107 protein-coding genes and 1 pseudogene (1 of these 108 running past the window's edge) are annotated in these 115,343 nt (G+C 41.8%); 60 read left to right on the top strand and 48 right to left on the bottom strand.

What is annotated here, in order from left to right; translation table 11 throughout:
• Window positions 1-1,405, bottom strand: the 5' portion of a protein-coding gene (gene pgi, locus ACFQ3S_RS16730; RefSeq protein ID WP_377166556.1) for a glucose-6-phosphate isomerase. The gene continues 242 nt to the left of window position 1, outside the view; the window shows 1,405 of its 1,647 coding nt (coding positions 1-1,405); it begins with the start codon at window positions 1,403-1,405; its stop codon lies beyond the left edge, outside the window.
• A gap of 259 nt (window positions 1,406-1,664) precedes the next feature.
• Between pgi and ACFQ3S_RS16725 the strand changes: the two genes are divergently transcribed.
• The 6 genes from ACFQ3S_RS16725 to ACFQ3S_RS16700 all read left to right on the top strand — a co-directional run bounded on the left by ACFQ3S_RS16725 (window position 1,665) and on the right by ACFQ3S_RS16700 (window position 5,312).
• Window positions 1,665-2,102, top strand: coding sequence for a hypothetical protein (locus ACFQ3S_RS16725; protein WP_377166554.1), 438 nt, complete (start codon window positions 1,665-1,667; stop codon window positions 2,100-2,102).
• Between the two features lie 94 nt (window positions 2,103-2,196).
• Window positions 2,197-3,289 (top strand): peptide chain release factor 2 gene (prfB, locus tag ACFQ3S_RS16720; RefSeq protein ID WP_377166552.1). Its coding sequence is split into 2 segments (ribosomal slippage): window positions 2,197-2,256 and window positions 2,258-3,289, totalling 1,092 coding nucleotides; the frame shifts between segments, so codons are not numbered across the junction.
• 6 nt (window positions 3,290-3,295) lie between these two features.
• Window positions 3,296-4,213 (top strand): alpha/beta hydrolase, encoded by a 918-nt coding sequence (locus tag ACFQ3S_RS16715; protein ID WP_377166550.1) that lies wholly within the window; start codon window positions 3,296-3,298, stop codon window positions 4,211-4,213.
• A gap of 48 nt (window positions 4,214-4,261) precedes the next feature.
• Window positions 4,262-4,552, top strand: a complete 291-nt coding sequence (locus ACFQ3S_RS16710; protein WP_377166548.1) for a nucleotidyltransferase family protein — start codon at window positions 4,262-4,264, stop codon at window positions 4,550-4,552.
• A gap of 50 nt (window positions 4,553-4,602) precedes the next feature.
• Window positions 4,603-4,899 carry a HepT-like ribonuclease domain-containing protein gene (locus ACFQ3S_RS16705; protein WP_377166546.1) on the top strand — a complete coding sequence of 99 codons (297 nt, stop codon included), beginning with the start codon at window positions 4,603-4,605 and terminating at the stop codon, window positions 4,897-4,899.
• A gap of 2 nt (window positions 4,900-4,901) precedes the next feature.
• On the top strand, window positions 4,902-5,312 hold the full coding sequence (locus ACFQ3S_RS16700; RefSeq protein ID WP_377166544.1) for a hypothetical protein: 411 nt from the start codon (window positions 4,902-4,904) through the stop codon (window positions 5,310-5,312).
• A gap of 159 nt (window positions 5,313-5,471) precedes the next feature.
• On the opposite strand, the gene ACFQ3S_RS16695 is transcribed toward ACFQ3S_RS16700, so the two are convergent.
• Together ACFQ3S_RS16695 and ACFQ3S_RS16690 are read right to left on the bottom strand one after the other, a co-directional pair.
• On the bottom strand, window positions 5,472-6,233 hold the full coding sequence (locus ACFQ3S_RS16695; RefSeq protein WP_377166542.1) for a DUF4846 domain-containing protein: 762 nt from the start codon (window positions 6,231-6,233) through the stop codon (window positions 5,472-5,474).
• Window positions 6,234-6,320: 87 nt separating this feature from the next.
• Window positions 6,321-7,178 (bottom strand): transglutaminase family protein, encoded by an 858-nt coding sequence (locus ACFQ3S_RS16690; RefSeq protein ID WP_377166860.1) that lies wholly within the window; start codon window positions 7,176-7,178, stop codon window positions 6,321-6,323.
• Between the two features lie 48 nt (window positions 7,179-7,226).
• Here ACFQ3S_RS16690 and ACFQ3S_RS16685 point away from each other — a divergent pair, with 48 nt between their 5' ends.
• The 4 genes from ACFQ3S_RS16685 (at window position 7,227) to ACFQ3S_RS16670 (ending at window position 9,857) form a co-directional block, all read left to right on the top strand.
• On the top strand, window positions 7,227-7,820 hold the full coding sequence (locus tag ACFQ3S_RS16685; protein WP_377166540.1) for a hypothetical protein: 594 nt from the start codon (window positions 7,227-7,229) through the stop codon (window positions 7,818-7,820).
• Between the two features lie 260 nt (window positions 7,821-8,080).
• The gene (locus ACFQ3S_RS16680; protein WP_377166538.1) at window positions 8,081-9,088 is read left to right on the top strand and encodes an NAD(P)H-dependent glycerol-3-phosphate dehydrogenase; all 1,008 of its coding nucleotides are present in this window, start codon (window positions 8,081-8,083) and stop codon (window positions 9,086-9,088) included.
• A 29-nt stretch (window positions 9,089-9,117) separates the two neighbouring features.
• The gene (locus ACFQ3S_RS16675) at window positions 9,118-9,471 is read left to right on the top strand and encodes a hypothetical protein (protein WP_377166536.1); all 354 of its coding nucleotides are present in this window, start codon (window positions 9,118-9,120) and stop codon (window positions 9,469-9,471) included.
• 65 nt (window positions 9,472-9,536) lie between these two features.
• Window positions 9,537-9,857, top strand: a complete 321-nt coding sequence (locus ACFQ3S_RS16670) for a hypothetical protein (RefSeq protein WP_377166534.1) — start codon at window positions 9,537-9,539, stop codon at window positions 9,855-9,857.
• A gap of 89 nt (window positions 9,858-9,946) precedes the next feature.
• Here the strand turns inward: ACFQ3S_RS16670 and ACFQ3S_RS16665 are convergent, their stop codons facing one another.
• The 4 genes from ACFQ3S_RS16665 to ACFQ3S_RS16650 all read right to left on the bottom strand — a co-directional run bounded on the left by ACFQ3S_RS16665 (window position 9,947) and on the right by ACFQ3S_RS16650 (window position 12,960).
• Window positions 9,947-11,797 (bottom strand): DEAD/DEAH box helicase, encoded by a 1,851-nt coding sequence (locus tag ACFQ3S_RS16665; RefSeq protein WP_377166532.1) that lies wholly within the window; start codon window positions 11,795-11,797, stop codon window positions 9,947-9,949.
• Window positions 11,798-11,919: 122 nt separating this feature from the next.
• Complete coding sequence (locus ACFQ3S_RS16660; RefSeq protein ID WP_377166858.1) at window positions 11,920-12,240, bottom strand: type II toxin-antitoxin system RelE/ParE family toxin; 321 nt, start codon at window positions 12,238-12,240, stop codon at window positions 11,920-11,922.
• An 18-nt stretch (window positions 12,241-12,258) separates the two neighbouring features.
• Window positions 12,259-12,450, bottom strand: coding sequence for a hypothetical protein (locus ACFQ3S_RS16655; protein ID WP_377166530.1), 192 nt, complete (start codon window positions 12,448-12,450; stop codon window positions 12,259-12,261).
• 42 nt (window positions 12,451-12,492) lie between these two features.
• Entirely contained in the window at window positions 12,493-12,960 is a 468-nt protein-coding gene (locus tag ACFQ3S_RS16650; protein ID WP_377166528.1) for a DUF4293 domain-containing protein, read from the bottom strand.
• An 87-nt stretch (window positions 12,961-13,047) separates the two neighbouring features.
• On the opposite strand from ACFQ3S_RS16650, the gene truA reads away from it, so the two are divergent.
• Both truA and ACFQ3S_RS16640 read left to right on the top strand, forming a co-directional pair.
• The gene (gene truA / locus ACFQ3S_RS16645) at window positions 13,048-13,842 is read left to right on the top strand and encodes a tRNA pseudouridine(38-40) synthase TruA (RefSeq protein ID WP_377166526.1); all 795 of its coding nucleotides are present in this window, start codon (window positions 13,048-13,050) and stop codon (window positions 13,840-13,842) included.
• Between the two features lie 100 nt (window positions 13,843-13,942).
• A complete protein-coding gene (locus ACFQ3S_RS16640) occupies window positions 13,943-15,784 on the top strand; it encodes an ABC transporter ATP-binding protein (RefSeq protein WP_377166524.1) in 1,842 nt (613 codons plus the stop codon).
• A 34-nt stretch (window positions 15,785-15,818) separates the two neighbouring features.
• Here ACFQ3S_RS16640 and ACFQ3S_RS16635 read toward each other — a convergent pair whose 3' ends face one another.
• Window positions 15,819-16,058: a hypothetical protein gene (locus ACFQ3S_RS16635; RefSeq protein ID WP_377166522.1), complete on the bottom strand. Its 240-nt coding sequence runs from the start codon at window positions 16,056-16,058 to the stop codon at window positions 15,819-15,821.
• Window positions 16,059-16,231: 173 nt separating this feature from the next.
• Here ACFQ3S_RS16635 and ACFQ3S_RS16630 point away from each other — a divergent pair, with 173 nt between their 5' ends.
• From ACFQ3S_RS16630 to ACFQ3S_RS16595, 8 genes and pseudogenes are all read left to right on the top strand, one after another.
• A complete protein-coding gene (locus ACFQ3S_RS16630; protein ID WP_377166520.1) occupies window positions 16,232-17,110 on the top strand; it encodes a cell division protein FtsX in 879 nt (292 codons plus the stop codon).
• Window positions 17,111-17,116: 6 nt separating this feature from the next.
• A complete protein-coding gene (locus ACFQ3S_RS16625; RefSeq protein WP_377166518.1) occupies window positions 17,117-17,398 on the top strand; it encodes a DUF3098 domain-containing protein in 282 nt (93 codons plus the stop codon).
• Window positions 17,395-18,189, top strand: coding sequence for an undecaprenyl-diphosphate phosphatase (locus tag ACFQ3S_RS16620; RefSeq protein WP_377166516.1), 795 nt, complete (start codon window positions 17,395-17,397; stop codon window positions 18,187-18,189). The genes ACFQ3S_RS16625 and ACFQ3S_RS16620 overlap by 4 nt, the downstream gene beginning before the upstream one ends.
• Before the next feature lie 166 nt (window positions 18,190-18,355).
• Window positions 18,356-19,048, top strand: a pseudogene (truB, locus tag ACFQ3S_RS16615) (tRNA pseudouridine(55) synthase TruB); the annotation flags it as partial.
• The gene (locus tag ACFQ3S_RS16610; RefSeq protein WP_377166856.1) at window positions 19,025-19,570 is read left to right on the top strand and encodes an endonuclease domain-containing protein; all 546 of its coding nucleotides are present in this window, start codon (window positions 19,025-19,027) and stop codon (window positions 19,568-19,570) included. The pseudogene truB and the gene ACFQ3S_RS16610, both read left to right, overlap by 24 nt.
• On the top strand, window positions 19,567-20,499 hold the full coding sequence (locus ACFQ3S_RS16605; protein ID WP_377166514.1) for a bifunctional riboflavin kinase/FAD synthetase: 933 nt from the start codon (window positions 19,567-19,569) through the stop codon (window positions 20,497-20,499). Before ACFQ3S_RS16610 ends, ACFQ3S_RS16605 begins: the two co-directional genes overlap by 4 nt.
• A 125-nt stretch (window positions 20,500-20,624) precedes the next feature.
• Window positions 20,625-21,659, top strand: a complete 1,035-nt coding sequence (locus tag ACFQ3S_RS16600) for a DUF2157 domain-containing protein (RefSeq protein WP_377166512.1) — start codon at window positions 20,625-20,627, stop codon at window positions 21,657-21,659.
• Between the two features lie 238 nt (window positions 21,660-21,897).
• Window positions 21,898-22,710 carry an SDR family NAD(P)-dependent oxidoreductase gene (locus ACFQ3S_RS16595; RefSeq protein WP_377166510.1) on the top strand — a complete coding sequence of 271 codons (813 nt, stop codon included), beginning with the start codon at window positions 21,898-21,900 and terminating at the stop codon, window positions 22,708-22,710.
• A 148-nt stretch (window positions 22,711-22,858) separates the two neighbouring features.
• Here the strand turns inward: ACFQ3S_RS16595 and recQ are convergent, their stop codons facing one another.
• A complete protein-coding gene (gene recQ / locus ACFQ3S_RS16590) occupies window positions 22,859-25,015 on the bottom strand; it encodes a DNA helicase RecQ (protein WP_377166508.1) in 2,157 nt (718 codons plus the stop codon).
• 106 nt (window positions 25,016-25,121) lie between these two features.
• On the opposite strand from recQ, the gene ACFQ3S_RS16585 reads away from it, so the two are divergent.
• The gene (locus tag ACFQ3S_RS16585) at window positions 25,122-27,614 is read left to right on the top strand and encodes a M14 family metallopeptidase (protein WP_377166506.1); all 2,493 of its coding nucleotides are present in this window, start codon (window positions 25,122-25,124) and stop codon (window positions 27,612-27,614) included.
• Window positions 27,615-27,834: 220 nt separating this feature from the next.
• Here ACFQ3S_RS16585 and ACFQ3S_RS16580 read toward each other — a convergent pair whose 3' ends face one another.
• The 3 genes from ACFQ3S_RS16580 to ACFQ3S_RS16570 form a co-directional block, all read right to left on the bottom strand.
• Entirely contained in the window at window positions 27,835-30,291 is a 2,457-nt protein-coding gene (locus tag ACFQ3S_RS16580) for a TonB-dependent receptor domain-containing protein (protein WP_377166504.1), read from the bottom strand.
• Window positions 30,292-30,628: 337 nt separating this feature from the next.
• Window positions 30,629-32,353 carry a PspC domain-containing protein gene (locus ACFQ3S_RS16575; protein WP_377166502.1) on the bottom strand — a complete coding sequence of 575 codons (1,725 nt, stop codon included), beginning with the start codon at window positions 32,351-32,353 and terminating at the stop codon, window positions 30,629-30,631.
• A 24-nt stretch (window positions 32,354-32,377) separates the two neighbouring features.
• Window positions 32,378-32,710 (bottom strand): PadR family transcriptional regulator, encoded by a 333-nt coding sequence (locus ACFQ3S_RS16570; RefSeq protein WP_377166500.1) that lies wholly within the window; start codon window positions 32,708-32,710, stop codon window positions 32,378-32,380.
• A 170-nt stretch (window positions 32,711-32,880) separates the two neighbouring features.
• Between ACFQ3S_RS16570 and ACFQ3S_RS16565 the strand changes: the two genes are divergently transcribed.
• The 3 genes from ACFQ3S_RS16565 to ACFQ3S_RS16555 are packed head-to-tail and all read left to right on the top strand — an operon-like array spanning window position 32,881 to window position 38,284.
• Window positions 32,881-36,027 (top strand): SusC/RagA family TonB-linked outer membrane protein, encoded by a 3,147-nt coding sequence (locus tag ACFQ3S_RS16565; protein WP_377166498.1) that lies wholly within the window; start codon window positions 32,881-32,883, stop codon window positions 36,025-36,027.
• A gap of 11 nt (window positions 36,028-36,038) precedes the next feature.
• Complete coding sequence (locus ACFQ3S_RS16560; RefSeq protein WP_377166496.1) at window positions 36,039-37,700, top strand: SusD/RagB family nutrient-binding outer membrane lipoprotein; 1,662 nt, start codon at window positions 36,039-36,041, stop codon at window positions 37,698-37,700.
• A 32-nt stretch (window positions 37,701-37,732) separates the two neighbouring features.
• On the top strand, window positions 37,733-38,284 hold the full coding sequence (locus ACFQ3S_RS16555) for a DUF1735 domain-containing protein (RefSeq protein WP_377166494.1): 552 nt from the start codon (window positions 37,733-37,735) through the stop codon (window positions 38,282-38,284).
• 63 nt (window positions 38,285-38,347) lie between these two features.
• On the opposite strand, the gene ACFQ3S_RS16550 is transcribed toward ACFQ3S_RS16555, so the two are convergent.
• On the bottom strand, window positions 38,348-38,692 hold the full coding sequence (locus ACFQ3S_RS16550) for a hypothetical protein (protein ID WP_377166492.1): 345 nt from the start codon (window positions 38,690-38,692) through the stop codon (window positions 38,348-38,350).
• Between the two features lie 165 nt (window positions 38,693-38,857).
• Between ACFQ3S_RS16550 and ACFQ3S_RS16545 the strand changes: the two genes are divergently transcribed.
• On the top strand, window positions 38,858-39,985 hold the full coding sequence (locus ACFQ3S_RS16545) for a DUF6515 family protein (RefSeq protein ID WP_377166490.1): 1,128 nt from the start codon (window positions 38,858-38,860) through the stop codon (window positions 39,983-39,985).
• A gap of 626 nt (window positions 39,986-40,611) precedes the next feature.
• A complete protein-coding gene (locus ACFQ3S_RS16540) occupies window positions 40,612-41,010 on the top strand; it encodes a hypothetical protein (RefSeq protein ID WP_377166488.1) in 399 nt (132 codons plus the stop codon).
• On the opposite strand, the gene mfd is transcribed toward ACFQ3S_RS16540, so the two are convergent.
• The gene (mfd, locus tag ACFQ3S_RS16535) at window positions 41,007-44,363 is read right to left on the bottom strand and encodes a transcription-repair coupling factor (protein ID WP_377166487.1); all 3,357 of its coding nucleotides are present in this window, start codon (window positions 44,361-44,363) and stop codon (window positions 41,007-41,009) included. The genes ACFQ3S_RS16540 and mfd overlap by 4 nt on opposite strands.
• Before the next feature lie 183 nt (window positions 44,364-44,546).
• On the opposite strand from mfd, the gene ACFQ3S_RS16530 reads away from it, so the two are divergent.
• From ACFQ3S_RS16530 to ACFQ3S_RS16510, 5 genes are all read left to right on the top strand, one after another.
• Window positions 44,547-44,957 carry a DUF4199 domain-containing protein gene (locus tag ACFQ3S_RS16530; RefSeq protein ID WP_377166485.1) on the top strand — a complete coding sequence of 137 codons (411 nt, stop codon included), beginning with the start codon at window positions 44,547-44,549 and terminating at the stop codon, window positions 44,955-44,957.
• Window positions 44,958-45,107: 150 nt separating this feature from the next.
• The gene (locus ACFQ3S_RS16525; RefSeq protein ID WP_377166483.1) at window positions 45,108-45,458 is read left to right on the top strand and encodes a TM2 domain-containing protein; all 351 of its coding nucleotides are present in this window, start codon (window positions 45,108-45,110) and stop codon (window positions 45,456-45,458) included.
• A 107-nt stretch (window positions 45,459-45,565) separates the two neighbouring features.
• Entirely contained in the window at window positions 45,566-46,663 is a 1,098-nt protein-coding gene (locus ACFQ3S_RS16520; protein WP_377166481.1) for a Nif3-like dinuclear metal center hexameric protein, read from the top strand.
• Entirely contained in the window at window positions 46,663-47,409 is a 747-nt protein-coding gene (locus ACFQ3S_RS16515; protein WP_377166479.1) for a zinc ribbon domain-containing protein, read from the top strand. Before ACFQ3S_RS16520 ends, ACFQ3S_RS16515 begins: the two co-directional genes overlap by 1 nt.
• Window positions 47,410-47,463: 54 nt before the next feature.
• Window positions 47,464-48,942 (top strand): tetratricopeptide repeat protein, encoded by a 1,479-nt coding sequence (locus ACFQ3S_RS16510; protein WP_377166477.1) that lies wholly within the window; start codon window positions 47,464-47,466, stop codon window positions 48,940-48,942.
• Window positions 48,943-49,090: 148 nt separating this feature from the next.
• On the opposite strand, the gene ACFQ3S_RS16505 is transcribed toward ACFQ3S_RS16510, so the two are convergent.
• Both ACFQ3S_RS16505 and ACFQ3S_RS16500 read right to left on the bottom strand, forming a co-directional pair.
• Window positions 49,091-49,339 carry a DUF1456 family protein gene (locus ACFQ3S_RS16505; RefSeq protein WP_377166475.1) on the bottom strand — a complete coding sequence of 83 codons (249 nt, stop codon included), beginning with the start codon at window positions 49,337-49,339 and terminating at the stop codon, window positions 49,091-49,093.
• A gap of 12 nt (window positions 49,340-49,351) precedes the next feature.
• On the bottom strand, window positions 49,352-50,653 hold the full coding sequence (locus ACFQ3S_RS16500; RefSeq protein WP_377166473.1) for a DEAD/DEAH box helicase: 1,302 nt from the start codon (window positions 50,651-50,653) through the stop codon (window positions 49,352-49,354).
• A gap of 168 nt (window positions 50,654-50,821) precedes the next feature.
• Here ACFQ3S_RS16500 and ACFQ3S_RS16495 point away from each other — a divergent pair, with 168 nt between their 5' ends.
• The 4 genes from ACFQ3S_RS16495 (at window position 50,822) to ruvC (ending at window position 53,312) form a co-directional block, all read left to right on the top strand.
• Entirely contained in the window at window positions 50,822-51,343 is a 522-nt protein-coding gene (locus ACFQ3S_RS16495) for a hypothetical protein (protein WP_377166471.1), read from the top strand.
• A 68-nt stretch (window positions 51,344-51,411) separates the two neighbouring features.
• Window positions 51,412-51,969 carry a M28 family metallopeptidase gene (locus ACFQ3S_RS16490; RefSeq protein WP_377166470.1) on the top strand — a complete coding sequence of 186 codons (558 nt, stop codon included), beginning with the start codon at window positions 51,412-51,414 and terminating at the stop codon, window positions 51,967-51,969.
• Window positions 51,970-52,043: 74 nt separating this feature from the next.
• Entirely contained in the window at window positions 52,044-52,673 is a 630-nt protein-coding gene (gene aat, locus ACFQ3S_RS16485) for a leucyl/phenylalanyl-tRNA--protein transferase (protein WP_377166468.1), read from the top strand.
• 36 nt (window positions 52,674-52,709) lie between these two features.
• Window positions 52,710-53,312 (top strand): crossover junction endodeoxyribonuclease RuvC, encoded by a 603-nt coding sequence (gene ruvC, locus ACFQ3S_RS16480; protein WP_377166466.1) that lies wholly within the window; start codon window positions 52,710-52,712, stop codon window positions 53,310-53,312.
• A 124-nt stretch (window positions 53,313-53,436) separates the two neighbouring features.
• Here ruvC and ACFQ3S_RS16475 read toward each other — a convergent pair whose 3' ends face one another.
• From ACFQ3S_RS16475 to rsmA, 5 genes are all read right to left on the bottom strand, one after another.
• Window positions 53,437-53,838, bottom strand: coding sequence for an HIT family protein (locus tag ACFQ3S_RS16475; protein ID WP_377166464.1), 402 nt, complete (start codon window positions 53,836-53,838; stop codon window positions 53,437-53,439).
• Window positions 53,839-53,949: 111 nt separating this feature from the next.
• On the bottom strand, window positions 53,950-54,423 hold the full coding sequence (gene greA / locus ACFQ3S_RS16470) for a transcription elongation factor GreA (RefSeq protein ID WP_377166462.1): 474 nt from the start codon (window positions 54,421-54,423) through the stop codon (window positions 53,950-53,952).
• 182 nt (window positions 54,424-54,605) lie between these two features.
• Window positions 54,606-55,103, bottom strand: a complete 498-nt coding sequence (locus ACFQ3S_RS16465; protein WP_377166460.1) for a hypothetical protein — start codon at window positions 55,101-55,103, stop codon at window positions 54,606-54,608.
• Window positions 55,104-55,259: 156 nt separating this feature from the next.
• On the bottom strand, window positions 55,260-56,186 hold the full coding sequence (locus tag ACFQ3S_RS16460; RefSeq protein WP_377166458.1) for a 2-hydroxyacid dehydrogenase: 927 nt from the start codon (window positions 56,184-56,186) through the stop codon (window positions 55,260-55,262).
• Window positions 56,186-56,965, bottom strand: a complete 780-nt coding sequence (gene rsmA, locus ACFQ3S_RS16455; RefSeq protein ID WP_377166456.1) for a 16S rRNA (adenine(1518)-N(6)/adenine(1519)-N(6))-dimethyltransferase RsmA — start codon at window positions 56,963-56,965, stop codon at window positions 56,186-56,188. Before rsmA ends, ACFQ3S_RS16460 begins: the two co-directional genes overlap by 1 nt.
• A 230-nt stretch (window positions 56,966-57,195) precedes the next feature.
• Here rsmA and pdxA point away from each other — a divergent pair, with 230 nt between their 5' ends.
• The 14 genes from pdxA to ACFQ3S_RS16385 all read left to right on the top strand — a co-directional run bounded on the left by pdxA (window position 57,196) and on the right by ACFQ3S_RS16385 (window position 69,832).
• On the top strand, window positions 57,196-58,251 hold the full coding sequence (gene pdxA, locus ACFQ3S_RS16450) for a 4-hydroxythreonine-4-phosphate dehydrogenase PdxA (RefSeq protein WP_377166454.1): 1,056 nt from the start codon (window positions 57,196-57,198) through the stop codon (window positions 58,249-58,251).
• A 96-nt stretch (window positions 58,252-58,347) separates the two neighbouring features.
• The gene (locus ACFQ3S_RS16445) at window positions 58,348-59,529 is read left to right on the top strand and encodes a DUF5009 domain-containing protein (protein ID WP_377166452.1); all 1,182 of its coding nucleotides are present in this window, start codon (window positions 58,348-58,350) and stop codon (window positions 59,527-59,529) included.
• A gap of 131 nt (window positions 59,530-59,660) precedes the next feature.
• Window positions 59,661-60,182: a YceD family protein gene (locus tag ACFQ3S_RS16440; protein WP_377166450.1), complete on the top strand. Its 522-nt coding sequence runs from the start codon at window positions 59,661-59,663 to the stop codon at window positions 60,180-60,182.
• A gap of 14 nt (window positions 60,183-60,196) precedes the next feature.
• Window positions 60,197-60,388, top strand: coding sequence for a 50S ribosomal protein L32 (gene rpmF, locus ACFQ3S_RS16435; RefSeq protein WP_377166448.1), 192 nt, complete (start codon window positions 60,197-60,199; stop codon window positions 60,386-60,388).
• A 15-nt stretch (window positions 60,389-60,403) separates the two neighbouring features.
• Entirely contained in the window at window positions 60,404-61,342 is a 939-nt protein-coding gene (gene plsX / locus ACFQ3S_RS16430) for a phosphate acyltransferase PlsX (protein WP_377166446.1), read from the top strand.
• A gap of 9 nt (window positions 61,343-61,351) precedes the next feature.
• Window positions 61,352-62,341, top strand: a complete 990-nt coding sequence (locus ACFQ3S_RS16425; RefSeq protein ID WP_377166444.1) for a beta-ketoacyl-ACP synthase III — start codon at window positions 61,352-61,354, stop codon at window positions 62,339-62,341.
• A gap of 76 nt (window positions 62,342-62,417) precedes the next feature.
• A complete protein-coding gene (gene accB, locus ACFQ3S_RS16420; protein ID WP_377166442.1) occupies window positions 62,418-62,891 on the top strand; it encodes an acetyl-CoA carboxylase biotin carboxyl carrier protein in 474 nt (157 codons plus the stop codon).
• A gap of 107 nt (window positions 62,892-62,998) precedes the next feature.
• Window positions 62,999-64,339, top strand: a complete 1,341-nt coding sequence (accC, locus tag ACFQ3S_RS16415; protein WP_377166440.1) for an acetyl-CoA carboxylase biotin carboxylase subunit — start codon at window positions 62,999-63,001, stop codon at window positions 64,337-64,339.
• A gap of 72 nt (window positions 64,340-64,411) precedes the next feature.
• Entirely contained in the window at window positions 64,412-65,281 is an 870-nt protein-coding gene (gene tatC, locus ACFQ3S_RS16410) for a twin-arginine translocase subunit TatC (protein WP_377166438.1), read from the top strand.
• A 91-nt stretch (window positions 65,282-65,372) separates the two neighbouring features.
• Entirely contained in the window at window positions 65,373-65,807 is a 435-nt protein-coding gene (rpiB, locus tag ACFQ3S_RS16405) for a ribose 5-phosphate isomerase B (protein WP_377166436.1), read from the top strand.
• Between the two features lie 88 nt (window positions 65,808-65,895).
• Window positions 65,896-67,434 (top strand): M28 family peptidase, encoded by a 1,539-nt coding sequence (locus tag ACFQ3S_RS16400; protein ID WP_377166434.1) that lies wholly within the window; start codon window positions 65,896-65,898, stop codon window positions 67,432-67,434.
• A gap of 170 nt (window positions 67,435-67,604) precedes the next feature.
• On the top strand, window positions 67,605-68,996 hold the full coding sequence (locus ACFQ3S_RS16395) for a LutB/LldF family L-lactate oxidation iron-sulfur protein (protein WP_377166432.1): 1,392 nt from the start codon (window positions 67,605-67,607) through the stop codon (window positions 68,994-68,996).
• On the top strand, window positions 68,997-69,566 hold the full coding sequence (locus tag ACFQ3S_RS16390) for a dihydrofolate reductase family protein (protein WP_377166430.1): 570 nt from the start codon (window positions 68,997-68,999) through the stop codon (window positions 69,564-69,566).
• Window positions 69,567-69,589: 23 nt separating this feature from the next.
• The gene (locus ACFQ3S_RS16385; protein ID WP_377166428.1) at window positions 69,590-69,832 is read left to right on the top strand and encodes a hypothetical protein; all 243 of its coding nucleotides are present in this window, start codon (window positions 69,590-69,592) and stop codon (window positions 69,830-69,832) included.
• A gap of 37 nt (window positions 69,833-69,869) precedes the next feature.
• On the opposite strand, the gene ACFQ3S_RS16380 is transcribed toward ACFQ3S_RS16385, so the two are convergent.
• A complete protein-coding gene (locus ACFQ3S_RS16380) occupies window positions 69,870-70,544 on the bottom strand; it encodes a sprT domain-containing protein (RefSeq protein WP_377166426.1) in 675 nt (224 codons plus the stop codon).
• 52 nt (window positions 70,545-70,596) lie between these two features.
• Between ACFQ3S_RS16380 and ACFQ3S_RS16375 the strand changes: the two genes are divergently transcribed.
• Entirely contained in the window at window positions 70,597-70,998 is a 402-nt protein-coding gene (locus ACFQ3S_RS16375) for a hypothetical protein (RefSeq protein ID WP_377166424.1), read from the top strand.
• 2 nt (window positions 70,999-71,000) lie between these two features.
• Here ACFQ3S_RS16375 and ACFQ3S_RS16370 read toward each other — a convergent pair whose 3' ends face one another.
• The 5 genes from ACFQ3S_RS16370 to gcvH form a co-directional block, all read right to left on the bottom strand.
• Window positions 71,001-71,459, bottom strand: coding sequence for a DUF6934 family protein (locus ACFQ3S_RS16370; protein WP_377166422.1), 459 nt, complete (start codon window positions 71,457-71,459; stop codon window positions 71,001-71,003).
• A gap of 128 nt (window positions 71,460-71,587) precedes the next feature.
• On the bottom strand, window positions 71,588-73,699 hold the full coding sequence (gene feoB, locus ACFQ3S_RS16365; RefSeq protein ID WP_377166420.1) for a ferrous iron transport protein B: 2,112 nt from the start codon (window positions 73,697-73,699) through the stop codon (window positions 71,588-71,590).
• Between the two features lie 9 nt (window positions 73,700-73,708).
• Window positions 73,709-73,927 (bottom strand): FeoA family protein, encoded by a 219-nt coding sequence (locus ACFQ3S_RS16360; protein ID WP_377166418.1) that lies wholly within the window; start codon window positions 73,925-73,927, stop codon window positions 73,709-73,711.
• 212 nt (window positions 73,928-74,139) lie between these two features.
• The gene (locus tag ACFQ3S_RS16355) at window positions 74,140-74,529 is read right to left on the bottom strand and encodes a VanZ family protein (protein ID WP_377166416.1); all 390 of its coding nucleotides are present in this window, start codon (window positions 74,527-74,529) and stop codon (window positions 74,140-74,142) included.
• Window positions 74,530-74,910: a glycine cleavage system protein GcvH gene (gene gcvH, locus ACFQ3S_RS16350; protein WP_377166414.1), complete on the bottom strand. Its 381-nt coding sequence runs from the start codon at window positions 74,908-74,910 to the stop codon at window positions 74,530-74,532.
• A 150-nt stretch (window positions 74,911-75,060) separates the two neighbouring features.
• On the opposite strand from gcvH, the gene ACFQ3S_RS16345 reads away from it, so the two are divergent.
• The 4 genes from ACFQ3S_RS16345 to ACFQ3S_RS16330 all read left to right on the top strand — a co-directional run bounded on the left by ACFQ3S_RS16345 (window position 75,061) and on the right by ACFQ3S_RS16330 (window position 80,021).
• On the top strand, window positions 75,061-75,648 hold the full coding sequence (locus tag ACFQ3S_RS16345) for a DUF4142 domain-containing protein (protein ID WP_377166412.1): 588 nt from the start codon (window positions 75,061-75,063) through the stop codon (window positions 75,646-75,648).
• 133 nt (window positions 75,649-75,781) lie between these two features.
• Window positions 75,782-76,801, top strand: coding sequence for a Gfo/Idh/MocA family oxidoreductase (locus ACFQ3S_RS16340; protein ID WP_377166410.1), 1,020 nt, complete (start codon window positions 75,782-75,784; stop codon window positions 76,799-76,801).
• Window positions 76,802-76,902: 101 nt separating this feature from the next.
• Window positions 76,903-77,391, top strand: a complete 489-nt coding sequence (locus ACFQ3S_RS16335; protein ID WP_377166408.1) for a TlpA family protein disulfide reductase — start codon at window positions 76,903-76,905, stop codon at window positions 77,389-77,391.
• Between the two features lie 119 nt (window positions 77,392-77,510).
• Window positions 77,511-80,021, top strand: a complete 2,511-nt coding sequence (locus tag ACFQ3S_RS16330) for a TonB-dependent receptor domain-containing protein (RefSeq protein ID WP_377166406.1) — start codon at window positions 77,511-77,513, stop codon at window positions 80,019-80,021.
• Window positions 80,022-80,228: 207 nt separating this feature from the next.
• On the opposite strand, the gene ACFQ3S_RS16325 is transcribed toward ACFQ3S_RS16330, so the two are convergent.
• The 3 genes from ACFQ3S_RS16325 to ACFQ3S_RS16315 all read right to left on the bottom strand — a co-directional run bounded on the left by ACFQ3S_RS16325 (window position 80,229) and on the right by ACFQ3S_RS16315 (window position 83,737).
• On the bottom strand, window positions 80,229-81,221 hold the full coding sequence (locus ACFQ3S_RS16325) for a transglutaminase family protein (RefSeq protein WP_377166404.1): 993 nt from the start codon (window positions 81,219-81,221) through the stop codon (window positions 80,229-80,231).
• Between the two features lie 36 nt (window positions 81,222-81,257).
• Window positions 81,258-82,193, bottom strand: a complete 936-nt coding sequence (locus tag ACFQ3S_RS16320) for an alpha-E domain-containing protein (RefSeq protein WP_377166402.1) — start codon at window positions 82,191-82,193, stop codon at window positions 81,258-81,260.
• A gap of 95 nt (window positions 82,194-82,288) precedes the next feature.
• Window positions 82,289-83,737 (bottom strand): circularly permuted type 2 ATP-grasp protein, encoded by a 1,449-nt coding sequence (locus ACFQ3S_RS16315; RefSeq protein WP_377166400.1) that lies wholly within the window; start codon window positions 83,735-83,737, stop codon window positions 82,289-82,291.
• Between the two features lie 360 nt (window positions 83,738-84,097).
• On the opposite strand from ACFQ3S_RS16315, the gene ACFQ3S_RS16310 reads away from it, so the two are divergent.
• The gene (locus ACFQ3S_RS16310; RefSeq protein ID WP_377166398.1) at window positions 84,098-86,638 is read left to right on the top strand and encodes a zinc-dependent metalloprotease; all 2,541 of its coding nucleotides are present in this window, start codon (window positions 84,098-84,100) and stop codon (window positions 86,636-86,638) included.
• Window positions 86,639-86,880: 242 nt separating this feature from the next.
• Here the strand turns inward: ACFQ3S_RS16310 and ACFQ3S_RS16305 are convergent, their stop codons facing one another.
• The 5 genes from ACFQ3S_RS16305 to ACFQ3S_RS16285 all read right to left on the bottom strand — a co-directional run bounded on the left by ACFQ3S_RS16305 (window position 86,881) and on the right by ACFQ3S_RS16285 (window position 92,781).
• Entirely contained in the window at window positions 86,881-87,366 is a 486-nt protein-coding gene (locus tag ACFQ3S_RS16305) for a hypothetical protein (protein ID WP_377166396.1), read from the bottom strand.
• A gap of 6 nt (window positions 87,367-87,372) precedes the next feature.
• Window positions 87,373-88,938 carry a hypothetical protein gene (locus ACFQ3S_RS16300; RefSeq protein ID WP_377166394.1) on the bottom strand — a complete coding sequence of 522 codons (1,566 nt, stop codon included), beginning with the start codon at window positions 88,936-88,938 and terminating at the stop codon, window positions 87,373-87,375.
• Window positions 88,939-89,087: 149 nt separating this feature from the next.
• Window positions 89,088-89,882 (bottom strand): succinate dehydrogenase/fumarate reductase iron-sulfur subunit, encoded by a 795-nt coding sequence (locus tag ACFQ3S_RS16295; RefSeq protein WP_449288936.1) that lies wholly within the window; start codon window positions 89,880-89,882, stop codon window positions 89,088-89,090.
• Between the two features lie 91 nt (window positions 89,883-89,973).
• Window positions 89,974-91,908 carry a fumarate reductase/succinate dehydrogenase flavoprotein subunit gene (locus ACFQ3S_RS16290; protein WP_377166392.1) on the bottom strand — a complete coding sequence of 645 codons (1,935 nt, stop codon included), beginning with the start codon at window positions 91,906-91,908 and terminating at the stop codon, window positions 89,974-89,976.
• Between the two features lie 90 nt (window positions 91,909-91,998).
• Window positions 91,999-92,781 carry a succinate dehydrogenase cytochrome b subunit gene (locus ACFQ3S_RS16285; protein WP_377166390.1) on the bottom strand — a complete coding sequence of 261 codons (783 nt, stop codon included), beginning with the start codon at window positions 92,779-92,781 and terminating at the stop codon, window positions 91,999-92,001.
• Between the two features lie 168 nt (window positions 92,782-92,949).
• Between ACFQ3S_RS16285 and ACFQ3S_RS16280 the strand changes: the two genes are divergently transcribed.
• Complete coding sequence (locus tag ACFQ3S_RS16280; protein WP_377166388.1) at window positions 92,950-94,113, top strand: TlpA family protein disulfide reductase; 1,164 nt, start codon at window positions 92,950-92,952, stop codon at window positions 94,111-94,113.
• On the opposite strand, the gene pdeM is transcribed toward ACFQ3S_RS16280, so the two are convergent.
• Together pdeM and ACFQ3S_RS16270 are read right to left on the bottom strand one after the other, a co-directional pair.
• Window positions 94,087-94,743: a ligase-associated DNA damage response endonuclease PdeM gene (gene pdeM, locus ACFQ3S_RS16275; protein WP_377166386.1), complete on the bottom strand. Its 657-nt coding sequence runs from the start codon at window positions 94,741-94,743 to the stop codon at window positions 94,087-94,089. The genes ACFQ3S_RS16280 and pdeM overlap by 27 nt on opposite strands.
• Window positions 94,744-95,086: 343 nt before the next feature.
• A complete protein-coding gene (locus ACFQ3S_RS16270) occupies window positions 95,087-95,638 on the bottom strand; it encodes a YciE/YciF ferroxidase family protein (protein ID WP_377166384.1) in 552 nt (183 codons plus the stop codon).
• Window positions 95,639-96,042: 404 nt separating this feature from the next.
• Between ACFQ3S_RS16270 and ACFQ3S_RS16265 the strand changes: the two genes are divergently transcribed.
• A complete protein-coding gene (locus ACFQ3S_RS16265) occupies window positions 96,043-96,828 on the top strand; it encodes an SGNH/GDSL hydrolase family protein (RefSeq protein WP_377166382.1) in 786 nt (261 codons plus the stop codon).
• Between the two features lie 77 nt (window positions 96,829-96,905).
• Here ACFQ3S_RS16265 and ACFQ3S_RS16260 read toward each other — a convergent pair whose 3' ends face one another.
• The 3 genes from ACFQ3S_RS16260 to ettA all read right to left on the bottom strand — a co-directional run bounded on the left by ACFQ3S_RS16260 (window position 96,906) and on the right by ettA (window position 101,302).
• Window positions 96,906-97,871, bottom strand: a complete 966-nt coding sequence (locus ACFQ3S_RS16260) for a gluconolaconase (protein ID WP_377166380.1) — start codon at window positions 97,869-97,871, stop codon at window positions 96,906-96,908.
• Window positions 97,872-98,040: 169 nt separating this feature from the next.
• Entirely contained in the window at window positions 98,041-99,252 is a 1,212-nt protein-coding gene (locus ACFQ3S_RS16255) for a PQQ-dependent sugar dehydrogenase (protein WP_377166378.1), read from the bottom strand.
• A gap of 367 nt (window positions 99,253-99,619) precedes the next feature.
• The gene (ettA, locus tag ACFQ3S_RS16250) at window positions 99,620-101,302 is read right to left on the bottom strand and encodes an energy-dependent translational throttle protein EttA (protein WP_377166376.1); all 1,683 of its coding nucleotides are present in this window, start codon (window positions 101,300-101,302) and stop codon (window positions 99,620-99,622) included.
• A gap of 488 nt (window positions 101,303-101,790) precedes the next feature.
• Here ettA and ACFQ3S_RS16245 point away from each other — a divergent pair, with 488 nt between their 5' ends.
• Window positions 101,791-104,325: an ATP-dependent Clp protease ATP-binding subunit gene (locus ACFQ3S_RS16245; protein WP_377166374.1), complete on the top strand. Its 2,535-nt coding sequence runs from the start codon at window positions 101,791-101,793 to the stop codon at window positions 104,323-104,325.
• Between the two features lie 92 nt (window positions 104,326-104,417).
• Here the strand turns inward: ACFQ3S_RS16245 and ACFQ3S_RS16240 are convergent, their stop codons facing one another.
• The 8 genes from ACFQ3S_RS16240 to ACFQ3S_RS16205 form a co-directional block, all read right to left on the bottom strand.
• Window positions 104,418-105,626: a carboxypeptidase-like regulatory domain-containing protein gene (locus ACFQ3S_RS16240; protein ID WP_377166372.1), complete on the bottom strand. Its 1,209-nt coding sequence runs from the start codon at window positions 105,624-105,626 to the stop codon at window positions 104,418-104,420.
• Window positions 105,627-105,718: 92 nt separating this feature from the next.
• Window positions 105,719-106,531, bottom strand: coding sequence for an enoyl-ACP reductase FabI (locus ACFQ3S_RS16235; protein WP_377166370.1), 813 nt, complete (start codon window positions 106,529-106,531; stop codon window positions 105,719-105,721).
• 38 nt (window positions 106,532-106,569) lie between these two features.
• Window positions 106,570-107,304 (bottom strand): energy transducer TonB, encoded by a 735-nt coding sequence (locus ACFQ3S_RS16230; protein WP_377166368.1) that lies wholly within the window; start codon window positions 107,302-107,304, stop codon window positions 106,570-106,572.
• A 256-nt stretch (window positions 107,305-107,560) separates the two neighbouring features.
• The gene (recN, locus tag ACFQ3S_RS16225) at window positions 107,561-109,222 is read right to left on the bottom strand and encodes a DNA repair protein RecN (protein ID WP_377166366.1); all 1,662 of its coding nucleotides are present in this window, start codon (window positions 109,220-109,222) and stop codon (window positions 107,561-107,563) included.
• Between the two features lie 96 nt (window positions 109,223-109,318).
• Entirely contained in the window at window positions 109,319-110,212 is an 894-nt protein-coding gene (porD, locus tag ACFQ3S_RS16220; RefSeq protein ID WP_377166364.1) for a type IX secretion system protein PorD, read from the bottom strand.
• A complete protein-coding gene (coaBC, locus tag ACFQ3S_RS16215; protein WP_377166362.1) occupies window positions 110,212-111,411 on the bottom strand; it encodes a bifunctional phosphopantothenoylcysteine decarboxylase/phosphopantothenate--cysteine ligase CoaBC in 1,200 nt (399 codons plus the stop codon). Before coaBC ends, porD begins: the two co-directional genes overlap by 1 nt.
• A 176-nt stretch (window positions 111,412-111,587) precedes the next feature.
• Window positions 111,588-111,917 carry a DNA-directed RNA polymerase subunit omega gene (locus ACFQ3S_RS16210; protein WP_377166360.1) on the bottom strand — a complete coding sequence of 110 codons (330 nt, stop codon included), beginning with the start codon at window positions 111,915-111,917 and terminating at the stop codon, window positions 111,588-111,590.
• 10 nt (window positions 111,918-111,927) lie between these two features.
• Complete coding sequence (locus ACFQ3S_RS16205) at window positions 111,928-112,860, bottom strand: outer membrane protein assembly factor BamD (protein ID WP_377166358.1); 933 nt, start codon at window positions 112,858-112,860, stop codon at window positions 111,928-111,930.
• A gap of 263 nt (window positions 112,861-113,123) precedes the next feature.
• Between ACFQ3S_RS16205 and ACFQ3S_RS16200 the strand changes: the two genes are divergently transcribed.
• Window positions 113,124-114,338 (top strand): right-handed parallel beta-helix repeat-containing protein, encoded by a 1,215-nt coding sequence (locus tag ACFQ3S_RS16200; protein WP_377166356.1) that lies wholly within the window; start codon window positions 113,124-113,126, stop codon window positions 114,336-114,338.
• A 155-nt stretch (window positions 114,339-114,493) separates the two neighbouring features.
• Entirely contained in the window at window positions 114,494-115,234 is a 741-nt protein-coding gene (locus tag ACFQ3S_RS16195) for a fibrobacter succinogenes major paralogous domain-containing protein (protein ID WP_377166354.1), read from the top strand.
• The last annotated feature ends 109 nt before the right edge of the window (window positions 115,235-115,343 follow it).

Raw genomic sequence — 115,343 nt, 5'->3', positions numbered from 1 at the left:
TAGGGCGGTTGCCTTCAAACACTTTGAAAGGTGCTAAGGTTTCTATTTCTTCCTCGCTTTTACCGGCGGCTTGTAATTCGGCCACTACTTCGTCATAGGTTTTGCCATTCATCAAAGCTTCGGTTTGGGCAAAAAAGTTAGAAAGTAACAAGGTATGATGTTCGCCAAGCGGGTTGTGCGATTGTGCAGGTGCAATAAAATCGCAAGGAATAATTTTAGTACCCTGGTGAATTAACTGGTAAAAGGCATGCTGGCCATTAGTACCCGGTTCGCCCCATATAATAGGTCCGGTTTGATATTCTATCGGCTCACCGTTACGGTTTACATATTTACCATTGCTTTCCATATCACCTTGCTGAAAGTAAGCAGCAAAGCGGTGCATGTACTGGTCGTAAGGCAAAATTGCCTGGCTTTCGGCACCAAAAAAGTTATTATACCAAATGCCCATTAAAGCAGCAATTACTGGTATGTTCTCTTCAAATTCGGTAGTTTTAAAGTGGTTATCCATAGCATGGGCACCACCTAATAATTCTTCAAAGTTATCAAAGCCTACACTTAAAGCTATCGATAGGCCAATGGCGCTCCATAATGAGTAGCGGCCACCAACCCAATCCCAAAAACCGAACATATTGGCGGTATCTATCCCAAATTTTTCAACTGCGGCGGCATTGGTGCTTAGGGCGGCAAAGTGTTTGGCAATATCAGCTTCGCTGGCACCGGCATCTAAAAACCAAGTGCGGGCACTATTGGCATTGGCCATAGTTTCCTGCGTGGTGAACGTTTTAGAGGCTATCAGGAACAAGGTGGTCTCGGCATCAACACCGCGCAAGGTTTCGGCTATGTGTGTACCGTCAACATTTGATACAAAGTGCAGGTTTAAACGTGTTTTGTACGATTTAAGTGCTTCGGTCACCATCACCGGTCCTAAATCCGATCCGCCTATACCTATGTTTACCACATCAGTAATGGGTTTGCCGGTATAACCTTTCCAGTCGCCGCTAATAACCGATTCGCTGAACTCTTTCATGTGTTGCAGCACGGCATTCACCTCGGGCATTACGTTTTTGCCATTAACTAATACCGGCGTATTACTTTGGTTGCGTAAGGCGGTATGCAGTACGGGGCGTTGCTCGGTAGCGTTAATTACATCACCGTTAAAAAGGGCGGCAATTGCCTCATTTAAACTACATTCCTTTGCTAACTGTATTAATAAAGCTATAGTCTTATCGTCAATCCTGTTTTTAGAATAATCAAATAACAGGTCTTCAAAATAAACTGAAAATTTGCTGAACCTTTCTTTATCCGCAGCAAAAAGGTCTTTAAGATGTGTAACCTCTAATTCCTCGAAATGATCGGTGAGGTATTGGTAGGCCCTGGTGGTAGTAAAATCAATATTTGGCAGCATAATTGATGTATTTAAATACAACCAAAAGTAAGCTTTTAATGTTTGCTTTACCAGCCAAATCTATTTTAAAAATAAGTACTTAATGTTAAAAATACACTATAATCTTAGTGTTTTAAGTACACTTTTGAATTGAGAAAAATTGAATTTTTATGACAATTTATTCTGAAATTCAGAACAATTATTTATTATATTTGGTTTATCGTTAAAATATCAACCGTATTTTCATCATTTTATTAAATCTGCTTAAAACTATTTAGCCATGTTTGAAAAACTTTTTTTGCTTGTAAAAAATAACGCCGGTATGGCTGTTATGAACAATCCGGTAATTCCAGCCGGCTCACGTGAAGCTGTTATAAATGAAGCTTCGAGTTCTATCATCGAAGTTTTAAAAAACCAGATGGAGAGCGGTCATATTAAGGATGTTATCAAATACTTCCAGTTTTCGGGTAGTTATAACGAATCAATGGTGACCAGTATGATCAATAAGTTTGCAAACAGGATTAATAAATTTTACAGCATCGATATGGCTTCGGCCCAGGCAGCAGCCAACTCATTAATTCCTGCTGTAATGAAACAATTGGTTCAGCTGAGCAACAGCAAACAAACCGAAGAATTTGCCTTAGGCACTATGCTCTCACAATTGAATGGTAACCGCGCCGATCTTAATGGCCTGGTAAATAAGTTGATGATAGCCTAATACAAATTTTTTGCAGATATAATAGAAAGGTCCCGATAACATCGGGGCCTTTTTTGTGTTTATTAAATTTTACGAATTAATATATATTTGCCACATGACAAAAGAACAAGTTCAAGACTTGAGGGATAGAGCAGCTTCCCTGAGGAGGCATCTTTGACATCGATAAAAAGCTGGAAGAATTAGCTAAAGAACAGGAAATAACCATAGGCCCCGATTTTTGGAACGCTCCTAAGGAGGCCGAAAAGGTACTGGCATCCATTAAAACCAAAAAGATATGGACGGATGCTTACCAAAAAGTATTAGCCACGGTAGAAGATACCGGTGTGATGTACGAGTTTATACAGAGCGGCGATGCTACCGAAGCAGAAGTAAAACAACAGTTTGACCTGGCTACCAAAGCGGTTGAGGAACTGGAATTTAAAAATATGCTTTCGGCCGAAGAAGATCAGCTGAATGCCGTTTTGCAAATTACCGCCGGTGCCGGTGGTACCGAAAGCTGCGACTGGGCATATATGCTGATGCGCATGTATATGATGTGGGGAGAAAAAAATGGCTACAAGGTAACCGAGCAAGACTCACAAGAGGGCGACGTGGCCGGTATAAAAACCGTTACACTGCAATTCGAGGGCGACTTTTCGTACGGATACCTTAAAGGTGAAAACGGCGTACACCGTTTGGTGCGCGTATCGCCGTTCGATGCCAATGCTAAGCGCCATACCTCCTTTGCATCGGTATATGTTTACCCGTTGGTTGACGATACTATTGAAATTGATGTGAACCCGGCCGATATTGATTTTGAAACCTTCCGTTCGGGTGGTGCAGGCGGCCAAAACGTGAACAAGGTAGAAACTGCCGTACGTTTATACCACAAGCCATCAGGAATTGTGATCAAAAACCAGGAATCGCGCTCACAGTTGCAGAACAAGGAGAACGCTATCCGCTTATTGAAATCGCAGTTATACGAAATTGAGATGCGGAAGCGGATGGAAACCAGCAATGCTATTGAGGGTAACAAGAAGAAAATAGAGTGGGGATCACAGATACGCAACTACGTACTGCACCCTTATAAATTAGTAAAAGATTTACGTACCGATCATGAAACCTCCAACGCCCAGGCTGTATTAGATGGTGATTTGGACGAGTTTTTGAAAGCGTACCTCATGGAATTTGGTGGACCCAAAATTTAAGCACACATGAAAAATATTTTAACCACGTTAGCATTAGCCATTATGGCAAACTTTGCCTTTGCACAAGAAGGAAAAACCGTAGACCTGTACCCAAAAGGTGTACCCGGCTCTAAGAAAACACCGGCTGGCACCTATATCGAAAAAACGGTGAATAGCCGTGCCAGTAAGGTCAGTAACCCGGTACTGATCCCTTTCGTACCCGAAAAGGGAAAAGCTAACGGTGCTGCAATTGTAATTTGTCCGGGTGGAGGATACAGTTTTTTGTCCATGGAAAACGAAGGCTATGCCATAGCGCGTAAGTTTAACGAGATAGGGGTTACCGCGTTCATCCTGAAATACCGGTTACCAAGCGACTCCATAATGGTGGACAAAACCATTGGGCCGTTGCAGGATGCGCAGCGTGCCATACAACTTATACGGCAGCGGGCACAAGAGTGGGGCGTTGATGCTGGTAAGGTAGGGATCATCGGCTTTTCAGCCGGTGGGCACCTGGCTTCAACAGCCTTAACTCATTTTGATAAAGCGGTGATTGATAATAAAGACAATATTAACCTACGCCCCGATTTCGGCGTGCTATTATACCCGGTAGTGAACCTGGCCGAACTGGCTCACAAAGGTTCGAAAGATAACCTGCTGGGCAAATCACCAAGCCAGGAAATGATAGACCTGTATTCCAACGAAAAACAGGTAACCTCCAATACACCGCCCACCTTTTTAGTACATGCCGAAGATGACAAGACCGTACCGGTAATGAATAGCGTTGTGTTTTATCAGGCCATGGTAAAAGCCGGTGTTAAGGGAGAGTTGCATACTTACCAGGCCGGTGGTCACGGGTTTGGTTTAAACAATAAAACCACTAAAGACCAATGGTTCGACCGTTGCGCGAACTGGATGGATGCTAATGGTTGGTTAGCGGCGAAATAAGTTATATATTTGAAATAGGCGCTACAATTAAACTTATTTGATATCATTATGCTTACTAATGTAGAGGTTGAAAATAAATTACGGCATATAAAACCGGATATAGTTGATAGATTTAAGGTAAGCAGGATAGGTTATTTTGGCTCTTATGCTAAGGGTGTTCAAAACAATGATAGCGACCTGGATATAATAGTTGAGTTTTCGCAACCTGTAGGATGGAGCTTTTTTACCTTAGAGAAATATTTGGAGCAAACCTTGGGTATAAAGGTAGATCTTGTAACCGAAGGTGCATTAAAAGAACGTATTAAGGATTCAATACTTAATCAAGTTAAATACATTTGAAAGCGAGCGAAAGAGATCCGATCTTGTACCTTCAGGATATGCAGTTATCAATGGAAAGGTTGAAAGAGTACACAGATAGCCTTAATTTCGATAGCTTTAAGTTAGATTATAAAACAGTAGATGCGGTAATAAGAAATTTCGAAATAATAGGTGAGGCTTCAAAGAATTTACCCAAATCAATAAAGGATAAATATTCACATGTTCCTTGGGAAGAAATGTATCGGTTAAGAAATTTGATTAGTCACGAATACTTCGGAATTGATTATGAAATAATTTGGTTGATAGTTACCCGCCAATTACCTCAAAATCGTGAGGATATTAAGCAAATAATTATAAATGAGGGGTAAGTGTGCTATTAAATGTTGATGCCAGTACAATTGTATTTATTCTTTTTATATTTATTATAGTTGTAATTTTTGCTGCAATCCCCGTTGTTTTAAGCGTGTTATTTTATAAGTGGCTTACACGATTAGGATATAAAATTATAGCAATAGCAGTGTTGGTGCCCATTTATGTTTGGCTCGCTTATTCCATATATACAGCAATTTATCCTACTGATGAATTTTATTACGAAGAGTTTAAAACGGTTACATTAAGGAAGATACCTAAATCTGCTGTCATTGTCAAAAAAACTGCATCTTATCCTGATTTTCACGGCGACTATATTTCCGTTTCGAGTATCAAGCTTGCAAAAGAGGATTATAACACACTGTTAAATGCTTTAAAAGCAGATAAACGCTTACACAAAGAGAGATTATAGGCTCTGCCGAACTTGACCAGATTATGGGAAGAACGTCAAACTCTCAGATTGTTAATGTATTTAACAGAAGTATTCCCAATGAAGAAGACCATTATCTCAGCATAATATTTCTAAATGACAGGCAAACTATAGTAGTGTACATTAGTGTAACTTAAACATTCAAAATCGCTTCAAATAAGCAGCATTAATCAGTTCGCCATACGGAATATTTGCAGGTGCGTTTAAACTAAACCATGGCGAACCATTTTGTACGATCTGTATGTTTTGAGCTGGCATAAAGCTTTGCGCTAACAAGAATTTCTTTTGACGGGCTTTATTAACCACCACATCCATCACCATAAAACAATGACCCGGCGAACCGCCTCTAATAAATACATCGCCAGTTTGCAGGTCGTTGCTATTGGTTACGGGTTTTAGTTCTTTCTCTAACGAAAGTGTACCAGCATAAGAAAACACCAGGTTCATGTAATTTATAAAGCTGCGGTAACTATAATCTTTTTTGGTTAGCTTTTTCCATACACCGCTTTGCTCATAACGGTAGCCCTCGGCAAAGTGTACAAAATCACATTTAAAGCCGCTGGTGAAATTAAAGGTAATGGCTTTGTAGTCCTTTTTACTGTATTGATATTCGGCCTTTAAACGCATTACGGCATCGGCACATTGTTGCAGATTTTGCTCACCAACGCTTATGTCAATTACAGCCGCGGTGTAAGGGTTGGTTCGGGCTATGTTGCCACGGTAAGTAAGCGTGTGGGTACCCGCCGGTTTAAGTTTTCGGCTTTGCAGCCAGGCCGCGAAACTACCGGTTGTTGTTGCAATCCTGCTATACCCTGTCGTCACTTTAAAGCGCGTTTTAACGGTCTGCGGTTTTATAAAAGCCGTTATTACAAAAAATAATATGACGAGGCTAACTGATCTCATAAATGTAACAGGTTTAGGTAATATAGTGACAAATTTTACCTATCATTTAGTCTGTTAAGCTGATTTTAAGGATAATAAAAAGCCTAATTAGTTCAGCACCGACAGTAATTCATTTAGCTCCTGCACTTTTTCTGTCGACCCTAAATTTTCATAAGCACTGATGAGGTTACGTAGTATCCGGCGTACGATATCGGTGTTGCTGCAAGGTTCGTAAAATTGTTTGTCGAGCTTTAAGTTTAATTGTTTCAGAAACTGATCCACATCGCGCCTGCCAAAAATAAAGCCTTTATTGAAAGCATTGATATAAAACAAGATGCCGCTTTCAAATTCGGCTTTGGAGGTTTCATCTAAATAAGCCAATATAAAATGCTGGGGCAGGTTAACGCCGTAAATAGGTATATCGAGTTTTTGGGCAACTATCGAATAAATAATGGCCAGTGAGATCTGGTTGCCTTTCTTGGTTTCCAGCACCTGGTTGAGGTAGCTGTTTTGCGGATCCTGGTGGTTGGTAGTATTGCCGCTAAAGCCATATATGTTATACAATACGTAGTTAATTAACTTTACCTGCTCGGCCGGACTACCTTCAAACATCATTTGCATCCATATATCGCGCTTAATGGCTTCTATCTGGTTAATGATCTTTTGTTCATCCAAATCGGGATACTGGTATTTATTAATGATCAGTACGCCTTGCAACAGATCGAAAGCTCCGCTTTGCTGCCATAGTTCCAGGTCGGTTTTTACCAAACCAAACTGAATTTCGTGTACCAAATCGGCAATGCGCTCTTGTTGTATAGGGTCAAATGCCTGTTCCCAGGCATTTTCCAGGTAAGTTATAGCCGTGGGACCATACGATATGAGTTTTTCATGCACATGCTCGTAGATCTCCCGGTCAGGGTCATCCAGCAACCGGATGAGTGAATGGATTTCTGCCTCGTTAATCATGTCTGCCTCTTTCTTCAAAATATTAAAGCTTTATCTATTTTTACAACCATGTTTACCCTAAAGTTTACTTTAAGTCATTTTTTTCATCAGCGTAAAGCTAAAAACCGGCACGGGCTGCACTCGCCTTTTGTGTACCGGCTGGTTGATGAAGTAATTTACGACTTTTCGAATAAAAAAGTATATACCCAGATTGAAAAAAAAGCAGGGTTGGGAAAAAAATTAAATTCTACCGACAAACTCCTTTACCGGATTACCGCCGATAATAATCCTCAAACTATTTGGATATTAGGTAAATACCATGCTACAGATTATACCATTTTACAGCAGGTTTGCGTAAATATTCAATTCAAAAAAACAACTGATATAGCCGATTGGAAAGATGCTACGCCGCCGGGCGTGGTTTTTTTGGATGTGCAACGCAACCCGCAAAGCGCTATGGACTACTTTAACCGGCTGCTATCAAAAGTACATCCCCACATCGTGCTCATCGTTAAAAATATTCCCGAAAATACGCTGACCAAAACCTCCTGGAGCATTATGGCCTCGCACCATAAAGTAACGGCATCGGTTAACTTATTTTGGCTGGGGCTAATGTATTTTAAACCAGGGCAGGTGAAAGAAGATTTCTTAATTAAATTTTAGAGATTTGCATGCGGTAAAATTTTATATTTTTAATTCATGCAATCATATTCAACACCAAGAACGTTTCACTATTTTCCCCCCAGCTGCATGCAATACGGATCATATGCATAAAAAAATGTGAAGTTTTTTTAAAAATTGAAATAATATGAAGTAAAACAGGATAGTTAGCCGGTTATATTAAATCAAATTATCGTTCAAATCAAAAAATTATACCTTTGTTCATCGGTTGTTTAAACCATCAGCCGTGTTCAAATCTATTCATGCAAGGGCACCCACATAAAATTTTGGTAGTAGGAGGAGGCAGTTGGGCCACCGCTAACATTAAAATGCTGACAGACAATAGTGCACCAAAAGAGATTTTTTGGTGGATGCGAAGTCAACAAGCGGTAGAAGACATTCAAAACTATAGGCATAACCCTAATTACCTGAGTTCGGTAGAGGTTAAAGTGCCTGCCGAAAATATTTCTACAGATTTGAAAGGCTTAATTGCCCAGGCCGATTTTGTATTGCTTAACGTGCCTGCCGCATTTTTAAAAAGTGTGCTTACAGGCATTACCCCGGCCAACTTCGCAGGTAAAAAGATAATTTCGGCCATCAAAGGTATTGTGCCCGATGAAAACCTGATTATTGGCGAGTTTTTGCATAAATATTATGAAGTTCCGTTTAGTGATTTCCTGGTTATAAGTGGCCCCTGCCATGCAGAGGAAGTGGCTTTAGAAAAATTATCCTACCTCACCATAGCCTCGGCCGATGCTGAGCTGGCTTCCCTGTTTGCCGGTATGTTGAATACCCGTTATATTAAAACCATAGTATCTGACGATATTTATGGTACCGAGTACGCCGCTGTGTTAAAGAATATTTACGCTGTAGCCAGTGGTATTTGCCATGGTGTAGGTTATGGCGATAATTTTCAGGCGGTACTAATCTCTAATGCCATTCGCGAAATGCAGAATTTTGTGAATGCAATACATCCTATTGATCGCGACATTAAAGAGTCGGCCTATTTGGGAGATTTGCTCGTGACCGCCTACTCGCAATTTAGCCGTAACCGTACGTTCGGCAACATGATTGGCAAAGGTTACACCGTAACTTCTGCCCAGCTGGAAATGAATATGGTGGCTGAGGGTTATTATGCAGTAAATTGCCTACACCAGATAAATAAACAATACACAGTTAGTATGCCTATATGCGAGGCTGTGTACCGTGTTTTGTATAAAAAACACTCCCCACTTTTAGAAATGAGGCGTTTGGCCGAACTATTGAGTTAGTATTGATATAAACAAATTCAATTGAACTTATGAAAAACATAATTAAAGTTGCTTTATTAGCAGCCGTATTATTCGTAGCTGCCGATACTCAAGCTCAGGTTGTTAAAAAAACAGGAAAAGCTATTAGCAATGGTGCTAAGGCTGTAGGTAACACTGCCGAAGACGGTGCACAAGCCGTGGGCAAAGGTGCTAAGGTGGGCGCCCGGAAAACTGCTGAGGTAGCCTCAAAAGGCAAATCGGCCGTGGTTGATAAAAAATACGATAGTAAAGTTGGGCCAGGCGGACAAACTATTTACATCGATAAAAATTCGGCTTATTATTATGTGAACAAAAAAGGCCGCCATGTATATGTTAAAGAAGTCGATTTGGTAGTTAAGCCTTAATTTTGATACCATTACAGCGCGTTTGCCTGGCAAGCGCGCTGCTTTTTTAAAATCTACCTTTTATCATGAAAAATTACCTATTAGCATTAGTGCATATTTTATGTGCATTTGTTTTGATTTTTGCTGCTTGTACCTATTCCGGGAAAAGATCTATAAAAGGCAAATGGCGTGCTAAGCAAGGAAACACCAGGCTGGAAATAACAGGTAAAAAATTCATTTTAACCGAAGAGGCTCCCATAGCCGAAGATTATTTCATAAAGGACGATTCGATATTTACTTCTTTTGAAGGTAGCCAGCCCTACAGCCGCTTTGTGATACAAAAACTGGACGATCATAATTTGAAGTTATTATACCCGGATTCGATAATTGTAGAGTTTACCCGTTAAACAACAAAAGCCCTCCCTAAGGAAGGCTTTGTCAAAACTAAAACTAACGGGTTCCAATGGCTTGGTTCCCTAAAAACTAAATAAAATTATTAGTATTTTCTGCGACGCTCGCCACGGTCTTCACGGCTTTTGCCCGAGAAATCGCGGAAACCACCACTGGCATTACCACCGCTGTTGCCTCTTTCGGCACCACGGTTGCTGCTGCCACCATCACCACGACGATTACCACCGCCATAGCTACTTCCGCCTTCTCGTTTTTTGTAGCCACCGCCACCATAACTACCACGGCTTTCGCTACGGTCGCCACTACCACCATCTGCCGAAACTTCAATTCTAACCTCGCGGCCTTTAAACTGAGCATCTTTAAAACTGGCAAAAGCTTTTTCCGAGTCTTCATTAGCAACTTCCAGAAAAGAGTAAACACCCTTAACATCAATTTTGCCTATAGTACGGCCAACAATACCAGTTTGGTTACAAAAATAACCTAACAGATCGCCGCGGGTAAAGCCGTCAACCGAACCCAAGTTAATAAACAAACGGGTAAAATCGCCACGGTTACCGCGTGAAGATCTATCACCATCGGCACCCTCACGGGTAAAACGGGTATCTTCTGCAGCATTCAGATCAGGGGCATTTTTATAATATTCAAGGAAGCTGTTAAACTCGATAGATGCAAAGCGCTTGATGAGGTCTTCTTTAGAAAGATCGGCAAACTCAGCGTAAATACGTGGTAAGTACTGCTCAATTTGCTGCTCGTTAATTTCAACATTGTGTACTTTATGAATAAGGCCAAACAGTTGTTTCTCGCAAACATCAAAGCCAGTTGGTATTTCCGTTTTAATAAACTTTTTACCAATAACACGTTCTATCTGGCGTATTTTACCAATTTCTTTAGAATTAACGATAGCGATAGAAATACCTGTTTTACCGGCACGACCTGTACGACCGCTACGGTGGGTATAATTCTCAATTTCGTCTGGCAACGAATAGTTAATTACGTGTGTAACGTCGTTAACATCAATACCACGGGCGGCTACATCTGTTGCAATTAACAACTGCAGGCCACGTTCGCGGTAGCGTTTCATTACCTTATCGCGTTGTTGTTGCGAAAGGTCACCATGTAAAGCATCGGCGTTGTAGCCGTCTTTAGCTAATGATTCGGCAATTTCCTGAGTTTCTATTTTGGTACGGCAAAATACGATACCAAAAATTTCAGGGTTAAAATCTACAATTCGCTTAAAGGCGGCATATTTATCACGGGCACGTACTACATAGTACTCATGCTCAATGTTAACATTTCCGGTGTTTTTTTCGCCCATGGTGAGCTCAAAAGGATCGGTCATGTACTTTTTAGCTATGCGGCGAACCTCGCTTGGCATAGTGGCTGAAAACAGCCATGTTTTTTTATCCTCGGGCGTGGTGGATAAGATACTGTCAATGTCTTCCTGAAAGCCCATATTGAGCATCTCATCAGCTTCATCCAATACTACAAATTGTACCTGCGAAAAATCAATAGCCTTGCGGTTGATAATATCGAGCATACGGCCCGGGGTAGCAACAACAATTTGTACACCACGTTTAATTTGGCGTAACTGATCTGAAATACTGGCACCTCCATAAACAGCAACAACGCTAACGTTCTTCATGTTTTTGGAGTAGTTTTTCAAATCATTGGTGATTTGTAAACAAAGTTCACGTGTAGGGCACAATATTAGTGCTTGTGGATAATTTTCTTCAAAATCCAGCAGTTCCAATAATGGTAAGCCAAAAGCAGCAGTTTTTCCGGTCCCGGTTTGGGCTAATCCGACAAAATCGTTGCTGCCTGTTAACAATACCGGAATTGACTGTTCCTGGATTGGCGTTGGATTTTCAAATCCTAACTCAGTGATGGCATTAACAATATCATGACGGATTCCCAGTTCAATAAATGGGTTGTTCATGAATTAAAATAACAGATTCGACAACATCGCCAAATCGGGTGCAAAAGTACAATAAATTAATGGGATTTCAAATAGGTGATTGAAAATGAGATACTAATGATAAATACCGTAAATTTAATTTATTAAAAGATAGTATTTAATAATTGCAGAATGTCTTGTTTACTGATGCTTACTTCTTCCGACTTATCATAGATGTAGATCAGGTTAATAGTAGTAGAACTTATATTATTTGTTACAATGTAAGATATTATTCTATAGCCACCACTTTTTCCTTTCCCTTTACTTTTTATGGCTAACCGAATTTTATATAGTCCACCACCAAGGTCGATACCTTGTTTTGGATTTTCAAGCAGGTCTTTTTCTAATTGTGCTAAATCTTCAGGTAGGGAAGGATGTTTCTTTTTAAAGTGCTTCGCTCTTTTTACAAAGTTATTTGTGTAGATAACGCTATTTGGCGTAGCTTAAATATCCTTTAAAGTTAATGATTTGCGTTTGCCTTCTTGTATTTCCCTCGCCTCTATTAAGCCTTGTTGTATGCCTGATAATATTTTTTCTTTTTTAGAAGAATCAATTATTTTGCCCTTAAATTTCTTAACTATCTCCAAAAAAACATCTTTGTCTTTGTCTGCTATCTCAATTGTTAAAGTGGTCATGATGTAACGGTTATAGCCAAGAATAAACAATTAATCTAATTTCTACCGCAACCTATCCGCCGATTTTACCAGCGCTTCATCTCTTTGAATAGCTTTTACTGCTAACATCATCAGCAATATCGCAATAGGCGGTAGAAATAAACCCACGCCAAAATTGTTGCTGTTCAGCAATACGCCATCAGTCGCTTTTTTAACTGTTTGTGCCAGCCAAAAACTATGACCAATAATAACCAGTATAGCACCGTAGCAAAATGTAATTTGCTGTTTACGTTTACGGAAAAAGAAGATAACTGCCAGTGGTAGTAATGCTACAACGGCGGTTACCGCGGTAAGAGCTGTAAAGGTAAGCGTGTGCTGCTGTGCCCCGTTCACATCCTGAAATAAGCCGGTAACCTTTACATTGGTAGGTGTATTGTTGATATAAACATTATTGGCTATAGTAACCAGGTAGAGGGCAAACATGGCCAGGCAGGCCAAAAACAGGTATATACTTTGTACGCGTTGTATCATGATTGAATGTTATAGCACGGCAAAGATAAAATTGTTTGGTTAAAATAATCATGCATCCTTCATTAGCGGTTTATTAACTTTGCGGCCGTGGTTCAACTACAACGTTATTTTTTAGAGATCGCCTACAATGGTACACGCTATCATGGCTGGCAAACACAGCCCAATGCCATAGCCGTACAACAAAAATTGAACGAAGCCTTAGCTATACTGCTGCGCCAGCCTGTAGAAACAACCGGCGCAGGCCGTACCGATACGGGTGTGCATGCCAAGCAGTTGTTTGTGCATTTGGATATACCTGCGGCCCCCCAGCCCCCTGAAGGGGGAGTAGAAGTTGATCTGCAAAGTTCATGCTCCCCCTTTAGGGGGCTGGGGGGTCTTAACGCCTTGCTGCCACACGATATTGCCGTTAAGCGCATTATCCCGGTTCATGCGGAGGCACATGCGCGGTTTGATGCCACGCAGCGGTCGTATGAGTATCATATCCATTTTAGCAAGGACCCGTTCAGGCAAAATTATTCGTGGCAAATTAAAAAAGGGGATTTGGATGTGGAGTTGATGAATGAGGCTGCGAAAATGATGATGGAGTACACCGATTTTAGCTGCTTCAGTAAATCGAACACGCAGGTAAAAACCAACAATTGTAAAATTACGCGTGCCGAATGGCTGCGCAAGGAGGACAGTCTGGTATTTTACATATCGGCCGACCGTTTTTTACGTAACATGGTACGGGCCATTGTAGGTACTTGTATGATGGTTGGCCGTAAAGAAATTGCGCCGGAAGGCATCCGCCAGATCATTGAAAGTAAAAATCGCAGCAACGCCGGAACATCGGTGCCCGCTTGTGGTTTGTATTTAACAGAAGTTAAGTATCCATATATTTGAAGTGCAATTGTGTGGATGCAAATGTGCAAATAGATAGTATTCTGTAAATTCATTAATCCTGTAAATTCAGGTTCAAGACAAATTTTCGAAATAAAAACACATGTCCCAGGTAACAGGTAAAGCATTAGATTGGAAACTGCTCACGCGTATTATGCAGTACGTAAAGCCATACAAGCGTACGTTTGTTATAGCAGCGTTGCTCACCATATTTTTGGCGGTTATTACCTTAGTGCAGCCCATTTTAATGGAGGTTGGCCTGGATAAGTATATTTTGGCTGGCAATTATAATGGCTTAGTGTTTATTGTGATCCTCATGGTATTGCAGTTGGCCATACAAACGGTGGCGCAGTATTATCAAACTTATTCCACCAACGCTTTGGGGCAGTCCGTTATCCGCGATCTGCGGATTCATGTATTTAACCACATTATGAGCTTGCGGCTAAAATACTTCGACCGTACACCCATTGGTATGCTCATTACCCGTACGGTATCTGACCTGGAAACCATTGCCGATATTTTTGCAGAAGGCCTGATCTCTATCATTGGCGATTTGCTCCTTGTACTGGCTTTAATTATTTGTATGCTGGTGAAAGACTGGAAATTGACACTGGTTACGTTAATACCTCTGCCATTTCTTTTAGGAGCCACTTATATATTTAAAGAAGCCATTAAGTCTTCGTTTCAGGATGTGCGTACTCATGTAGCCCAATTGAATACCTTTTTGCAGGAGCATATTTCGGGGATCAGTATTATCCAGTACTTCTCGCGCGAGGCACAGGAAATGCGCAAATTTAACGTAGTGAACGAAAAGTACCGCGATGCCAACATCCGGTCTAACTGGTACTATTCCATATTTTTCCCGGTGGTGGAAATTTTTGTGGCCGGCTCTATTGGTTTACTGGTTTGGTATGGTTGCAAACGTATTTTAAGCGATCAGCAAATGGCCTCGTTAACTGCCGATGAGCATGGCATTACGCCAGGTAAAATCTTAGCGTTCATGACTTTCCTCAATTTACTGTTTAGGCCTATACGCCAGCTGGCCGATAAATTTAATACCCTGCAAATGGGTATGGTGGGTGCCGATCGTATTTTTAAAGTACTGGATACCGATGAAGTAGCGCCTAATAATGGTACCATACAAACCGGTCGCTTGCGCGGGAATATTCAATTTAAAGATGTTTGGTTTGCTTACAATGATGATAATTGGGTGCTTAAAAATATCAGTTTTAACATTCAACCAGGAGAAACTCTGGCTTTGGTAGGTGCAACTGGTGCAGGGAAATCATCTACCATTAATATATTAAACCGTTTTTATGAAATAGGGCAGGGTAGTGTACAGGTTGATGGTGTGGATATTAAAGATTACGAACTGAACTTTTTACGTTCTCAAATTGCCACCGTCATTCAGGATGTATTTTTATTTTCAGATACTATTGCCAACAATATCAGCTTAAATAACCCGGCTATTACCCGCGAGCAGATCATTGCAGCCGCTACCGATGTAGGCGCACATGAATTTATTGAACGCCTGCCCGGCGGGTATGATTATAACGTAATGGAACGCGGAGCAACGCTTTCTGCCGGACAAGCACAACTCATTTCTTTTGTACGCGCGCTGGTTTATAACCCGGCAATTTTGGTTTTGGACGAAGCTACTTCATCAGTAGACACTGAAACAGAGATCCTGATTCAGAACGCTATTGATAAACTAATGGATGGCCGTACCGCTATTGTAATCGCACACCGCTTGTCTACCATTCAAAAAGCCGATAAGATCATCGTGCTCGATCATGGTGAGATCAAAGAAATAGGCACTCACCAGGAGCTGCTTCGCATAGAAGACGGATATTACCGTAAGTTGTATGACCTGCAGTTTAACTCAGCGGGAATAGATAGGGGAGAGAGTCAAGAGTACAGAGTCAAGAATCGAGACTCTGTTTAACTCGCTCTTGAATCTTGACTCTGTACTCTTGATTCTATTTTACCGGTGGATTATCCTTCTCCGGGTCGGCAAACTCATCAGGTGGAGTTTTAACCGGGTTAACCGGTTCTTCGCTTTGCTCGTGGGATTTGGCTACGTCGCCAAAGTCGGCATCGTCTGCATTATAGTCTTTATCCTCTTTTCTTTTTACAACTTCGCCACCGTTGTCATTAGGGCGTTCGGTTGGCGTGTCAGATGGTGAAGGTTTGTTGGATGAATTGGCTGGCTCGGTCATATTTAAACAGATTTATTGAAATATAACACAAGCGGTAACGCTTTGTTTATATCGCTTTATGCGTTAAATTTTGTTAAAATGGATTGCAGCAATTCATCTAAATCGCATTTATAGTTAATAAAGTTTTACCTTTAACCACGTGTTGTTTAACTTCGCAACCCAACTGTTACAATATGGAAGAATTTGAAGCAAGTACGGCCGCCAAAAAAACCAAGACCATTTATATATCCACGGTTTTTGGGATTGCTATGGTGCTGCTGATGGTAGGTATGCTGGGATTGATACTGGTACACGCCAACAATTTATCGCGCTATATTAAAGAAAACATGGTGGTTAACGTGTTTGTTGATGAAGGTGCCCGGGAAACCGAAGTGGTACAATTTCAGCAAAAGCTGGCTAACGACCCGCATGTAAAACGCAGCCAGTATGTGCCTAAAGAGCAGGCTGCCCGCAATTTGCAAAAAGACCTGGGCGAAGACTTTGTTAAATTTTTGGGTGTTAACCCGCTTTCTCCGTCTATAGATGTGTACATGAAAGCCGATTATGCTAACAACAATGATCTGACCCGCTTTGCCAACGAACTGCGTAAAAACCCGATGGTTAAAGAGGTGAAGTATCAGCAGTCGCTGGTAGACCAAATGAACCAGAATATGACCAGTATAACCTTAGTAATCCTAAGTTTTACCGCTATATTTTTAGTGGTTTCCATTGCGCTCATTAATAATACGATACGTTTGGCCATCTACTCGCAACGCTTTTTAATAAAATCTATGCAATTGGTTGGAGCTACCAAAGGTTTCATCCGCAAACCATTTTTGCTCTATGGTATATGGCATGGTTTACTGGGTGCGCTTATAGCCACCATTATATTAGTAGGCACGCTTTACCTGGCCTACCAGCAGGTGCCCGATTTAGTAGTGCTGCAAAACTATGTTGAGTTCGGGATTATATTTGCAGGTGTAGTTTTGCTGGGGATTTTTATCTCGGGCTTTAGTACCTTTTTAGCGGTCAACCGTTTTTTACGTTTAAAGATATATCAACTATACAGATAATATATTATGGCACAAAAGTATATCAAACCTAATACCGCCGCACCAAGGCCGTCTATATTGGGCGACGCAAAACCAACTGTTACCACTCCGGTAAACTTTGTTTTTGGTAAAGCTAATTACCAGTTATTAGCAGCCAGCATTGTTATTGTGGCGTTAGGCTTCGTTATCATGTCGGGCAATACCGATATTTACAGCAATACTAAAATTGTATTAGCACCATTGGTAGTATTAGCCGGATTTGGTTTGGCATTTTACGCTATCTTAAAAAAGCCAGCACCTAACGCATGACTTTAATTCAGGCTATCATCCTGGCCATTATAGAAGGCTTTACTGAGTTCTTGCCGGTATCCTCAACCGGCCACATGATCATTGCCTCATCGGCTATGGGTATTGCCAATAACGATTTTGTGAAGCTATTTACCGTTGCTATCCAGTTAGGAGCTATCCTTTCGGTTGTGGTGCTATACTTTAAACGGTTTTTTCAATCGGTTAATTTTTACTTTAAACTATTTGTAGCCTTTGTTCCGGCCATAATTTTTGGTTTGCTGTTTAGCGATAGGATAGATGCTTTGTTGGAGAGCGCCATTACGGTGGGTATAACGTTATTTATTGGCGGTATAATTTTATTATTTGTTGATAAGTGGTTTAACAAGGCTACTATTACCGAGGAGAAAGATATCAGTTACTTAACCGCTTTGAAAATCGGCTTGTTTCAGTGTATAGCCATGATACCCGGTACCTCGCGTTCAGCCTCCACTATTGTAGGTGGTATGTCGCAAGGATTGAGCCGTACCGCAGCTGCAGAATTCTCTTTCTTTTTAGCAGTGCCTACCATGTTTGCGGCAACCGCTAAAAAGCTTTACGATTTTTACAAAGCTGGGCACGTTTTTACCGGCGAAGAGATAAAACTGCTGGCTATTGGTAATGTGGTGGCTTTTGTGGTTGCATTGCTGGCTATTCGTACTTTTATTACTTTTTTAGAGCGTAAAGGCTTTGTGCTGTTTGGCTGGTATCGTATTGTGGTAGGAGCGGTTATCATTGGTTTATATATGACCGGGCATAACCTGGAGGTAATTTAGTTCTTAAAGAGTCAAGAGTACAGAATCAAGAATAAAGTTTTTTAAAACGCCTGCCTTGCAAAAAGACAGGCGTTTTCAGTTGTAGTATATGCCGGGATTCTGTTAATTCTTTAATTCTATAAATTCCGGTTCAGACAACTACCTTTGTATCTTCATTCTGATATCATTGAGCGAATTACACTCCAAACATAAAGACTTCAATTTTGCCGAAGGCGAACTGCTGCTCATTAACAAACCCTACCGCTGGACCAGTTTCGATATTGTAGGTAAAGTACGCAATGCCTTTAAGCCTTTAAAGCTAAAGGTAGGCCATGCCGGCACGCTCGATCCGCTGGCTACCGGCTTGCTCATTGTGTGCACTGGCAAAATGACCAAGCAAATAGACAGCTTTCAGGCCGAAGAAAAGGAATACACCGGTACCATGGTATTAGGCGGTACCACGCCCTCGTACGATATGGAAACCGAGGTAGATGAAACTTTCGATATCAGCCATTTAAATGAAGAATTATTAAAAGCCGCCTGTTCGCAATTTACTGGGGAAATTCAACAGTTTCCACCTGCACACTCCGCTATTAAAGTGAACGGCGAACGCCTGTACGAAAAAGCCCGTCGCGGCGAAGAGGTAGAACTAAAAGCCCGCACCGTTACCATTACAGAGTTTACACTTACCCGCATTGAACTGCCTGAGGTTGATTTTAAGGTAGTATGTAGTAAAGGCACTTATATCCGTTCGCTGGTGTATGACTTTGGTAAAGCCGTAAACAGCGGCGCTTATCTTTCCAAATTAAGACGCACCCGCAGCGGTAATTTTAAGGTGGAAGATGCATGGGAGGTAATGGAACTGGTGAATTTCATCAAGAAGCCCCTCCCAAACCCTCCCCGGGAGGGAGGGCTTTTAGAAGCGCAGGATGAAGTTGTGATGCAAGAGAATGGGCTTTTAGAAGAACCTCATGGGATCCGCAATTACAGAGAAAGTGCCAATCCTTTACCTTATAATATATTGAAAGGCAATAGCAGATCTAACAGGCAATTGCCTACCGAGGCAGAAAATGTTTTATGGCAATTGTTGCGAAGGGATACTACAGGTTATAAAATAAGAAGGCAACATGTGATTGATAATTACATTGCAGATTTTGTATGCTTGCAAAAAGGGCTGGTTATAGAAGTGGATGGAGGTTATCATCAACATGTTAAAGAAGCAGACGAAGACAGGACGGCAATGCTAAAGCACTGGGGATTTAGCGTTATTCGCTTCACTAATAATGAGGTACTAACATCTCCACAACAGGTATTTGAGACAATTAATGATAAAATTAATAGTCTACCAGACAGGCAAAACTCCCTCCCTCCCGGGGAGGGCCGGGGAGGGGCTTCTTTATGAAGATCTACCACCACATAGACGATTTTACGCCGCTTAATAATGCCGTGGTTACTATTGGTACGTTCGATGGGGTACACCAGGGGCACCGGCAAATTATAGCCGGTATAAAAGAGCTAGCCCGGCAAACCGGTGGCGAAACGGTTATCCTGACGTTTTTTCCGCATCCGCGGATGATCATTCATCCCGAGAACCAGGATCTGAAATTAATTACTACTATACAGGAGCGTGCTGCATTATTAGAAGAATTGGGCGTAGACCATTTGATTATTACTCCGTTCTCAAGGGATTTCTCTAATCAAACGGCTGAAGCTTATATCCGCGATGTGTTGGTAAACCGGATAGGTACCCGCAAGATTATCATCGGGTACGATCACCGCTTTGGTAAAGACCGTGCCGGCGGACTGGCCGACCTGCTAAAGGCTGCGCCAATTTATGGCTTTGAGGTGATTGAAATACCTGAGCAGGATATCAACCACGTAGCCGTAAGTTCCACCTGCATCCGCCAAGCTTTATCACGTGCCGATATTGAGCAGGCCAATGCTTTTTTAGGTTACCCGTTCTTTATTACCGGCAAGGTAATTCGCGGCAATCAAATAGGCCGGCAAATTGGCTATCCAACGGCTAATTTGCTGGTAGAGGAAAGCTATAAGCTTATTCCGGGCGATGGGATTTTTGCAGCCAGTGTACAGTTGGGAAGCGAAACTTTTCAGGGAATGGCTTACATAGGTCACCGCCCTACCATTAACGGCATGACGAGAAATATTGAGGTTAATTTATTTGACTTTAGCCGCGACATCTACAACCAATCCCTGCAAATGAATTTCCTGAATTTTGTAAGGCACGACGTTAAGTTCTCTTCACTCGAAGGATTAAAGGAGCAATTGGCGCAGGATAGGATAGAGGTGCTGAAGCTTTTGAATGGCTTATAGTTATTGGTTGATTGTTCATGGCAGATTGTATAGTTATAATATTAATTAAATTTTTCATAAATTAGAGCTTTAGTTGAATGGTATAGGTAACAAAAAACCATCATCTACGAACTATCAACAGATCAATGAAGCTCAATCTCGATAAACAGGAAAGCGAATTTTTAAACCGGGTAATTACGCATTGGGAGAAAGAGCAATTGCTTACAACCGATTTGGCCCAAACACTTCGTACTTCAACGGAGGTTAAGGGGTTCGATTGGATGAGGCTGGCCAAATATTCTTTTTGGATAGCGCTGGTATGCGGAGTTATTGCGGTTGGTTCACTCATTATTAGCGATAAGGTGATTGAATGGTTGAAAAGTTTGTATGATACGCCAGACATTGTAATAAGTATAGGTGCAGGTGCGTTGGCGGTAGGTGCGTTTTTATTAGGTCGCCGTCGCGAACAGCTTTTCCCGGAGCGTGTTTTTAGTAATGAAGCCACCATTTTTACAGGCGTACTATTTACCGCATGTTGTATTGCCTACTTAGGTAAAACCTTCGATAATGGCTCGGGCCATTATTCCATTTTATTCCTGGTTTCGGTATTCGTCTACGGCTTTTTAGGCTGGAAACTCAATTCACGGATGATATGGCTGTTTGCGCTGGTATCATTGGGGAGTTGGTTTGGCACCGAAACCGGCTATCAAACCAAGTGGAGCTACTATTTTTTAGGTATGAATTACCCGCTGCGCTTCGTGTTGTTCGGGTTGGTACTGCTGGGTGGCTGCTACCTCTTAAAAGGCAAGAAATGGATGGATCGTTTTTGGGAACTAACGTATGTTGTGGGCTTGTTGTACCTGTTTATTTCGCTTTGGCTTTTAAGTATTTTTGGCAATTATGGTCAGCTGGAAGAATGGATGCTGGTTAAACAGATCAGCCTGTTTTATTGGGGCATAATTGCTATGGCCGTTGCCGCTGCATTTACCTTATACGGTTTAAAAACAAAAGATGCTATTGCCCGCGAGTTTGGGATCACCTTTGTTTTGATATTTATTTACACCAAGTATTTCGAGTACCTGTGGAATCATATACCGGGTACGGTTTTCTTTGCCCTACTGGCCGCTTCGTTTTGGTTAATTGGCCGTAAAGCCGAAAAGATCTGGAACGTGAGCACTTAATTACATATAATCGCTTTTAAATAGAGGGGGTTGTGCAATTGCGCTTTGGAAAGCAGAGGGGAGGGTGTATGTCTTTTACAGGTTATACCCCACGTACAAAATGGCCTCTATAACTCCCCCTTACAATGCTAAATCCACGCTCACTCTTTACATGAGGTAATAAAATGTAAAATGCCGTTTCTTTGCACTTAATTGTTTTTTAACAGAACAATTTAAATATAAATGTAGCTTTGAAGCTGTGAAACCGCTCAATTTTAATCAAAAATGGATCCTGGTAACCGGTGCATCATCCGGTTTGGGTTATGAAATGGCCCGCCAATTAGCTAATCAGCATAAGGCTAACCTTATTATAACCGCCCGCCGTGCCGATAAGTTAGATCAGTTAAAAGCCGAGTTGGAAAAGCATGCCGGGATACAGGTTAAAACCGTAGTGGCCGATATGTCGGTGCCGGCCGATGTTGACCGGCTGATTGCCGAAAGCCTGAACGGGCAGCAGCTTTATGCAGCCATATTAAATGCGGGCGTTACTTTTTTTGGCAGCCATTTAGAACTCACCGAGGCTGACTTTGAGCGCATGTTACAAACCAATGTAAGGAGCGTAGTGCGTATTAGTACAGAACTTGTCAGGCATTTTGAAGCCAATAAGCAGCAAGGTGGTTTGATGGTGGTATCGAGCATGGCTGCGCTCTTCCCGGTACCTTATCAGGCTATATATTCGGGCACTAAAGGTTTCATCATGAACTTTATTAACGCGTTGGTGCTCGAAATTAAGAATCCGAACTTTTCTTTGACCGTTTATGCGCCGGGTGGTATTGCTACCGAAATGACTGAGGGTGAAAAGTTTAACGACCTGAAAGGCTGGTTAATGCCCGTAAATAAGGCCGCTAAGGAAGGCTTGTATGCCCTGCAACACCGTAAATACAACCATATACCGGGGCTGCTCAACCGTATAGGAAGTTCGTTTATGCGGGTAATGCCCAAACGCTTCATTGTAGGTCAGTTAGGCCGTACCTACGCTAAGGCCTTAGCTAAGCTAAATACAGGCAAATAAATATATAAGCGAGCCTTGCGTAAATCGCTATCTGCCATCCTTAGGAAGAAGAAATTTTAAATAAGCAAAACCATATATTCAAGATGGAACTGCCCTTAACCGACAACCGACAACCGACAACCGACAACCGACAACTGACAACTGACAACTAAACGTTCTTTTTCATCCAGCTCACTACCGCCTTAATTTCGGCATAACTATATTTATCTCCTAATACTTCTTTCAGCGGGGCCAATTTTTCGGCACCGTAACTGGCTACGGCATCTTGTATAAAAGCCATCTTTTCGGCAGATACTAATTCATTCACCTGCATTTCGCCGGTTTCTATAAAGGAGCATAAGTGGCTTTCTACAGTAGTGCTCGCTAAATTTCGCATAGCCGCTATTTCGGTAATACTGATACCTGCGCGGTACATCTCAAAACTTTCGCGCTGGGTTTTATTGGCCGATGGCCTGGCAGCTGTAGCTGCTTTTTTTGCGCGAGACGGTGCTTTGGCCTGCTTGGCATCAATTTTAGAACTTAAATTATGTTGGTGGCAGTAAGCCAGTGTGGCCTGTAAAAATGCATCGCCGTAACGTACCAGCTTTACCTCGCCAAAACCCGAAATGCGGCCCAGTTCGTTAGGGGTTTGTGGCAGGTAGGTGGCAATTTCGAGCAGGGTAGCATCCGATACGATGATGTAGGCCGGTACATTTTCGTTCATGGCCAGGTTAAAACGAATGGTTTTCAGGTCCTGTAATAAACCGGCTTCGTAAACAGGCACCTGTATTTCAGTGGCTAATTCTATATCCTCGGCCAGGGTAAACTCAATTTTTTGCTGACCTTTTAACACGGTGTCGCTGGTTGGTGTGAGCTTGATGGTATGGTAATCATCATCGGTCACCTGTAAATAACCTTGAATAACCAGTTGGCCAATGTAGCGTTGCCAGTCGGCCTTGCTCACATCGGCACCAATGCCGTAAGTTTTCAGCTCTTTATGTTCGGGGCGAATCTTTTCACTTTTTGATCCACGTAAAAAGTCAATCACATAAGTAATCCCGAAGCGCTGGTTCAACCTTACTACCGCCGATAGCGCTTTTTGGGACAGTATAGTACCGTCGAAACGTTTAAACTCGGTAAGGCACACATCGCAGGAGCCGCAATTGTCGGCAAATGGTTCGTTAAAGTAGTGCATTAAATACTGGCGGCGGCAGGTTTGCAGTTGACAAAACTTCACCATATCATCCAGTTTTTTCAGCATAATACGGCTTTGTTCTTCGTTGCCTTCTACGCGCGCAAATTTTTGCAATTTGAACGCGTCACCGGTAGAAAAAAACAGCAAAGCTTCCGATGGCAAACCGTCCCGCCCGGCGCGACCGGTTTCCTGGTAATAGCCTTCTATATTTTTGGGCAAATCGTAATGCACCACGTAGCGCACATTGCTTTTGTTAATGCCCATACCAAAGGCAATGGTAGCCACCATAATTTTTACTTCATCGCGTAAAAACTGGTCCTGGTTGTGGGCTTTGGTCTCATGATCAAGCCCTGCATGGTAAGCACTGGCCTGGTAACCCTGCGCCCGCAGGTCGGAGGCCAGGTCTTCGGTTGATGCGCGCGACAGGCAGTAGATAATACCCGAATCGTCTTTATGCGTATCTAAGAAGTTAAGCAGCTGTTGATAGTTGTTCTTTTTGGGGGCTACCTGGTAACTGATATTGGGGCGGTTAAAGGAGGATACGAACTCAGCGGGATTGTGCAGGGCAAGCTTCTCTCTAATATCCTGCCGGGTAAGCTGATCGGCCGTAGCGGTAAGCGCTATTACAGGTACGGTTGGAAACTCGGTTTTGAAACTGGAGAGCATTAAATATTCCGGGCGAAAATCGTGTCCCCAGTGCGAGATGCAATGAGCCTCGTCAATAGCGATCAAGCTAACCGCCAAGGATTTCAGGAAAGCCACTAATCGGCTCTCGGAACCAAACAGCCGCTCGGGAGCCAGATATAATAGTTTAATTTGCCCGGCTTTTAAGCGGCTGATAATGTCCTGCTGTTCGCCGGTAGTTTGGCTGGAATTGATGTAAGCCGCCGGGATGCCGTTAATGTTCAGGCTATCCACCTGATCTTTCATCAAGGCAATTAATGGCGAAATTACAATGGTTAAGCCCGGTAGTAATACAGCCGGTAACTGGTAGCAAAGCGATTTACCACCACCGGTAGGCATGAGTACCATGGCGTCGCCACCGCTCATAATTTGCTTGATAATAGCATCCTGCTGGTGCCTGAACTCGGTGTACCCGAAATATTTTTGTAGTGCCTGTAGGGGAGTCATAAATTGGGAGTAAAGATACTTCATAATTGATGCCCGCGTAAATTTTATACACCGCTTATACAGATTTACTGATTAGTTTATTAGCTTAGTCGTACAAATAATAAGCATGAAGAAACTCTACATATTACTGATCTGCTTAACCTGCGCCTGCACTGCATTTGCCCAGACTTTGCAATCACCAGCCGATTATTTAGGTTACCCATTGGGCAGCCAGTACACCTACCATTACCGCATTGCCGAATATTTTAAATATGTTGCCCAATCGTCGAAACAAGTAAAATTATTGCCTTATGGCACCACTAACGAGGGGCGCCCGCTTATGGTTGCCTTTGTAGGTACCGAAGAAAATATTGCCCGGCTGGAAGATATTCGCCAGCATAATTTGTACCTGGCCGGTTTAAGCACTGGTATGGCTACCTTAACTAATGTGCCTGCCATTGTTTGGTTGAGTTATAATGTGCATGGTAACGAGCCCAGCAGCAGCGAGGCCGCTATGCAAACGCTGTACGATATGGTTAACCCGGCCAACAGCCGCACACAACCCTGGTTAAAAAATACGTTGGTGGTTATAGACCCTTGTTTAAATCCCGATGGGCGAGACCGTTATGTAAACTTTTATAACCAGGTACGTGGCTTGCTGCCCGATGCCAACTCTTCATCGCGCGAGCATATTGAACCCTGGCCTGGCGGGCGTGTAAACCATTATTATTTTGATTTAAACCGCGATTGGGCCTGGCAAACCCAAAAAGAAGTACAAAGACGGGTAGGTTTGTATAATAAATGGCTTCCTCAAATTCATGTGGATTTTCATGAGCAAGGCTTTAATAACCCATACTATTTTGCACCTGCTGCCGAGCCTTTCCATAAGGATATTACCCCGTGGCAGCGCGAGTTTCAAACCACCATTGGCCGCAATAATGCCAAATACTTCGACCAAAATGGCTGGCTGTATTTTACCAAGGAAGTATTCGACCTGCTGTATCCATCGTACGGTGATACCTACCCATTATATAACGGCTCCATTGGCATGACCTATGAGCAGGGCGGAGGCCCAAGCGGTGGTTTGGCTGTAGCCACACGCGGAGGCGATACCTTGACACTGGCCGATCGGATCTCGCACCACCATACCACCGGTTTAAGTACGGTTGAAACGGCATCGAACAATGCCACTAAAGTATTGGCAGAGTATAAAAAATATTTTGATAACAGTCGTACTAACCCGCCGGGAGTTTATAAAACTTACGTTATTAAAAATGATGATGTCGATAAGCTGGCTAAACTGGCCGAGTTGCTGAATAATAACGGCATTAAATACGGCTATGGGGTAAGCCGAACAGTAAACGGGTATAACTACTTTTCGGGCAAAACAGAAAGCTATAATGTGAAGGAAAGCGATATGGTGATTAATGCTTACCAGCCCAAAGCGGTTTTGTTAACCGTATTGCTGGAGCCTAAAACTTTTATTGCCGATTCTAACACGTACGATATTACTGCCTGGTCTTTACCGTATGCATACGGGTTAAAAGCTTACGGTTTAACCGAGTCGGTTAAACCGGTTGCAACAACTTTGGTTAATAAGCCGGTTGCCTTATTAAATGATAAAGCATACGCCTATGTAGCCAAGTGGCATTCTATAGAAGATGTAAAGTTTTTATCGGCCTTGTTGCAAAAAGGTGTTAAGGTGCGTTTTGCCTCGCAGGCTTTTGAAGCCGGTAGTAAAAAGTTTGAAGCCGGGTCGTTAATTATAACCAGGGCTGGTAACAACAAGGGCGACTTTAATAGGTTGGTGATGCAAACGGCTAATCAGTTCCACCGCGATCTGGTTGGCTTAACTACCGGCTTTGCCGATAAGGGTGCCGATTTAGGTTCGAGTGCTATAGGTTACATCGCCAAGCCACGGGTAATGGTGGTATCGGGTGAGGGTGTTTCAACGAACGATATGGGCGAAGTATGGCACTTTTTTGAACAGCAAATAGGTTATCCGGTATCTGTAGTGCGTTACCAGGATCTGGGGCGTATTAAGTTAAGTGATTTTGATGTGGCTATTTTTCCTGATGGCCGTTACAGTAACTTCCCGCTCGAAAAATTACAGAATTGGGTGAGCGATGGAGGTAAGCTGATTGCTATGGGCGGCGCTATTAGTCAATTGGTTGATAAAAAAGGTTTCGGGATGAAAATTAAAGAAGAAAAAAAGGACGAGAAAGCACCTAAAAAAGCACCCGACCTGGCCGCTTATGACAGCCGCGACCGTGAATCGATCAAGAATAATGTACCAGGTGCTATATATAAGGTGTACCTGGATAATACCCACCCGCTGGGTTACGGTTATCCTTCCTACTATTATACCCTAAAACTGGGTGACGATATTTATGATTACCTGGAAGACGGCGGCGTAAACGTAGGCGTGTTGAAAAAGGATAGTTACGTGGCCGGTTTTGTTGGTCAAAAAGCGAAAGAGAAGCTAACTGCAGGCTTATTATTCGGCGTTCAAAATATGGGCCGTGGTTCTGTTGTTTATCTAACCGACGATCCGTTGTTCCGCAGTTTTTGGGAGAATGGGAAATTATTGTTTAGCAATGCGGTGTTTATGGTGAATTAAAAAAATACAGAGTCAAGAATACAGAGTCAAGAATACAGAGTCAAAAGTACAGAGTCAAGAATGAATTTCAGCTTGTAGTCGGTGTTTTCAACGACTACTAATCAAGATAGCCGCGATTGAACTTTTCCACTGGTGAATGGTGCGGTGTAAACACCGACCATGTCCAATAATCAATAATTAAACAATCTGTACTCTGTATTCTTGATTCTCTTTTCTAATATTAGCTGCCCGCTTTTACACGGCTTTTTTCATCATCGGCACCGCCGCTGCGTTTTCTGGCCTGAATTTTACTATTCCCAAAATTGTAAGTGAAGGTTAAGCGGGCTACACGGGTTTCATTTTTTTGGAACACACTAAAATTTAAGTTGCCCTGGTTAACCGTAAGGTTTTGTTGGCGGGTGTTGAATATGTCGCTTACTGAGAATTTTAAATTCGCTTTCTTTTGCGCGAATGATTTACTGATACCGGCATCAAAACTATACTGGCTGCGTATCTGGAACAAGCCATAAGTTAAGGGCGACTGGTAATTGAACGTGCCTTCCATTTTAATGGTTTTGCTCAATATGAAAGTGTTAATAGAGTTGCCGTTGGCCGCATACTGCCCGTTATCTAAATTAAGCTCAGGAGAGCTGGTTTTAAAACCCAGGTAAAAGCCGGTTACATTGTTGTTCATACTCCACCATTTGGTAATGGTAAAAGGCGCGTTGATGTTTAGGCTATAATTGATTTGCTCGGCCAGGTTTTCGCGGGTTATAAAGGTTACTTTTTGCTTATCTATTTGTTTAGGTACTTCCACCATTACATCGGTAGTTAAACTGTATCCTAACGTAGCGTTGTATTTCTTTTTATAGGTATATGATAACTCGTAGGAGTTGGTAAACTGTGGTTTTAAGTTAGGATTACCCTGTTGGTAGGTATAAGCGTTCAAAATCTGTACAAAGCTGTTCAAGTCATCATAGCTCGGGCGATCGATGCGGCGGCTATAGTTTAAACCTAAGCTATGGTTATCAGATAGTTCGTGGTTTACAAAAACACTTGGAAACCAGCTTAGGTAATGTCTTTCATTAATGGTAGTTACGTTGTCCACATCTCTCGAATCGCCTTTGGAGTTGGTTTGCTCGGCGCGTAAACCAGCTTGTACCGATGTTTTTTTCCAGCTTTGGCTAAAATTTAAGTAACCGGCGTTAATGTTTTCGGTGTATTTGTACAGGTTGGTGCGGCCTTTATCAACCACCCAGTTGCCATTCAGTACCGAATCGGTACGCAGATCATTATTGGTGCCCACGTAGCTGAATTTCATACCAGCTTCCAGTTTCATGGTTTTACCTAATGGGTTGGTATAATCGGCTTTGTAAGTAGCAATGTTAATTTTGGTAGGCAGGCTGTTCCTTAACAGCGAACCATATTTTAAGGTAGTACCATCGGCCTGAAAGTAATTGTTAGCGTAATTGTTGCTTTGTTGGTTCCAAAAGTTAGAGTAATCGGCATCCATAGTTAACTCTTTGCCTAGGGTATCAAAAACAATATGATTGTTAATATTAGCTGCAATATTATTGTAACGTTCTATGGATGCATTATTAGTAGTAGTTACCGCGCTTCTTACATTTTGATTGCCGCTAATTAAGGTATTATTAAAGGTATTGCCATCAAAGGAAGAGTTATATCCGGTTACCTGTACGCCCAGAGTATTAGTTTTGCTCAATTCATAATCGGCACCCAATTTATAGTTATGTGAATTACGGTTGCCCAAAATATCGGTAGATTCATTGAAGAAAGTGTTAACACCAGCGTCGTTAATGGTACGGTTAAGCATTAAATCCTGCGGGCGTTTATTATTAGTATAGCTGTAGTTACCAAATATGTTCACCTTACCATCTTTATGGTTCATGTTTAAAGAAGTATTGGCCTTGTGGTTTTGACCATAGCCCGCACCTGCAGTAAAGCTGCCATTGGTACCGGCACTCCGGTTCTTTTTTAATTTAATGTTGATGATCCCTGAATTACCTGCCGCATCGTATTTGGCCGAAGGGTTGGTAATAATTTCTATAGATTGGATAGTGTTGCCGTCAGTTGAGCGTAGCAGGCTGGCCAACTGGGCCGATGAAAGGTAGGTTAATTTACCATCCAACATTACGGTAACACCTTGTTTGCCTTTCAGGCTAATGTTATCGTCTTTATCAATGGTTACGCCCGGTGCCCGTTCTAAAATTTCCATAGCCGAGTTTCCTGCGGCCAGTACGCTATTTTCTACGTTAATAACAGTACGGTCTATTTTACGCTCAATTAATGGTTTGGTGGCTACTACGCTTACCGCTTTTAAGTTGTTGGTGGCCGGTACCAGTTTTAATACAGGGATACTAACAGTAGCATTTGCAGCAACGGTAACGGGGCCGCTAATGCTACTGTTATAACCAATAATGGTTGCTTTAATTAAATAGGTGCCGGGGGTAACGCGCTCAATGCTGTAATGGCCGGTTTCGTTGCTCAAGCTACTTTTTATAACAGTTGAGTCTTTAGCTTTCAATAAACTAACGGTTGCATAATCGGCTGGTTTGCCGGTTTCGGTAACTAACGAACCGGTTATTTTACCAGGTTGTATAGCAGTTTGAGCCTGCACGGTACCCAAGCCACAGGCAAAGCTTATAAGGGCTAATATTTTATAGGTGATCGATTTCATGGTGGTTAGGATTTAATGAAGTGTAAAATTTGGGCAATAGCAATCCACTTAAAGATTTTCGGTCTTTTTAAAATTGTTAAACTTATTTGTTCTTGATTTTTAGCCTGCCTGTACGAACAGGCTATTTATTGTTATTTAGTAGTAAGATGCAAAAGGGAGGGGTGTGGTTACACAAAAATTGAAATATTTTTATAAAAAGTATTTTTTGTGTGCTAAATATCAGTAACAATATACCTTATATATAAGGTACAAAAAACGGCATCTTTACCGGGGTGAAAATTAGCACCCCGCCCGTAAAATCATGAACAGTTATGCGGGCGGGGTGTAACTCTTATATTTATTTTTTGCGTGGCGATATAATTTTTCGGGTGGTAACCACTACTGTAGTGTCAATTTTCGATACCGTGTCAACAGTAGTAGTATCAATAAGGGTACTTTCAGCTTCAGCCTCATTGTTGTCGTCATTGTCTTTAGCAAAGGGGCATTTTAAACCTTCATCTGTCATTACAAAAGGTGCCGTGTCGGAACTGGAATGGTTCCGCTTGCCCGGCGAACAATCATCTATATCCAGATAATTGCTGATATACTGATTCACCTTATGGTTCACCACAATGGTAGCATTTAACGGAATGCGCAACGTAAGCCTTACTTCCTCGTTATGCCACTGGTTTTTGTTTAGGCGGCGCAACCTGGTATCGAACCTTAAAACAGAATCCTGCTGGTTAAATACATAGCGGGTATTGCGTGCATTACTTAACGCATTTTCATAACTGGAACCACGTGAGGTAAATTCTTCAACCAATACAGGATAAGCCACATCCGATCTTTCAATATCGATATTCATATTGCGTTTATCTATGCCGCCGTTGTTGTCATCATCGGTAATTACCATATTTTTAAACCTGGTCTTAATATTGAGGCGAGAGCTGTCTTCGGCAGTAAGAAACATGGTTTCGTTCATTTGTAGATAATACACTTGCTTGGCGTTCGGCTTTATATTGATGGTTTGCGTAAACCCGGCCGATTCCCTGAACTCCACTGCCACGCGCGATCCGTGGTATATAAATATCACTAACGCGCTGATCCATATAATAAGGAGTGTAAACCCGGCCGAGCGGTTTAACGAAGTGGTGTTAAATACAGCACTGGCTATGGTTACAATTAGTGTTGTTAATGGTATAATAGCTAATAGCGCAACAGCAGCCATTACCTGGTTAACAAAGCGATAATTAAAAAAATTATCGGGTAGTGAAAAATAGGGTTCGCCAAATACCCAGGTTGCTACCAGGGCTACAATAACGGCTATTACACCGCCAATACAAGAAAGGATAATGGCAATACCCAATAATTTAACGATTACTTTACCAGATCCCTTAATAAATATACCCAGGTGATGGAAGAAGTCGCTGATAAAGTCGCGTGTTCTGTAAACCAATGGCCTTGCTTCATGGCGCAGGTCGTTTAAACGACCGCCAACCGTGCTTAGCTCCGCTTCAAAGTTGCGTTTAAAACCCTGCAAGTCTAAAGGTTCACCTTTCATGGCCATCCTATCGGCCCGGGTTGCAGCTTTAGGAATAATTAGCAGTAATATAATGTATAAAAAGAAACCTGTACCGGCTAATGTAAATGCCAGGGCAAATGCCAACCTTATCCATACGGCCTGCACATCAAAGTACTTAGCTATACCAGCGCAAACCCCTCCAATTAAATGATCATCCGGGTCGCGGAACAGGCGGCGGTTGCTGTGGCCATGCGTATAGGCAGGTTCGGCGAAGCCGGTAGGGCCGTTTTCTTCAGCAAATTCAAAATCTTTAACCGAACCCATTTGTTCAATTACCTCGGCAACATCCTGGTCAACAATGGCTTGCCTGTTTTCACGTGCTAATATCTCCGTAAACATTTCGGCAATACGGTTCTCAATATCCGTGGTGATCTCCAGGCTATCGGCCGAATTAAAAAAGTGACGTTTAACGTCGGTCATGTATTCCTTAAGCAGTTCGTAAGCCTGTTCCTCAATGTGGAATACGGTGCCATTTATGTTAATTATAATCGTTTTATTCATGATGATTGATAGTTATTAGGCTGATTAATTTCTTCCTTCAATAGAGGTTTGTACGGCAAAAGCAAGCTCCTGCCAGGTTTTATCAAGTTGGTTAAGTACGTTGCGGCCTTCGTCCGACAGTACATAGTATTTACGCGGCGGCCCCGATGTTGACTCAACCCAGTTATAACTGAGCAGGCCGTTGTTCTTTAAGCGGGTAAGCAACGGATACAAAGTACCCTCAACTACAAGCAGTTGGGCTTTCTTTAAATCGGCAATGATATCAGAAGCATATATCTCGCCTTTGGCAATAACACAGAGTATGCAATACTCGAGTATGCCTTTTCGCATTTGGGTTTGGGTATTCTCTACAAGCATAATGCAAAGATATATGTTTTGGAATGTATTATGCAATACATAGTACTAAATTTTTTAAAAAAAGTATAGAATGATTATAATCTTTAACATTTTTTAACATTTATTTTGATTATATACGAATCAATGCCTACTTTTATTAAATAACTATTAACTGATCTTATAAAAACAACATGAAGAAAATTCTACAAGGTTTTTTGTGGGTTTTGCTAATGATAGGCTCACATGCCTATGCGCAAACCCGAACTGTAACTGGGACAGTAACCAGTAAAGACGATGGTCTTCCGCTTCCTGGAGTGACTGTTAGGGCAACAGGTACCACAATTAGTACGCAAACAAATGGTCAAGGTAAATTTAGTTTAAGTGTGCCGACAACAGCAAGAGCACTTGATTTCGTTTATATTGGCTATGCTACATTAACAGGTTCAATTGATGCTAATAATACAGTTAACGTGTCTCTTTCAGCAGACACAAAGCAATTAAACGAAGTGATCGTTACTGCTGCTGGTTTAGCATCAAGCAGAAGATCACAAGGGGTAAATATTACAACTGTAAAAGCCGAACAATTGACCCAAGCTAAATCGACTACAATAGCAGGTGGTTTATTAGGTAAAGTGCCTGGTTTGCAAATTAATGGTACTACAGGTGGTACTAATCCTAACTTTCGTATAGTTTTACGAGGTGCAAGATCTTTATTAGGTACCAATGAGGCTTTAATCGTATTAGATAACGTTATTGTTCCTAATGCTGTATTAAATAACCTTAACCCTGAAGACGTTGAAGATGTGCAAGTATTGAATGGTGCCAGCGCTGCTGCATTGTACGGTTCAGATGCATCAAACGGAGCTTTAGTTGTACGTACTAAAAAAGGTAAAAAAGGACAAATTGAAGTTAAGGCGCAACAAACTATTTCGGTTGAAAATGTTGCTTTCTATCCAAAGCTGCAAAACCAATTCGGTTCAGGTTCTGATAACGATCTGCAGCTTTACCTGGGTTATGAAAATCAACAATACGGTCCTGCATTTGATGGTGTAACCAGACAATTAGGTTTGCCTGTATTGTCGGCTACCGGCCCGGTTCAGCAAGTTCCTTATTCAGCGACTAATGCTAAAAATGATTTTTGGGATACCGGTTTAACCAGTCAATCAGATTTATCGCTATCATCAGGTGATGATAAAGGTACTTTATTTATGTCTGGACAATATGTTAACACCCGTAGTGTTATGCCTAAAGATAAGTTTAATAGAGGTAATTTTCGTGTTGGCGGAACGCGTAACTGGACTGATAAATTGTCAAGTCAGTTTTCGGTAGGTTATACTCAAAACAGGTATGATCAAACTACACAAACTGCCGGTATTTATGGGCAGGTTTTAGCTACTCCTGCACAAGCACCACTTACCAGCTATCAAGACTGGCAAAATGACCCATTTGCTAATCCAAATGGCTATTACAATGCTTACTTGCAAAATCCATATTGGACAATCGATAACTACCGTGAAAAAATCAGAAATGATTATTTGACAGGTAGTGCCGATTTGAAATTTTCACCGGTAAAATGGATGGACCTGACTTACCGTTTAGGTTTCTCTACCCGTAACGTTTCAAGTAAATCGTATAGCGATAAGTTTGCTTTTAGTGATTATGCTAAAAGTCAACCAGAAACTGCAGGAACTTACAAGCGTGTTGATATAGTGGGTGGTGTAACTGATGCATCATCATACAATACCCGTATCACTAACGAAATACAAGCCAGCTTCAGAAAACAAGTTAGCGACTTTAACTTCAATTTAGTTGTTATTGGTAACATGCGTCAAGATAGGTCTAAAGCTTTAGATGCGTCAGTAAGCGGTTTGGTACAACCTGGTTTATTTAATTTAGGTAACAGCACTAACCCTCCAACAGCTGGGGAAGCCAACTATCTGTATCGTCAACAAGCAATATCTGGTTTATTAACAATTAAATACAAGGATTACTTAACAGTTAATGCCAGCGGCCGTAACGATTGGGATTCAAGATTGATTAAAGACAACCGTTCTTTCTTCTACCCAGCTATTAACGCTGCATTCATATTAACAGACGCTGTTGATTTCTTTAAAAGTGTTAAACAGTTGGATTACATTAAATTGCGTGGAGGTTATGCTAAAGTAGGTTTAGTTAATACTGGTGCAACCGGATTTGGCGCTTATCAGTTGCAGTCAACTTTCAGTCAAGGTTCGGGTTTCCCATACAATGGTTTAGGTGGTTTAACTTTAGACAACCGTACAGTATCGAACAACCTTACACCTGAGTTTACAAAAGGTTACGAAGTTGGTATTGATGCGGGTTTGTATAGCAACCGTATTGTTGCAAATGTAACTTATTATGATAACACGACTACTAACCAAACCGTAACTGCACCGATTTCAAATACAACTGGTTACACTACTTTTTTGGTAAACGGTGGTAAAACAAGTGGTAAAGGTTTAGAAACTAATTTGAGCTTAACTCCGGTTAGAACTAAAGACTTTGAATTAACTGTTGGTGCAAATTACAGCCATTACAATAACAAAACTATAGAATTATATGCAGGTTTACCTAACATTGCTATTGCCAGCTACACCGGTGGTGCAGGTGCTTATGCAATTGCAGGCCAGCCTTTACCGGTTATTCAGGCAAGACAGTATGTACGTGACCCACAAGGTCGTATAATAGTTAACTCTGCAACTGGTTACCCTTCCGGTACAAGTACAACAGGTTTATTTGGTAGTTCAGCACCAACTGACATTATAGGTCTAACATTAAATGCGAACTACAAAGGCCTGAACTTATCTGCAGTTGGTGAGTACAGAGGTGGTTATAATGTTTACAATAGTGTAAGTACAGGTTTTGATTTTTATGGTTCAGGATTAAATACTGTAGCATACAACAGACAGCGTTTCGTTATACCTAACTCATCTTATTTAAACGCGCAAGGACAATATGTCGCTAATACCAACATTACAGTTAGAGATGGTGGTGCTGCATATTGGACTATAGCCGGACCAAGAACTGCAATTGATGAAAACTATGTAACTAATGGTGCATTTTGGAAAATAAGAGAAATTACATTGTCTTATACCATTCCACAATCGTTATTAAGCAAGTCAAAATTCATCCGTTCGGCTAAAATTAGTGCTCAAGGACGTAACCTATTCATTTTCTTACCTAAATCTGCTGTTTATACAGATCCTGAATATAGCGCTGGTGACGGTACAGGAACAGGTAATGGTGTTGGTTTAAATAGTACAAACACACCTCCGCCTTCACGTTATTTCGGCGGAACACTGTCATTAACATTTTAAGAGATATTAATATGAAAAAAATATATAGTTTTTTAATAATTACGGTTGCAGCGATTACGGTATCGTCTTGCAATAAGTATTTGGACATTAATTCTGTTAACCCAAATACCGCAACTACAGCTACGCCCGAACTGGTATTACCTCAGGCAATAACAGCGGTTGCTGGTCAAAACTTTGCTTTTAACTTATATGGTGCACAAACTGTAGGGCAATTGGCTAACGGTGGTGGTGTAAGTGGTTGGGGAGCAATTATCTCTTATAACTATGTTAGTACCGACCAAACAGGTTTATTTAACAACAGCTACAATACAGCTACTGATATTCAGTATGTTATTGATCAAACCGATGGTAAAGCTAATTACGCTAACCTTAACGCATCAGCTAAAGTGTTAAAAGCGTTTGTCTTTCAACGTTTAGTTGATCAATACAATGATGTACCTTACACAGAAGCAACGAAAGGTTCGGCATTTGTTACACCAAAGTATGATAAAGCTACGGACATTTACAAATCATTAGCTGATTTGTGCGATGCAGCAGTTGCCACTATGACTACCAGCCCTGCCGGAACTGCTGATGCAGTTTTTAGAACAGCGGATGTAATGTTTGCAGGAGATAAACTTAAATGGCAAAAATTAGCTCAAACCATTAAACTGCGATTAATTTTAAGAGCTGGTAGTAAAGTAACTTTCACTAATACTACGTTTAATACCACCATAGGATTTTTGGAAGATGATGCTATTGTTAACCCGGGTTATGCTAAAATTAGCGGTAAACAAAACCCAACCTGGAACTCTTTTGCCTACACTTTTGCTAATGCGCAAGCTGCAGGTAGTACACAATACGTACCCACACCGTATGTATTAGGGTTTTTCAATGGTGATAAAATTAATGACCCTCAAAGAGGTTATTTGTACTACAAAAATGGTACTGTACCGGTAACTACGCCTACAGCAAACAAGTATCCAACACCTGTGAATCAGTTGGGTAGCTTATTGGCAACTGCCGGACGTGGTCAAACTCCAAACTCATGGTTTAGAGGTACAAATGTTACCGCTTATGATCAAGCTGGTATTTTTAAAGGCTTTGATGCTGGTCAGCCGATATTTTTAGCTGCTGATAGTTATTTCTTACAAGCAGAGGCTGTTATCAAAGGTATAATACCTGGCAATGCTAAAACATTATTTGATAATGGTATTTTAGCTTCATTCAGATACTTGGATAAAAATGCTGCGGGTGTTGTTGCTGGAAATTTTCCAGGTACTACAACTCCAAGAAATCCTGGCTCACTTACAGGTGGAACAGGTGCTGGTGCTCCATACCAAGGTGAAATAGCTAAATATAAAACTGATAATTCTACTAATTATTTAGTTAATTTTGATTTGGCCACTACACCTGCACAACAATTGGAAGCTATAATTACTCAAAAATATATAGCGCTTAACTTTTTAATGGGTGATGAAGCTTGGAACGAATACAGAAGAACTGGTTATCCTGCTAATAATTTTGTTAGCGGAGCAGATCCTATTTTTACTTTCAATTCAATTGTTGGCGAATCAACTGCACCAGACCGTTTACCTGCACGTTTATTATACCCTAACACAGAGTTTAATTACAACGCTGCAAATATTCCAACTGTTGATAAGTACACTTCAAAGGTTTTCTGGGCAAGATAATCTGTATGTTATTAATTTAATACTAAAGAAAAATGAAAAAAATCATAAAAAGTTTAACCCTACTGCTTACTGTAGCTGTCCTTTTTAGCTCTTGCTTAAAATCAGAGACTATCATTGGCCCTGATTCACCGGGTTCTGTTGGAGCTATTATAGAATTTGATAACCCGGAATTTATCGCAGCAAGTTCGGGTTCAGTTGCTGTGCCATTATCGCGTTATGAGTTTTTAACGTTGAAAACAGGTAATAAAGTACACATTGATGTACAATATAGTGGTACTGGTAAACCAGCACCAAGTGATATTAGTGTTGGTATTACAACTGATCCCACCGCTTTAACGGCACATTTGTCTACAGCACAAGCTAACAAACCAACTTTTGTGCCTTTGCCGGCAGGTTTGGTTACATTGCCTACAGCAGTAACTATCCCTTCAGGTCAAATTAAAGCCGGTTTTGATATTACTATCACAGATCAATTTGTAGCTAACACTACCTATGCCGTAGCCCTTAAAATTGCGTCTGCAAGTGCAGGTACGATCAGCGGTAACTTTGGTACTATTGTGGTAGCTCTAAAAAGAGTTCCTTAATAATTAATAATTTAAGTACAAGGGGCTGTGTTATAAACGCAGCCCCTTTTTTTTATCAGTAATTTATTCCCCCTCCATTCCTTCCGGGTCGTGCTCCTTCTTTAACTGATCTAACGATAGATTAGTAGTTCCGCCCATATTTTCTTCAATCTCCTCAATGTCTCCCTGAGTAGTTAAAGGAGGTCCGGTTTCTCCGGTTGGCGTTGCAGTTCCTGCATCTATATTCTCAGCTTCGTTACTCTCGCGTTCGTTCGCAAATTTTTCTTGTTCGTCGGCATTAAACTTGGCAGCATCGGCATTACCGGCATCCTGCATCTTGTTATTATCTGTGTCTAAAAAATCTTCCCGATCATTTAAACTATTATTGTTTTCTATTATCGCGTTTAAAAGGGTTTTATAACAAATCACGTTGTTATGACCCTGGCTTTACTTTTAGTTATATTGATGGCTTGATGTTTGAACATTTATTTGAAATAAGTAAGCGGTAATTAAACCGTGCGCCATTTGCATAGTCAAATCTTCAAATCAACAATAAGAGCTGGTCGGTTGGCCAACTATATACTCATAATATACATGAAAAAATTTAATAAATATTTACTCTGCCTGGGATTAAGTGCCTTAACCACGCTCTCCCTCATGCATACAGCCGATGCGCAACGCGGAGGCGGTGGTTCACGTGGCGGAGGCGGCTCGCGTGGCGGAAGTGGTGGTGGTTTTGGCGGGTCACGAGGCGGAGGTTTTCAAAGCGGGGGGTCTTCGGGCCGTTCGGGCGGAAGCTTCTCACAACGTGGAAGTTCGGGCGGCTACAGTGGTGGAAACCGTGGGAGCTATACCCAGCGTGGCAATGCTAATCAAGGTCGTCAAAGTTATGGTATAAGGCCAAACACCGGCAACCGTTCTGCCAGCATACAACGTGGCAGTATTAGTGGTAGCCGTGCTTATACCGCACCAAGAGGCAACTACGGCTCTTCGAGAGGCAGTTATGGTTCATTACGTGGAGGCAATAATAGCTACCGTGGTAATTTTGGCCGTCCGGGTTATTACGGTCGCCCTGGTATTGGCGGTCCGGGTCGCGGGAGTTATTTTAGCGGTCGTCCTTATTATCGTGGTGGTGTACGAGGCTATTATGGCCGTCCATATAGCGGGTTTTATCATAACTACCGCGGTTATTACAACAGTTATTATTACCCGCGCATTGGTTTAAGTATTGGCGTGTTACCATTTGGCTATTATCCGTTTAGTTGGGGCGGTAATCCGTATTTTTACAGCAACGGGTATTATTATCAGCAATACAATAATCAATATACGGTTGTTGAGCCTCCAATAGGTGCCGAAATTAACCAGTTACCTGATGATGCCGAAGAAATTACGATTGATGGTAAACAATACTATGAATCGAACGGAGTGTATTACCTGCCCGTTACCAATGGAAGCGGACGTTTGGTGTACCGCGTTGCCGGAAAAGATGGTGAGTTAAATACCGATGGTGCACAGTTAACCGGTAATGATAACAACAACTTACCGCAGGTAGGTGATGTAATTGACGAGTTGCCAACTGACAGCCGCAATGTAACCATTAACGGCGATAAGTATTATGTAACCCCAGATGGCGTGTACATGCACGAGCAGCGTGATAGCACTGGCAAAAAGATTTACGTGGTAACCGGTGTGCCCGATGAAGACCAGGATGAAGATAATTAATAAATAGTGATAGTGATAGTTTTTTTGAGGGGTGTAACTAAGCTGCGCCCTTTTTTATGTGCTATATAATTTTTTGGTTAGTTGAAACAATTACAACTAATAATGAACAATATTATAAACAATTATTGCTACATGTCATCTTAATAAGATATAGTACTCTCTAATCTATTAGCTTATAACTTACATAGTTAAAAACTATATAACATCCTATTAATTGATAAGATTAGGTATAGTTAGCTGGCCTATTACAATTATATAAGTAAAACGATAAATATAAACCAACTACAATATCAACAACGAAGAAACAGTAGGTCAGGTGCCGATCAGCATATTCAGGATAAAATGGTAGAGAACTTTACCAAACCTGATGTAGAATATGGCACACGTTTAGTTGGAGGATTGAACGCTGCTGCTGCAGTGAAAAATGCTCCCGCAATTGGTAGACGCACAGCCCATACAGCAGAAGCCGTATAACAAGTTGAAGATGTAGCTCAAAACAATAAGCCATGTTAATAAAATTAATAAGTGATATAATGAACGCCTGCAGATGAAACTTGCAGGCATTTTTTTTATCTATATGTTACATTAGGTATGTGTTGTACGTATAGGTTAAAAAAAGCCATATCATGAAAAGTAACATCAAGTTTATATTAGCGATACTAATGTTATTAACAATTTCTTGCAAAAAAGACAAAGTTGAAACTATAGAACTAACAGGCACATGGCGACTTAATGAAAGCTACATAAATTCAGGTGGCGGCACAGTACGCACCATAGTTGACAAAGAGCCTTTTGAATTTATACAGTTTAAAGAAAATGGAGATTTTAACGGTGCCATTGTATATAAAGAATACAAGACTTATAAAATCAAAGACTCCACAATAGTTATATTAACTAAAGCAGATAACACCACTCAAAGCTATAAGTATATTATAGAGCGCGGCACACTCACTTTAAGCCCAGTGGAGCCTATTCTTTGCATTGAAGGTTGCGGTAACAGCTTTAGCAGGGTGTTTATGGATTAATACACCTCCACCCCAACACCAATTTCGCTTAAAATATCAACCGCCTGCACCACACTGGTTACACCTTCAATGCTAATACGCAACGTATTCTTCACCTCTTTCATATTCACTTTACGTGGGTTGTTCTTCACAAAGTTAAGCACTTGCATAAACGCTACCGATTCAAAGTAAGCCGATTGTTGGTTGGTCAAAAAATAACCTCTCAACACATTCTTTTTTAAGGAGATTTTTTCGAAGCCAATGGCCTTGCCCAACCATTGCAGGCGCAAGGTATCAAACAGGTCGTTCACCTGCCGCGGAATGGGGCCAAAGCGGTCGGCCAGTTGGCGCTCGAAAGCGGTAAGCTGGTTTTCGTTTTCCAGTTTAGAGAGTTCCGAATACAAGTTGTAACGCTCGGTTAAGCTGGTCACATATTCGTTAGGGATCAGGATCTCCAGGTCGGTATCTATCTGCGTAAAACTGATGAATGGCCTCGGTTTATCATCCTGAAACACATCTTTAAATTCGTCTTCTTTCAGTTCCTGTATGGCTTCATCTAATATCTTATGATACATTTCAAAGCCTATTTCGGCAATAAAGCCGCTTTGCTCGGCACCCAAAAGATTACCGCTACCACGGATGTCCAAGTCGCGCATGGCTACGTTAAAGCCGCTGCCTAAATCGCTGAACTCTTCAATGGCGCTCAGGCGTTTACGTGCTTCGGATGTTAAGGTAGATAGGGGAGGACTCAGCAAATAACAAAATGCTTTTTTGTTGCTTCGGCCCACACGTCCACGCATCTGGTGCAAATCGCTCAGGCCAAACATGTGGGCGTGATTAATAATGATGGTATTGGCGTTCGGGATATCCAAACCAGCCTCTATAATGGTGGTAGCCACCAAAACATCGTACTCGTTGCTTACAAACTTCAGCATCACATCTTCCAGGTCGTCGCCCTCTAACTGACCGTGGGCTATACCTATACGTGCTTTAGGAACCAGTTTACGGATCATGCCGCCTAATTGTGGCAAATCGGCTACGCGGTTATGGATAAAAAAAATCTGTCCGCCGCGTTCAATTTCATACTCTACCGCTTCTTTAATGAGGGTATCGTTAAATACGTGTAACTCGGTGACCACCGGCTGGCGGTTAGGCGGAGGGGTTGATATGATGGATAAGTCGCGCGCGCCCATTAAGGAGAAGTGCAGTGTGCGGGGTATAGGCGTAGCCGTAAGCGTAAGTGTATCTACGTTTGCGCGCATAGCTTTTAACTTTTCTTTGGTGGCTACCCCAAACTTCTGCTCCTCATCAATAATCATGAGACCCAGGTCTTTAAACTTTACATCCTTACTTACCAGGCGATGGGTGCCAATAATAATATCCAGTTTACCTTCGGCCAGTTTGGCCAGGCTTTCTTTAATTTGTTTATTGGTTTTAAAGCGGTTAATAAAATCAACATTGCAAGGAAAACCTTTTAAACGATCGGTAAATGTTTTATAATGCTGCGCTGCTAAAATGGTAGTAGGCACCAATACGGCCACCTGCTTACTATCGGCAACGGCTTTAAACGCCGCACGAATGGCCACCTCGGTTTTACCAAAGCCCACATCGCCGCAAATAAGGCGGTCCATAGGGTGGGGCGATTCCATATCTTTTTTGAAATCGGCTGTAGCTTTTTCCTGGTCGGGCGTGTCTTCGTAAATAAAGCTGGCCTCCAGCTCGGTCTGTAAATAACTATCGGGCGAAAAAGAATTACCGTGCTGCGCCTTGCGTACCGCGTACAGTTTAATCAGGTCGCGGGCAATGTCTTTAACTTTTTTTTTTGTGGTTTTTTTCAACCTTTCCCAGGTATCGGTACCCAGTTTATTCATTTTAGGCACCGAGCCCTCCTTGCCGCTAAATTTGGAAATCCGGTTCAGGGAGTTAATGTTCACGTACAGCAGGTCGTTATCGGCGTATATCAACCTGATCATTTCCTGCATTTTGCCACTTACCTCCACTTTTTCGAGGCCGGCGTATTTACCAATACCATGATCGATATGGGTTACGTAATCACCGGGTTTCAGCTCACGCAGTTCTTTAAGGGTAATGGCTTGTGTGCGCTGGTAGCCTTTACGCAATTTATATTTATAATAACGGTCAAATATCTGATGATCGGTGTAACAGGCCAATTTTTGGTCCCGGTCTATAAAACCTTCGCGTATGGATACATGCACAGGTGTAAATTTTACCGTTTTATCCAGGTCTTCAAAAATGGCGTATAAACGTTCTACCTGCTTTGTGCTGTCGGTAAAAATGTAATTCTCAATTTTCTCAGTTTCGTTATTTTTAATGTTATGAATAAGCAGCTGAAAGTCTTTATTGAACGATGGCTGCGGCTTAATTTCAAAGTTAAAACTATGATCGGGCGTGTAAAAAAACTGCTTGCCAAATTCTATCAGCGCAAAATCATGAAGCTGATCGGCTATCATTTTCTCGTCGGTAAAGGCGTATTTAGGATCTATCCAATCGGGGTTCTGATTCTTTTCGTCGGCGCTTAAAGCTTTCCATAACTGGTTGGCTTTTTTGTGCCCATCTTTAATAATATCCAGTGTAAACTGTACATCGCGGATCCAAACCTGGGTATTGGCTTCTATATATTCCAGTATAGAAATATTGTTTTCGGTCAAAAATTTAGACTGCACATTGGGTACAATGGTAACCGATTTCACCTTTTCGGCCGAAAGCTGACTCTCGATCTCGAACGTACGGATAGATTCGATATGGTCGCCAAAAAACTCTACCCGGTAAGGTAAATCATGCGAAAACGAAAAAATGTCTACAATACCCCCGCGTATAGAGAACTGGCCGGGCAAGTACACAAAATCTACCCGTTCAAAATCGTACTCAATTAAAAATTCGTTAATGAAATCGATGCTGAGTTTATTGTTAACCGAAATTTCGAGTGTATTTTTTTCGAGGGATGAACGGTCTATTACCTTTTCGGCAATGGCTTCGGGATAGGTCACAATAATCTGGCCGTACTCGGTGGAGTGGTTCAGTTCATTTAATACCTCGGCGCGGGCCAAAACGTTGCTGCTATCGGGCTGGGTAAACTCAAAAGCTTTACGGTAACTGGATGGGAATAAAAGCACTTCCTTCCCGGTTAGGTTTTCAATATCGGCTTGGAAATAACTGGCTTCCTCCCGGTCGGGCAAAATAAAAAGCTGGTGTTTGTGCTGTAAAAAATACAATGCTACCGCCACGGTGGCATCGCTCGATCCTACCAATCCACGCAATTGTACGCGTGGGTTTTTGGAACTATTAAGTGCCTGAGCCAATCCCGTTACCCGTTGGTCGGTCTTGTATCTTTCTAATATATCGCGAATATTCAAAACAGTGCAAATGTAAGCAAAAAAGATGCCTGAAAGGCAGAGTCAGGAGTCAAGAGTACAGAGTCAGGAGCTTTTATCTGTATTCTTTACTCTGTACTCTTGTTTCTGCAAAACAAAACATTCGTTTTATTCCTTTTATAAAATATTACTGATATTAAATACATCAACTTAACCAATAATAGCATGAAAAACGCAGTTCAATCAGGATTAATTATAGGAATTTTAAGCGGGCTATGGCTGTTTATGATGCGCTGGGCCGGCTATACCACATTTAACGACCAGGTTGCACCTATTGAATATGTATCGATAGCCATACCCGTACTTGGCTTGTTTTTAGGCCTAAAGAGCTATCGCGATAAAGACCTGGAAGGCAAAATGGGCTTTTTGGAAGGCTTGGTGCAAAGCTTAAAAATATTATTAATCGGTGGTATTATAGCTGGTTTTGCTGGCTTTATATACACAAACTATGTTGAGGCAACTAATAACCCACGCGATTTTTCGGGACGTTTATTTGGTGCCCTGCTTATTGGTGTAATATCAGCATTGGCTTCAACGTTGTTTTTGATGAACAAATCAAACCACAGTTTAGATTAAAAATCGTACCTTATAAGTTAAGCCCTGGAATACCATCCAGGGCTTTTTTTGTGGCGCAAAATCAGTTTGGCAAATTGTAACAATTGAAACTTTACAACGTCCTAACATTATAAAGCAAATTACTATCTTTATCTGCAAACTTAAATCACCATGCAACAAAACCCATTTTTTGTTCTTCCGGGTATTACCCCCGAAGAATTAACTTACTTACAGCAAGCCACTGCTGGTTTAACCGACGAGCAGTTGAATAACTTCCGGTTTATTTACCAGGGTAAACGCCGTAACCCAAGCGATATATTGTTGTTTACGCTGTTAGGTTTTATAGTAGTTGCCGGCGTGCAACGCTTTGTGGTTGGACAAATTGGTATGGGGATACTTTACCTGCTTACCGGTGGTTTTTGCTTCATAGGTACCATTGTAGACTTAATTAACCATAAAAGCATTGCCAACGATTATAACAAAGATATGGCCTACGAAACCATGCAGATTGTAAAAATGTAAGCCCCTCCCAAACCTCCCCGGGAGGGAGGGCATTAAGAGTCTTAATATACACTTTTTAACTATAAATTTATTAAGCCCTCCCTCCCGGGGAGGGTTTGGGTGGGGCTATGAAATTATACGAATTAACTTCTTACCTCGAAAGTATAGCCCCGCTGGCTTACCAGGAAGAGTACGACAACTCGGGCCTTATTGTGGGCAACGCTAACCAGGAAATTAGTCAGGCGCTTATCTCTTTAGACTGTACCGAGGCTATTGTGGACGAGGCTATTGCAACTGGTTGCCAAATCATCATATCGCATCATCCCATAGTTTTTAAAGGACTAAAAAAGTTTAACAGCAAAACTTATGTAGAGCGGGTAGTGGAAAAAGCCATTCGCCATAATATAGCCCTGTACGCTATCCATACCAATTTAGATAATGTGATGGATGGCGTAAACGCGAGGATATGCCAGGTGCTGGGCTTGAAAAATGCCCGCACTTTATCGGCTAAAAACGGATTGCTTAAAAAGCTGATCACCTATGTGCCGTTAAGCCACGCCGAAACGGTACGCAACGCCCTGTTCAATGCGGGAGCAGGCAACGTGGGCAATTACAGCGAGTGCAGTTTCAACACCGAAGGAACGGGTACCTTCAAAGGCGGAGAAAATACCAAACCTTACGTAGGCCAGCCGGGACAGCAGCATCAGGAAACCGAAACCCGGATAGAAACCATTTACCCGGCTCACCTGCAAAGCAAGATATTAATGGCATTGTTCCTCAATCACCCTTATGAGGAGGTGGCTTATGACCTGTACACGCTAACCAACCAAAACCAGCGGGTAGGAGCGGGGATGATTGGCGAATTGGATATGCCGGTTACCGAGCATGATTTTTTGGGTCATGTAAAAACCCGCATGCAGGCCGCTGTAATACGCCATACCGAACTCACTGGCAAACCGGTAAAAAAGGTAGCCGTTTGCGGAGGATCGGGCGGGTTTTTATTAAAGCAGGCCATAGCCGCCGGAGCCGATGTTTTTGTGACCGCCGACTACAAGTATCACGAGTTTTTTGATGCCGAAGGGAAAATTGTAATTGCCGACATCGGACATTTTGAGAGTGAGCAATTTACACAGCATTTATTGTATGAAATAATACGGGAAAAATTTAGTACTTTTGCCGTCCGTTTAACAGAAATTAATACAAACCCCATAAAATATTTTATTTGATGGAACAAACCATAGAACAGAAGCTTAAAGCTTTATTTGACCTGCAAACAGTTCATACTAAAGTCGACAAAATTCGCCAGATCAGAGGCGAACTACCCATGGAAGTAGCCGATTTAGAGGATGATGTAGCCGGTCTGGAAACCCGCATCCAAAAAATAAAAAATGAACTGGATGATTTAGAAGATGAAATTGTAACCCGCAAAAACCTCATCCGTGATGCACAGGCCAATACTAAAAAGTATGAAACCCAGCTTAACGAGGTGAAGAACAACCGCGAGTACGATGCTATTTCAAAAGAAATTGAAATTCAGGGACTGGACATACAGGTAAGCGAGAAAAAAATCAGGGAGTTTGGTTTTGAGATCACTTCAAAAACCCAGATTTATGATAAGGCCCTGGCCGACCTGGAAGCACGTAAAAGCGACCTGGATGCTAAAAAAGCAGAATTGGGAACTATTACTGCCGAAACCGAGAAAGAGGAAAATGAATTAAATATTCAGGCTGAAAAAGCTACTCAAAACATTGAAGAACGTTTACTCATCGCTTACAACCGTTTGCGTGAAAACGCGAAGAACGGTTTAGCCGTAGTAACTATTCAGCGCGATTCTTGCTCAGGTTGCTTTAACCAAATTCCGCCTCAACGTCAGTCAGATATTCGTCAGCGTAAAAAGATCATTGTTTGCGAACATTGCGGTCGTATTTTAGTTGATGAGCAAATGGGTGTTGAAGAAGAACAAACTGCATAATCTGCTTTTTAAATAAATAGATATCAGGCGCCTCAAAAAGGCGCCTTTTTTGTGATGGCTAAATATTTTTCGTTTCTCGTTCTTTTTATATTAACCGGCACGGTTGCCCGGGCTAATTTTGATATAAACGCCAACTGTACCCAGGCTTATAAAAATATATTGAGCTTTAAGCTTAAAGCCGCCCGCGAACTGATAGATGGTGAGAAAGCTGCGCACCCGCAAAATAGCTTTACCCTGCTGCTCGATAATTATTACGATTACTTTTGGATGCTGAGCACCGAAAGCAAGGCCGATTATGACCGGCTGAAAGGCAACAAATCGGCCCGGTTAGATAAGCTGGATGATGAGGACGAGGCATCGCCGTGGCGTAATTTTGCACTGGCCCAGGTACACCTGCAATGGGCTTTGCTCAACAGTCGCTTTAACGATAATACCACGGCCGGCTTTGCCATTAATAAAGCGTACCGTTTATTGAACGAAAACAACAAAAAGTTCTCCACGTTTTTGCCCGATGATATTCCGTTAGGCGTGATTAATGTGGCATTGGGAGCCTTGCCCGATGGTACCCTGAAAAGTGTGCTCAACGTTTTTGGGATTAAAGGAAACATCAGCAACGGTATAAACTTATTGCAAAACGTAACGGCGCATTTGCCGCAGTCTAACTATGCTATGTTTTACGATGAGGCCGTGTTTTATACCACTTACCTGCAAACCGATGTAGTGAACGATGTGCAGGCTTACACCAAAATGTTGCAGTACACCAGCCGTATGGATAATGCCAGTCTGCTCAAAAGCTACATACAAGGCTATGTAGCCTTGCGTACCGGCCATAGTGCCGATGCTATCAAATATTTTGGCAAACGCGCTGACGGGCCTGAATATCAATCCTACCCATACCTCGATTACCTGACCGCCCTGGCCAAAATGAACATCCTCGATGAAACGGCTAATAATTACTTTAACAAGTTCTTGCAAACTAACAAAGGCGTCAATTTTATTAAGGATACTTACCTGCACCTGGCCTGGAATGCCCTGCTTAATAGAAATCTTAAACGCTACGAAGCCTTTGCCCAATTAGCCAAAACCAAAGGCTACACCTACAACGAAAAAGACAAACGCGCCCTTACCGAACTTGCCGACCCGCCATACCATCCTAACCTGCTACGCGCGCGCCTTTGTTTTGATGGCGGTTTGTACGAAAAAGCGCTGACCTTACTTAAAGAAAAAGGTGCCGAAAACTATCCTACCGTGCATGATAAGGCCGAATATTATTACCGCTTAGGCCGGGTATATGATGCCTTGCAGCGCGATAGTAATGCCTTGAACAGTTACCAGCAAGCTATTAACATTGGCAAGGGCACCAGCTTTTACTTCGCGCCAATGTCGGCCTTAAAGGCAGGAAATATTTACGAGCAGCGTAAAGATGTTGCAAATGCAACGAATTATTACAACATGGCTATTGGTTTTAAAAGCCATCAGCAGGAAAATAGTATTGAGCAAAAAGCTAAAGAGGGGTTGAAGCGGTTGAAGTAAAGCCCCTCCCCAGCCCTCCCCGGGAGGGAGGGGGATATAAAACAATGTTATTGCGAGGAGCGATAGCGACGTGGCAACCGCACGCTTGCATATTTAAACGCGTGCGGTTGCTGCGCTACGCTCGCAATGATATGTTTGATACGATTGATTACTCCGCTTGATCCTTCGGCTCCGCCTTAGGCCTTACGCCACGTTTGTAAATAATTAAGCCGTTTAAAAAGTTACGCAGTATTTGGTCGCCGCAGGGCTTAAAGTTGGGGTGATCGTCGGCACGGAAAATAGCGGTGAGTTCGGTTTTGGTGATGCGGAAATTGGCCAGGTCTAAAACCTTTACAATATCATCGTCGGTAAACTTCATAGCTACCCGCAGCTTCTTCATGATGTCGTTGTTGCTCATGGTATTTTGTATTTATCGGGATATTTCTATTTTAATTTTCTTGTTCTTTATTTTTTCGCCACGCACTAATTGTACAGTGCGTTCAATTAAATCGCGCTTAACAGCCGCGTACGATGAATTGTCTAACACCTCAATCAGGCCCAGTTCATCGCGGGTGAGTTCGCCTTTTTTTAATAACAACCCTACAATATCCACCTTGTTTATTTTATCCTTTTTACCGGCGGCAATGTAAACCGTAGCCCAGGGCGATAGTTTAGGCAAAACCGGTTCGGCCGAGAGGTCTTCCATTTCAGGGATCTCTTTCAGGTACGATGGTTTTTCATCAGATGCCATCATGAGGTAAGAAGTTCCCTTAGCATGCATCCGTGCGGTGCGGCCGTTGCGGTGTAAAAATGCTTCCTCGTTGTGTGGTAACTGGTAATGCACAATGTTTTGTATCTCAGGTATATCCAACCCACGCGATGCCAGGTCGGTAGTGATCAGGATCTTATGGCTTCCGTTCCTGAACTTTAACAAAGCACGTTCCCTATCGTCCTGCTCCATACCTCCATGAAATATACCATGCGGAATGCCCATATCCCAAAGCAGATCGCTAATGCGGTCAACGGCATCGCGGTGATTACAAAATACCAGGGTAGAGTCGCTGCCTACTTTGCATAGCAACGCAAATACCGCTTCCAGCTTATCTTCGCCTTCGGCAATTACGGCCATTTGCCTGATGTCGGGCGTTGTTGCCGCATTGGTCAAATAATCGAGCGTAATGGGTTTAGTTATGCCGGTAAATGAGGGTATGTCGTCCATTTTGGTGGCCGAGGTAAGCATGCGCTTTTTAATGGCAGGTAACTGCTTAATAATGTACGTCATATCCTCCTGAAAGCCAAACTCCAGCGCCTTGTCAAACTCGTCAAGTATCAGCGTGTGAATGGTATGGGTGCTAAAACTTTCGCGGCGCAGGTGATGGGCAATGCGGCCTGGTGTACCTATCAGTACAGCTGGTGGGTGCGAGAGGTTATTGCGTTCGGTTTTAACATCATGACCGCCATAGCAGCAATTTACCTTGAAGCCGGTGCTCATAGTTTTAAACACCTGCTCAATTTGCAAAGCCAGCTCCCGCGATGGTACCAGGATGAGGGCCTGCACGGTGGCAATATCGTTTTGCAGGTTACCTAATAAAGGCAGCAAAAACCCCAAAGTTTTGCCCGAGCCGGTTGGCGAAAGCACAATGACATCGCTTTTTTTAGCGGCGGCAAGGGCGGCTTCCTGCATGGCGTTCAACGCGGTTATTTTGAGGTTTTGAAGAGATTGCTTGATCATGGATGTATGGGATTATCGCAAAGATAAGGTAATTAAATTGGAGGTGGTTAGGACGGCATCGGCGGTGTAATTAAATGTAATTATTTGAGGTTTTATGAAGAAATATGAAGTTTATTGAAGCAGGTTTCCTCTTAATATCCTAATTTGGTACTTACCTTATCCTTATTTATGAAATTTAAGCTTACCCTACTTTTTTGTTTAACAGCTAATTTTGTATCGGCACAAGACGCTCTTTTTGCACGTCGGCTGGTTGATACTTTGACCTCATCCTACTTTTGGGGCAGGGGCTATACCAACGACGGTATGGGCAAGGCAAGCCGCTTTATTGCCGGTGAGTTTAAAAGCTACGGATTGCAGCCCATGAGCGGTAAGGACTATTTACAAAACTTCAGCTTCCCTGTAAATACTTTTCCCGGCAAAATGGAAGTGGTGCTTAATGGCGTTGCCTTAACCCCCGGCAAAGACTTTATTGTTACGCCCGATAGCCGAGGAACCAAAGCTAAAAGTGTACTTGTAAAAAAAGACAGTGTGACTTACATTAATGCTGAAAACCGCATTATACTTACTCTAAAAAACAAGCTCACCTGGTCGGTAGCGCAGGAAGTAGCCGATTATACGGGCATTGAAGTGGATGAAAAAGCGCTTAAAGATCTGCCGGCAATCATCAATTTAATATTGAGAATAAGCTGATTACCAACTTTAAAGCTGCTAACATTTGCGGCATTGTAAAAGGCACATCAAAACCCGATTCTATCCTGATGTTTACGGCACATTATGACCATTTGGGCGGCATGGGAAGCAGTACTTACTTTCCGGGCGCTAATGATAATGCCAGCGGAATAAGTATGCTGCTGGGTTTGGCCAAATATTATGCAGCCCATCCGCAGCCTTATACTATGGCTTTTATATGTTTTGCAGGCGAAGAGGCCGGTATATTAGGTTCCAAATACTTTACCGACCATCTACTGGTGCCGTTAAACAGCATCCGGTTTCTGATTAATACCGACCTGGCGGGCACTGGCAACGAAGGGATTACGGTGGTAAATGCTACCCTGCACGCCAAGGAGTTTGAGTTATTAAAGCAGGTGAATGCCAAAGGCAACTATTTAGTAAAGGTAAACTCACGTGGCAAGGCCGCCAATAGCGATCATTACTGGTTTACCGAAAAAGGCGTTCCCGCGTTTTTTATTTATACTATGGGTGGCATTAAAGCCTACCACGATGTGTTCGACATTAGCAAAACGTTACCACTAAATGAGTATAACGATCTGTTTAAACTAATTACCGGCTTTAATGCCGAATTGCTAAAGCAATAAAGTTTAATTAGTGTTGCAGAGTAAAACTCCGTAACAGAAACGGCAATTAGCAAATAGAAGATATATTTGCACCCATGATCTTCCGCTTAAATGAGCGCCTTGTATTCCCTGATCCCGAACTGGCCGACCCCGACGGATTGCTCGCCGTAGGCGGCGACCTATTGGCCGAGCGATTACTACTGGCCTATCAGCATGGTATTTTTCCCTGGTATAGCGATGATACGCCCATTTTATGGTATGCTCCCCACCAAAGATTTGTATTGTACCCTGATGAGTTGCATGTGAGCAAGAGCATGCGCCAAGTGCTACGGTCGGGTAGTTTTACCGTAACCCAAAACCAGGCGTTTGAACAAGTAATTGCCGCCTGTTCTGTGGTGCTGCGCGAAGGGCAGGACGGTACCTGGATAACCGACGATATGCAGCAAGCTTATATAAATCTCTATATGTTAGGCCATGCACACTCCTACGAGGTGTGGAAAAATAATGAATTGGTTGGCGGGCTTTATGGAGTAGATGCAGGCAGTGTTTTTTGTGGCGAAAGTATGTTTAGTAAAGTTAGCAATGCTTCTAAAATAGCCCTCATTACTTTATGCCAAAGCGCAGCTTATGATTTAATTGACTGCCAGGTACACACCGGGCACCTCGAAAGCCTGGGTGCCCGCTTTATTGATCGAAAAGCTTATTTGCACATATTACAAAGCTAATTCTATAGGTGCATCCTTAAAGCGTATCTTTGTGAAGTGAGCATTATACAACCACAAAAAGAACGCATAATATTAGGTATAGACCCCGGTACCGCCGTAATGGGCTACGGTTTAATTAAAGAAACCGGCTCTAAAATAGAGTTGATAGCCTTGGGTAGTATCAAAATACCCGGTACCACCGATGAGCACATGCTCAAATTACAACGTATTTTTGAAAAGACCGTAGGATTAATTGATAACTACCATCCCGATGCTTTGGCTATTGAGGCGCCTTTCTATGGTAAAAACATCCAGGTGATGTTAAAGCTGGGCAGGGCGCAGGGAATAGCCATAGCAGCAGCGCTTTCGCGCAATATTCCGGTGACCGAGTATTCGCCCCGTAAAATCAAACAAGCCATTACAGGCAATGGAAATGCTACTAAAGAGCAGGTTGCCGGTATGCTGCAACGCTTACTCAGTTTTAAAGAAACACCGGAATTTTTAGATGCCACAGACGGATTGGCGGTAGCGGTTTGCCATAGTTTTCAAAAGATAGCCACCGGCCGCGCCAGCAAAATCAGCTACTCCGGCTGGGAATCGTTTGTGAAGGAAAATACAAGAAGGGTAGCTTCGCCTTTGCAGATAAAGAAGAAAGAGTAGGGGAGAGACAGGAATCAAGAATACAGCGTGAAGATAGGAAACTATGTTGCAGTTTGCATCTATACTTTGAATTTTGCAGCTACCATCTATATTCCTGATTCTGCACTATTAACTTTAAAAGGGGTTATTCTTCCCTCAGCGCCTCTTTGATCTTTTCGGCTGTCGCTTCCAATTCTTCGGGGGTAAAGCTCAGTTTAGGACGCGAAAAATTCAGATCGCTTACCGAGTTCATGGGAATAAGATGAATATGTGCGTGAGGCACTTCCAGGCCTATGACCGCCACGCCAACCTTTTGGCAGGGTATAACGGTTTTCATAGCCGTAGCCACAATTTTAGCAAACAGCATTAAGCCGGTGTACAACTCATCTTCCACATCGAAAATATAATCAACTTCCAGTTTAGGTATCACCAGCACATGCCCTTCGGCCAGCGGACTAATATCTAAAAACGCTAAGTAATCAATACTCTCGGCTACTTTATAAGCCGGTATTTCGCCCGATATGATTTTGGAAAATATGGTTGACATGGTTGGTGAGTGGTTAAGTAGTGAGTGGTTGAATAGTTAAGTAGTTATTAAAATGTTGATTGGTTAAAAAGGAAGCGATAACTATTCACCACTTAACCAATCAACTATTTACTACCTACTGATCTCCATAATTTCAAATTCAATTTTGCCGGCGGGTACGGTAATTTCGGTTTTGTCGCCTACTTTTTTGCCCAGCAAACCTTTGGCTATAGGGGATGCTACCGATATTTTACCACCTTTTAAATCAGCTTCACTTTCCGAAACTAACTGGTAAGTCATGGTAGCGTTGTTTTTTAAATTTTTGATCGTCACTTTAGAAAGTGCCAGTACTTTCGAGGTATCAATCTTCGATTCATCAAGCAGGCGTCCGTTGGCTAAAGCCTCTTCCATCTTTCTTATTTTATCTTCGTGGTGCCCTTGAGCTTCTTTGGCCGCATCATATTCCGCATTTTCAGATAAATCACCTTTATCGCGTGCTTCGGCAATGGCGTTAGATATAATCGACCTGCCGGTTGTTTTTAAGTACTGTAATTCTTCTTTTAATTTTTCTAAACCTTCTTTGGTATAGTATGAAACCTCTGCCATAAAACACAATATTTTAAATAGATAATTATTAAACAGCTATCAAAAAAAACCGCCCTTCTTAATCTTAAAGAAGGACGCGGCAGCTGTTAAAAACAAACAAGACTATGAGAACTGTGATGCCTGCATAGTCTTGTCTGTGTATAAAACGAAGATAGGATATTTAAGTTTTAATATCCAAATTTTTAATTGTTAGTTTTTTTGATTCTGCGCTCGCGCGTACTACCAAATTGCAAGCCAAGCGAAATGCTATATATAGTTCTGATAGAATTTAAGTTTACGGCAAAAACGGCCGTTACAGGTACAAACCTTGAAAGTGAATTATTGAAATATTTTATTTCAATGGGAATTCCGGCAGTGCTTCTATTTTCATAAGTGTAGTCATAATTGAAAAAATGAAATGGCTTATTGCTTGGAGTTGGTATGCCTTCATTACGGTGTTCAAATCTTATGGCTGATAACCCTGCCGATACTAAAAAATAGGAAAATGGATGCCTGGTTAGTTTCTTGCCGATTAATAAAGCATATTCCTGACTATTTAAGTCGATAGCATCAGTAGTAAAATCTATAATATGATCTTGCGCACTAAATTTGCCGGTAAGCTCGTAACCATTTCTTAATAATGTGCCATTAAAATATCCATGTACACCAATGTTGCCTCCGCCTATACCAAATCCTGCCATGTAATAAAGTTTATTATGCTTGTAATAGGTCGAGTCGGATGTTTGGGCTATGCAGTTGGTATAGAGCGCGCAGATAACAAAAACACCGAACAATAAAACAGAAAACAGTTTTGATCTCGTGTGTGCTTTCATATGCTGATAAGGTTAGGTTTTATCCTACCAAGATAGTATTTTTATCTTGCTGGCCATCACCTCACTTATCTTTCTATACGATTCAAATGTCCATCCTGCTACATGCGGGCTCAATAATACTTTGCCACTGTTTTTCAGTTCATCAAACCAAGCCTGCTCACCCAGCGCCGGAAATTTTTCTACTTCCAGTACATCCAGCCCGGCACCTAAAATTTTTCCTTGTTTAATGGCATTGAGTATTGCTTGTGTTTGCACCACTTTGCCCCGTGAGGTGTTGAGTAAAAATATCGGCTTGCGAAAATGAAACAGGTACTCATCGTTTACCAAGCCCTTGGTTTCGGAGGTAAGGGGTACGTGCAAGCTCAGCACTTCACTTTGCTTTACAATTTCTTCCATGCTCACTTCGCGGGCAAAGCCATCGCTAAAACCGGTTTTATACTTATCGTAGGCAATAACATCTACCCCAAAGCCTTTAAGCTTTTTGGCAAAACTTTGACCCATGTGCCCGTAACCAATAATACCTATGGTACGGCCTTTTAATTCGTAGCCCCGGTTGGCCTCACGCTGCCACTGGCCATTACGGATCTCGGCATCACCACGGTTTAGGTTGTTCATTAACGATAGGAGCATGCCCACGGCATGTTCGCCTACGGCATCGCTATTGCCTTCGGGAGCGTTAACCAATTGTATGCCTTTTTCTTTAGCATAAGCTTCATCTATATTATCCATACCGGCACCGGCACGGGCAATAAATTTCAAATTTACAGCAGCATTAAAAAAAGCTTTATCAACCTGGAATTTGGAGCGTACTACCAAACCTGTATAATTGCCTATAATAAGTAGCACTTCATCCAGCTTAATATGCGGGCGGTAGTCACAGGTATAACCTAAAACTTCGGTTTGTTCTATGAAAATAGGGTGCAGGTCGTCAACAATGAGGATGTTATTCATTATCGGTTTGCGGTTATGCGGTTGGTTAGTTCAACAAAATCGGCTACACTCAAACGTTCGGCACGCAAATCGAGCGTGGCGTCGGTGGCCATGGCTTCTTTATTAATTAATGATGATAACGCATTGCGCAGTGTTTTACGACGTTGGTTGAAGCCAGCCTTTACTACCTGCCAAAACAGTTTTTCGTCACAGTTTAAGGTAGGGACCTCGTTGCGGGTAAGCCTGATGACTGCCGATAGTACTTTAGGTGGAGGGTAAAATACACCTGCCTTTACGGTAAACAAATATTCTACTTTATAGTAAGCCTGTAAAAATACGCTGAGTATGCCGTATTCCTTACTTCCAGGCTTAGATGCACAGCGTTCGGCTACTTCCTTTTGAAACATCCCCACCACTTCGGGCACCTGGTGGCGACTATCTAACACTTTAAATAATATTTGCGACGATATATTGTAAGGAAAATTGCCAATAATAGCAAACGGACCGGTAAATACACTGCTGAAATCCATCTCTAAAAAGTCGGCGTTAATCAAGCGCTCTTTTAACTGGGGATATTTTTTTTTCAGGAAAATATACGACTCATTATCAATATCAACAAGTGAAGTTTGGTACTCGGTTTTTTGCAGCAAAAAATCGGACAGGATGCCCATACCCGGACCAACTTCCAGCACCTGGGTGTATTTATCAGCAGGGCGCAGGCTATCCACTATTTTGGAAGCGATGTTTTTATCGGTTAAAAAGTGCTGACCCAGGTGTTTTTTTGCTCGGACTAATGACATTATATGTACTCGAATTTTTACAAATTACGTGATATTTGCGCTGGGATGGTAAACATTATTGCTTAAAATCCTTTCTTTGCATTGCTTTGGTGGTGATTACACTGATTTTAGTTGTGATTACACTGATGATAAAACATGATTATACACTGCATTTATCGCTATATTAATACGATTAATCGGTGTAATCAATAATAAGCTACAACAGAGAAATCTGTGTAATCCAGGAAATAATGAGTGAGAAATTAAAAATAGGGATCAGTATAGGCGATGTTAATGGCATCGGTCTCGAAATAATTATTAAAACATTGGCCGATGCCCGCATTTATGATTATTGTACCCCTATTGTTTACGGCCATACTAAGGTTGCATCTTTTCACCGCCGTAGCGTACAGGTACATGATCTGAATTTTAACGTGATCGATAGCCCGGCTAACGCGCATCATAAAAAAGCCAACATGATCAACTGTTGGGAAGAGGATGTGAAAATAGACCTCGGCGTATCAAACGAAACCGGTGGTAAGTATGCTTTAATATCTTTGCAACGCGCCACCGACGACCTGCTTGCCGGCTATATAGACGCGCTGGTAACCGCGCCTATCAATAAAGACAATATTCAAAGCGAAACCTTCAACTTTCCGGGCCATACCGAATATTTGCAGCAGCGTGACGGGGCAGGAGAGGTACTGATGTTTTTGGTGAGCGAAACCCTTAAAGTTGGTGTTGTAACTGGTCATATCCCGGTAGCGCAAATCTCCCAGGCATTATCGGTTGAAAAAATATTGGCTAAGTTAAAGCTGATGAACACCAGCCTGAAGAAAGATTTTTGGATCCGTAAACCTAAGATTGCCGTACTGGGCTTAAATCCACACGCGGGCGATAATGGCTTAATTGGCAACGAAGAAAAGGACATAATTATTCCGGCTATAGAAGAGGCACGCGCCAATGATATACTGGCTTTAGGGCCGTACCCGGCCGATGGTTTTTTTGCCAACGGCAGCTATATGCAGTTTGATGCCGTGCTGGCCATGTACCACGATCAGGGCTTGATTCCGTTTAAACAAATCTCTTTTGAATCGGGGGTTAACTACACGGCAGGTTTGAGCTTTGTGCGCACCTCGCCCGATCATGGTACCGCTTATGATATTGCCGGTAAAAATAAAGCATCCGAAGTGTCGTTTCGCGAGGCGATTTTTGAAGCTATACACATTGTTAAACACCGCCGCGAAACAGCTTTGCTTAACGAAAACCCGCTACAATTTAGCAAGCTAAGCCGCGACAGGGATTAATATCATCATACATCTGTTACAAACAGATGGCAATGTTTCAATATTACAGCCGTTAATATGAGGTAACAGTTGTAAATTAAGTTCGTCTACCACATAATGAATAACCAATACACTCGGGTGCGGTCAATCGACGCTTTCCGTGCGGTTACCATGTTCCTCATGATCTTTGTAAACGATCTGGAAGGGGTACCCAATGTGCCGCTGTGGCTTAAACATGCCGGCGAAAATACTGATGGCTTAGGTTTGGCCGATGTAATATTCCCCGGCTTTTTATTTATTGTAGGCCTGTCCATTCCATTCGCTTTTCAAAACCGGCAAATCAAAGGCAGCCATGTGCCTTACCGAATTATTACCCGTTCGCTGGCACTCATTCTCATTGGCTTTTTTCATGCCAATATGGAAACCTATGACGATGCCAACACGCTGTTGCCCAAACCTGTGTGGGAAAGTCTGCTTACGTTCAGTTTCTTCTTTATTTTTTTAGATTATAAAGGCACATCCAACTTAAAGCGAAACCTGTTGCGGGGCTTTGGACTGGTGCTGTTAATAGGCATGTCTTTTTTGTACAAAAGCAACGACCCTAATCATTCTGCCTGGCTGCACTTTAGCTGGTGGGGCATATTAGGGCTAATTGGCTGGTCGTACATGATGTGCGCGCTCATTTACCATTACGCTAAAGGTGTATTATGGATACAAGCCGCAGTATGGATCGTTTTTATGCTCATTAATCTCGATTTCCATTTTGGCTGGCTCGATTTTATAATGCAGTGGAAAAGTTATATATGGTTGGCCGGCAACGGTGCCATGCAGGCCTTTACTATGGCCGGTATTGTGGTATCGGTAATGTATATGCGTTTAATGCAAAATAAGGAGATGAACCTGCTGTGGCCCGGTATTATTTTGCTGGCCGTAATTTTGGCTAACCTCGGCTTTATAGTGCGTTATGTGAGCGGTGGTATTTCTAAGGCGCACGATACGCCGTCGTGGGTGTTGATCTGTACATCTATAAGCCTGGTTGCTTATATGGTGTTTTTGTTTATAGTAGATGTTAAAGATAAATATCAGTGGTTTAGCTTTATAAAACCGGCAGGCACCAACACGTTTACCTGTTATTTAATTCCCTTTATATTTTATCCTATTTACGGCATGCTGGATGTAGGCTACCCCGAATATTTGAGCGAAGGCACCGGCGGCTTAATTAAATGCCTGGTATTTTCCTTTGTCATGATTCAGGTAGCAGGGTTGCTTGAAAAGATTAATGTGAGGTTGAAGATATAGTTACTTTATTGGTGTGATAATAACACTTCAAACACAACAAAAATGGTTATAACAAAGGTGTTATCCAAATTTCAAAAAACGTTTTCTCATTACATAAATTTTATCTACATTTGCGGGCTAATTATCGCTCATTGAAATCGTTAAAAACATATTCTATACCCTATACCGGCCTCAAGTTAGGTCGGCATGATTTTGAGTATGTGATAGGCAGCGAATTTTTTAAAGAGTTTGATTATTCGCTGGTGAAAAAAGGTGACCTGCAATGCAACATTGTGTTGGATAAGCAGGAAACCATGATCATCCTCAATTTTCACATTTACGGAAAGGTGGAATTAACTTGTGATCGTTGTTTGTCTGAATACATGCAGCCGCTTGATATTCACGAACAGCAGATCTTTAAGTTTAGTGAAGAAGAGATTGGTGGAGATGACGAGATAATTACCCTGAGCAAGAACGATACAGAGATTAGTATTGCCAGGTTAGTTTACGAATACATAAATGTTGCTGTACCTTTTGTTGCGTCGTGCAATAACGAAGGTAACAACCGTGATTGTGATAAAGATATGCTTGATCGTTTAAATAAACTATCGGGCGGTGATGAACAAGAAAAAAGTGCCGACCCACGCTGGGACGCGCTTAAAAAATTAAAATGATATTATATTAAGTTATGGCACATCCAAAACGTAAAATTTCCAAATCGAGAAGAGATAAACGCAGAACGCATTATAAAGCTGTAGCGCCTACTTTAACCACCTGTGCTACTACAGGCGCTGTGCATTTACCACACCGCGCTTACTCTGTTGATGGTAACCTTTACTATAACGGTAAGGTACTTATTGAAAAAGCAGCCACAGTTTAAGCCATATTTTCGGCAATGAAGATAGGCTTAGATATTATGGGTGGCGATTATGCTCCGAAAGCCGCTGTTTTAGGAGCTATCGAGGCTTATAAAGTGCTGCCCGGCGGGCAAAAGCTGGTACTGATAGGCAACAAAGATGTAGCTGCAAGTATTCTTCAGGAAAACGATTTCAACCCCGATCATTTTGAGTTTATACACACAACCGAAGTGATAGGAATGGGCGAGCACCCCACTAAAGCTATTGCACAAAAGCCCGAATCGAGCATAGCTGTAGGTTATAAGCAGCTGAAAGAAGGTCACATTCAGGCTTTTACATCGGCAGGTAATACCGGTGCTATGCTGGTGGGTGCCATGTTTAGTGTAAAAACTATACCCGGTGTATTGCGCCCGGCTTTAACAGCTATTGTACCCAAACTTAAAGGCGGTTTGGGTATTTTGTTAGATGTAGGAGCAAATGCCGATTGTAAGCCCGACATGCTATTGCAATTTGGTTTACTTGGGAGTATGTTTGCGCAAGCCGTTTACGGTATAAGCAACCCCAAGGTGGCGCTCATGAACATTGGTGAAGAAGAAGAAAAGGGTAACATGCTTAGCCTGGCGGCCTATCCGCTCATGAAAGATTCATCGCAATATAATTTTGTGGGTAATGTAGAGGGGAGAGACCTGTTTGGTGATGCCGCAGATGTTTTTGTGTGCGATGGTTTTACCGGTAATGTAATTGTAAAAATGGCCGAATCGTACTACGTAATAACGCGAAAGAAAGGCTTTAACGATGAGTTTTTCAACCGCTTTAACTACGAGCAATACGGCGGCAGTACTATATTGGGTATAAACGCCCCGGTAGTAGTAGGGCATGGTATCTCCAGCCCCGAAGCTATTAAAAACATGGTACTTTTATCGCGCAACATGGCAGAGAGTAACCTGGTTGAAAAAATTAAACAGGCTTTCGTTTAAATTATATATATGCATAAAATACAGGCTGCAATTACCGCTGTAAATGGCTATGCACCCGACTATGTGCTCACTAACCACGAACTGGAAGTGCTTGTTGACACTAACGACGAGTGGATAACCAGCCGTACAGGTATTAAAGAGCGCCGTATTTTAAAAGGCGAAGGTTTAGCCACATCCGACCTGGCCGTACCGGCAGTTGAAGGCCTGCTTAAAAAGCGTGGCATCAGTGCCGGAGAAATTGACCTGATCATTTTTTGTACCACCACACCCGATATGATCTTCCCGGCAACGGCCAACATTCTGGCCGATAAAATTGGCGCAATAAATGCCTGGGGATACGATTTGCAGGCTGCCTGCTCGGGTTTTGTGTTTGGTTTAGCTACCGGCGCCGCATTTATAGAAAGTGGCAGGCACACTAAAGTATTAGTGGTGGGCGGCGATAAAATGTCATCAATTGTAAATTACCATGACCGTGCTACCTGTATTATATTTGGTGATGGTTGTGGATGCGCCCTGCTGGAACCTAATACCGAAGGTTACGGTATCATTGATTCTGTGCTGAAAAGCGATGGTTCTGGTCGTGAGTTTTTACACATGAAAGCCGGTGGTTCCTTAAAGCCTGCATCGCACGAAACCGTAACTAACCGGGAGCATTATGCTTACCAGGAAGGTAAAACCGTGTTTAAGTTTGCTGTAACCAATATGGCCGATGTGGCTGCCGAAATTATGGAGCGCAACAGCCTAACACCCGATGATATTGCCTGGCTGGTACCGCACCAGGCCAATAAGCGCATTATTGATGCCACTGCCAGCCGTATGGGCATTAGTGAGGATAAAGTGGTTATTAATATTGAGCGTTACGGTAACACTACTAACGGAACCATACCACTTTGCCTGTGGGAATGGGAAAGCAAATTTAAAAAAGGGGATAACATTGTACTGGCCGCTTTTGGCGGAGGTTTTACATGGGGTTCGCTGTATTTAAAATGGGCTTACTAATTATTGGCAACAATTTTTATTTAATTTGTTATAACTTAGGTTTTTAAACTATTATCCAAAACCAATTGCACCTAATATGGATATTAAACAAATACAAGATCTGATCCGCTTCGTGTCAAAATCAGGCGTAAACGAGGTATCTATCGAGCAGACCGATTTTAAGATTACGATAAAGACTAATCAGGCTCCAACAATAGTTAACGCTACTATACCGGCCGCTGCACCAGGTATTCAGCAGCCCGCAACGCCTGTAGCCCATGCGCATACACCGGCGCAAACTGAAGGCCCGGCCGCTGCCGACGTATCAAAGTACGTAACTATTAAATCGCCTATGATAGGTACTTTTTATCGTTCAGCATCTCCCGATAAGCCAAACTTTGTAAATGTAGGCGACGAAATTCAAGCGGGCAGCGTACTTTGCATTATAGAGGCCATGAAACTTTTTAATGAGATCGAATCTGAAGTATCGGGCCGTATCGTTAAAGTACTGGTTGATAACTCATCGCCGGTTGAGTACGACCAGCCCTTGTTTTTAGTTGAACCAATGTAGTTTTGTAGTTATTAGGTAATTAGTTATTGGGTTGTTAAGTACGCTATTACGCTTACTGCAAGCAGCCGGTAACTCAATAACATAATAACTCAATAACCAAACCCAACATGTTTAAAAAAATATTAATAGCTAACCGTGGCGAAATTGCCCTGCGCATTATCCGTACTTGTAAGGAAATGGGCATAAAAACGGTAGCCGTATATTCAACGGCCGATCGTGATAGTCTGCACGTGCGTTTTGCCGACGAGGCCGTATGTATAGGCCCTCCCGCCAGCCGCGATTCTTACTTAAATATTCCCAACATCATATCGGCGGCGGAGTTAACCAATGCCGATGCCATACATCCCGGTTATGGTTTCCTGTCTGAAAATGCCAAGTTTTCAGCCATTTGTGCCGAGTACGGTATCAAATTTATAGGAGCCACTGCCGATCAGATTAATAGTATGGGCGATAAAGCATCGGCCAAGGAAACCATGAAAAAAGCAGGTGTACCTACTATTCCGGGTTCGGATGGTTTGCTGACCGATGTTAAACAAGGCATACAGGTAGCCAATAAAGTAGGTTACCCCGTTATATTAAAAGCAACTGCCGGTGGTGGTGGCCGTGGTATGCGCGTGGTATGGAACGATTTGGAGTTTGAACCGGCTTGGGATTCGGCCCGTGCCGAATCAGGAGCAGCCTTTGGTAACGATGGCTTGTACCTCGAAAAATATGTAGAAGATCCACGTCATATCGAAATACAGGTAGTGGGCGATCAGTATGGTAAGGTTTGCCATTTATCTGAAAGGGACTGCTCTATTCAGCGCCGTCACCAAAAACTGGTTGAAGAATCGCCTTCACCTTTCATGACTGAAAAACTGCGTAAAAAAATGGGTGACGCTGCCATTAAAGGAGCCAAAGCCGTTAGATATGAAGGTGCAGGGACCATTGAATTTTTGGTAGATAAGCATCGCAACTTCTACTTTATGGAAATGAACACCCGTATACAGGTAGAGCATCCGGTTACCGAAGAGGTGATTAATGTAGATTTAATTAAAGAACAAATTAAGGTTGCGGCAGGTACACCCATATCGGGTAAAAACTACGAGCCTACTATGCATGCCATAGAGTGCCGTATTAACGCCGAAGACCCGCTTAATAATTTTCGCCCTTCACCGGGTAAAATCACCAATTTTCATTCACCGGGTGGGCATGGTGTACGTGTTGATACCCATGTGTATAGTGGCTATGTAATTCCGCCCAACTACGATTCGATGATAGCCAAACTTATTTGCGTGGCTCAAACCCGCGAAGAGGCATTAAACACGATGGAGCGAGCCTTGAGCGAATTTGTAATAGAGGGAATTAAAACTACCATACCGTTCCATTTGCAATTAATGCGCGACCCGAACTTCAGAGCTGGTAATTTTACCACCAAGTTTATGGAAAGCTTTGTAATTGCAGAATAAATTTCATGAAATAAAAATTAAACTATAATACCATTCGTATATGATACAGAATGGTATTTTTGTTTTCAATACATGAGCGATAATAAAATAATAAAAGCAATAAAGGATAAAAGTAAAGATCTTGAAGTGGAGATGTCGTTTTTTGACCACATCGAAATTCTCCGATGGCATTTAATAAGGTCTTGTATAGCTATATTAGTTTTTGTATGCCTTGCATTTTATTATTACGATTTCGTTTTCGATAAGGTGATTATGGGGCCTATGCGGGGCGATTTCTGGACCTATCGTATGCTCTGTAAACTGGGTGATTACCTGAATAAACCTGGTTTTTGTATCACTTCCATACCAGGCAAGATCATTAATACCGAAATGGGCGGGCAGTTCACGCTGCAAATTAACTCCTGTTTAATTGTGGGGATTGTTTTTGGATTTCCTTACCTGCTTTGGGAAATATGGCGTTTTATTAAACCAGCCCTGCATGATAAGGAACGTAAGGCAGCTTCGGGCTTCGTTTTTTACGCTTCGTTCTTATTTATACTCGGCATACTTTTTGGGTATTTCGTTATAGCCCCCGAGTCTATAAGCTTTTTAGCAGGCTATAAAGTAAGTGCAATAATAGAGAACAACTTTACCATCGATTCCTACTTATCATCGGTAGCCACACTTACGCTGGCATCAGGAATAGTTTTTCAACTGCCTATACTGGTATATATTCTTTCAACCTTGGGCATATTAACGCCTCAGTTCATGCGTTCGGGCAGGCGTTATGCAATTGTAGCCATACTGGTAATTGCTGCAATTATAACCCCAACGCCCGATATGATGACCATGGGTATTGTGAGTTTGCCTTTATTTGTTTTGTATGAAGTTGGCATTGTAGTAGCCGGATCGGTTGAAAAGCGTAAGCTGAAAAAGCATAACGAGGTAATGAAAGCAGAATGATAAGGTGAAAAAGGTTGATAGTAAAAGGTTAAAAGTTGCCTCATTAACAATGAACAATTAGCCATGAACCATTAACCATCATCAACACAAAATGAATACAGCACTTAAAATAGCCATAGGCTCGGACCATGCCGGGTTTGCCTATAAACAAGCCCTTTTACATTGGCTACCACAAGTTAATGTTACAGATTTCGGTACACATGATACTACCTCTACCGATTACCCCGATTTTGCACACCCGGTTGCCAATGCAGTAGAAAGCGGCGAGTTTGATTTTGGAATTTTAGTTTGTGGTAGCGCCAACGGCGTAGCTATTACTGCTAACAAACACCAGGGCATACGTGCAGCTATTTGCTGGTTACCTGAACTGGCCGCTTTAGCTCGTAAGCACAACAACGCCAATATTGTATGTATCCCCGAGCGTTTTATTTCTTTAAATGATGCCAAAGCCATTGTTGAACAATTTTTAACAACCGAATTTGAAGGTGGGCGCCACGCTACACGGGTTGGTAAAATGTCTTGCTAATAAATAGTTAAAGTCACATATTTGTTGCTTAGCAGGTAGGTAAGTTTTTACTTATATTGCACATTGCTAATTATTGCTAAGCAAACAAATGAAAAAAACCTTTTTATGTAGTGTAGCCTTTATGGCCGCACTTGGGGCATGTGCCCAACAAAATGCTACGGCTGTTAAATACGCCAAGTATATAACTGTTGAAAATGCTAAAAAGCATTTAACTATTATTGCCGCCGATGATATGGAAGGCCGCGAAACCGGTAAACCCGGTGCCGAAAAAGCCGCTAACTATTTGGCTGGCGAATACAAAAAGCTGGGCTTGCTGCCTGCAAACAAAGGTTCGTATTTTTTAGATGTTCCTTTAACCAGTACTGTTTTCACCTTAAAATCTTTATCGGTGAATGGCACCGCACTTACCTACGGAAAAGACTTTGGCGCAGCCAGTGCTTCAGGCACGCAAATGGTAAAAGCATCGGAAGTGGTTTTTGTGGGTTATGGCTCCGAAGCGGAATTAAAAGACGTTGACCTTACCGGTAAAGTAGCCATACTTATTGGCGAACCTAAAGCTGGCGGTACTACTAATCCACGCGAAGCACGCCGGGCCATGATGGCTGTAGTAAGTGCCATTCGTCAAAAAAATCCTGCCCTATTGGTATCAGTGGGCCGCGTTAGACCGGGTGCTGCCAGCAGTGAGAATATTGCCCTGAAGCCCGCCACGCCACGCCCTGTAGTAAACCGTGGTTTAAGTGTTACTATTACGCCCGAATTAGCCGATCAACTGCTAAAAACCAGCGGTAAAACTTACAGCCAGTTAAAAGAAGCTGCCGCACAAACCGCAACTGCTGTTACTGCTAAAGTTGATGTAGCTGCTGATTATGAAACTATTATTAAAGACGCTAAAGCGGTAGATGTTGTTGCTATGATACCAGGATCGGATGCTAAGTTGAAAGATGAAGTGTTGGTGTTTTCGGCACACTATGATCATATTGGTATGGAGCCTGCAGGTACTGCCGGCGATCGTATTAACAACGGTGCCGATGATGATGGATCTGGTACTACCGGGATATTGGAAATTGCTACTGCTTTTATGAAAGCTAAAAAGGATGGTAAAGGTCCGCGCCGTACTATCTTGTTTTTAGGTAATGTTGGCGAAGAAAAAGGTTTATTAGGTTCGGAATACTATTCTGAACATCCGGTATTTCCTTTAGAAAAAACCGTTGCCGATTTAAATATCGATATGATTGGCCGTCGCGACCCATCGCATGATAAAACGCCTGATTATTGCTACCTGATAGGTTCGGATAAATTGAGTACTACGCTACACAAGATCAGCGAAAGCGCTAACAGCACTTATACCAACCTGGTGGTTGATTACAAGTACAATGATCCTAATGATCCTGAGCAAATTTACTATCGTTCTGATCATTACAACTTTGCCAAACACGGTGTGCCAATTGTGTTTTACTTTGACGGTGTTCACGTCGATTATCACAAGGTAAGTGATGAGGTGGATAAAATTGATTTTCCGCTGATGGTTAAACGTACCCAACTGGTATTTTACACCGGCTGGGAATTAGCCAACCGCGATGAACGCCCGGTAGTTGACGTTAAAAATAACATGCCTACCACAAGATAGGTAATTAGTGAATGAGCGAATTGTGAATGAGTGAGTAGGAGGGCTTAGATCTCTAATATTTCACTCATTTGCTCAAAGAGGCAACTTATGAAAACCATAAGTTGCCTCTTTGGTTTATAAACTACTCACTAATTCACCAAATCACTCACACACTCATTATATTTGCCTTTATGGTAAACACGGCCGATAAATTTTTGGCAGATTCGGGAGAGAAGGCATTTGATCAGGATCATCGTCGCATCATTAACTTTAACATGGGCAGGTATCATACCTCCGTAGCCCTTGGTACGGCACGTTTGGCTAATTTAGAAACGGCCAAGCGTAAAGCACACGTAATTAAATGGCGGGTTATGGAAAACCTGGACAAGTACTTGCCCGAGTTTGAAGCCAACTTTCAGCGGCGTGGTGGTAAGGTGATATGGGCAAATGACGTAGCCGAAGCCCAGCAGGAGATCCTGAACATTATGCAGAGGTCGGGTGCCAAAAAGGTGGTTAAAAGCAAAACCATGGCTACCGAAGAAATTCACCTGAACGAATTTTTGCAGGAGCATAACATCGAATCGCTGGAAACCGACCTGGGCGAATACATTGTACAATTGTTAGGGCAAAAGCCTTACCATATTGTTACCCCGGCCATGCACCTTTCTAAAGAAGATATTGCCAAACTTTTTCACGAGAAATTTGGTACGCCTATAGACTCTACACCAGAACAACTCACCGCTAAAGCCCGTGAGCTGCTGCGCGATAAATATTTACAAGCCGATGTAGGCATTACCGGTGCCAACTTCCTGATTGCCGATAGTGGCAGCATTGCCCTGAGCGAGAATGAGGGCAATACCCGGTTGAGTACAACCTTTCCTAAAATACATATTGCCGTGGTGGGTATCGAAAAGGTGATCCCTTCTATGGCCGACCTTGACCTGTTTTGGCCTTTGCTCTCTACCCACGGCACCGGGCAAAATCTGACAGTTTATAATACCATATTAACGGGCCCTCGCCAGCCCGATGAAAGCGACGGCCCCGAAGAAATGTACGTAATACTGCTAGATAATGGCCGTACCGATCTGCTGGCTCAAAAAGATCAGCGGCAGGGTTTATACTGCATTCGTTGCGGGGCGTGCTTAAATGCCTGCCCGGTTTATCAAAATGTGGGAGGCCATACTTACAACACTACGTATAGTGGCCCAATAGGTTCGGTAATTACCCCACACATGAAAGGCATGGAGGAGTTTAAGCATTTAAGCTATGCATCCACCCTGTGCGGCAGGTGTACCGAAGTTTGTCCGGTTAAAATAGATATTCACAAAATGCTGTTACTTAACCGTAGAGATGCAGTAAAAGAGAGCATAGTAAGTACGCCCGAAAAGTGGGGCTGGGCTATATGGAAAAAAGCTATGCTTAGCCGTACGATAACCGACTTTTTTGGTGGAAATATGAAGAATTTTATACTTCGTTCATTATTTAAAAAATCGTGGGGGCATTACCGGGAAATGCCCGATGTGGCTGAAAAATCATTTGCCCAACGTTGGGCCGAAGAGCATAACCCCAAAGAAAAAGACTAAATGAGAAAAGTTGTTTTAAACCTGGCTGTTAGCCTCGACGGATTTATTGAAGGGCCTAACGGTGAGTATGATTGGTGCCTTACCGATCAGGACTATGGCATGACAGAGTTCTTTACCAACGTCGACACGATTTTTATTGGCCGCAGAAGTTATGAAATGATAGCAGGTGCCGAAGACGAATACTTCCCTACAATCAAAAAGATCTATGTTTTTTCGGACACTTTAGCGCCGGTTGAAAATCATAAGGTTGAAATAATTAACAGTGTTGAATTTGACAGTAAGGTAAACACCATATTGAATGCAAATGGTGCCAATATATGGCTTTTTGGTGGTGCTGGTTTAACCGCAACTATGTTTGCTAAACGACTGGTGAGCGGTATGCTTTTATCGGTACACCCAGTAATATTGGGTGGTGGCAAACCATTGTTCCGGGACATACAGAATAAGGTGGAATTGTTGCTGGAAGACACCAAACCCTACGATACCGGTTTAGTGCAGCTTAAATATGTGTTAAAACCCATTTTCGAGAATATAAACGTGTTAGATACGCAGGCTGTAGATAACATTTAAACATTAATTAGTAACTTGTTATTATGATGACCCTCGAAGAAATTTATGAGTTAGACCCAACACAACGAATTATTGACGAAGGTGCTGATTGGGTTGCTAAAGAAATGTTGAAAGCTGGCCTTCCAATTTATTACCGTAGTGAAGATTATCCTGAAACTCTAAAAGGTAGTTTGTTTATTAAAGAATATCCAAATGGGGCTAAGTTGCTGATTCGTAAAATTCTGACCGAAGACTTGAGTTATTGGAAGAGCAGCTACACGTATTAAATCCAGATTTTAAATCAAATAAGAATTGGTGGAAAGACTAAGCCACATCTTCTACCAACTCCACCTCAGCCACAGGGCTAAATAAGTAGATCCGTTTTGTGCTGACTTCAATGCACCTAAACCGCTTTCGCAGTTGTTCTTCTTTACGGAATACGCGGCCATCCTTCAGTTTGAATACCGCTTTAACAGGCAGCTTTTCTACCGTGGTAGCTGTGGCATGTACAGCGTCATATTTCCTTAACGACCGGTATAAATTCAAGTCCGAGCAACTGGATGCGCCGGGGTTATTCAAATAAGCGGTAATAGCCGATGTAATATCGGGCGGGAAGACATGCTTCTCAAAAAATGGCTGCATCATTTTTTTAAAGTTGCTCTTCCATTCGGCACCATGAGGTTTAATCAGGTGCTTGTGCTGATTCCAGGTATGTAAATGGGCAAACTCATGGACGGTGGTCACCAAAAAAGCGTAAGGATTTAAATTGTGGTTCACCGAAATACGATGCCCCTTACCACCAAACGGCGGACGATAATCGCCAAACTTGCTGTTGCGGCTGCGCGAAATTTTAAATTCGCATTTAAAATAGTCTATCCAGCGGCCAACCAGCGGCGCGGCACCTTCTGGTAAATACTTCTCTAAAACTTTGATCTTGTCCAATTTTGGAAACTCCTGATCAAATATAGTTTTTTTAGCATTATCAACAATTGAGTGCATAAGTTTTGATTAATGTAAACAAATGTCTACCTTAATATCTTTCTGTTAGTAAATGGAAACTTACTTATATTTGTTAGCTATGCGTAGTATCTACACTTCTAAGATTAAGCCACGGGCCCAAAATGTTACATCTGTAAGGGAGCGTAAAATAATTGCTTCGGCAACTGTACCACAAAATTATCATACCCAGGCTAAGGTTAGTTTATATGAGAAAAAAATTCAGACTGGAAAAGCAATGCTGGACAGTGTGAGAAGGCAAATGCTTAAGCTTGAAAAGGTATTGGCCGAATTTAAGGATCAGCGAAAAGAAAATATAAAAGATCTGCCAGTTGTAACGATGGAAGTATATGGTGTTAATTTAACCATAGATCCATCTTTACCGTCATTGGCTACTGATCCTTTTATTGTTGAAAAAACAGACCGTGCTAAATTAAAATTTTCTAATAAAGCTTAATATTATCTTCTTTGCAACAAAAAGCCATAATAGGTCTTTCCCAATACAAAATCTTCAAAGCTATAATGATCTTCTCTATCGTCATTATCACCATAGATATAATAGTTTTGATCAATTAAGTGATAATTAGCGGATATAGCCCTATTATAAATTTTAGTTAATTGTGGCATGTAGCCAGTAAAGTAAATTTTACGAGAAGGATAAAAATGTGTGTAGACATCAATGGTTTTAGCCACTGTTGATAGTACTTTGTTAATGTCTCCATTGTTAGTCCTATCATTCCCGGCAATTGAATAGTCTTCATTTAAAGTGCCAAATCCTAAATTGTAGATGTTATTGTCTATATCGATAGGAGTATATTCTACTGCCTTCTTAATTTGCCCCCTTCTGCCATCACTAATAAAAACAAAAGTCTGTAGATCTTCAGATGCTTGAAGATTTTTATAGGTTGGCCTATTCATATAAACAAATATATAACTCCAGCTACAAAGTATGCAGATGTTAAGTTAACAGTTTAAATTATAATGATTGGTATAAAGCTCGAGATCAATGTATTACAAGGCAAAGTTAGAGAACCTTTTACCGTTGCTTACTTCAACAACGTATAAGTAATAAAACTGGCTCCATACGCCAGTAGGGTCATATACACGAACTGTACGGCGGGCCAGCGCCAGTCTTTGGTTTCGCGGTACACAATGGCTACGGTGCTGGCGCACTGCATGGCAAACGCATAAAACATCATCAGCGAAAATGCTACAGCCAGGGTAAAAGTAGGCTGACCGGTTTGCGCGTTGCGGGCGCTACCTAATTTGGCTTTTACCGATTGTATTTCATCGCCGTTGCTATCTACACTGTAAATGGTAGCCATGGTGCCTACAAATACTTCGCGTGCGGCAAAAGAGGTAATAATAGCTATACCAATTTTCCAATCGAAGCCCAGTGGTTTAATGGCAGGCTCAATAAAGTGGCCTAAGTACCCGGCATACGAGCTTTCCAGCTTTTCGGAGGCTATGGCATGTTCCACTTCCGTAGGCTTCATTTTTTGGCCGTACTGGGGTTGAGTGTATTTTTTCTCTATCTTTTTAAAATTATCACCCGGCCCGTAAGAGGCCAGTACCCAAAGTATGATAGATACTGCAATAATTACTTTTCCGGCTTCCAGCACAAAGGTTTTGGCGCGGTCGAACATAGTTAGCAGTACATTGTTCCAGCGGGGCATACGGTACACGGGCAGCTCCATAATAAAGTAGCCGCGTTCGCGCGACTTTAAAATATACTTCATCACCCAGGCTACCACAATGGCCGATACCAGGCTGAGTACATACATACCCGTAAGGGCTAAACCCTGTAGGTTAAATATCCACCATACATTTCGGTCGGGCACTACTAAGGCTATCAGTAAAGTGTAAACTGGTAAACGTGCCGAACAAGCCACCAGTGGCGTAACCATAATGGTGATCATACGGTCTTTCCAGTTCTCAATGGTACGCGTACTCATAATGGAGGGCACGGCACAGGCAAATCCACCAATTAAGGGCACTACCGATTTTCCGTTTAAACCTACCTTACGCATCACCTTATCCATCATAAAGGTAACACGGGCCATGTAGCCGGTATCTTCTAAAATGGCAATAAACGCAAACAGGATAGCAATTTGAGGAATAAAAACCAGCACACCGCTCAAACCGGCAATTACCCCGTCGGCCAGCAGGTCGGTAAGCGGACCGGCAGGCAACAAATTATGTACGCCGGTTTGCATCCAAATAAACAAGGTCTCGATGAGGTCCATTGGATAAGCCGACCAGGCAAATATGGCCTGGAAGATAAACAACAGGATGCCGAAAAATATTATGAAACCAAACACACGGTGAGTTAATATCCTGTCAATGCGGTTACTGGTGGTTTCTTCCTGTGCCGATTCCTGTTTTTTTACCGTATCGTACAGCAGGTCGTTAATGTAATTATAGCGGGCAATGGTTTCGGTAGCTTGTGCTTTTTGCGTGTGGAAACCGTGTTCTAACTCCAGTTGCTCAATACGTTTACTTTCTGTATCAGTTAAAAAGGTAAGGGTTTCGTGCTGGTGGGCCAGTTGCAAGGCAAAGTAAGGGTTATCAATCTGCATTTCATTGCCAATGGCTTCCAACAACTGCGGGGCAATGGCCTTTACGTCTATACTATCCTGCTGTAAAGGAAATTTATTAGCGAAGGAGATACTCTTTTTTAGTTCGTCGATCCCCTCATTACGACGGGCTGAAATAGGGATTATAGGCACTCCCAGCTTTTTGCTCAGGCTGTTAATATTAATGCTGATGCCATCCTTTTTGGCAACATCCATCATATTGAGCGCAATAATAACAGGCAGTTTCAGGTCGGCAACCTGGGTGTATAAAAGTAAGTTACGTTTGAGGTTGGAAGCATCTAATATCACCACAACCAGATCAGGCGCAGCATTGATTTTATCGGCTAAAACTGAAAAAACAATAGATTCATCGCGGCTTTTAGGATAGAGGCTGTAAGTGCCGGGTAAATCAATGATTTCTGCCCGGCGATTATCGGGCAGGGTACAATATCCGGTTTTCTTATCAACCGTAACACCCGGAAAGTTTCCTATTTTTTGGTTGAGTCCGGTTAGTAAGTTAAAAAGGGTTGATTTACCGGTATTAGGGTTTCCTACAAGCGCAACTCTGATATCAGCCTTCAATGCAATAAACTACTGTAAAATTATGGTCGAAGCCTCTTGTTTACGCAAGCTTAGCATATATCCCGAAATATTTACGGCAATGGGATCGCCAAGAGGGGCCACCCGTTCTATAACAATTTCTTCGCCAGGAAGGCAACCCATTTCCATGAGTTTTAATGACATTTCAAGATCCGTAAATTCTTTGATTATGCCTTTTTTACCTATTTGCAGTTGCGATAGCTTCTTCATAAACTTATGGCAAACATAATGCTTATTTAAATCAAATCCAAATAGCGCCACTGTTTGATTTCTGTAAAAAAATAATGTCGTATTTTATTTACGAAATGGAGTTAACTGTAGCCTTTTGCAAATTTGCTTTACCAAAGTGCGGGCAATTACAGTTTTTTTTAAATATACCGCAAGAAGATAGGGCTATACATAGTGCTGCGGCTGTTATAAATTTAATTCTTTTCATTGTTAACGGCTGTTGCTGTTATTAAACTGCTGAATGCTGCCATGCCCGCGCCAACGGTATCGGCAAACAGGTCGTTCCATTCACCGCTTCGCCAGGTAAAAATATAGATTTGTAAAATTTCTATTAATGCGCCAAAGGCCATAGCAATCACAAATGCTTTTACGCAACTCAATAACTTTAGGTTGCCCCTTTGCAGGCTTACACCGTGCAGTATTAACGCGGTAAACATAAAAAAGAAGCCGCAATGTACCAGCTTATCGAAGCCGGGAAAAAACAAAGGAGATTGTCCGGCTTTCCCGGTGTTGATATTACACATCACCAAAATAAATAAAGCCCACCCTAAGGTGAGCTTTTGATATTTAAAAAAGGCTGCCATTTAGGCGCCTATTAAAACAGTATAGTCATCGGCCGATAACAGTCCTTCTACATCCAAAGGGTTGCTTAAGCCAATTTTTACCATCCAGCCATCACCGTAAGGGTCGGTGTTTACCAGTTCGGGTTGGCTATCCAGCATAGGGTTAACTTCAATAACACTGGCAGCTACCGGCATAAATAAATCCGAAACTGTTTTTACGGCTTCTACCGTGCCAAACACTTCTTCTTTGCTAATATCCTGTCCAACGGTGGTAATATCAATATATACAATGTCACCTAATTCGCGCTGAGCAAATTCTGTAATGCCAATGTAAGCTTCATTGCCTTCAACCCTGATCCATTCGTGATCTTTAGTGTATTTTAATTCTGCCGGAAAAGTCATATTAATTTTTTTTGGTGCTCAAAAATAACAAAACGTTTAACTATAGTAGAATAATAGTGAGCAGAAATGTTTTGTTTAAAAAATAATTGAAAACCCAAAGAGCGAAAAGTTGTTATTAAATTAATTAACAATTAAATATACATCTTCATTATGAAAAAATTAAGTTCAATGATGCTTTTAGCGCTGGCCGCTTTGTCATTTCAATCATGCGGTGGTGGTGCCAGCAATGATAGCAAAGCCAATGCCGATAGTGCAAATTATACTAAAGACACATCAACCAATGCAACTGCAACTGGTGGTATTGCCGTTGTAAATGACGATGCCGAGTTTGCTGTTGCAGCTGCTAACGGCGGTATGGCTGAGGTTGAGCTATCGAAATTAGCCGAAACTAAAGCAACTAATGCTAAGGTAAAAGAATTTGCGGCCATGATGACCAAAGACCATGGTGGTGCAAATGCCGAACTAATGGAGTTGGCTAAAACCAAAAATATATCGCTGCCAACTACAGTAGGTGCCGATGAGCAAAAAGCAATGGGCGACCTGCAGGCCAAAGCTGGTACTGAATTTGATAAAGATTACGTAGACTTAATGGTAAATGAACATAAAAAAGCAGTTGATCTTTTTGAGAAAGCTACAACAGATGCTAAAGATGCCGACATTAAATCATTTGCTATTAAAACTTTGCCAGTGTTGAAAAACCACCTGCAAGCTATTGAAACTATTCAAAAGGGAATGTAATAGCTTTTAATAAGTGATTAAAGGAAGGGGATGCTGAAAGGCGTCCCCTTTTTGGTTAGGTAGCTTTTATGTGCAAATAAATACAATAGCCGATTGCATTTTATCTCATAATTTAAAACTGTATTATTGTACTATGTCATTACCTATTGTAACCGGTATATTATCCTTCGGCATGTCGGGCCGTGTATTTCATGCACCTTTTGTAAATGCGCACCAGGGCTTTAAGCTAAAAGGCGTGTTAGAACGCAAGCATAAAAATGCGGCTGATTATTACCCAAGCATAGTGAGTTATAATACCATAGAGGAGTTGCTGGGTGATGAAGAGATTGAACTGGTTATTGTGAATACACCCAACTACCTGCATTACGAACAAACCAAACAGGCCCTGCAGGCCGGTAAGCATGTACTGGTTGAAAAACCAGCCACGGCAACCACGGCTCAACTGCTGGAACTTTTTGATATAGCCAAACAGTATAAACGCCATTTACTGGTGTACCAAAACCGCCGTTGGGATAGTGATTTTTTGTCGGTGAAAGAAGTGATCGAGAGTGGCCGGCTGGGTAAACTAATCGAAGTGCATTTCCGATACGACCGTTACAAGCCAGTTTTAAGTCCGAAAGCATTTAAAGAAACAGCAGATGTGGAAGCCAGTGGCCTGGTATATGACCTCGGCCCGCATTTGTTAGACCAGGTAATTAGCTTATTTGGTAAACCGCTTACCAGTAACAAAGTAACGGCAGCCCATCGCCAAGAATCGGAAGTGGTTGATTATTTCAGCTACCAGTTAACCTATCCACACCAGTTAATGGTTTATGTAACATCGGGAATACTGGTGGCGCAGCCCCTGCCTTCTTTTGTGGTACATGGTTCGGCCGGTAGTTATATCAAATCGCGCTGCGATGTGCAGGAGGCCCAGTTGTTGAGTGAAACCATGAAGCCAACCGATGAGGGTTATGGTATTGAGCCCGAAGGCTGCGAAGGGCAGTTGACCTTAATGGATGAAAACAGCAATAAGATAGTTGAACAGATTAAAGCAAAACCAAGTAATTATATTAACTTATTTGAAGCCGTTTATCAGACAATTACTAACGGTGCGTTATATCCTGTAACCGATGAACACATTGCCTGGCAGGTAGAACTGCTGGAAGCTTAGCAGGAGTTTAACACAACTTATTTATCTCTAACGATGTAAAGAGATTGATTGTTATCACTCAAATGACCATGTGTTTTAGTAAAAACGTACTTACAAATTATATGAAAAAAATACTTTTCTTTTTAAGTCTGGTAATTGCGGTTGGCTGTAGCCAGGCGCAAAACAAAGCTAATATTCAGAATATAGCACCTTACCGCATTTTAACAGCGCCCGATAGCACTTACCATACACCCGCTAACCTGAAAAAAAACAAACCGGTTATGGTGGTTTACTTTTCGCCCGATTGCAGTCATTGTCAGCAATTGATGTACGAAATGAAAGGACAGATAAAAGACTTTGCCAATATTCAGGTGGTGATGATTACTCCGGTAGATTATAAAATGGTGAAATACTTTTATCGTGATTTCGGCATATCGGCCTATCCCAATTTTACGGTGGGTACCGAGGGGCGTACTTATGAAGTGCTAACGTATTACGGGGTTAAAAATACACCGTATATTGCCCTATATAACCATAAGCACAAGTTGTTAAAGGCATACGAAAAGGCTCCAAAAATAAAAGAATTGGCCGCTATGGTAAAAAAAGCATAGCCCTTTTTTGAATAATATAATTACTTCGTAATAAAAAAATTACGCTAACTGCCGGCTTAGTTGCAATAAAGTTACAAGGTGCATTATCAGGGTAATTTTATAAACCCGATTTTTGCCGAATGAACTTTTGGTTACTAAAACGTATATTTTTTATAATTATAATTATAAGTGCTACCAAAGCGGGTGCACAAACTGTAGCTGCCGGCGGTACTATAACCGGTAAACTGGTAGATGCCACCACTAACCAGCCTTTGGATTTTGCCAGTGTAAGCATTACCAATAAGGCCGACAAAACCACCAAAGGAGTACAAACCGATTTAAGCGGAAATTTTAAACTGGCTGGCCTCAAAGACGGTATTTACACAGTTAGGGCAACCTTTGTTAGCTATTTAACTTACATTAAAGATAGCATTCAAATTAACGCATCACGTAAGTTGGTACCACTGGGCACCATTAAATTGCGTGCTGCCAAAGGTGTTTTAAAAGAAGTAGTAGTAACCGCTCAAAAAAGCACCATTAAACTCGGTACCGATAAAAAGGTATTTAGCGTAGACCAAAGCCTGGTAAGCCAGGGAGGTTCGGCTACCGATTTGTTAACCAATGTGCCATCGGTACAGGTTGATGTGGAAGGTAACGTAAACCTTCGCGGATCGAGCAATGTAAGGGTGCTGATCAATGGTAAGCCTTCGGCTATATCTGGAGGTAGCGTAAGTGATATTTTGCAGTCTATACCGGCCAGCGCTATCGAAAATATTGAGGTGATCACTAATCCATCGTCTAAATACGATGCCGAGGGGCAGTCGGGTATTATTAATATTGTATTAAAAAGAAATGCGCAATTGGGCTTTAACGGTTCAGTTTCGGGTACGGTAGGTAATCAAAAAACTGCCAATGGTAGTTTAAACCTGTCTTACCAAACCTCTGCAATTAATCTTTTTGGTAATTATAGTTATCGTAAGGCTAACCGTATAGGAAATGGTTATACCAACCGTATCACTTATCCGGGCAGGGATACGGCCATTTTCCAAAATCAGGAATCCGACCAAACTTTCAAGTTCAATTCGCATAACATTCGTACTGGTATAGATATCAACCTGGATGCTAAAACGGTGCTTACCCTGTCTGATAATATCAATATCCGCGACCGTGACCGTTTTCAGAATGGAGTCACCAATACTTCATCGCGAAATGTGTTGAGGCAATTAACTACTCAAAATAATTTTTCGGGTAACTCTGGAATTAATCTGGATTTAAACGCCGATTTTACCCACCGTTATAAAAAACAGGGACAGGAGTTAACCGCCAACTTTGGTTATTCGAGTGAGAAAGAAGACGGTAACGAGAATCTGTCTACCATATATGATGTGTATAGCCCCGTTGCCAGCAACCGTGTTTTTAAACAAAACACGTACACCGATGGCAAGCAACGCAACTTTAATTTACAGGCCGATTATACCATGCCATTAGGTAAAGACGGTAAACTGGAAGCCGGTTACCGCAGTACCATTAACCGCGACGATAACGATTTCAGGGCTGATACTTTACTAAACGGCACTGCTAACCAGTTTGTATTCGATAGAACCCGTTCGAGCCATTTTATATACAATGAGCAGGTGCATGCTATTTACACTAATTTTCAAAGGCAGTTTGGCAAAATTGGCTTGCAAATTGGCGCGCGTTTAGAAGATGCCCACATTAAAACCAGATTGGTTGATAGCGTTCAACAATATAAACAAGATTACTTCCGAATTTATCCGAGCGTGTTTTTGAGCGATAAGTTAACCGAGAATCAAACCTTGCAATTGAGCTATACCCGCCGTGTAAGTCGTCCGCGCGACAGGCAGTTGACCCCGTTTCTTGACCGTAGCGACCAGTTTAACTATCAGCAGGGTAACCCTAACTTGCAGCCCGAGGATACGCACTCTTTTGAGTTAAGCTACATTAATTACTGGAATACCGTAACGCTAACCTCATCGGTGTACTACCGTTTTACCAACCAAAATATTCAGCAGGTGCGTACCCCGCTCAGCTCGTCTATCATACTTACGCAATTTCAGAACATTGCAAGTGCATCTAATGCCGGTTACGAGTTAATAACCAAAGTTACCCCTTCTACCATGTTCGATTTAACCGGTAATGTTAATGTTTATTACCGAAGCATAGAGGGCGATCCAACTTACAATATTCAATCAACATCGGGTTATGCTTTTAACGGTAACTTAACGGCTAACATTAAACCGGTTAAAAAATTAGGTTTTCAGCTACGGGGCGATTACCAGGGCAAACAGGTGGTTGCTCAGGGTTTCAGCAAGGCCTTATTTGGTTTTGATGGCGGTGTGCGTTACGATATAACTAAAGCCTTAAATGTGAGCGGAAACGTGAGGGATATATTCAACACCCGCAAATTCGGTTCAATTATAGATAATACAACCGCGAGCATACCTTATACATCAGAATCATACCGTCGTTTTTCTTTCCGTACCATCTCCTTTACCGTATCGTACCGTTTTGGTAATAGTGCCAGCGAGCAAAAACGTCAGCAGAAAAAGGATCAGGACAATGGAGGCGGTAATCCAGACGACCTGAACCCAGGCGGTGGTGGCGCAGGTGCCGGCGGCCCGAAACTGTAAAGGGATGTGCAAATGTGAAATCAATATGCAAATGTGATGATTTCATATGAGCAGATGTGAAACGTATGTGCAAATGTGCTGATTACAGATGTGCAGATGATTGCCCAAATTCAACAGTAACAAATAGAGCCGCAAATTTGCGGCTCTATTTGTTTATGGAAATCATTTATGACTTTGAACTCTGTACTTCAGACTTTCAACTAACCACTACTGCTGCTGCTGTTGTTGCTGCTGTAAAAGCATGGCTTCTTTGTAACGCTGATAGCTATTGGTGCTAAACTCTTCGGCCTGAACGGCTTGTACAAAACTATTGCCTGGCAGATCTTCGTTGTCATTGTCGGTAACCGATGGCTGGTCTTTATATTCTACACTCACCTTAACCTCCAGCAAATGCCCCGATGAACCTTTGTAAACACCTTTAACCGGCGAACAGTCAGAAAAATTACGGCCCACGGCCAGGCGTACGTGAGTTTCGTTAGCTATGCAATTATTAGTTGGGTCAATGCCCAGCCAGCCGTAGTCGGGCAAATAAGCCTCGGCCCAGGCATGTGTGGCACCTTCGCCGCGCATACCGTTATGGTTGGGGCAAATGTAGCCACTCACATAACGGGCAGGTACGTTCAGTAAGCGAAGCATTAATACCAAAATATGAGCAAAATCCTGACAAACCCCAGCTTTAAGCGGCCAAACCTCATCAATAGTGGTTTCTACAGTAGTAACGCCGGGCAGGTAAGTGAAATTTTGGAATACATAATCGCAAAAGCGCAGGGCGGTTTGGTAAGGTGTATCGTTAGGTTGTTTCTCGGTATTAATAACCCCCATTAGCTCGGGCAGGGCTTCAAAATACTCGTGCTTTAAAAAATCAATATAAGGCACAATGTATTGCAGGGAGGTTAGCTTTTGCCATTGCTCCTGAGCCGGAACCAGATCGGTGGGTAGTTCTTTATGGTGTGTGGTAACCAATACCTCCGAATTGATAACCATGCGGTTATGCGGCTCCAGGTAAGTGAAGCTGCCTACCTCGTTGCCATAATAATCAACATGGGTATCAACCAAGGGGTTACCGGTTATGGTAAGGTCGTGTTTAAGCACGTCCTGGTTTACATCAACAATAGGGAAGAGGATGATTTGGTTGGCGCTATCGCGTACCAGGCCATCATAAGTATAACGGGTAATGTGCTGTATTTTAAATTCAGGCATCTTTAATTGTGATTAGTCAATGGCGAATTTTAATTATTATGAATTAGCAAAGTAATGCTCATTGAGCGATACCCCAATAGCAAAAAGGTCTTTTTTAATTTGCGTTAAAAACTGGTGTAAGCCAACTTGCCTTATACTTTGCGCCGAACTATATTGAATATAACTCTGCAACTTGCCTATTTGGAAAGCAATATCGCGGTAGCTGCTCAAGTTACTCTCGTTTTTCAGTCTTTCGTAATAACGGTGTATGTTATTTACCGAATAAATAACCGAGCGTGGGAAATCTGTGTTCAGGATAATCAGTTCCATTACATTTTGCGCTTCAATGCCGTCTCGGTATGTTTTCAGGTACAACTCGTAAGCACCTATGGATTGCAGTAAGTGTTTCCAGTAAGTGGTATCGGTAAGCAAGTCGGGGTTGTCATTTGCCGAGCCAAATTTCACATCCAAAATATCAATGGCCTGTATGCTTCGCTCCAGGTACTTACCAATGTTCATAAAGCTGCGGCCTTGTCCTCGCTCCATGGTTACCTCTGCGGTACCGTAATACAGCATAATTTGCTTAATCAAAATATCAAGTCCCGTAATAGGATCGTCGGTTTGTAATTTAGAAATTAGTCCGGGGTCTTTCACGGTATGATAATATTCGTTTAAGCACTGCCACAAATCGCGGGTAATATGCTCCTGTACGCTGCGGGCATTTTCGCGGGCAAGCGTAATCATATTCATAATAGAATTGGGGTTGGTTTTATCGCTCACCATATAGGTAAGTACCGAGCGACTGTCGTTGTTTAACGTACGCATCAGCTCTTCATCCACACCCGAATATATACGGATCACCGGTTCCCAGGTAAACTCACGCACCGCATCCTGCGAAGAATTGTAGTTGATCTTCAGCATGCGTAAAATACCATCGCTCCGTTCAATATAACGGCTTAACCAATAAAAACTTGCTGCTACTCTGCTTAACATAGGTTACCCCCCTGCCCCCTAAAGGGGGAGTTTAGTTCTTTTATAATTGTCATAAATCTATTCATATCATGCTCCCCCTTTAGGGGGGTGGGAGGCTAAGCCAATACCCAGGTATCTTTACTACCACCCCCTTGCGAACTGTTTACCACCAGCGAACCTTCTTTTAAAGCCACGCGGGTTAACCCGCCGGGTACTATCTCAATACCATCGGGGCCACAAAGGGCGTACGGACGTAAATCGATGCGGCGTGGTTGTAGCATGCCTTGTATATAACAAGGGGCTGCTGAAAGACTAATGGTGGGTTGCGCAATAAAATTACGTGGGTCTTTCAGGATCTCTTTTTTATAATCGTCAATTTCCTGCTCATCGGCCGCATGCCCCATCAGCATACCGTAGCCACCGCTACCGTTAGTTTTTTTAACCACCATAGTATTGATATTGGCAAAGGTAAACTCACGTTCTTCCGCATTGCGCAACTGGTAGGTTGGCACGTTTTTAAGCAGCGGTTCCTCATTCAGGTAATACTTGATCATATCGGGCACGTAACTGTAAATGGCTTTATCATCGGCCACACCGTTGCCAATGGCATTTACAATGGCTACGTTACCTTTACGATAAGCACTCATTAAACCGGCCACGCCTAATACACTCGATGGGTTAAACACCAGCGGATCTAAAAATTCATCATCAACACGGCGGTAAATAACATCTACCTGCTGCAGGCCGGTAGTAGTTTTCATGTACACTTTATGGTTGTTTACCACTAAATCGCGCCCTTCTACCAGTTCAACACCCATTAAGCGGGCCAGCGTGGTGTGTTCAAAATAAGCTGAATTATATATACCCGGACTAAGTAATACAATAGTAGGATTACTGATTTGCCTTGGCGATAAGGCCAGCAGGTTTTTATACAAAATGGTAGGATACTCGGTAACGCTTCGCACGTTACATTGCGGCAACAAATCTGGAAACAAACGCTTGGTAATTTCCCGGTTCTCCAACATATAGCTTACGCCCGATGGGGTACGCAGGTTGTCCTCTAACACGTAAAATGCGCCATGCTCATCACGGATCAGGTCTATACCGGCTATATGCACATATATATCATGCGGTACATCCAACTGGTACATTTCGCGCAAAAAATGCGGGCAAGAGTAAATCACGTCCATAGGCACAATGCCATCTTTAATAATGAACTGATTGTGATAAACGTCTTTTAAAAACAGGTTAAGTGCTGTAAGCCTTTGCTTGATGCCTTTTTCTACAAAATTCCACTCGGGTGCCGTAATAATGCGGGGTATAATATCAAACGGAAAGATCTTTTCAATTCCTTCGCCGCTGTTGTAAACAGTAAAGGTTATACCCTGGGTCATGAACAGCCTGCGCGCAAGGTCTTCTTTTTTGTTGAGATTATCAGTCGATTCGTTCGACAAATAATTGATCACCTTTTCATAATGCTCCCGTATAGCCGAATTGTCGCTATACATTTCGTCCCACACGCCGTTTATAGCATTGTAATCATTAAAATGCGCCGATCTGTACATAAATTATATAATACTGAGTTCTAAAGGTACTATTGTTTAAAATTCGATGGTAATCTAATAAGTTTTTACAGAAATAACCGGCTTTTTAATTAATTGATCGAAATTAACCCAGCTTTGAATTAAAATTTTAATAATCATTTGCTTTTGAGCCGTCCCGAAACCAATTATCGTATAACATTTTTGTTAATATAGCAATATAATAAATAAAAGCCCTAAAAATTTCTTACTTTTCTAAAAATATAGCTGTTCAAATATTATTCTGACATCTGATATTGATTATTGTACTCATTTTAATAATGTTAATGTAGTGCATTTATTAATTATTTCAACCTTTTGTTTAAAAAAAAACCCTTGTTATATATGAAACTTTTTTTACCCTTTACCCTTACCCTGCTTGCATTGAGCACAAGTTTGCAAGCGCAAAACAGGCAATTAACCGCTGATGGTGGCGGCAGAAGTGCCGAAGTGCGGCCGGCGGCTACCATTAGCGCCATAACCCAAAATCTTAAAAAGTTTGAGGGTTACTTTAACTTTTATTATGACGAGCGCAGTGGAAAAGTGTACCTGGAGGTTAATAAATTTGATCAAGAGTTTTTGTACTTCAGTTCTTTAACCGATGGTGTGGGTAATGGCGGCCCCGAGCGCGGTCAGGCTTCATCGGTAATTACCAGGTTTATGAAAGTTGGGCCTAAAATATTCCTGGTACAGCCTACAACTTATTATCGCGCGGTTAACGGTACCGAAGATGAAAAGAAGGCGGTAGAGAATGCCTTTGCCAAATCGGTATTATGGGGCTTTGCACCAGTGGCTACCGAAGGCGATAGGGTACTCATAGACCTGACACCCTTTTTGGTTAGAGATAGCCAAAAAATTGGCGATAACTTAGGTAGTGGTCGCGGTAATTTAGGCAGCGCCCTGGCTGCCGGTCGTGGTGCTGCGGGGGGTGGTGCCGGCGGTGCTTACCGTTTGGATGATACACGTTCGGCCGTATTTATGGATAACACCAAAAATTTTCCTAAAAATACCGAATTTGAGGCCTTGCTAACCTTTGCCGGTAGTGGCGGTGGTAGCCGTGGTGGTAGGGGTGGAGGTATTGCTGCCGACCCCAGCGCCGTAACGGTACGCATGCATCAATCGTTTGTGGAACTGCCCGATGGTAATTATAAGGCTCGCAAATTTGATCCGCGGTCGGGCTTTAACCAGTTTGGCTATTACGATTTTTCGGCACCCATGAGTGAGCCTTTAATGAAACGCTTTACGGCACGTCACCGGTTGGTTAAGAAGAACCCGGGTGCCGCGGTAAGCGAAGCGGTGGAGCCCATTGTTTATTATATAGACAGGGGAGCTCCAGATCTCATTAAGAAAGCATTAATTGAAGGAGGAAGTTGGTGGAACCAGGCCTTTGAAGCTGCGGGTTATAAAAATGCTTTCCAGGTTAAGGAACTGCCTGCCGATGCCGACCCGATGGATATTCGTTATAACGTAGTGAACTGGGTAAACCGTACAGGTAATCCGTCGCGCGCGTTCTCTTATGGTTCATCATATACTGACCCGCGTACCGGCGAAATTATTAAGGGGGTGGTTACGTTGGGATCTGACCGTCATCGTCAGGATTACTTGATTGCCGAGGGTTTACTGCAGCCTTACACCGATGGTAAGCCGGTACCTAAACAAATGGAGCAAATGGCTATGGCACGCATCAGGCAATTATCGGCTCACGAAATTGGTCATACCCTGGGTTTATATCACAACTTCAGCAGCAGTACACACGATAGGGCCTCGGTAATGGATTACCCCTTTCCTCGTTTTACTATGAAGGCCGATGGCAGCATCGATCTTTCAGACGCTTATGCCAAAGGCATTGGCACATGGGACAAACGTGCAATTACCTGGGGATATGCTGAGTTTGCCAAAGGAGCTGATGAAAATGAGGCGCTGGATAAAATCATGAAAGAAACCCTGGCACAGGGCCACATCTTTATCCCCGATATTGGTGGGGGAGTGCACCCGCTATCGCACCAGTGGGATGAAGGCGTAGATGCTACCGTACAGTTAACGAAGCTGATGGCCGCCCGTCGTCATATACTCGATAATTTTTCGGAAAAAGCCATTAAGGAAGACGCGCCCATGTCTACCATAGAAGAAGTGCTGGTACCCATGTACCTGTTGCACCGTTACCAGATAGAAGCGGTGGCAAACTCTATAGGTGGTTTGTATTTTACCCATGCGCTTAAAAACGATGGACAAGTAGTAACCCGTATGGTAGAACCTGCTGCACAGTGGGCAGCGGTAGATGGATTATTATCTACCATAACCCCAACTGCTTTGGCTTTGCCCGAAGCATTAATAGCTAAAATACCGCCGCGCCCGGTTGGCTACCCAAGTTCGGTAGAAACGTTTAGCGGCCATACCGGTGTAACTTTCGACCCTATAGGTGCTGCTGAAAGTGCAGCCGGTACAACATTGAGTTACTTGTTAGACCCGGAACGTGCCGCCCGTTTAATTGAGTATAATGCCCGCGACAGCAAGCAACCCGGATTAATGCCCGTGCTGGATAAGCTGATAGAGCAAACCTGGAAAGCACCTGTTGCCGCAGGTTACAAAGGTGAATTGCAGCTATTAGTGAACAACATTACCCTGAAAGGCTTGTTAGGCCTGGCTGCCAATAGCCGTGCTGGTGACAACGTACGCGGCGAGGCATTGCTGAAAATTAACGAGTTGAAATTGTGGATGGCCGGCCAGTTAGCTGGCGCGGCACCAAAACAAAAAGCTGCGATGTATTTCGCTCTATCGCAAATGGTGGAGTTTGAAAAAGACCCTAACAAGTTTCAACCAGCCGAACCATTAGATATGCCGCCTGGCGCACCTATTGGTATGCCAAGTAATGAGTTTGAGTTTTAAGGAGATTAAATAGATTTATATTTAGGGGCTGCCTGAAAGGTAGCCCCTTTTATTTTATGTGTTTTTGAAAAACTATGTACTTGTTTATAAATTCCAGAGTAATAGTTGAAAAGTTAATATTCACGTGTAAAGCTATTTATATTAATAGACTTTTTCAGTGCCCTCCATTTTTGAGGCGGCTTTTTTGTTATTGATATATATTTACAACTAACCATTAAGCCTTTAGCTTAACACACCATAAATTACCACCGTATAGTAATTTTGTAATTGAAGGGTTCCAAGAATGTAACGGTTCCATTAAATTCTTTGCCATTGAATTTATAGTAATTATCAAATGCTGTTACATCAATATTTTGCTGTGGACAGGGCATATCAAACAAAGTGTAAGATAGAGGAATAAGAAATGTAGTGTATTTATTATTGCGTAATTTTAAATATTTTTCTAAGGATATGATATCTATATTGTGTTTATTTTTATCAAATTCTTTTTTTAAAATAGAATCAGCGCTGCTTGATAAACTTAAATCTTGAACATGCCAATTAGTGTCAACCTCAATTTTTATTAAGCATATCGTAGGTACACAGATATTGTTTCTGTACGCCTTATACTTTATGATTTCCGAAAAGGAATTGGCAAATTTTTTGTAATCGCTATTTGTAGATATTTGCCCTACAGCAGCCTTGCATATGATTATACTAATAAAGGCTATCAGCTTAAATATTTTCATAAAATATCAATTACATCCATGACCAATAATGTGCCCATTTCCATCGGTGTGAGCTCTGTACAAAGTATTTACTTCCAATTGGTAGGCTGGACAATTCAATTCGCTGGTATGATTATACCAATAGGTGTCCTCTAACCCCCCCCATGCTAAAGAATAAGCTACTAAATTAGTCATGCCTGGAAACATTCCTTTTAAATCATCGGCCATAGTATCTAAATAATCTTTAGCCATACTATTATGATGATCCAAATTAATTCCTTGAGAATCCATATATGCATGTAAAGTCTCATGCATAACTGTTGCGGCTATATATTCTTTTGATGAACCTGCTAAAGTACTTGCTTTTAAACGTATATCTACTCCTATTAATTCTCCAGCTGGGTTTAATATCCGTTGTTCTTCTGCATCCCTTGTAGTACTACTAAGGGCTTCTTGATCTGTAAACGTTAAATTTAATGTTGAATTGCCACCAAAAACTTTTTGTATTAAAGAATTGATTTTACCTTCAACATTATCATTTATTACAGCTTCAACCATAATTTTTAAACATGGATTCTTAACTTTATTTTTAATTTCTGTCTGCGGTTCATCCTCAACCGGTGCTTCCGGGTCACAGGGATTCCTGTACTTCCACACCGTTTTACCGCCATGCACTGAAGTTGGAGTTGCTGTTGGTGGGCAATCGTTAGGCGAAGGGCTGCCGGGATTGCCTGGCCCTCCGCCATCTCCCGGCACACCGCCACCTCCTCCACCTCCTCCTCCTGTCTCCATACAAATGGTTACAGAGCCAACGTAGATACTGCCCTCGCACCAGTAGTAAGGCTCCGACTGGCTTCCATCACTGTTCATGTAGTAGTTTACACCGCAGTTAGCTTCATATATTGGATAAGTTTCGCATACCTGGCTAAGTAAAGGCTTTTTACCACCTGACGAAAGTACACCCGTTGTACTGCCCTGTTTTGGTGCTATCCCTATAATACCTGTTATGGCGCCGTTCTTATAATCATAACCGGTTAAATAGCGGCGGTCTAAACCATAAAACATTACCTGCCCGTTAAACCCGGCAGGTACTTGTTTGTAACGCACTTCTTTAAGCAACGGCTTGCTTTGTGCTGTGCCCAGGTGCTCAATTACTTTCATAAAAAAACCCAGGCACACGCTGTCGTTCTTTTGTACAAAAACCGCGCTTGTTTTGTTAAAATCACTAACCAACTGTCCTTTATTTACCTGCCCTATCATAAAGGTGGAGCTATCAGGCTTCATAGCAAACTCCGTAACGGTAGCGCTGTCGGGGCGTTGTGTTATGGTATAGCTATCCCATTGTACATTAATGCTTTTAATCAGGTTTAGCACGGCGCTGCCCGGCTGGGTTTCCCGCGTGGCATAGGATACTGTTTGACTAATGCCGCTGTTATAGATTTCCTTGAACCGTGTTAAATCTGCCTGGCTTAATGTTGGTGCGTTTTGCCAATTGGCATTGTTGTCTTTTTTACAACTATAAATAAAAGTTAATAACAAAAAGAAGCCACAAAAGGCAAAGTAGTGCCAAGACTTAGGGTAAGGTTGTTTCATTGGGCATAGGTTAATTTTAAAGCAATTTAAGCTAATTCTTATTTGTTGTCAAGATAAATTAAATCTTTTTAAAGATGATAACTGGAATTCGAATCAACAAAAAAGGCCGCCAATGGGCAGCCTCAAATATTGTTTAAGCTTTAAAACGCTTAGTTACTATTCACTTCGTGCACTTCTTCTTCCTTAAATAATTTAGCGGTGAAGAAGTCGCCGTTCATGCGGGCAATATTGGTTAAAGTAATTTCCTTAGGGCATTCTGCTTCGCAGGCACCGGTGTTGGTACAGCTACCAAAACCTTCGGCATCCATTTGCGCAACCATGCTTTGTACACGGCGGTAACGCTCTGGTTGTCCTTGTGGTAACAGGCCTAACTGGGTGATTTTAGCCGAGGTAAATAACATGGCCGACGCATTTTTACAGGCTGCTACGCAGGCACCGCAACCAATACAGGTGGCCGAATTAAAAGCCTCATCGGCAATAACTTTAGGTATGGCAATTTCGTTGGCATCGGGCACACCACCGGTGTTAACCGATACGTAACCACCAGCTTGCTGAATGCGGTCAAAAGCCGAGCGGTCAACCGCTAAATCTTTAACAACCGGGAAAGCAGCAGCGCGCCATGGTTCAATGGTAACGGTTTCACCATCGGTAAAGCTGCGCATGTGTAACTGGCATGTTGTAATTGCACGTTTAGGGCCATGCGGACGGCCATTGATATATAGTGAGCACATACCGCAAATACCCTCGCGGCAATCATGATCGAAGTGAATGGGTTCGCCTTTAGCATGAATAAGGCTCTCATTCACTACATCCAGCATTTCCAGAAAAGACATATCAGGAGATATGTTTTCGGCCTTATAGGTCACAAACTTGCCAGCAGTTTGTGCATTTTTCTGGCGCCAAACTTTTAGCGTCAAATTCATCGTTCCGTTTGCGTTACTCATATTTTTAAGATTAGAGTCAAGAACCAAGAGCCAAGAACCAAGACTTTGCGACAATTACCTTGTCTCTTGGCTCTTATTTCTTGTGTCTTTCTTACTTATAGCTTCTTTGTGTTAACTTAACATTTTCGTACACCAGGTCTTCTTTGTGCAGCTCTTCGGGTTGGTTATCGCCTTTAAATTCCCAAGCGGCTACGTAGGCATAGTTGTCATCGTCGCGCAGGGCTTCACCCTCTTCCGTCTGCGATTCTACCCTGAAGTGTCCACCACATGATTCGCGGCGGTCCAGCGCGTCTTCAATCATAAGGGCACCCAGTTCAATAAAGTCGGCCACGCGGCCAGCTCTTTCCAACGATGCGTTCACTTCTTCGTTTTCGCCCATTACTATGGCATTTTTCCAGAAATCTGCTTTAAGTTCGGCAATTAAAGTACGGGCTTTGTGTAAACCCTCTTCACTGCGTGCCATGCCACAGTATTCCCAAATGATATGCCCTAACTCGCGGTGGTATTCCACAACGGTTTTATTACCTCTTAAAGCAAGCAGTTTAGCAATATACGCTTCCACATCTTTTTTGGTTTGTGCAAATGCAGGATGATTGGTATCAACCGGTTTTGGGCCAATGGTAGCGAGGTAATCGCCCAGGGTATAAGGTATTACAAAATATCCGTCGGCCAGGCCCTGCATTAGCGCCGAAGCACCTAAGCGGTTAGCACCGTGGTCAGAAAAATTGGCTTCTCCCAAGGCGTACAGGCCGGGTATATTGGTGCTTAAATTATAATCAACCCAAAGTCCGCCCATGGTATAATGCACGGCAGGATAAATACGCATCGGCATCTGATACGGGTTTTCATCCGTAATTTGGTAATACATATCAAACAGGTTACCGTATTTAGCCCGCACGGTGTCTTCGCCAAGGCGTTTAATGGCATCGGCAAAATCAAGGTAAACCGCTAAACCGGTTGCACCCACACCCTTGCCTTCATCTGTCATATCTTTGGCATTACGCGAAGCCACATCACGCGGCACCAAGTTACCAAAAGCCGGATATTTACGCTCCAGGAAGTAATCGCGATCGTCTTCATTCACCTCACTGGCCTTAATTTTTCCTGTGCGCAGCTTTTCGGCCACTTCAGGAGTTTTAGGTGCCCAAACCCGTCCGTCGTTACGTAACGATTCCGACATTAGCGTTAGCTTGCTCTGGTGATCGCCCGATACCGGGATACAGGTTGGGTGAATTTGCGTATAACAAGGGTTAGCAAAGTATGCACCGCGTTTGTGCGCGCGCCATGCGGCCGTAACGTTAGAGCCTATAGCATTGGTTGATAAAAAGAAAACGTTACTGTAACCGCCCGTACAAAGCAATACTGCGTGTGCGGCATGCATATCTATAGCGCCGGTTTTTAAGTTACGGGTTACAATACCTTTAGCTTGTCCGTCGGCCACAACTACATCCAGCATTTCGGTGCGGGTGTACATTTTTACTTTACCTTCGTGAATCTGGCGGTTAAGGGCCGAGTATGCACCTAATAGTAATTGTTGTCCGGTTTGGCCACGTGCGTAAAACGTGCGTGATACCTGCGCGCCACCAAACGAACGGTTATCTAATAAACCGCCGTACTCGCGGGCAAAAGGAACACCTTGGGCCACGCACTGGTCAATAATATTTACCGATACCTCGGCCAAACGGTAAACGTTGGCTTCGCGGGCACGGTAATCACCACCTTTAATGGTATCGTAAAATAAACGGTAAATGCTGTCACCATCGTTCCGATAGTTTTTAGCGGCGTTAATACCACCCTGCGCGGCAATGGAGTGCGCACGACGCGGGCTATCCTGAAAGCAGAACGCGGTTACATTGTAACCTAACTCAGCCAGCGATGCCGCGGCCGATGCCCCTGCCAAACCTGTACCTACCACAATAACGTTATACTTACGTTTATTGGCCGGGTTAACCAGTTTCAGGTTAAACTTATGCTTGCTCCATTTTTCGGCTAAAGGGCCTTGTGGAATTTTAGAATCTAAACTCATGTTTCTTCTAAATTATATTTAGTGAGTGTTTGATGGTGTGATTAGGTGAGTATTTAAACTAACAACTATCAACTCAATCAACTATTCACCTTAGTTTAAACTTTGAAAATAATATACAATTGGCATGGCGGCAAAACCAAGCGGAATAATTACGGCAAACAGCCATACACCAAAAAATTTTATGATGGGCAGGTACTTACGGTGTACCCAGCCAAACGTGCGGAAAGCACTTTCAAAACCGTGCAGTAAGTGAAACGACAAGGCCACCATGGCAATTACGTACACAATTACGTACCATAAAATGCTGAAGCTGTTAGATACGCGGGTGTGTAAATCTTTCACGCGGGTAATTTCTGTGTTCTCCGAGTAGGATACTGAATGTTCAAAATCAGGCTTTTCCGGTTTAAAATCGCTTACAGTTCTTTCGCCGCTCGATATGTTGGTACGGTACTCTTTGTACCCTACATCGTGCGTGAATTTGTATTTGTACCAAAAATCACCCATGTGAATGACAATGAACAACAACAGGATACTGCCCAACAACCCCATGTTTTTGGATGAGAATGAAACCGGCGATTGGGCGCCAACGGCATAATTTACCGGCCTTGCCTTGCGGTTATTAATAGTTAATATTAATGCATATACGGCATGAACAATAATAGCCAGGTATAATAAGTAAGCAATAACCTCAATTGGCGGAAAATGCGTCAAAAAGTTAGCATACATATTAAAGCTGTAACCATCATCGTTACTAAAAAGCAATAGATTACCACCTAAATGCACAATTAGAAAAAGACTCAGAAACAAGCCTGTTAAAGCCATAACCAGCTTTTTTCCCAGTGAAGAGTTAAAGGTTTGTTTTAATTCACTCATTATATTCAGAATTTTTAATCAGGCAAAAATATTTAATATAACCCGAAACCTATGTATTGATTTGAGTAATTGGCAGGTTATTGTCTATTTAGAAACATTCTAAAAATGGACCAACATTTTTAGATACTCAAGCGCAAAATCTATATTAGCGGGTAGTTATTTTTTACAATGAATAGAATTTTAACACTTATTGTTGTGGCCTTGATAGCCTGCGGCTGTAATAAGCTGCCACATATTACCTTTAACGGTAAAGCACCTGGCTTAACCAATGCCGTATTTTTGGTGACCGATGCCGCCGGCAACAGCATTATGGGTGATAATATTACCGCGGGAACCTTTAAAAAGGATACCGTGCTCGAAAATACCGGATACGGCAGCATTAGTATAAACCGTAACGGGGCAGAGGATACCAATGAGTTTGAGGTTTACCTGGAAGCGGGCGAATATACTATTGAAGTAGATACAGCCCACCTGGAGCGCTACCCCAAGATCACCTCCGCTTCGCAAATTCAAAAGGAGCTATCGGCCTACCATACCTTACAGGATGATGTGAGCTTCAGAGCCGAACTGCTGGTAAAGCAACTGCAAGACCAGATCAAGAATTTTAAAGCCTATTTGGGTGGTAACATTGCGTATGCTAACCTGCAAACCCGCTTAACCATGGCCACGGCTAAGGTTGGGCAGGTGAAGCTACAAGCCTTTAAAGAATTTACAGACCAGTACCCCAACAGCATAATTGCAGCACGTGCCATGGAAGAACTGGATTACACCAGCAACCCTGCCGCGTATAGTGCAATATATAAAAAGTTAAGTGCGGCGGCCAAAAATACGGATGAAGGTAAAAGGGTTGGCGAAAAATTAAGTAAACTGATGAAGGTATTGCCTGGTGCCAATGCGCCAACTATTACCGGTACCACGCCCGATGGACATACGTTCGACCCATCAAAGTTAGATAAGAAGGTTTACGTGGTTGATTTTTGGAAAGCCGGTAACCAAGTAAGCCGTATTAATCACCAGGATATGCTGAAAGGTATTATTAATAATGTAAACACCAAAAACGTGGGCTTTATCAGTGTATCGTTAGATAATAAGCGCGACTGGTGGACAAAGGCCATTGCCGATGACCACCTGACCTGGCCCCAGTATTCGGATCTGAAAGGAAATGAATCGGCTAACGCGACAAACTGGGTAATAACTACTATTCCTACCTTTTATTTGGTTGATACCCAATGGCGCATTATACAACGCGATGTGCAATTTCCTAATTTAGAACGCACTATAAACGAGTATTTAAAAAAGCAGGCATCAAACAGCAAAAACTTTTCGCTCTAAAATGCCAAATACCTTATCGGTAGGTTGGTGCTGCATATCAACCTTGCCGGTGAATTTACCAAATGATGGAAGTATAGCCTGTTGATCACTAAATGCAAAACATGGCAGGGTTACCGATTGACGGCCTTTGCCCACAAGCTTAACGCCCGGATGTATATGTCCGCAAAACACATAGTGATTATGCTGTTCCAAACAGGCGTTCCGCTGCGGATGGTGAAGCATCAGGAATGGGCCTGTTTGTAGTTGGTGGTGGGTTGATATATCAATATCGTGGTAATGCCACTCTTTTATAATATCGTGATTGCCAATTACTAACTGCATTGTAATGCCGGCATATTGCTTACGCCAATCGGCAAAGTTGTGCCAGTCGCCGTTCATGTCACTATGGAATAAATCGCCTAAAAAAAGAATTTTTTCGGGCTGATGCTGGCTGATTAATTTGGTAAGACAATTCAGATCCTCGTGCCCAACTTGTTTAGGAATCGCAATGCCAGCTTTACGAAAGTGACCAACCTTGCCCAAGTGCACATCGGCTACAATTAATGCTTTTTGCTGTTGCCAAAAAATAGCCTTTTCGGGCAGGAGTAAAAGATCCTGTTCTAATAATGTAAAGTTCAACCCTGCACTCATCGTTAATTTATGGATGCAAATATAGTGTTTTGCTAATAATGTTAGTGGGTATGTTGCAAGCACACACACGGAAATAGCTTTTAAATATTTTATTCTTCTCCTGAGAGGGGGAGGTACGTGTAGAGCATTGTCAGTGGTGTGCTATACCTTAATTTATATGTGGATTATAACTATTAAAAGGAGCCATACATCCCTCAACTTTAAAAAACGATTGCTTTGTGTAAGGACATCTATTTAATGCCATAAAAAGGAAATCCCTGCACAAGCAAGCAGTGAACCACTTTTTTGTGCAGGGATTGCTTCTTTCCCCGCAAGGTGAGATCGAAGTGTATGAACTTATAACCTATTTAGCTTTTTCATTTTTGGCCGATGGGTTAATCAGGCTTTCGGCTAATTGAGTTAACAATTCGTCGGTTTTTTTCTCTTCGGCCAAAGTCTCATCTAATAATTGAGCCGCTTCATTATATCCTAATGTATTGGCTAATGTGCGTAAAGTTCCGTAAGACGCAATTTCGTAATGCTCAGATTTTTGAGCGGCCGAAATAATACCTACATCGCGGGTTAAGCTGCCGTCTTCAGTGTCTTCAACAATACCTTCCGACTCTTCTATCAGGCCGGCCATAGCATCACATTTTTTAGCTGATGCTTTTTCTTCCACCAATTCAAATACCTGCTCTAAACGGGCTACCTGGTTATCTGTTTCGGTTTTGTGGGTTTCTAACGCTGTACGCAATTCATCTGAAGTTGCTGCTTTAGCTAATTTAACTAAGGCTTTCGACAGGTGTTTTTCGGCCCAGTAAATGTCTTTTAGTTCGTCAACAAATAATTCTTTTAATGCTGATTCTTCCACGTTCTCTGTGGTTTCTTCTGGTTTTTTTGATTTTGTAGTTGCCATAATGTAGATGTTTTTAGTAAGTTACAACATACTATAGCGTCATCTGGTTTTAATTATTTGTTAACTATTGTTAGTACTATGATAATATAAGCTTAAACTTTAAATAGTAGTTACCTCAATTACTATGCAATTACATTCCCACAATCGGGAAAATTAATACCGCCTAAAAAATATATTTTATGTTGTTTGATAATGTTCGCTTTAAAAAGTGGGATTATTGAGAGATACAACTCATTTATAAGCTTTTTTTAATTAATTAGGGCATGGTACAACTATTGTTTATTAATCAATGAATTGAAGTTTTATGTTGTTGAATATCAAGGTAACAAATGTTTAAATAATGACAACTGGGCATTGTTGTTTTTTTAAAAAAAGATTAATTTAGCATTCCTCTAATTAAGATAATGTATTATAGAAAACTGAAGGTAATTTTTCTGCTGTTTTTAATTGTTACCGCTTCGGCTTGTAGAAAGGAATCACTTACTGATGAAGATCTGAGTAATTCTAATTTACCAGTTAATATTCCATCAAACCCTCTTGATCTGGATCCTGGAAAGCCTCCTGTTGATACTACTAAAACCATTGTGGTATTAGGTTCGAGTACAGCGGCCGGTTTCGGCGCAACCAAGGCCGATTCTTGTTGGGCAGGCCGCTTAAATGGTAGGCTCCTGACCGACAAAAAAGGCTTCAAAGTAGTAAACCTGGGTGTTGGTGGTTATACTACTTACCAATTATTACCAACCAGTATAGCGCCAAAGCCAATGCGCCCTGCAGTTGATACTAATAAGAATGTTACCGCAGCACTTAAATTTAGGCCTGCCTTAATTATTATTAATTTACCCAGTAACGATGTTGGAGCGAATTTCAGAGATGAGGAGATTATGCTTAATTACAGAGCTATTGTAAGATTAATTGCCTCTAATAATATCCCTTACATTATAACCGGTACCCAGCCCCGAAACTTTGTAACCGTTCAGCAAAGAAAAAGGCTTAAAACCTTAAACGATAAAATGATCAGTGGTTTTCCTGGCCATATAGTCGATTACCTGCGCAAATTAAGTACACCTACTTATGGCCTGTATAAAACTTACTCGGCCGGCGATGGTATCCACTTAAATAATAACGGACATAAAGTTGTTTACCAAGCTATATTTAATTTCCCGGTTTTTAAAACGGTTGCCAGTTACTAATTAATATACAAATTATAACAACAAAAGCCTTGTAGTTGTACTTACAGGGCTTTGTTGTTTTTAGTGAAGTGTAAACATTATTTGGCCGGCCTAAACTGTACCAACTGAATACTGAATTCTTTTGATGGATGTTTGGTTGGATCGGCCAATTCGTTCATTTTAGAATTAAGTACATACACCTGGCCGTTTGCCATAGTGCCCGTACTGGGCTGCTGATAGCGGTCTTCGGCAGTTGTGGAACCTTGCACCTCGGCTGTTTGCCAGTTATCGGTACTGGTTAATTGATGAACTTTATCTACGCTTTTATTTTGAACTACGATAATGCTACCCCCCGGCCCAATCAACATACCATCGGCTCCCGGAAAAAGGGTTTTTACTTTAACCCGGGTTATATTTTGCGGGTTCTTCATATCTATTTTATAAATAGCACCCTTACTATTGTTATTAACTATTAAAAAGCCAAGCGGGTGATAAACAATGCCATTCAAGCCTATATCTATGCTTTCGAACAGCTCACTCTTTGCAAATACGGAGGCTTTGCCGCTTTTGTCAATTTTATAAACTACCGGCGAATAACTATCGGTAACATATATATTGCCTGTAGCATCAAACGCCATATCATTTATAAAATGCTGGCCTTTATATTGTTTAGCCAGGTTTATATCGTGGATTTTTTTACCCGTTATTATATCAATAGCAATTAAGCGACCCATTTTTTTGTAAGTACTGGAATCGGAATACTGGCTGTAATTACCATCAGATACACAGGCCCAAAGCAGGTTTTGTTTCGGATCCAATTTTAAACCATAGGTTGATTTAAGAGAAGGATCTGTATAAATTGTTTTGTAATTGCCCTGCATATCAACCGTACCAATAGTACCCGTTGTTACCGAACTTACATAAAACATATTATTTTTGTTGTTATAGGCAACGCCTTCGGGGTAAACCCCCGGTGCCATAAACTTAATTTGCGGCGTTTGCGCCTGGCTGCCAAGCCCCATTAATAAGGCGAGGCTGGCAATGATATATTTGGTTGTGGTCATGTTTAGTTATCGTTTTTATTATGATATTTTAAAATTCCCTCCCTGGGGAGTGGCGCGGTTGAATTTTGTAGTGAAAGGGAGGGGTTTGGCCCGCGTTCAATTATTAATAAGCTGCAATACGTTTATACCCCTCCCTGCCTTCTTAAGGGAGGGATTTGCTCCAGTTATTTTATGATTTGGTGGCAGACATGATACAATAGATCACCCCGTTTTCGTCATCAGATACATAAATTTTACCGGTTTTATCGGTAATGATACCAGCAGGGCGGCCAAAGCGTGTTTTGCCATCTTTACTTAAAAAGCCCGAAAAGAAATCATGTACCGATACAGGCTTCCCGTTCACATAATGAATGCGCTGGATTTTGTATCCTTCGGGGTTCTTTCGGTTCCAGGATCCATGCCATGATACCAACGCATCGTTCTTATATTCGGCAGGGAAGCCGGGCAAGTTGCCTACAAACCTAAAATCAATAGGTGCACTGTGAGCGGCAAATGTCATTACAGATGGTTTGGTGGTTTTAGCATAAGCCTCTTTAGTTGTACCAGCCGGATCTTCGCGGGTAGGGTCAACCTCTTGCTTGCCAAACACCAGCGGCCAGCCATAATCTCCACCGTCTTCAATTTTATTCAATTCTTCAGGAGGGATCTCGTCTCCGCGCCAGTCGGTGCCGTTATCACATCCCCAAATGTCTTTTGTTTCGGGCTGCCAGTCAAAGCCTATGGTATTTCGTAGTCCGCGTGCAAAAATACGGCGGTTGCTACCGTCCGCATTCATCACCAACATAGTGGCATGTTCCTTATTGGTTTCGCCGCAGTCGTTACAATCACTTCCCACGGTCATGTATAACTTACCGTCCTGGCCAAATGATATCATGCGGTTATCGTGCTGGCCGCCATCGGGCAGGTCGTTAATTAATGTTACAGTATCGCTCACCATGCCATCGGCTTGTATTTTACCCCGTTTTAAAGATTTACGCGAAACCAGGTATAAAAACCCGTCATGTATAGTGATACCATGCACACCTAAGAATTGGGCCCACACGGTTTTCAAATCTTCAAAGCTACCGTCACCGTCCTTATCACTCAACAGAAGCACATCGCCCACATCGCGGCGGGTTACGTATAGCGAACCATCTTTTGCAACAGCCATAATGCGTGGCTTGCCTAAGCCGGTAGCCACTACGGTAGTTTTTAAACCGGGCGGCACCATCAGGTTGCTGGTCATGGTTTCTTTAAAATCGAGGTGCTGTGGGTAAACGGTATTTACCGTAGCTGTAAAAGGTTGCTTGGATGGCAACCCTTTTTGTGCATAAGCCGGTATGAGCCATGTTGTACACCATAGGCCGGCGCATAATAGTTTGGAAATTAAATTGTTTTTCATAGCAGTTGGTAAAACTGCTATGGTAACAACAAACTAATTTATATGTGTGATAATATTTTAATTAATAGGATATTCAATTGTAGCCTTATTTCGGGCCGATAAAAAAATCGGCAAATAAATTTGTACTCAATCCCCGATATTTTTCTGCTTTTTGTTCGTTTTTTTTCCAACCCTAAAGCGGTCATGAAAAATCTGCGGAAAAATGTGGAAATATGAAGTTTTATGTGAAAAAAATGCGAAAAAGTGAAGAAGTTCGAAAGTTGGTTATTTCACAATCGAAGAAAGTCCTTAAGTGAAAAATCATACAACAATTTGCATATCTTCCAACTCACGGACTAACCTGTTCGCTAGTTTACTTAGTATAAACTTACCCTACCAGTTTCTTGTATTTCAGCCTTTTAGGGGCTATGTCACCCAGTCGTTTTTTGCGGTTCTCTTCATAATCGGAGTAATTACCTTCAAAAAAGTACACCTGCGAATCGCCTTCAAAGGCCAGTATGTGGGTACAAATCCTATCTAAAAACCACCGGTCGTGACTTATGATTACGGCGCAGCCGCCAAAGTTTTCCAATGCTTCTTCCAGTGAACGTAAGGTGTTTACATCAATATCGTTGGTAGGCTCATCCAGCAGTAATACGTTCGAGCCCTTTTTTAACGTAATGGCTAAATGCACCCGGTTGCGCTCCCCACCCGATAGTACATCGATCTTCTTTTGCTGGTCGCCGCCGTTAAAGTTAAACCTTGATACATAGGCTCTTGAGTTAATAGGTTTGTTGCCCAGTAAAATAGTTTCCTGGCCGTCGGTAATATTTTCCCAAACCGACTTATCGGCTTTCAGGTCGTCGTGCATCTGGTCTACATAACCTAATTTCACGGTTTCGCCCACCCTAAAAGTGCCTGCATCGGGCTGGTCCTGCCCGGTAATTAAGCGGAACAAAGTGGTTTTTCCTGCACCGTTCGGCCCAATAATACCTACAATACCGGCAGGTGGTAAGGAGAAGCTCAAGTTCTCAAATAACACCTTATCACCATAGGCCTTAGTTACATTGTTCACCTCAATAACCACATTACCCAACCTCGGCCCAGGCGGAATGAATAGCTCTAATTTATCTTCGCGGTCCTTGGTTTCTTCGGAGGCTAATTTTTCGTAGTTGGCAATACGTGCCTTACCTTTAGCATGACGTGCTTTGGGTGCCATGCGTACCCACTCCAGTTCGCGTTCCAAGGTTTTCTGGCGTTTACTTTCGGTTTTTTCTTCCTGAGCCAAACGCTTGGCTTTCTGATCTAACCAGCTGGAGTAATTACCTTTCCATGGAATACCTTCGCCACGGTCGAGTTCCAAAATCCAACCAGCTACATTATCGAGGAAGTAACGATCGTGAGTTACGGCTATAACGGTACCTTTATATTGTTTTAAAAACTGCTCCAGCCAGTCAATACTTTCGGCATCAAGGTGGTTGGTAGGCTCATCCAGCAATAACACATCCGGCTCTTGCAGTAATAAGCGGCACATGGCTACACGACGGCGTTCTCCGCCCGATAGTACGGCAATTTTAGTGTCCGGTTCGGGGCAACGCAGGGCATCCATGGCGCGTTCCAGCTTGGTGTCTAATTCCCAGGCATTAACGGCATCAATTTTATCCTGCAGTTCGCCTTGGCGTGCCATTAATTTATCCATGGCGTCCATATCTTCATAGTATTCGGGTAAACCAAATTTTTCATTAATCTCCTCGTACTCCTTTAATATGGCGGTAACTTCGGCAACACCTTCTTCCACAATTTCACGAACAGTTTTTTCGGCGTCGAGAACAGGCTCCTGTGCCAGGTAGCCCACGGTATATCCCGGCGAAAAAACCACTTCACCTTGAATAGATTTATCGAGCCCGGCAATGATCTTCAACAGAGATGATTTTCCCGAACCGTTTAAACCAATGACACCTATTTTAGCACCATAAAAAAACGACAGATAAATATTTTTGAGTACTTGTTTTTGAGGCGGGTAAATTTTGCTTACGCCTGCCATCGAGAATATTATTTTTTCGTCGGCCATTTAGTTTTTAATTGAGTAATCAAATATCAGCCAAAATGCTGGTATTACAAAAATGTGCACATAATACTAACTGTTTTAATCTCAACCTATATTCGTAAACAAAACTTGTGAGATCAACTGGTTTATTATCTGTTGAAGTAATATCAATTACAAATTCCACTTATGCCTTAATGGCGCAAATCCTGACGAATTAACAGGTTATTGGGTTTTAATAATGTTAAAAAAGATAATTTGTTAAACTTTATGCAATTATTTAAATCAAATACTACATTGCAAATGTAATTAGTTGTAAATTACATTGTCATCTACGCTAAGCCCTTATTATAATCACCGGATTTACGCCGGATTAAAACAGATTACATTACATTAACAATTATTAATTGTCAAGGTATAATGTTGGCAATATTGTTGATAATTGATAACATAATTCTGGATATGTACGTTAAAAGTTCATCCCGGATGTTAATTAACTATTAGAAAAGTACTCGATGGAAGCTAAATTTTCGCCACGTGTTAAAGATGTTATCTCGTATAGCAGGGAAGAGGCGTTGCGCCTCGGACATGATTATATTGGTACGGAGCATCTGTTGTTAGGATTAATTCGCGATGGCGACGGGATAGCCATAAAATTGCTGAAAGGCTTAAATGTGGATACCGCCAAATTGCGTCGTGCAGTTGAAGATGCTGTAAAAGGTACAACCGGAACCAATGTTCATATCGGAAGCATTCCTTTAACTAAACAAGCAGAGAAAGTATTAAAGATTACTTATCTGGAAGCAAAAATATTTAAGAGCGATATTATAGGTACAGAGCATTTGCTACTATCTATTTTACGCGATGAAGATAATATTGCCTCACAACTACTAATGCAGTTTAATGTGAATTACGAAATTTTTAAAGGGGAAGTGGAATCACATAAAAACGTAACCGATGAAATGCCGGGCTCATCAACCGGTGGCGACGATGATTTTAAAGAAGAGGAATCGTTCAGCCAACCTAAAAAGGTATCAGATATTAAATCTAAAACCCCGGTTTTAGACAACTTTGGACGTGATTTAACTAAAGCTGCCGAAGATGGTAAACTGGATCCAATTGTAGGCCGTGAAAAAGAAATAGAACGGGTTTCACAAATTTTGTCACGTCGTAAAAAGAATAACCCTATTTTAATTGGTGAGCCGGGTGTTGGTAAATCGGCTATAGCCGAAGGACTTGCCCTGCGTATTGTTCAGCGTAAAGTATCGCGTGTGTTATTTAATAAACGAGTGGTTACTTTAGATCTGGCTTCGTTAGTGGCTGGTACTAAATACCGCGGTCAGTTTGAAGAACGCATGAAAGCGGTAATGAACGAACTGGAAAAATCTCCCGATGTGATTCTGTTTATCGATGAGATTCATACTATTGTAGGTGCCGGTGGTGCCTCAGGTTCTTTGGATGCGTCGAACATGTTTAAACCAGCTTTAGCTCGTGGGGAGATTCAATGTATTGGCGCAACCACTTTAGACGAATATCGCCAGTATATTGAAAAGGATGGTGCTTTAGACCGTCGTTTCCAGAAAGTAATGGTTGAGCCTGCTACGCCCGATGAAACTATAGAGATACTGACCCGTATTAAAGACAAGTACGAGGAACATCATGGTGTAACTTACACGCCGGAAGCTATTTTGGCTTGCGTTAGCTTAACCGCGCGTTACATTACCGATAGATTTTTGCCGGATAAAGCTATCGATGCTTTAGATGAATCGGGCTCTCGTGTTCACCTAACCAATATTCATGTGCCTCAAAACATTTTGGATATAGAGCAAAAGATAGAGCAGATCAAGGTTGAAAAAAACCGTGTTGTTCGTAGCCAGAAATATGAAGAAGCGGCGAAATTGCGTGATACTGAAAAACATTTGCTGGAAGAACTGGAACAAGCAAAATCTGCATGGGAAGCCGAAACAAAATCTAAACGTTACACCGTAACCGAAGATAATGTGGCCGAGGTGGTATCCATGATGACCGGTATCCCGGTACAAAGGGTTGGCCAGGCCGATAGCCTAAAGCTCTTGAATATGGGTGCCAGCATTCAGGACAAAATTATTGGACAGGATGACGCCATCAAAAAATTAACACGCGCTATACAACGTACCCGTGCCGGATTAAAAGATCCTAAAAAACCAATCGGTTCGTTTATTTTCTTAGGTCCTACCGGGGTAGGTAAAACAGAGTTGGCAAAAGAATTAGCCCGCTTTATGTTTGATACCGAGGATGCACTGATACAAATTGATATGAGCGAATACATGGAAAAATTTGCTGTATCTCGTTTAGTAGGAGCGCCTCCGGGTTATGTAGGCTATGAAGAAGGCGGACAATTAACAGAGAAAGTACGTCGTAAACCTTACTCTGTAGTATTGCTGGATGAGATTGAAAAAGCTCACCCTGATGTATTTAACATCTTATTACAGGTGTTAGACGAAGGACAACTGACCGACTCATTAGGGCGCAAGGTTGATTTCAGAAACACGATCATCATTATGACCTCTAACATTGGTGCACGCCAGTTGAAAGATTTTGGTCAGGGTGTTGGTTTCAGTACAGCTGCTAAGGTTAACCAAAGCGATGCGCACTCACGGGGTGTAATTGAAAACGCGTTAAAACGCGCTTTTGCTCCTGAGTTTTTAAACCGTGTTGACGATGTAATTATATTTAATTCTTTAACCAAAGAGAACATCTTTAAAATTATTGATATTGAGTTGGCATCATTGTTTGGCCGTATTAATGGCTTAGGCTACAAAATTGAGTTGACTGAAGGTGCAAAAGAAGTTATTGCGGAACGTGGTTTCGATGAAAACTTTGGTGCACGTCCGTTAAAACGGGCTATACAAAAATACTTGGAAGACCCAATTGCCGAAGAGATTTTGAAAGGTGAGCTGGTTGATGGCGATATAATGGAAGTGGATTTTGACAAAGAAGCCAACGAAATTAAAATTAATGCCAAAAATAGCGGTGAAAGTAAAACGCCCGAAGCAGAACAACAAGGATAATTGAACTGTGAAAATAAACAAAAACAGCTGCTAATTTTTAGCGGCTGTTTTTGTTACATGATTTTTTGGTTGAATTGAATAGTGTTTCTTCTTCATTGTTTTTGATGAGGATCATAGTCAACCGGTAGTAAATTTGCCGCGCGGTTGTTGCCCCAATTACCCTCGTAAATAATAGCCTTTGGGTTAGTTATTACGCCGTTACTATCAAAAAAGGCATACTTATCAATAAAATTAATCAGGCTGGTTGGATTATCGGGAGCACTCATTGGCCTGTTATAAAGCATATTATTGCCCTTTTTTTTGGTGTATATTATATACATAATTTCGTTATAACCCAAAGCATATATACCTTTTTGATCTGTGCGTTTCACTAAGCTATCTACCCTAAGAGGCTTGGTAACCAAGTAATCGGTGTATTTTGGCATCCTGTTCTTTTCACTCCAATAATTAAGAGAATCGTTTTTTTGAATAACATAATGGTTGCCGTTAGCAAGTGCCGCACTTCTGAAAGTTTTCAATTTTGCTTGTATCAGGCTATCGGGCGGGCGTTCGGGATTAGGTTTACGTATAAGTGGCAAAGTTTTAAAACCCTGATCTGCTAATTGATGACCAATAATGGAACGGAAATAATGTTCAGATGAACCAAGATATGCTTCGAGCCGGTTCTTTTGCCACCTTTTCATTTGTGAAGGTTTGCCCTGCATAGAGGTAAATAGCACATTTCCCTGATAATAAAGCGAACCTTGATTGTAGTCTTTTTCGAGTTCAGTTAAAAAGTATTTTACTCGGTAGCCTAATGCCTTGTTCTCAATCTCCAGATAATCATTGGAGGATGCTATAAATCTTCTTTTAGCTTTATCGTACAATAGATTTAATGTTTCCGGGTTCAAAATCTTGCATTGGTCGGCATAGGGTGATGAGCCGAAAAATTCTCTTTTAAATATATTATAGTTTTGCTGCCAATCCATATCGGGTTTTACAACAACGGCTTTCAGGTCGATGCTTTTAGGATTTAGCTCACTGTATGCAATAATAATATTTTTATCAACCTTAATGGTTTGATAAGATGTTTCATACCCAATAGCAGATATTACCATATCGTACTGGCCGGGCTTAACATTGTTTAACAAATAACTACCATCCTCGTTTGATATGCTGCCGACGGTGGTATTGCTCAGAAATACACTGGCTTTTACAACCGGCTTTTTATCATATAAATTAATGACCTTGCCCGAAATATTATATTGTGCATTACTCGCTAATGGCGCAATAAGCAGAAGCGGCAACAGTAAATTTAACATAAATCAAATTTAACTAATTGTTTAGTTGATTGCAAAGTAAAAAAAGCTGTAGTTTTAATTACAGCTTTATATGAAAAAAAATTGATGAAAAGCTATTTGCCCATTTGATCTATCACGGCTTGCGTTACGCCTGTAAAGGAGAAACCACCATCATGGAAAAGGTTTTGCATGGTTACCATTTTGGTAAGGTCAGAGAATAAGGTTACGCAGTAATCGGCACACTGATCGGCAGTGGCATTACCCAGCGGACTCATCTTCTCAGCAAAGTCAACAAAGCCGTCAAACCCTTTTACTCCTGAACCAGCCGTAGTACGGGTAGGCGATTGAGAAATGGTATTGATACGCACATTCTTTTTTACACCATACTGGTAGCCAAAATTGCGGGCAATACTTTCCAGCATAGCTTTATTATCGGCCATGTCATTATAGTCAGGGAATACACGTTGGGCGGCAATATAGGTTAATGCTACAACCGAACCCCACTCGTTAATAGCATCCTGTTTCATAGCTACCTGCAAAATGCGGTGTAAGCTTAATGCCGAAATATCCATACCCTTGTGGGTGAAATCGTAGTTGTTTTCGGTATAATGCACGCCTTTACGCACGTTAATACTCATGCCTATGGAGTGTAATACAAAATCAACCTTACCGCCAAAATGTTCCTGAGCCTGGGTAAACAGGTTTTCAATATCGGCAGTTACGGTAACATCGGCCGGAATAACCGGTGCATTTACCTCTTCGGCCAGTTGATTAATGGTACCCATGCGCAAGGCAATAGGTGCATTGGTTAAAATCAGTTCAGCACCTTCGGCTTTACAGCGCTGAGCTGTTTTCCAGGCAATTGATTTTTCATCCAGGGCACCAAATATGATTCCCTTTTTACCTTGTAATAAATTATAAGCCATGTTGTTTCGAATTGTTAATCGGGTGGTAAAGGTAAAAATTATTTATCAGTTAGTTTAAATTGTATAGTAACAGTTTCGGTAACTTCCTGAAGCCTGCCCCATAATCTACCAGGCCTCCATTTGGGTGAATTAGAAACAATCCGCAAAGCTTCTTCATCACAGCCATAACCAATACCTTTTAAAACTCTTACATTTTTAAATGAACCATCACGATTTACATCAAAAGCTACCTCTACACTTCCCTCAATGTTGTACCTAATGGCTTTTGAAGGGTATGATAACGTCTTTTGTATATAACTTATAAAGTGAATGTTACCACCAGGAAATTCAGGCGTGTTATCTACTGATCCATGAGGGTAATGATCTTCTAAGTCAAATTGTCGGGCTAACTTAGGGTACACTCTGGTTACTGTAACTTCTGTAGTACCAACGTTTTCATAGTGTTTAAGCGGCAGACTTATGGTTATAAACCGGCTACCAGCTACAGGATAGGTGCTATAGTAATTATAGTTTTCTATAGTTAGTGTATCAGTTGGTATTAATCCCTTAAACTGGAAACGTCCGGTACTGTCTGTTATAACATCATGTGTAAAACCGTTCACGTTTAAATAATGTTTATAAGCACTTATGCAAATAGATGCTGTTGGTTTACCATCATTGCCATAAACAATGCCGTTAACATTTATAGTGTCTGCTGTTACAACATTCTTTTTTTGAGCAAATGCTGGGTGAATAAAGCAGGCAGTTATTATAGCGAAAACTACTTTGACCATTATGTTGTCAATTTTTAAATTTTATAACGATCAATTTTTTGATCTAATGATTGGTTTTTTACTCATTTTCGATAAATATAAAACACCAACTAAACTACAGAGAAAGTTATAATTACAGAGCTAAGTGCCTCTTTGGGAGTAATAATGATTTGGGTATGATCTAACAATAATAGGAAGATGCTGATGATTACCATTGTCGTGATAATTACAGCGTATCTCTTTAAAAAAACAGGTAAACCGCCAACGGTCAGCATAGTTAATAATTTAAAAGTTCCTTTGCGTTTTGCAACGCACTTTCGCCCGGTTTATCGCCGCTCAGCATTTTCGCTATTTCCATCACTCGTTCCTGCTCATTTAGTTGCTTGATTTGCGTATAGGTGGTAGCCGTTTCATTATTTTTGTAAACGAAATAATGACTTTGACCCTTACTCGCAATTTGCGGCAGGTGCGTAATGGTAATTACCTGCAGGTTACCTGCAAGTCGTTCCATAATTATACCCACTTTATTGGCCACCTCGCCCGATACGCCGGTATCTATCTCATCAAAGATGATAGTAGGCAAAGCAGTATAGCGTGCAATGATAGATTTGATGCTTAGCATTAAGCGCGAAAGTTCACCACCCGAAGCCACCTTACTCATTTCGGCCAGGTTATGACCTTTATTAGCCGTAAACAAAAATCGGATCTGGTCGGTACCGTTTTTAGTAAGTTCGTTTTTGGCAGTATGCGTATGCTCAATTTTTAAGTGCGCGTTGCCCATACCCATTTCGGCCAGGGTGTCCATAACCTGTGTCTCAATTTCAGGAAGCGCTTTCAGCCGGTTTGCCGATAACTGTTCTGCCAAGCCCTGCAGGTCATCTTTTTGCAGTTTGATCTGTTGGGTTAAGGTTTCAATCTCTTCATCACCAAAAAGGGCTTGCTGTATTTTGCCCGATAGTTCTTCCTGCAAAGCCAATAGCTCGGCATTACTGCTTACCCTATGCTTTTTTTGGAGATTATAAATTAAACTCAGGCGGGTGTTAATTTCATCGGCGCGGGCCTCGTTGGTTTGGGTTTTTTGTTCTATCTGTTCAAGTTCCGATGCAATGTCTTTGATCTCAATCAGTGTACTGTTAAGGCGTTGGTGCAGGTCTGCTATTCCGGGATTGAATTTCTCTAAAGCCAACAATTGTTGGTTGGCATCTTTTAGCTGGCCGGTTATAGCGGTTTCACCATCTTGCAATAAGTATAAAGCACCGGTGAGGTTGCGCTTTATTTCCTCGGCGTTATTTAAAGCGTAGAGTTCCTGTTCTTGTTCTTCCTGCTCATCGGGTGCAAGAGCGGCTTTTTCCAATTCGTCAAATTGAAACTGGAAATAATTCAGGTCGGCTTTAGCTTTGTCGCTATCTGCAATTAGTTGTTGCAGGCGGGTGGTAGCTTTTTTGTAAGCTCGATAATTGATTTGATACTCGGTTAACAGCGGCTGATGCTTAGCCACACCATCTACCACCAGGAGTTGAAAAGTAGGGTCGTTAATTTCGCGGGTGGCTTGCTGAGAGTGAATGTCGATCAATTGCTCACCCAATAGTTTCAAAGTGGCCAGGTTAACGGGCGTATCGTTTACAAATGCCCGGGATTTTCCATCGGCCGATATTTCACGTCGTAACACGGTCTCCGCTTCGTAATCCAGGTCGTTTTCTTCAAAAAAGGCTTTCAGGTGAAAATCAGCAATTTTAAAAGTACCCTCAATAACACATTTTTTTTGCTGATTAAAAAAGTACTTGCTTTCGGCGCGCTGACCCAATATAAGCGATAGTGCCCCTAAAATAATAGATTTACCGGCACCTGTTTCACCGGTAATAATGTTCAAACCGGCATCAAAGTTGATCTCCAGGTTATCAATTAAAGCGTAATTATCAATGTTTAGCTGGTGCAGCATGTAGATAGATCCTTATATACAAAGATACTCTTTTACAAAACCAATGCCTAAATAATCGTTTATTTGGCTAACAAACTTAGTTTATATGATTGGTGCTTACTTCTGTAATGTTTGATACAGGTTGCCATTAGCAGGATCAGCTTGCATTAATATGTTCATCACCTGGAGTTTTTCCTGTGGGTCGGCTTTGGAAAATACGGATACCAGTTCGCTGCGTTTAGCTAAAAAGAAAAGCGTAGGCAAGGTAGCACCAACCCTAACACGATCCAACTGCGTAAGCACAGGTAGTGCAGCCGAAATATTTTTACGTGCATTGGCCGCATTATTAACCATCATATCCAAACCTAAACGGTGATATGTGTATAAAAACTCGCGGAGTGGGATATACGTTTTATTAATGGTGTTTTCCGACAACCAATAGCGGTTGGTATTATTATCGAATGCCTTCCAACCCCTGTTTGACGAACTTTGCGCGTTTATGACTACCGTTTGCGCGTTGGAATAATAAGGCGTACCGCCAAATTTAGAGAAGCTATCATAATCGAAAGCTAATATCATATAAGCATAGTAAGCCATAACCGAACTTAAGTTACTTTCAAATGTTTGGTTATTAAAGTCAATCGTTTGTCCCTCGGTATAGCTAAAATCGAAATCGCGGTCATTTATATTAAAAACAGGAGAGTTATAAGCCGCATTATAAACCGGCCGGGTTGATTGTACCTGTAATTCTCCGCTAAAAGTGGTACCGTTATCCCAGGCCGTTATGGTTAAAATAAAGTTGCAGTCAATTTTCTCAGTAGCTTGTATGGCGTCGGCACTCCACTTGCGACCATTTAAAAACTCGCGCATAGCAGTTTGTAACGACACGAATATACGCTTGTTGGTAGTAGCTATTTTGGGCGATAATACTTGTACCCGGGCATTCAAATCCTGGGCAGCAGCCGTAAAACCAGCAAAGCACAATAAAATATACACGCCCAGCTTCATCATTATTGCATCAAAGCTATAAGTTTACGGCAAATATCAACAGCTACCTCTGTTTTGCTTTTGGTATCAAAAGTGGTTTTTTCCAGATTACTGTCTATGATGGTTATTTTATTGGTATCCAGTTTAAAGCCGGCACCATTATCATTTAAAGAGTTAAGGATAATAAGGTCCAGGTTTTTTTTCTTCAACTTGTCAATAGCATTTTGTTCTTCATTCTGGGTTTCCAGTGCAAAGCCAATGAGGAACTGACCTTTGCGTTTTCGTTCGCCTAATACCTTTAATATATCAATAGTCTTTTTTAAATCGATGCAAAAGCCATCATCTTGCTTTTTGATTTTTTGTTCTGATACGGTAACCGGTGTATAATCTGCCACGGCAGCACTCATCACACAGGCGTCTGCATTTTCAAAATGGACTAAACAAGCTTCCAGCATCTCTGCTGCCGAAGTAACATCAACCCTTTTAATGGCCGGGTGCCGAGCAGTAAGTGCAGTTGGCCCGGTAACTAAGGTTACTATAGCGCCTTGCTCAGCTATTTCATGTGCTATAGCAAAACCCATTTTACCCGATGAATGGTTCCCAATAAACCTAACCGGATCAATGGCTTCGTAAGTAGGGCCGGCAGTGACCAGTATTTGCTTGCCGGTTAGGGGAAGTGTTTTAGCAATATCGATGGTGATAAAAGCTAAAATTTCTTCGGGTTCGGCCATGCGTCCTTCGCCGTGCAGGCCACTGGCTAATTCGCCCGTACCCGGTTGTATAAGTATGTTATTATAGCTTAACAGCTTTTGCACATTATTTAAAGCAGATGGATGCCGCCACATATCCAGATCCATAGCCGGGGCAAAATATACCGGGCATTTGGCCGATAGGTAAGCCGCTGTAAGTAAATTATCGCATTGCCCGTTTGCCATTTTGGCCAGTGTATTGGCACTCGCCGGGGCAATTAAAAAAAGGTCGGCCCACAGGCCCAATTTTACATGGTTGTTCCAGGTGCCTGTATTAGGTTCAAAGTAGTTGACCAGCACAGGCTTTTTTGATAGGGTAGATAGTGTTAACGGAGTTATAAAACTTACTGCATCGGCCGTCATAACTACCTGCACCTCGGCACCTGCTTTTACCAGCAAGCGTACCAGTATGGCCGCTTTGTAAGCAGCTATGCTTCCGCATATACCTAAAACTATTTTTTTGCCTTCGAGCATAGTACAAAAATAGATAAACCCTACCTAAATCCTCCCCAAAGGGGGGCACTTTAATAAAATAAAAAAGCCCCACCTAAGTCCTCCCCGGGAGGGAGGACTTAAAAAAGAAATGCCGGATACTTTTCATATCCGGCATCAATAATTTATACAAGCCCTCCCTCCCGGGGAGGGGGCTATTAGTCTTTATTCGGATTACGGAAATAAACTTTCTCTTCTAAAAATTCCTGAATGGCTACCAAAGTAGGTTTAGGCATACGCTCATAATGTTTTGAGATTTCGATCTGCTCGCGGTTTTCAAACACCTCTTCCAGGTTGTCATTAGCTGACGCAAATTCTGAAAGCTTTTGGTGCAATTCTTCTTTAATATTGTTAGAAATTTGGTTGGCGCGTTTTGACATGATGACAATCGACTCGTAAAGGTTACCGGTTGTTACATCAAGTTCACGCAAATCGCGCGTTACGGTGCTGCCTGCTACACCTGGTTTAGTTATATTGTTGTTGCTCATGTTTATATATTTATTGAGGGCTTTTTTGATTTTGTTTATCTGTAATAGATTGTTGCTGACCGTTTGCGGATGTGCTGTCTTTAGCAATTTTTTTAGCTAATTTACCTTCTGCCTCCAGTGCAGCTAAATAGCGTTTGGCGTTGTTTATACCGCGTTCGCTATCTTTGCGGTACTCTGTAGCATCTTTGCTGTATTTACTGTTTGCATATTTCTCAGAAAACTGATCGGCAAAGGTCATGGCCTGTGCGTAACGCTCTTCCTGGCGGTATTCGGCACTATTTTTAGCGTATAAGTATTGAGCCTTAATAGTTAAAAACTCCATTTCTTCAGCGTACTTGGTGTCAGGATAATCTCGCAGGGCATTACCAAAAGCCATAACAGCCGATAGGTAATCGCTGATATCTAAATACAGCTTAGCGTTATTATACGCCTTGGTCTCCAGCTTGTCGCGTAAATTCTGAATCAGTTTACCGGCTTCGGCACTGCGTTCGCTTTTTGGGTAAAGATTAATAAACAACTGTAAAGTTTCAATTGCTTTAGTCGTATTTTCCTGATCTAATGACGGGATGGGAGAATCCAGGTAGAAACAATAAGCTGCCATATAACGGCATTCTTCGGCTCGGGTACTACTTGGGTACAAATCGGCAAAGTTTTTGAAATGATAACGTGCCGATGTAAAGTCTTTTAAATTATAGTTAGAATACGCATAGTAATAAAACAGATCTTCAGCCTCGGTTAAACCGCGATACTTAGGTGTTAACAATTCAAAGAGCTCTAAAGCTTTTGAATACTGTTTTTTATTATAGAATTTGACGGCTTGTTGGTATTGCTTGGCTCGGTCATTACTCTCTTTCAGCTTGTCGTAACTGCTTTTGCAGCCACCAATAACCAGTATGGTAGTAATTAATAAGCCAGCAATAATAGCGCGTTGCTTTTTAAACATCCTGCAAAGGTAATTATATAATGTAAATCAATCAATTATTATTTTAACCGCTAATTTACCGCACATTTTGCATCTGGCAATAAATTGTTTCGGCATTTAACATCTTTTAACTTTATACTGACTTACTCGTCATTGGCATTTACTTTTGGTTAATTAAATATTTCTTTGTGGTTCAGGTAGGTACAGGATGCTCTTGTAACGTATATGATACATATTTGTGATGCCAATTATTCTTTAACCAACTAATAAGAAATCACATTTTTATGAAAAAGAAGAACTTAACATGGAGCTTGCTCCTGAAGGGTGCGGCTATGGCTGTAATTATAGCTATAACCAGTTGCCAAAAAGAGAAACAACAGCAACCAGCAGAAACTGTTGAAACTACCGAAAGTGCTGAAAAAGTGGGTACTTTAGCCCTTAGCTACGGCGAAGTTACAGGATCGGGTGGTACTTTTACCGCTAAGGTAAATGGTGTTACCAAATACACAGGTACCGATTATATTGCAGCCATACAGGCCGCATGTAATAATTTAACTGCCGGTCGTACCTCTAAAGAAACCGTGCTCATCAAAAATTCTGGTAGTTCGGGTCAATCGGGCGGTGCCATTAAGGCGGTTAATATTCCAAGCTACACTATTTTAGATTTTGGCAATACTACATTTGCCTGCACCAGTAGCGATCAGTTAATTGTACCCATACAAGGAGAGCGTCGTACCGATATTGAGGTGAAAAACATGAAAGTAACCGGTAACCCGCGTTATGGTATATGGCTTAAAACCTGTAGCAATATTATCTTGAGTAATATCACCATGACCTTAAATTCGTCATCGGGTTTAGGTATAAGGGTTGACGACAGCAAAGGCGATTGGTCGCGTAATTTCAACTTAACCAGTTGCAACATCAGTGGCTCGGGCGATAACGCTGTAGAAACTTATGGCGTAGATGGTTTTACCATTGGCACCGTAACCGCAAGCAATGCAGGTGCGTGTGGTTTATTACTCAATAAAACAAAAAATGGTACAGTAGGAACAGTTAATGCTACTAATTGCGGGCAGGGTACCGGTTATGCCGGTTTTCGTATTGCCAACAATGCCGGGCCAAATATTAGGGCAACCACTATTAATTCTACTGGCTGTGGTCGTGGTTTTTTTAGTGTAACCAGCAGTAATGGCTGTACTATTACTACGCTGAATGCAAAAAATTGCCAGTCGCACGGTGCATTGTTAGAGAACGCCCAGAAAATTCAGATCAATGGCGGTACCATATCGGGCAATGGTGCCGAGGGTATCCGTTTCTCTACTACGCTAAGCTATATTTGCCGCGATAATATTGTGCAAAATTTGAATGTTTCTGGCAACTCATTTGGTATCCGCGAAACGGCGCCTTCTAACTACAATACAGTAAAAAATTGCAGGCTTAACGGCAATGGCTTAACTTTAGTAGGTCCAAATAGCATATCAACAGGTAATACACTTTAACTAAATTACACAATAACCAACAAGGATAATTGGTATGGCTTGTTTATATAAGCCATGAGGTCATGTACCGCCCAAGCGGCGGTACATGACTTTTTTATTATCTACCATACCTTATATATTTATATTAAGGTAGAACTATTTCATTATACACACCTATGCGTTTATATATATATTATATGGTATATCTGGCTGTTATATACAACACGGGTTGCCAAAATAAAACATCAACCGGCAACAGTAACAATACGGCCGATATTAAGCAGTTAGATGCAGTTTCAAATAATTTTTTCAAAAATAGCGAAGACATAACCGACCATGACGGTAACATTTACCACACTATAATAATAGGTAAGCAGGTTTGGATGGCCGAAAACCTTAAAGTAACACATTATAATAACGGCTGTGAAATACCACAGATAAAAGAGGATAAAGCATGGCGCGAGTTAAACATAGGAGCTTATTGTAATTACAACAATAAAAAGACCAATAGTGCTATATATGGTAACCTATATAATTGGTACGCCGTAAACGACGATAGGAAACTGGCTCCAAAAGGCTGGCATGTTCCAACACAAGAGGAGTGGAATATTTTAATTGATTATTTAGGAGGCAATACCACAGCCGGTAGTAAAGTCAAAGCAACTGGTACAAAATACTGGGAAGTACCAAACACTACATCAACTAATCAAAGTGGTTTCAATGCAATACCGGGTGGTAACCGTAATAACAATGGGATGTTTGAAAACTTAGGTTTTTCTGCGAGTTTTTGGAGTTCAACAACGGAACCCAAGGTTGATTTTGCAAAGAATTATAGCTTGATAAGCGGCATAACGGCTATAAAAGCAGACGTGGACGACCGAAAATGCGGGCTGAATGTGCGCTGTCTCAAAGATTAACGATAAAAATAAGTCTGATAAATAACAAGTTAAGACTATTTCTCGCAATAAACAAAACAATATTAGATTGAGTATAAGAAAAGGGTACATTTGCAACCCGCAAGAGGTG

Origin of the sequence: Mucilaginibacter terrae (assembly GCF_042679325.1) — a bacterium.
GTDB lineage: Bacteria > Bacteroidota > Bacteroidia > Sphingobacteriales > Sphingobacteriaceae > Mucilaginibacter > Mucilaginibacter terrae.
This window is presented reverse-complemented; position numbering and strand designations above follow the sequence as displayed.

Bases quoted from the DNA above. Each gene is read 5' to 3' on its own strand.
- ACFQ3S_RS16265 (WP_377166382.1), top strand. From the start codon at position 96,043: ATGTATTATAGAAAACTGAAGGTAATTTTTCTGCTGTTTTTAATTGTT.
- ACFQ3S_RS16345 (WP_377166412.1), top strand. From the start codon at position 75,061: ATGAAAAAATTAAGTTCAATGATGCTTTTAGCGCTGGCCGCTTTGTCA.
- ACFQ3S_RS16240 (WP_377166372.1), bottom strand. From the start codon at position 105,626: ATGTTAAATTTACTGTTGCCGCTTCTGCTTATTGCGCCATTAGCGAGT.
- ACFQ3S_RS16540 (WP_377166488.1), top strand. From the start codon at position 40,612: ATGAAAAGTAACATCAAGTTTATATTAGCGATACTAATGTTATTAACA.
- ACFQ3S_RS16400 (WP_377166434.1), top strand. From the start codon at position 65,896: ATGAAAAAAACCTTTTTATGTAGTGTAGCCTTTATGGCCGCACTTGGG.
- aat (WP_377166468.1), top strand. From the start codon at position 52,044: ATGATCTTCCGCTTAAATGAGCGCCTTGTATTCCCTGATCCCGAACTG.
- ACFQ3S_RS16285 (WP_377166390.1), bottom strand. From the start codon at position 92,781: ATGAGTGAATTAAAACAAACCTTTAACTCTTCACTGGGAAAAAAGCTG.
- ACFQ3S_RS16280 (WP_377166388.1), top strand. From the start codon at position 92,950: ATGAATAGAATTTTAACACTTATTGTTGTGGCCTTGATAGCCTGCGGC.
- ACFQ3S_RS16495 (WP_377166471.1), top strand. From the start codon at position 50,822: ATGAAATTTAAGCTTACCCTACTTTTTTGTTTAACAGCTAATTTTGTA.
- ACFQ3S_RS16425 (WP_377166444.1), top strand. From the start codon at position 61,352: ATGCATAAAATACAGGCTGCAATTACCGCTGTAAATGGCTATGCACCC.
- accB (WP_377166442.1), top strand. From the start codon at position 62,418: ATGGATATTAAACAAATACAAGATCTGATCCGCTTCGTGTCAAAATCA.
- ACFQ3S_RS16580 (WP_377166504.1), bottom strand. From the start codon at position 30,291: ATGAAATCGATCACCTATAAAATATTAGCCCTTATAAGCTTTGCCTGT.
- ACFQ3S_RS16600 (WP_377166512.1), top strand. From the start codon at position 20,625: ATGAAGCTCAATCTCGATAAACAGGAAAGCGAATTTTTAAACCGGGTA.
- ACFQ3S_RS16640 (WP_377166524.1), top strand. From the start codon at position 13,943: ATGTCCCAGGTAACAGGTAAAGCATTAGATTGGAAACTGCTCACGCGT.
- ACFQ3S_RS16245 (WP_377166374.1), top strand. From the start codon at position 101,791: ATGGAAGCTAAATTTTCGCCACGTGTTAAAGATGTTATCTCGTATAGC.
- ACFQ3S_RS16650 (WP_377166528.1), bottom strand. From the start codon at position 12,960: ATGATACAACGCGTACAAAGTATATACCTGTTTTTGGCCTGCCTGGCC.
- coaBC (WP_377166362.1), bottom strand. From the start codon at position 111,411: ATGCTCGAAGGCAAAAAAATAGTTTTAGGTATATGCGGAAGCATAGCT.
- rsmA (WP_377166456.1), bottom strand. From the start codon at position 56,965: ATGTCATTAGTCCGAGCAAAAAAACACCTGGGTCAGCACTTTTTAACC.
- ACFQ3S_RS16620 (WP_377166516.1), top strand. From the start codon at position 17,395: ATGACTTTAATTCAGGCTATCATCCTGGCCATTATAGAAGGCTTTACT.
- ACFQ3S_RS16205 (WP_377166358.1), bottom strand. From the start codon at position 112,860: ATGTTTAAAAAGCAACGCGCTATTATTGCTGGCTTATTAATTACTACC.
- ACFQ3S_RS16685 (WP_377166540.1), top strand. From the start codon at position 7,227: ATGTTTACCCTAAAGTTTACTTTAAGTCATTTTTTTCATCAGCGTAAA.
- ACFQ3S_RS16635 (WP_377166522.1), bottom strand. From the start codon at position 16,058: ATGACCGAGCCAGCCAATTCATCCAACAAACCTTCACCATCTGACACG.
- pdeM (WP_377166386.1), bottom strand. From the start codon at position 94,743: ATGAGTGCAGGGTTGAACTTTACATTATTAGAACAGGATCTTTTACTC.
- ACFQ3S_RS16325 (WP_377166404.1), bottom strand. From the start codon at position 81,221: ATGCCTGAATTTAAAATACAGCACATTACCCGTTATACTTATGATGGC.
- ACFQ3S_RS16335 (WP_377166408.1), top strand. From the start codon at position 76,903: ATGAAAAAAATACTTTTCTTTTTAAGTCTGGTAATTGCGGTTGGCTGT.
- ACFQ3S_RS16390 (WP_377166430.1), top strand. From the start codon at position 68,997: ATGAGAAAAGTTGTTTTAAACCTGGCTGTTAGCCTCGACGGATTTATT.
- recN (WP_377166366.1), bottom strand. From the start codon at position 109,222: ATGCTGCACCAGCTAAACATTGATAATTACGCTTTAATTGATAACCTG.
- ACFQ3S_RS16630 (WP_377166520.1), top strand. From the start codon at position 16,232: ATGGAAGAATTTGAAGCAAGTACGGCCGCCAAAAAAACCAAGACCATT.
- ACFQ3S_RS16515 (WP_377166479.1), top strand. From the start codon at position 46,663: ATGGAACAAACCATAGAACAGAAGCTTAAAGCTTTATTTGACCTGCAA.
- ACFQ3S_RS16715 (WP_377166550.1), top strand. From the start codon at position 3,296: ATGAAAAATATTTTAACCACGTTAGCATTAGCCATTATGGCAAACTTT.
- ACFQ3S_RS16545 (WP_377166490.1), top strand. From the start codon at position 38,858: ATGAAAAAATTTAATAAATATTTACTCTGCCTGGGATTAAGTGCCTTA.
- ACFQ3S_RS16375 (WP_377166424.1), top strand. From the start codon at position 70,597: ATGGAAACTTACTTATATTTGTTAGCTATGCGTAGTATCTACACTTCT.
- ACFQ3S_RS16570 (WP_377166500.1), bottom strand. From the start codon at position 32,710: ATGCTTGTAGAGAATACCCAAACCCAAATGCGAAAAGGCATACTCGAG.
- ACFQ3S_RS16670 (WP_377166534.1), top strand. From the start codon at position 9,537: ATGAAAAATTACCTATTAGCATTAGTGCATATTTTATGTGCATTTGTT.
- ACFQ3S_RS16655 (WP_377166530.1), bottom strand. From the start codon at position 12,450: ATGACCACTTTAACAATTGAGATAGCAGACAAAGACAAAGATGTTTTT.
- ACFQ3S_RS16290 (WP_377166392.1), bottom strand. From the start codon at position 91,908: ATGAGTTTAGATTCTAAAATTCCACAAGGCCCTTTAGCCGAAAAATGG.
- ACFQ3S_RS16395 (WP_377166432.1), top strand. From the start codon at position 67,605: ATGGTAAACACGGCCGATAAATTTTTGGCAGATTCGGGAGAGAAGGCA.
- ACFQ3S_RS16605 (WP_377166514.1), top strand. From the start codon at position 19,567: ATGAAGATCTACCACCACATAGACGATTTTACGCCGCTTAATAATGCC.
- rpmF (WP_377166448.1), top strand. From the start codon at position 60,197: ATGGCACATCCAAAACGTAAAATTTCCAAATCGAGAAGAGATAAACGC.
- ACFQ3S_RS16525 (WP_377166483.1), top strand. From the start codon at position 45,108: ATGCAACAAAACCCATTTTTTGTTCTTCCGGGTATTACCCCCGAAGAA.
- ACFQ3S_RS16695 (WP_377166542.1), bottom strand. From the start codon at position 6,233: ATGAGATCAGTTAGCCTCGTCATATTATTTTTTGTAATAACGGCTTTT.
- ACFQ3S_RS16330 (WP_377166406.1), top strand. From the start codon at position 77,511: ATGAACTTTTGGTTACTAAAACGTATATTTTTTATAATTATAATTATA.
- ACFQ3S_RS16445 (WP_377166452.1), top strand. From the start codon at position 58,348: ATGAATAACCAATACACTCGGGTGCGGTCAATCGACGCTTTCCGTGCG.
- ACFQ3S_RS16230 (WP_377166368.1), bottom strand. From the start codon at position 107,304: ATGGTCAAAGTAGTTTTCGCTATAATAACTGCCTGCTTTATTCACCCA.
- pdxA (WP_377166454.1), top strand. From the start codon at position 57,196: ATGAGTGAGAAATTAAAAATAGGGATCAGTATAGGCGATGTTAATGGC.
- ACFQ3S_RS16690 (WP_377166860.1), bottom strand. From the start codon at position 7,178: ATGATTAACGAGGCAGAAATCCATTCACTCATCCGGTTGCTGGATGAC.
- ACFQ3S_RS16320 (WP_377166402.1), bottom strand. From the start codon at position 82,193: ATGTTAAGCAGAGTAGCAGCAAGTTTTTATTGGTTAAGCCGTTATATT.
- ACFQ3S_RS16560 (WP_377166496.1), top strand. From the start codon at position 36,039: ATGAAAAAAATATATAGTTTTTTAATAATTACGGTTGCAGCGATTACG.
- plsX (WP_377166446.1), top strand. From the start codon at position 60,404: ATGAAGATAGGCTTAGATATTATGGGTGGCGATTATGCTCCGAAAGCC.
- ACFQ3S_RS16625 (WP_377166518.1), top strand. From the start codon at position 17,117: ATGGCACAAAAGTATATCAAACCTAATACCGCCGCACCAAGGCCGTCT.
- ACFQ3S_RS16200 (WP_377166356.1), top strand. From the start codon at position 113,124: ATGAAAAAGAAGAACTTAACATGGAGCTTGCTCCTGAAGGGTGCGGCT.
- ACFQ3S_RS16340 (WP_377166410.1), top strand. From the start codon at position 75,782: ATGTCATTACCTATTGTAACCGGTATATTATCCTTCGGCATGTCGGGC.
- ACFQ3S_RS16520 (WP_377166481.1), top strand. From the start codon at position 45,566: ATGAAATTATACGAATTAACTTCTTACCTCGAAAGTATAGCCCCGCTG.
- ACFQ3S_RS16270 (WP_377166384.1), bottom strand. From the start codon at position 95,638: ATGGCAACTACAAAATCAAAAAAACCAGAAGAAACCACAGAGAACGTG.
- ACFQ3S_RS16465 (WP_377166460.1), bottom strand. From the start codon at position 55,103: ATGGCAGGATTTGGTATAGGCGGAGGCAACATTGGTGTACATGGATAT.
- ACFQ3S_RS16585 (WP_377166506.1), top strand. From the start codon at position 25,122: ATGAAGAAACTCTACATATTACTGATCTGCTTAACCTGCGCCTGCACT.
- ACFQ3S_RS16210 (WP_377166360.1), bottom strand. From the start codon at position 111,917: ATGAGCAACAACAATATAACTAAACCAGGTGTAGCAGGCAGCACCGTA.
- ACFQ3S_RS16380 (WP_377166426.1), bottom strand. From the start codon at position 70,544: ATGCACTCAATTGTTGATAATGCTAAAAAAACTATATTTGATCAGGAG.
- ACFQ3S_RS16315 (WP_377166400.1), bottom strand. From the start codon at position 83,737: ATGTACAGATCGGCGCATTTTAATGATTACAATGCTATAAACGGCGTG.
- ettA (WP_377166376.1), bottom strand. From the start codon at position 101,302: ATGGCCGACGAAAAAATAATATTCTCGATGGCAGGCGTAAGCAAAATT.
- ACFQ3S_RS16360 (WP_377166418.1), bottom strand. From the start codon at position 73,927: ATGAAGAAGCTATCGCAACTGCAAATAGGTAAAAAAGGCATAATCAAA.
- ACFQ3S_RS16235 (WP_377166370.1), bottom strand. From the start codon at position 106,531: ATGGCTTATAATTTATTACAAGGTAAAAAGGGAATCATATTTGGTGCC.
- rpiB (WP_377166436.1), top strand. From the start codon at position 65,373: ATGAATACAGCACTTAAAATAGCCATAGGCTCGGACCATGCCGGGTTT.
- ACFQ3S_RS16680 (WP_377166538.1), top strand. From the start codon at position 8,081: ATGCAAGGGCACCCACATAAAATTTTGGTAGTAGGAGGAGGCAGTTGG.
- ACFQ3S_RS16260 (WP_377166380.1), bottom strand. From the start codon at position 97,871: ATGACCACAACCAAATATATCATTGCCAGCCTCGCCTTATTAATGGGG.
- accC (WP_377166440.1), top strand. From the start codon at position 62,999: ATGTTTAAAAAAATATTAATAGCTAACCGTGGCGAAATTGCCCTGCGC.
- gcvH (WP_377166414.1), bottom strand. From the start codon at position 74,910: ATGACTTTTCCGGCAGAATTAAAATACACTAAAGATCACGAATGGATC.
- ACFQ3S_RS16510 (WP_377166477.1), top strand. From the start codon at position 47,464: ATGGCTAAATATTTTTCGTTTCTCGTTCTTTTTATATTAACCGGCACG.
- ACFQ3S_RS16555 (WP_377166494.1), top strand. From the start codon at position 37,733: ATGAAAAAAATCATAAAAAGTTTAACCCTACTGCTTACTGTAGCTGTC.
- ACFQ3S_RS16575 (WP_377166502.1), bottom strand. From the start codon at position 32,353: ATGAATAAAACGATTATAATTAACATAAATGGCACCGTATTCCACATT.
- ACFQ3S_RS16565 (WP_377166498.1), top strand. From the start codon at position 32,881: ATGAAGAAAATTCTACAAGGTTTTTTGTGGGTTTTGCTAATGATAGGC.
- ACFQ3S_RS16500 (WP_377166473.1), bottom strand. From the start codon at position 50,653: ATGATCAAGCAATCTCTTCAAAACCTCAAAATAACCGCGTTGAACGCC.
- porD (WP_377166364.1), bottom strand. From the start codon at position 110,212: ATGATGAAGCTGGGCGTGTATATTTTATTGTGCTTTGCTGGTTTTACG.
- ACFQ3S_RS16710 (WP_377166548.1), top strand. From the start codon at position 4,262: ATGCTTACTAATGTAGAGGTTGAAAATAAATTACGGCATATAAAACCG.
- ACFQ3S_RS16355 (WP_377166416.1), bottom strand. From the start codon at position 74,529: ATGGCAGCCTTTTTTAAATATCAAAAGCTCACCTTAGGGTGGGCTTTA.
- ACFQ3S_RS16385 (WP_377166428.1), top strand. From the start codon at position 69,590: ATGATGACCCTCGAAGAAATTTATGAGTTAGACCCAACACAACGAATT.
- ACFQ3S_RS16300 (WP_377166394.1), bottom strand. From the start codon at position 88,938: ATGAAACAACCTTACCCTAAGTCTTGGCACTACTTTGCCTTTTGTGGC.
- ACFQ3S_RS16195 (WP_377166354.1), top strand. From the start codon at position 114,494: ATGCGTTTATATATATATTATATGGTATATCTGGCTGTTATATACAAC.
- ACFQ3S_RS16530 (WP_377166485.1), top strand. From the start codon at position 44,547: ATGAAAAACGCAGTTCAATCAGGATTAATTATAGGAATTTTAAGCGGG.
- ACFQ3S_RS16310 (WP_377166398.1), top strand. From the start codon at position 84,098: ATGAAACTTTTTTTACCCTTTACCCTTACCCTGCTTGCATTGAGCACA.
- ACFQ3S_RS16370 (WP_377166422.1), bottom strand. From the start codon at position 71,459: ATGAATAGGCCAACCTATAAAAATCTTCAAGCATCTGAAGATCTACAG.
- ACFQ3S_RS16490 (WP_377166470.1), top strand. From the start codon at position 51,412: ATGTTTACGGCACATTATGACCATTTGGGCGGCATGGGAAGCAGTACT.
- greA (WP_377166462.1), bottom strand. From the start codon at position 54,423: ATGGCAGAGGTTTCATACTATACCAAAGAAGGTTTAGAAAAATTAAAA.
- tatC (WP_377166438.1), top strand. From the start codon at position 64,412: ATGAGCGATAATAAAATAATAAAAGCAATAAAGGATAAAAGTAAAGAT.
- ACFQ3S_RS16475 (WP_377166464.1), bottom strand. From the start codon at position 53,838: ATGTCAACCATATTTTCCAAAATCATATCGGGCGAAATACCGGCTTAT.
- ACFQ3S_RS16725 (WP_377166554.1), top strand. From the start codon at position 1,665: ATGTTTGAAAAACTTTTTTTGCTTGTAAAAAATAACGCCGGTATGGCT.
- recQ (WP_377166508.1), bottom strand. From the start codon at position 25,015: ATGACTCCCCTACAGGCACTACAAAAATATTTCGGGTACACCGAGTTC.
- ACFQ3S_RS16295 (WP_449288936.1), bottom strand. From the start codon at position 89,882: ATGAGTAACGCAAACGGAACGATGAATTTGACGCTAAAAGTTTGGCGC.
- ACFQ3S_RS16460 (WP_377166458.1), bottom strand. From the start codon at position 56,186: ATGAATAACATCCTCATTGTTGACGACCTGCACCCTATTTTCATAGAA.
- ACFQ3S_RS16705 (WP_377166546.1), top strand. From the start codon at position 4,603: ATGGAAAGGTTGAAAGAGTACACAGATAGCCTTAATTTCGATAGCTTT.
- ACFQ3S_RS16610 (WP_377166856.1), top strand. From the start codon at position 19,025: ATGGAACTGGTGAATTTCATCAAGAAGCCCCTCCCAAACCCTCCCCGG.
- ACFQ3S_RS16255 (WP_377166378.1), bottom strand. From the start codon at position 99,252: ATGAAAAACAATTTAATTTCCAAACTATTATGCGCCGGCCTATGGTGT.
- ACFQ3S_RS16675 (WP_377166536.1), top strand. From the start codon at position 9,118: ATGAAAAACATAATTAAAGTTGCTTTATTAGCAGCCGTATTATTCGTA.
- ACFQ3S_RS16505 (WP_377166475.1), bottom strand. From the start codon at position 49,339: ATGAGCAACAACGACATCATGAAGAAGCTGCGGGTAGCTATGAAGTTT.
- ACFQ3S_RS16305 (WP_377166396.1), bottom strand. From the start codon at position 87,366: ATGAAAATATTTAAGCTGATAGCCTTTATTAGTATAATCATATGCAAG.
- ACFQ3S_RS16665 (WP_377166532.1), bottom strand. From the start codon at position 11,797: ATGAACAACCCATTTATTGAACTGGGAATCCGTCATGATATTGTTAAT.